100 protein-coding genes, 1 other RNA gene, 2 pseudogenes and 1 riboswitch are annotated in these 114,679 nt (G+C 61.2%); of the genes and pseudogenes, 59 read left to right on the forward strand and 44 right to left on the reverse strand.

Annotated features, from left to right (window positions below):
- Positions 1 to 173 precede the first annotated feature (173 nt).
- From ACOYNB_RS01970 to ACOYNB_RS01980, 3 genes are all read left to right on the forward strand, one after another.
- A complete protein-coding gene (locus tag ACOYNB_RS01970) occupies positions 174 to 1,373 on the forward strand; it encodes a multidrug effflux MFS transporter (protein ID WP_422837449.1) in 1,200 nt (399 codons plus the stop codon).
- A 9-nt stretch (positions 1,374 to 1,382) separates the two neighbouring features.
- Positions 1,383 to 1,709, forward strand: an RNA gene (gene rnpB / locus ACOYNB_RS01975) — RNase P RNA component class A.
- Positions 1,710 to 1,788: 79 nt separating this feature from the next.
- Positions 1,789 to 2,883, forward strand: coding sequence for a carbonic anhydrase (locus tag ACOYNB_RS01980; protein WP_422837450.1), 1,095 nt, complete (start codon positions 1,789 to 1,791; stop codon positions 2,881 to 2,883).
- 18 nt (positions 2,884 to 2,901) lie between these two features.
- On the opposite strand, the gene ruvC is transcribed toward ACOYNB_RS01980, so the two are convergent.
- The 6 genes from ruvC to dusB all read right to left on the reverse strand — a co-directional run bounded on the left by ruvC (position 2,902) and on the right by dusB (position 7,861).
- On the reverse strand, positions 2,902 to 3,456 hold the full coding sequence (ruvC, locus tag ACOYNB_RS01985; protein WP_422837451.1) for a crossover junction endodeoxyribonuclease RuvC: 555 nt from the start codon (positions 3,454 to 3,456) through the stop codon (positions 2,902 to 2,904).
- 28 nt (positions 3,457 to 3,484) lie between these two features.
- Positions 3,485 to 4,354, reverse strand: a complete 870-nt coding sequence (locus tag ACOYNB_RS01990) for an alpha/beta fold hydrolase (protein ID WP_422837452.1) — start codon at positions 4,352 to 4,354, stop codon at positions 3,485 to 3,487.
- Positions 4,351 to 4,800: a MarR family winged helix-turn-helix transcriptional regulator gene (locus ACOYNB_RS01995; RefSeq protein WP_422837453.1), complete on the reverse strand. Its 450-nt coding sequence runs from the start codon at positions 4,798 to 4,800 to the stop codon at positions 4,351 to 4,353. The genes ACOYNB_RS01990 and ACOYNB_RS01995 overlap by 4 nt, the downstream gene beginning before the upstream one ends.
- 115 nt (positions 4,801 to 4,915) lie before the next feature.
- A complete protein-coding gene (gene purH / locus ACOYNB_RS02000) occupies positions 4,916 to 6,505 on the reverse strand; it encodes a bifunctional phosphoribosylaminoimidazolecarboxamide formyltransferase/IMP cyclohydrolase (RefSeq protein ID WP_422837454.1) in 1,590 nt (529 codons plus the stop codon).
- 43 nt (positions 6,506 to 6,548) lie between these two features.
- A complete protein-coding gene (locus ACOYNB_RS02005; RefSeq protein WP_374256714.1) occupies positions 6,549 to 6,785 on the reverse strand; it encodes a Fis family transcriptional regulator in 237 nt (78 codons plus the stop codon).
- Positions 6,786 to 6,790: 5 nt separating this feature from the next.
- Entirely contained in the window at positions 6,791 to 7,861 is a 1,071-nt protein-coding gene (gene dusB, locus ACOYNB_RS02010; RefSeq protein ID WP_422837677.1) for a tRNA dihydrouridine synthase DusB, read from the reverse strand.
- A gap of 342 nt (positions 7,862 to 8,203) precedes the next feature.
- On the opposite strand from dusB, the gene ACOYNB_RS02015 reads away from it, so the two are divergent.
- The 3 genes from ACOYNB_RS02015 to ACOYNB_RS02025 all read left to right on the forward strand — a co-directional run bounded on the left by ACOYNB_RS02015 (position 8,204) and on the right by ACOYNB_RS02025 (position 10,677).
- A complete protein-coding gene (locus ACOYNB_RS02015; RefSeq protein ID WP_422837455.1) occupies positions 8,204 to 9,031 on the forward strand; it encodes an OmpW/AlkL family protein in 828 nt (275 codons plus the stop codon).
- A gap of 129 nt (positions 9,032 to 9,160) precedes the next feature.
- Positions 9,161 to 10,051 (forward strand): OmpW/AlkL family protein, encoded by an 891-nt coding sequence (locus ACOYNB_RS02020; RefSeq protein WP_422837456.1) that lies wholly within the window; start codon positions 9,161 to 9,163, stop codon positions 10,049 to 10,051.
- Between the two features lie 89 nt (positions 10,052 to 10,140).
- The gene (locus ACOYNB_RS02025) at positions 10,141 to 10,677 is read left to right on the forward strand and encodes a YqaA family protein (RefSeq protein WP_422837457.1); all 537 of its coding nucleotides are present in this window, start codon (positions 10,141 to 10,143) and stop codon (positions 10,675 to 10,677) included.
- A gap of 16 nt (positions 10,678 to 10,693) precedes the next feature.
- Here the strand turns inward: ACOYNB_RS02025 and ACOYNB_RS02030 are convergent, their stop codons facing one another.
- Positions 10,694 to 10,987: a copper-binding protein gene (locus tag ACOYNB_RS02030; RefSeq protein ID WP_422837458.1), complete on the reverse strand. Its 294-nt coding sequence runs from the start codon at positions 10,985 to 10,987 to the stop codon at positions 10,694 to 10,696.
- Positions 10,988 to 11,129: 142 nt separating this feature from the next.
- Here ACOYNB_RS02030 and argB point away from each other — a divergent pair, with 142 nt between their 5' ends.
- From argB to ACOYNB_RS02055, 5 genes are read left to right on the forward strand one after another with little or no spacing between them, the layout of a single operon-like run.
- Complete coding sequence (argB, locus tag ACOYNB_RS02035) at positions 11,130 to 12,041, forward strand: acetylglutamate kinase (RefSeq protein WP_422837459.1); 912 nt, start codon at positions 11,130 to 11,132, stop codon at positions 12,039 to 12,041.
- A gap of 2 nt (positions 12,042 to 12,043) precedes the next feature.
- Entirely contained in the window at positions 12,044 to 12,736 is a 693-nt protein-coding gene (locus ACOYNB_RS02040; protein WP_422837460.1) for a pyrimidine 5'-nucleotidase, read from the forward strand.
- Positions 12,737 to 12,796: 60 nt separating this feature from the next.
- Positions 12,797 to 13,417, forward strand: coding sequence for a nucleoid occlusion factor SlmA (gene slmA / locus ACOYNB_RS02045; protein WP_422837461.1), 621 nt, complete (start codon positions 12,797 to 12,799; stop codon positions 13,415 to 13,417).
- 30 nt (positions 13,418 to 13,447) lie between these two features.
- A complete protein-coding gene (locus tag ACOYNB_RS02050; RefSeq protein ID WP_422837462.1) occupies positions 13,448 to 14,359 on the forward strand; it encodes an ATP-binding protein in 912 nt (303 codons plus the stop codon).
- The gene (locus ACOYNB_RS02055) at positions 14,356 to 14,835 is read left to right on the forward strand and encodes an NUDIX domain-containing protein (RefSeq protein ID WP_422837463.1); all 480 of its coding nucleotides are present in this window, start codon (positions 14,356 to 14,358) and stop codon (positions 14,833 to 14,835) included. The genes ACOYNB_RS02050 and ACOYNB_RS02055 overlap by 4 nt, the downstream gene beginning before the upstream one ends.
- A 43-nt stretch (positions 14,836 to 14,878) precedes the next feature.
- Here ACOYNB_RS02055 and ACOYNB_RS02060 read toward each other — a convergent pair whose 3' ends face one another.
- Entirely contained in the window at positions 14,879 to 15,175 is a 297-nt protein-coding gene (locus ACOYNB_RS02060) for an SWIB/MDM2 domain-containing protein (RefSeq protein ID WP_374256701.1), read from the reverse strand.
- Between the two features lie 234 nt (positions 15,176 to 15,409).
- Between ACOYNB_RS02060 and ACOYNB_RS02065 the strand changes: the two genes are divergently transcribed.
- Positions 15,410 to 16,678, forward strand: a complete 1,269-nt coding sequence (locus tag ACOYNB_RS02065) for an NADH:flavin oxidoreductase/NADH oxidase family protein (RefSeq protein WP_422837464.1) — start codon at positions 15,410 to 15,412, stop codon at positions 16,676 to 16,678.
- Here the strand turns inward: ACOYNB_RS02065 and ACOYNB_RS02070 are convergent.
- From ACOYNB_RS02070 to ACOYNB_RS02100, 7 genes are all read right to left on the reverse strand, one after another.
- Entirely contained in the window at positions 16,658 to 17,791 is a 1,134-nt protein-coding gene (locus ACOYNB_RS02070; protein WP_422837465.1) for an alpha-hydroxy acid oxidase, read from the reverse strand. The two genes, ACOYNB_RS02065 and ACOYNB_RS02070, sit on opposite strands and share 21 nt — an antisense overlap.
- 11 nt (positions 17,792 to 17,802) lie before the next feature.
- Positions 17,803 to 18,339: a cytochrome b/b6 domain-containing protein gene (locus tag ACOYNB_RS02075; RefSeq protein ID WP_422837678.1), complete on the reverse strand. Its 537-nt coding sequence runs from the start codon at positions 18,337 to 18,339 to the stop codon at positions 17,803 to 17,805.
- Complete coding sequence (locus ACOYNB_RS02080) at positions 18,339 to 18,623, reverse strand: PepSY domain-containing protein (protein WP_422837466.1); 285 nt, start codon at positions 18,621 to 18,623, stop codon at positions 18,339 to 18,341. Before ACOYNB_RS02080 ends, ACOYNB_RS02075 begins: the two co-directional genes overlap by 1 nt.
- Before the next feature lie 40 nt (positions 18,624 to 18,663).
- Positions 18,664 to 19,347: a Fe2+-dependent dioxygenase gene (locus ACOYNB_RS02085; RefSeq protein ID WP_422837467.1), complete on the reverse strand. Its 684-nt coding sequence runs from the start codon at positions 19,345 to 19,347 to the stop codon at positions 18,664 to 18,666.
- Between the two features lie 67 nt (positions 19,348 to 19,414).
- Positions 19,415 to 21,694, reverse strand: coding sequence for a TonB-dependent receptor (locus ACOYNB_RS02090; protein ID WP_422837468.1), 2,280 nt, complete (start codon positions 21,692 to 21,694; stop codon positions 19,415 to 19,417).
- Between the two features lie 144 nt (positions 21,695 to 21,838).
- Positions 21,839 to 22,810 carry a TerC family protein gene (locus ACOYNB_RS02095; RefSeq protein ID WP_422837469.1) on the reverse strand — a complete coding sequence of 324 codons (972 nt, stop codon included), beginning with the start codon at positions 22,808 to 22,810 and terminating at the stop codon, positions 21,839 to 21,841.
- A gap of 422 nt (positions 22,811 to 23,232) precedes the next feature.
- Entirely contained in the window at positions 23,233 to 24,876 is a 1,644-nt protein-coding gene (locus ACOYNB_RS02100; protein WP_422837470.1) for a M48 family metalloprotease, read from the reverse strand.
- Positions 24,877 to 25,005: 129 nt separating this feature from the next.
- Here ACOYNB_RS02100 and moaC point away from each other — a divergent pair, with 129 nt between their 5' ends.
- A complete protein-coding gene (gene moaC, locus ACOYNB_RS02105; protein ID WP_422837471.1) occupies positions 25,006 to 25,485 on the forward strand; it encodes a cyclic pyranopterin monophosphate synthase MoaC in 480 nt (159 codons plus the stop codon).
- Between the two features lie 31 nt (positions 25,486 to 25,516).
- Here the strand turns inward: moaC and ACOYNB_RS02110 are convergent, their stop codons facing one another.
- Complete coding sequence (locus tag ACOYNB_RS02110) at positions 25,517 to 27,331, reverse strand: Wzy polymerase domain-containing protein (RefSeq protein WP_422837472.1); 1,815 nt, start codon at positions 27,329 to 27,331, stop codon at positions 25,517 to 25,519.
- A gap of 283 nt (positions 27,332 to 27,614) precedes the next feature.
- Here ACOYNB_RS02110 and hpf point away from each other — a divergent pair, with 283 nt between their 5' ends.
- The 3 genes from hpf (at position 27,615) to hprK (ending at position 29,735) form a co-directional block, all read left to right on the forward strand.
- Complete coding sequence (gene hpf, locus ACOYNB_RS02115; protein WP_374256683.1) at positions 27,615 to 27,965, forward strand: ribosome hibernation-promoting factor, HPF/YfiA family; 351 nt, start codon at positions 27,615 to 27,617, stop codon at positions 27,963 to 27,965.
- Between the two features lie 275 nt (positions 27,966 to 28,240).
- Complete coding sequence (locus ACOYNB_RS02120; RefSeq protein WP_422837473.1) at positions 28,241 to 28,711, forward strand: PTS sugar transporter subunit IIA; 471 nt, start codon at positions 28,241 to 28,243, stop codon at positions 28,709 to 28,711.
- Positions 28,712 to 28,766: 55 nt separating this feature from the next.
- Complete coding sequence (gene hprK / locus ACOYNB_RS02125) at positions 28,767 to 29,735, forward strand: HPr(Ser) kinase/phosphatase (RefSeq protein ID WP_374256680.1); 969 nt, start codon at positions 28,767 to 28,769, stop codon at positions 29,733 to 29,735.
- Between the two features lie 14 nt (positions 29,736 to 29,749).
- Here hprK and fur read toward each other — a convergent pair whose 3' ends face one another.
- Positions 29,750 to 30,223 (reverse strand): ferric iron uptake transcriptional regulator, encoded by a 474-nt coding sequence (gene fur / locus ACOYNB_RS02130; RefSeq protein ID WP_422837474.1) that lies wholly within the window; start codon positions 30,221 to 30,223, stop codon positions 29,750 to 29,752.
- A gap of 138 nt (positions 30,224 to 30,361) precedes the next feature.
- On the opposite strand from fur, the gene ACOYNB_RS02135 reads away from it, so the two are divergent.
- The 5 genes from ACOYNB_RS02135 (at position 30,362) to ACOYNB_RS02155 (ending at position 34,546) form a co-directional block, all read left to right on the forward strand.
- Positions 30,362 to 30,904 (forward strand): outer membrane protein assembly factor BamE, encoded by a 543-nt coding sequence (locus ACOYNB_RS02135; protein WP_422837475.1) that lies wholly within the window; start codon positions 30,362 to 30,364, stop codon positions 30,902 to 30,904.
- A 56-nt stretch (positions 30,905 to 30,960) separates the two neighbouring features.
- The gene (gene dapB / locus ACOYNB_RS02140; protein ID WP_422837476.1) at positions 30,961 to 31,782 is read left to right on the forward strand and encodes a 4-hydroxy-tetrahydrodipicolinate reductase; all 822 of its coding nucleotides are present in this window, start codon (positions 30,961 to 30,963) and stop codon (positions 31,780 to 31,782) included.
- A gap of 36 nt (positions 31,783 to 31,818) precedes the next feature.
- A complete protein-coding gene (locus tag ACOYNB_RS02145) occupies positions 31,819 to 32,472 on the forward strand; it encodes a MotA/TolQ/ExbB proton channel family protein (protein ID WP_422837477.1) in 654 nt (217 codons plus the stop codon).
- A gap of 24 nt (positions 32,473 to 32,496) precedes the next feature.
- A complete protein-coding gene (locus tag ACOYNB_RS02150; protein WP_422837478.1) occupies positions 32,497 to 32,940 on the forward strand; it encodes an ExbD/TolR family protein in 444 nt (147 codons plus the stop codon).
- A gap of 109 nt (positions 32,941 to 33,049) precedes the next feature.
- Positions 33,050 to 34,546: an AMP nucleosidase gene (locus ACOYNB_RS02155; protein ID WP_422837479.1), complete on the forward strand. Its 1,497-nt coding sequence runs from the start codon at positions 33,050 to 33,052 to the stop codon at positions 34,544 to 34,546.
- A 116-nt stretch (positions 34,547 to 34,662) separates the two neighbouring features.
- Here ACOYNB_RS02155 and ACOYNB_RS02160 read toward each other — a convergent pair whose 3' ends face one another.
- Positions 34,663 to 34,974 (reverse strand): HigA family addiction module antitoxin, encoded by a 312-nt coding sequence (locus tag ACOYNB_RS02160; protein WP_422837480.1) that lies wholly within the window; start codon positions 34,972 to 34,974, stop codon positions 34,663 to 34,665.
- A gap of 146 nt (positions 34,975 to 35,120) precedes the next feature.
- On the opposite strand from ACOYNB_RS02160, the gene ACOYNB_RS02165 reads away from it, so the two are divergent.
- Positions 35,121 to 35,888 (forward strand): Crp/Fnr family transcriptional regulator, encoded by a 768-nt coding sequence (locus tag ACOYNB_RS02165; RefSeq protein WP_374256669.1) that lies wholly within the window; start codon positions 35,121 to 35,123, stop codon positions 35,886 to 35,888.
- Between the two features lie 10 nt (positions 35,889 to 35,898).
- Here the strand turns inward: ACOYNB_RS02165 and purT are convergent, their stop codons facing one another.
- The 3 genes from purT to ACOYNB_RS02180 are packed head-to-tail and all read right to left on the reverse strand — an operon-like array spanning position 35,899 to position 39,242.
- Positions 35,899 to 37,149 carry a formate-dependent phosphoribosylglycinamide formyltransferase gene (gene purT, locus ACOYNB_RS02170; RefSeq protein WP_422837481.1) on the reverse strand — a complete coding sequence of 417 codons (1,251 nt, stop codon included), beginning with the start codon at positions 37,147 to 37,149 and terminating at the stop codon, positions 35,899 to 35,901.
- 45 nt (positions 37,150 to 37,194) lie between these two features.
- Positions 37,195 to 38,343, reverse strand: coding sequence for a sensor histidine kinase (locus ACOYNB_RS02175; RefSeq protein ID WP_422837482.1), 1,149 nt, complete (start codon positions 38,341 to 38,343; stop codon positions 37,195 to 37,197).
- Complete coding sequence (locus ACOYNB_RS02180; RefSeq protein WP_422837483.1) at positions 38,340 to 39,242, reverse strand: helix-turn-helix domain-containing protein; 903 nt, start codon at positions 39,240 to 39,242, stop codon at positions 38,340 to 38,342. The genes ACOYNB_RS02175 and ACOYNB_RS02180 overlap by 4 nt, the downstream gene beginning before the upstream one ends.
- A gap of 333 nt (positions 39,243 to 39,575) precedes the next feature.
- On the opposite strand from ACOYNB_RS02180, the gene ACOYNB_RS02185 reads away from it, so the two are divergent.
- The gene (locus ACOYNB_RS02185; RefSeq protein WP_422837484.1) at positions 39,576 to 40,388 is read left to right on the forward strand and encodes a 5'-methylthioadenosine/adenosylhomocysteine nucleosidase; all 813 of its coding nucleotides are present in this window, start codon (positions 39,576 to 39,578) and stop codon (positions 40,386 to 40,388) included.
- 53 nt (positions 40,389 to 40,441) lie between these two features.
- Here the strand turns inward: ACOYNB_RS02185 and ssb are convergent, their stop codons facing one another.
- Positions 40,442 to 40,951 (reverse strand): single-stranded DNA-binding protein, encoded by a 510-nt coding sequence (ssb, locus tag ACOYNB_RS02190; RefSeq protein ID WP_422837485.1) that lies wholly within the window; start codon positions 40,949 to 40,951, stop codon positions 40,442 to 40,444.
- Between the two features lie 125 nt (positions 40,952 to 41,076).
- Entirely contained in the window at positions 41,077 to 43,047 is a 1,971-nt protein-coding gene (locus tag ACOYNB_RS02195) for a methyl-accepting chemotaxis protein (protein WP_422837486.1), read from the reverse strand.
- A 224-nt stretch (positions 43,048 to 43,271) separates the two neighbouring features.
- Between ACOYNB_RS02195 and ACOYNB_RS02200 the strand changes: the two genes are divergently transcribed.
- From ACOYNB_RS02200 to ACOYNB_RS02260, 13 genes and pseudogenes are all read left to right on the forward strand, one after another.
- Positions 43,272 to 44,411 (forward strand): methyl-accepting chemotaxis protein, encoded by a 1,140-nt coding sequence (locus ACOYNB_RS02200; RefSeq protein ID WP_422837487.1) that lies wholly within the window; start codon positions 43,272 to 43,274, stop codon positions 44,409 to 44,411.
- Positions 44,412 to 44,423: 12 nt separating this feature from the next.
- On the forward strand, positions 44,424 to 44,789 hold the full coding sequence (locus ACOYNB_RS02205; RefSeq protein WP_374257832.1) for a response regulator: 366 nt from the start codon (positions 44,424 to 44,426) through the stop codon (positions 44,787 to 44,789).
- Between the two features lie 39 nt (positions 44,790 to 44,828).
- A complete protein-coding gene (locus ACOYNB_RS02210; RefSeq protein ID WP_422837488.1) occupies positions 44,829 to 45,119 on the forward strand; it encodes an STAS domain-containing protein in 291 nt (96 codons plus the stop codon).
- Complete coding sequence (locus ACOYNB_RS02215) at positions 45,116 to 47,257, forward strand: chemotaxis protein CheA (RefSeq protein ID WP_422837489.1); 2,142 nt, start codon at positions 45,116 to 45,118, stop codon at positions 47,255 to 47,257. The genes ACOYNB_RS02210 and ACOYNB_RS02215 overlap by 4 nt, the downstream gene beginning before the upstream one ends.
- Positions 47,258 to 47,262: 5 nt before the next feature.
- The gene (locus ACOYNB_RS02220) at positions 47,263 to 49,911 is read left to right on the forward strand and encodes a methyl-accepting chemotaxis protein (RefSeq protein WP_422837490.1); all 2,649 of its coding nucleotides are present in this window, start codon (positions 47,263 to 47,265) and stop codon (positions 49,909 to 49,911) included.
- Positions 49,912 to 50,908: 997 nt separating this feature from the next.
- Positions 50,909 to 51,289: pseudogene (locus ACOYNB_RS02225) on the forward strand (HAMP domain-containing protein); the annotation flags it as partial.
- A 201-nt stretch (positions 51,290 to 51,490) separates the two neighbouring features.
- Positions 51,491 to 52,765 (forward strand): methyl-accepting chemotaxis protein, encoded by a 1,275-nt coding sequence (locus tag ACOYNB_RS02230; RefSeq protein WP_422837679.1) that lies wholly within the window; start codon positions 51,491 to 51,493, stop codon positions 52,763 to 52,765.
- Between the two features lies 1 nt (position 52,766).
- The gene (locus ACOYNB_RS02235; protein ID WP_422837491.1) at positions 52,767 to 53,309 is read left to right on the forward strand and encodes a chemotaxis protein CheW; all 543 of its coding nucleotides are present in this window, start codon (positions 52,767 to 52,769) and stop codon (positions 53,307 to 53,309) included.
- A gap of 31 nt (positions 53,310 to 53,340) precedes the next feature.
- On the forward strand, positions 53,341 to 54,138 hold the full coding sequence (locus tag ACOYNB_RS02240; protein ID WP_422837492.1) for a CheR family methyltransferase: 798 nt from the start codon (positions 53,341 to 53,343) through the stop codon (positions 54,136 to 54,138).
- Entirely contained in the window at positions 54,125 to 54,652 is a 528-nt protein-coding gene (locus ACOYNB_RS02245) for a chemotaxis protein CheD (protein ID WP_374257841.1), read from the forward strand. The genes ACOYNB_RS02240 and ACOYNB_RS02245 overlap by 14 nt, the downstream gene beginning before the upstream one ends.
- Positions 54,653 to 54,657: 5 nt before the next feature.
- A complete protein-coding gene (locus ACOYNB_RS02250; protein ID WP_422837493.1) occupies positions 54,658 to 55,770 on the forward strand; it encodes a protein-glutamate methylesterase/protein-glutamine glutaminase in 1,113 nt (370 codons plus the stop codon).
- A gap of 7 nt (positions 55,771 to 55,777) precedes the next feature.
- A complete protein-coding gene (locus ACOYNB_RS02255) occupies positions 55,778 to 58,153 on the forward strand; it encodes a methyl-accepting chemotaxis protein (protein WP_422837494.1) in 2,376 nt (791 codons plus the stop codon).
- A gap of 72 nt (positions 58,154 to 58,225) precedes the next feature.
- A complete protein-coding gene (locus ACOYNB_RS02260; RefSeq protein WP_422837495.1) occupies positions 58,226 to 58,990 on the forward strand; it encodes a class II glutamine amidotransferase in 765 nt (254 codons plus the stop codon).
- Here the strand turns inward: ACOYNB_RS02260 and ACOYNB_RS02265 are convergent, their stop codons facing one another.
- From ACOYNB_RS02265 to ACOYNB_RS02295, 7 genes are all read right to left on the reverse strand, one after another.
- On the reverse strand, positions 58,991 to 60,169 hold the full coding sequence (locus tag ACOYNB_RS02265) for an isovaleryl-CoA dehydrogenase (protein ID WP_374257847.1): 1,179 nt from the start codon (positions 60,167 to 60,169) through the stop codon (positions 58,991 to 58,993).
- Positions 60,170 to 60,235: 66 nt separating this feature from the next.
- The gene (locus ACOYNB_RS02270) at positions 60,236 to 61,156 is read right to left on the reverse strand and encodes a hydroxymethylglutaryl-CoA lyase (RefSeq protein ID WP_422837496.1); all 921 of its coding nucleotides are present in this window, start codon (positions 61,154 to 61,156) and stop codon (positions 60,236 to 60,238) included.
- A 20-nt stretch (positions 61,157 to 61,176) separates the two neighbouring features.
- The gene (locus tag ACOYNB_RS02275) at positions 61,177 to 63,168 is read right to left on the reverse strand and encodes an acetyl/propionyl/methylcrotonyl-CoA carboxylase subunit alpha (RefSeq protein ID WP_422837497.1); all 1,992 of its coding nucleotides are present in this window, start codon (positions 63,166 to 63,168) and stop codon (positions 61,177 to 61,179) included.
- Positions 63,169 to 63,170: 2 nt separating this feature from the next.
- The gene (locus ACOYNB_RS02280; RefSeq protein WP_422837499.1) at positions 63,171 to 63,956 is read right to left on the reverse strand and encodes an enoyl-CoA hydratase/isomerase family protein; all 786 of its coding nucleotides are present in this window, start codon (positions 63,954 to 63,956) and stop codon (positions 63,171 to 63,173) included.
- Positions 63,957 to 63,977: 21 nt separating this feature from the next.
- A complete protein-coding gene (locus tag ACOYNB_RS02285) occupies positions 63,978 to 65,585 on the reverse strand; it encodes a carboxyl transferase domain-containing protein (RefSeq protein WP_422837500.1) in 1,608 nt (535 codons plus the stop codon).
- Between the two features lie 6 nt (positions 65,586 to 65,591).
- Positions 65,592 to 66,305, reverse strand: coding sequence for a TetR/AcrR family transcriptional regulator (locus ACOYNB_RS02290; protein WP_422837501.1), 714 nt, complete (start codon positions 66,303 to 66,305; stop codon positions 65,592 to 65,594).
- A 125-nt stretch (positions 66,306 to 66,430) separates the two neighbouring features.
- Complete coding sequence (locus ACOYNB_RS02295; RefSeq protein ID WP_422837502.1) at positions 66,431 to 67,219, reverse strand: SDR family NAD(P)-dependent oxidoreductase; 789 nt, start codon at positions 67,217 to 67,219, stop codon at positions 66,431 to 66,433.
- 267 nt (positions 67,220 to 67,486) lie between these two features.
- Between ACOYNB_RS02295 and ACOYNB_RS02300 the strand changes: the two genes are divergently transcribed.
- The 4 genes from ACOYNB_RS02300 to ACOYNB_RS02315 all read left to right on the forward strand — a co-directional run bounded on the left by ACOYNB_RS02300 (position 67,487) and on the right by ACOYNB_RS02315 (position 73,616).
- Entirely contained in the window at positions 67,487 to 69,058 is a 1,572-nt protein-coding gene (locus ACOYNB_RS02300) for a methyl-accepting chemotaxis protein (protein ID WP_422837503.1), read from the forward strand.
- Between the two features lie 35 nt (positions 69,059 to 69,093).
- Positions 69,094 to 71,025 carry a DNA helicase RecQ gene (gene recQ / locus ACOYNB_RS02305; RefSeq protein WP_422837504.1) on the forward strand — a complete coding sequence of 644 codons (1,932 nt, stop codon included), beginning with the start codon at positions 69,094 to 69,096 and terminating at the stop codon, positions 71,023 to 71,025.
- 273 nt (positions 71,026 to 71,298) lie between these two features.
- The gene (locus ACOYNB_RS02310) at positions 71,299 to 72,363 is read left to right on the forward strand and encodes a porin (protein ID WP_422837505.1); all 1,065 of its coding nucleotides are present in this window, start codon (positions 71,299 to 71,301) and stop codon (positions 72,361 to 72,363) included.
- Between the two features lie 167 nt (positions 72,364 to 72,530).
- Positions 72,531 to 73,616: a porin gene (locus ACOYNB_RS02315; RefSeq protein ID WP_422837506.1), complete on the forward strand. Its 1,086-nt coding sequence runs from the start codon at positions 72,531 to 72,533 to the stop codon at positions 73,614 to 73,616.
- Positions 73,617 to 73,710: 94 nt separating this feature from the next.
- On the opposite strand, the gene metW is transcribed toward ACOYNB_RS02315, so the two are convergent.
- Positions 73,711 to 74,295 (reverse strand): methionine biosynthesis protein MetW, encoded by a 585-nt coding sequence (gene metW, locus ACOYNB_RS02320; RefSeq protein ID WP_422837508.1) that lies wholly within the window; start codon positions 74,293 to 74,295, stop codon positions 73,711 to 73,713.
- Between the two features lie 10 nt (positions 74,296 to 74,305).
- Entirely contained in the window at positions 74,306 to 75,469 is a 1,164-nt protein-coding gene (metX, locus tag ACOYNB_RS02325; protein ID WP_422837510.1) for a homoserine O-succinyltransferase MetX, read from the reverse strand.
- 51 nt (positions 75,470 to 75,520) lie between these two features.
- Positions 75,521 to 75,595, reverse strand: a riboswitch (SAM riboswitch).
- 110 nt (positions 75,596 to 75,705) lie between these two features.
- Here metX and ACOYNB_RS02330 point away from each other — a divergent pair.
- A complete protein-coding gene (locus ACOYNB_RS02330; RefSeq protein WP_422837511.1) occupies positions 75,706 to 77,361 on the forward strand; it encodes an FMN-binding glutamate synthase family protein in 1,656 nt (551 codons plus the stop codon).
- On the opposite strand, the gene ACOYNB_RS02335 is transcribed toward ACOYNB_RS02330, so the two are convergent.
- The gene (locus ACOYNB_RS02335) at positions 77,358 to 77,978 is read right to left on the reverse strand and encodes a glutathione S-transferase N-terminal domain-containing protein (RefSeq protein WP_422837512.1); all 621 of its coding nucleotides are present in this window, start codon (positions 77,976 to 77,978) and stop codon (positions 77,358 to 77,360) included. The genes ACOYNB_RS02330 and ACOYNB_RS02335 overlap by 4 nt on opposite strands.
- A gap of 275 nt (positions 77,979 to 78,253) precedes the next feature.
- Here ACOYNB_RS02335 and purB point away from each other — a divergent pair, with 275 nt between their 5' ends.
- The 3 genes from purB to ACOYNB_RS02350 are packed head-to-tail and all read left to right on the forward strand — an operon-like array spanning position 78,254 to position 81,372.
- Complete coding sequence (gene purB, locus ACOYNB_RS02340; RefSeq protein ID WP_422837513.1) at positions 78,254 to 79,627, forward strand: adenylosuccinate lyase; 1,374 nt, start codon at positions 78,254 to 78,256, stop codon at positions 79,625 to 79,627.
- Between the two features lie 15 nt (positions 79,628 to 79,642).
- On the forward strand, positions 79,643 to 80,482 hold the full coding sequence (pyrF, locus tag ACOYNB_RS02345; protein WP_422837514.1) for an orotidine-5'-phosphate decarboxylase: 840 nt from the start codon (positions 79,643 to 79,645) through the stop codon (positions 80,480 to 80,482).
- Positions 80,483 to 80,490: 8 nt separating this feature from the next.
- Positions 80,491 to 81,372 carry a fumarylacetoacetate hydrolase family protein gene (locus ACOYNB_RS02350; protein WP_422837515.1) on the forward strand — a complete coding sequence of 294 codons (882 nt, stop codon included), beginning with the start codon at positions 80,491 to 80,493 and terminating at the stop codon, positions 81,370 to 81,372.
- Between the two features lie 14 nt (positions 81,373 to 81,386).
- Here the strand turns inward: ACOYNB_RS02350 and ACOYNB_RS02355 are convergent, their stop codons facing one another.
- Positions 81,387 to 84,284, reverse strand: coding sequence for a CHASE domain-containing protein (locus ACOYNB_RS02355; protein ID WP_422837516.1), 2,898 nt, complete (start codon positions 84,282 to 84,284; stop codon positions 81,387 to 81,389).
- Between the two features lie 217 nt (positions 84,285 to 84,501).
- Between ACOYNB_RS02355 and uvrA the strand changes: the two genes are divergently transcribed.
- Positions 84,502 to 87,375 (forward strand): excinuclease ABC subunit UvrA, encoded by a 2,874-nt coding sequence (uvrA, locus tag ACOYNB_RS02360; RefSeq protein ID WP_422837517.1) that lies wholly within the window; start codon positions 84,502 to 84,504, stop codon positions 87,373 to 87,375.
- On the opposite strand, the gene ACOYNB_RS02365 is transcribed toward uvrA, so the two are convergent.
- From ACOYNB_RS02365 to ACOYNB_RS02390, 6 genes and pseudogenes are all read right to left on the reverse strand, one after another.
- Entirely contained in the window at positions 87,362 to 88,966 is a 1,605-nt protein-coding gene (locus tag ACOYNB_RS02365; RefSeq protein ID WP_422837518.1) for a DUF1501 domain-containing protein, read from the reverse strand. The genes uvrA and ACOYNB_RS02365 overlap by 14 nt on opposite strands.
- 10 nt (positions 88,967 to 88,976) lie before the next feature.
- On the reverse strand, positions 88,977 to 89,402 hold the full coding sequence (locus ACOYNB_RS02370; protein ID WP_422837519.1) for a hypothetical protein: 426 nt from the start codon (positions 89,400 to 89,402) through the stop codon (positions 88,977 to 88,979).
- A gap of 103 nt (positions 89,403 to 89,505) precedes the next feature.
- A pseudogene (locus tag ACOYNB_RS02375) lies at positions 89,506 to 90,741 on the reverse strand (DUF1800 domain-containing protein); the annotation flags it as partial.
- Between the two features lie 113 nt (positions 90,742 to 90,854).
- A complete protein-coding gene (gene metH / locus ACOYNB_RS02380) occupies positions 90,855 to 93,677 on the reverse strand; it encodes a methionine synthase (protein ID WP_422837520.1) in 2,823 nt (940 codons plus the stop codon).
- A gap of 163 nt (positions 93,678 to 93,840) precedes the next feature.
- Entirely contained in the window at positions 93,841 to 94,077 is a 237-nt protein-coding gene (locus tag ACOYNB_RS02385) for a YdcH family protein (RefSeq protein WP_374259354.1), read from the reverse strand.
- 89 nt (positions 94,078 to 94,166) lie between these two features.
- Complete coding sequence (locus ACOYNB_RS02390) at positions 94,167 to 95,264, reverse strand: patatin-like phospholipase family protein (protein ID WP_422837521.1); 1,098 nt, start codon at positions 95,262 to 95,264, stop codon at positions 94,167 to 94,169.
- Between the two features lie 249 nt (positions 95,265 to 95,513).
- Here ACOYNB_RS02390 and recA point away from each other — a divergent pair, with 249 nt between their 5' ends.
- From recA to gap, 14 genes are all read left to right on the forward strand, one after another.
- On the forward strand, positions 95,514 to 96,578 hold the full coding sequence (gene recA, locus ACOYNB_RS02395) for a recombinase RecA (protein WP_374259352.1): 1,065 nt from the start codon (positions 95,514 to 95,516) through the stop codon (positions 96,576 to 96,578).
- On the forward strand, positions 96,565 to 97,053 hold the full coding sequence (gene recX, locus ACOYNB_RS02400) for a recombination regulator RecX (RefSeq protein ID WP_422837522.1): 489 nt from the start codon (positions 96,565 to 96,567) through the stop codon (positions 97,051 to 97,053). The genes recA and recX overlap by 14 nt, the downstream gene beginning before the upstream one ends.
- A 199-nt stretch (positions 97,054 to 97,252) precedes the next feature.
- A complete protein-coding gene (gene sucC / locus ACOYNB_RS02405) occupies positions 97,253 to 98,413 on the forward strand; it encodes an ADP-forming succinate--CoA ligase subunit beta (protein ID WP_422837523.1) in 1,161 nt (386 codons plus the stop codon).
- Between the two features lie 23 nt (positions 98,414 to 98,436).
- On the forward strand, positions 98,437 to 99,330 hold the full coding sequence (gene sucD, locus ACOYNB_RS02410; protein WP_422837524.1) for a succinate--CoA ligase subunit alpha: 894 nt from the start codon (positions 98,437 to 98,439) through the stop codon (positions 99,328 to 99,330).
- A 108-nt stretch (positions 99,331 to 99,438) separates the two neighbouring features.
- Positions 99,439 to 100,140 carry a TerC family protein gene (locus ACOYNB_RS02415; RefSeq protein ID WP_422837525.1) on the forward strand — a complete coding sequence of 234 codons (702 nt, stop codon included), beginning with the start codon at positions 99,439 to 99,441 and terminating at the stop codon, positions 100,138 to 100,140.
- A 9-nt stretch (positions 100,141 to 100,149) separates the two neighbouring features.
- Entirely contained in the window at positions 100,150 to 101,667 is a 1,518-nt protein-coding gene (locus ACOYNB_RS02420; protein ID WP_422837526.1) for a serine/threonine-protein kinase, read from the forward strand.
- A 67-nt stretch (positions 101,668 to 101,734) separates the two neighbouring features.
- The gene (locus ACOYNB_RS02425) at positions 101,735 to 102,535 is read left to right on the forward strand and encodes a Stp1/IreP family PP2C-type Ser/Thr phosphatase (protein WP_422837527.1); all 801 of its coding nucleotides are present in this window, start codon (positions 101,735 to 101,737) and stop codon (positions 102,533 to 102,535) included.
- A gap of 34 nt (positions 102,536 to 102,569) precedes the next feature.
- Positions 102,570 to 103,304, forward strand: a complete 735-nt coding sequence (locus ACOYNB_RS02430; protein WP_422837528.1) for an FHA domain-containing protein — start codon at positions 102,570 to 102,572, stop codon at positions 103,302 to 103,304.
- 4 nt (positions 103,305 to 103,308) lie between these two features.
- The gene (locus ACOYNB_RS02435) at positions 103,309 to 104,124 is read left to right on the forward strand and encodes an MBL fold metallo-hydrolase (RefSeq protein ID WP_422837529.1); all 816 of its coding nucleotides are present in this window, start codon (positions 103,309 to 103,311) and stop codon (positions 104,122 to 104,124) included.
- A 235-nt stretch (positions 104,125 to 104,359) separates the two neighbouring features.
- A complete protein-coding gene (locus ACOYNB_RS02440) occupies positions 104,360 to 104,884 on the forward strand; it encodes a pilin (RefSeq protein ID WP_422837530.1) in 525 nt (174 codons plus the stop codon).
- Between the two features lie 168 nt (positions 104,885 to 105,052).
- Positions 105,053 to 106,750, forward strand: coding sequence for a phosphoethanolamine transferase (locus ACOYNB_RS02445; protein WP_422837531.1), 1,698 nt, complete (start codon positions 105,053 to 105,055; stop codon positions 106,748 to 106,750).
- 131 nt (positions 106,751 to 106,881) lie between these two features.
- Positions 106,882 to 107,490: a hypothetical protein gene (locus tag ACOYNB_RS02450; RefSeq protein ID WP_422837532.1), complete on the forward strand. Its 609-nt coding sequence runs from the start codon at positions 106,882 to 106,884 to the stop codon at positions 107,488 to 107,490.
- Positions 107,491 to 107,547: 57 nt separating this feature from the next.
- The gene (gene tkt, locus ACOYNB_RS02455) at positions 107,548 to 109,593 is read left to right on the forward strand and encodes a transketolase (RefSeq protein WP_422837533.1); all 2,046 of its coding nucleotides are present in this window, start codon (positions 107,548 to 107,550) and stop codon (positions 109,591 to 109,593) included.
- Between the two features lie 42 nt (positions 109,594 to 109,635).
- Complete coding sequence (gene gap / locus ACOYNB_RS02460) at positions 109,636 to 110,637, forward strand: type I glyceraldehyde-3-phosphate dehydrogenase (RefSeq protein WP_422837534.1); 1,002 nt, start codon at positions 109,636 to 109,638, stop codon at positions 110,635 to 110,637.
- A gap of 46 nt (positions 110,638 to 110,683) precedes the next feature.
- On the opposite strand, the gene ACOYNB_RS02465 is transcribed toward gap, so the two are convergent.
- The 4 genes from ACOYNB_RS02465 to ACOYNB_RS02480 form a co-directional block, all read right to left on the reverse strand.
- On the reverse strand, positions 110,684 to 112,255 hold the full coding sequence (locus ACOYNB_RS02465) for a methyl-accepting chemotaxis protein (protein WP_422837535.1): 1,572 nt from the start codon (positions 112,253 to 112,255) through the stop codon (positions 110,684 to 110,686).
- Between the two features lie 136 nt (positions 112,256 to 112,391).
- Positions 112,392 to 113,180, reverse strand: a complete 789-nt coding sequence (locus ACOYNB_RS02470) for a hypothetical protein (protein ID WP_422837536.1) — start codon at positions 113,178 to 113,180, stop codon at positions 112,392 to 112,394.
- Between the two features lie 38 nt (positions 113,181 to 113,218).
- On the reverse strand, positions 113,219 to 114,112 hold the full coding sequence (locus ACOYNB_RS02475; protein ID WP_422837537.1) for a biotin--[acetyl-CoA-carboxylase] ligase: 894 nt from the start codon (positions 114,110 to 114,112) through the stop codon (positions 113,219 to 113,221).
- Between the two features lie 9 nt (positions 114,113 to 114,121).
- Positions 114,122 to 114,640 carry an SET domain-containing protein gene (locus ACOYNB_RS02480; RefSeq protein WP_422837538.1) on the reverse strand — a complete coding sequence of 173 codons (519 nt, stop codon included), beginning with the start codon at positions 114,638 to 114,640 and terminating at the stop codon, positions 114,122 to 114,124.
- Between the last annotated feature and the right edge of the window lie 39 nt (positions 114,641 to 114,679).

Consider the following 114,679-nt stretch of genomic DNA (forward strand, 5'->3'; position numbering starts at 1 on the left):
CAACAGCGCGGACGATCGGGCCTTGTTGCAACGCTTCCAGTTGTTTGGGCCGCCGGGCATCGTGTTTTTTGATGCGAACGGGCAAGAAGTGGCCGGGACCCGTGTGATTGGGTTCCAGTCGCCAGCGGATTTTCTGGCGAGCCTTCAGCACGCGGGGCATTGACGGAATCAGCATGAATCCTGACGCGCGACACCTTTGGAGGGGGCCGTTATGGGCCTTGTCCATTCTGCTGGCCTGCCTGGGCATGCTGGGGCCATTTGCCATCGATACCTACCTGCCTGCTTTTTCAGGGATTGCCGCAGATTTGCAGGCAACACCCCTGCAAATTCAGCAAACGCTCTCGGCCTACCTGTTTGCCTTTGCGTTCATGAGCCTGTTTCATGGCGCCCTGTCTGACAGCTTGGGGCGGCGACCGGTGGTGCTCACCGGCATTGCGGTGTTCACGCTGGCGTCAGTGGGCTGCGCACTGTCCACTGACATCACGCACCTGATTGCCTTTCGGGCCTTGCAGGGTTTGTCGACGGGCGCAGGCATCGTGGTGTCACGTGCCGTCATCCGAGACCTGTTCCCGCCGGCCGACGCCCAGCGTGTCATGTCCCAGGTGACCCTGTTCTTCGGGGTGGCACCTGCGGTGGCCCCCATCGTCGGTGGCTTTCTGTTTGTGCATGCCGGCTGGCATGCCGTCTTCTGGTTCCTGACCTTGGTGGGTGTGTTGCTGTGGCTGGGCAACTGGTGGCTGCTGCCGGAGTCACTCCACCCCTCGCAGCGGCAGCCGTTTGAGGCGGCCCACCTGCTCAAGGGCTATCTCGAACTGGGGCTGAACCCCAAGTTCCTGTTGCTGGCGCTGGCCAGCGGCATCCCCTTCAACGGCATGTTCCTCTACGTGCTGTCTGCCCCGACCTTTTTGGGAGAGCACCTGGGTTTGGCGCCCACACAGTTCTTCTGGTTCTTTGTGTGCACCATCAGTGGCATCATGGGTGGCGCGTGGCTCAGCGGTCGTCTGGCCGGGCGCATCGCCCCTGCGCGGCAGATCCGGATCGGTTTCGCCATCATGCTGACCATTTCCCTGCTCAACCTCGGGGCCAACGTGGTGTTCAAGGCCGATGTGCGCTGGGCACTGTTTCCTATTGCGCTGTACGCCTTGGGCTGGGCCATGCTCACGCCGGTGGTCACCTTGATGGTGCTGGACCTGTTTCCGGCGCGGCGCGGCATGGCCGCATCCCTGCAGGCCTTCGTGGCCAGTGCCGCCAACGGCATCGTGGCCGGGGTGGTTGCGCCCATGGTCATGCACAACACCGTGACCCTGGCTTTTGCCGCTTTGTTGCTGATGCTGACAGGATTGCTCGCCTGGGGGCTTCAGCTGCGGCGATAATGCGCGGGTGAAGTCAGCCAGACCGCCGCTGGTACAGGTCCCGAAAGGGCGTATTGGAGGAAGGTCCGGACTGCACAGGGCAGCGTAGGAGGTAACACCTCTCCACCGTGAGGTGAGGATCAGAGCAACAGAGACGAGCCGATTCAGTTCGGGTGAAACGGGCAATCTCTACGCGCAGCAACACCAAATAGGCACACGATGACCTGGCCCGGGGAGTGTGCGGGTAGGTGGCATTGAGCCGCTCTGGCGACAGGCGGCCCAGAGGAATGGCGGTCACGGCCCAGCGTCGCGAGACACGGGGCTGCACAGAATCCGGCCTATCGGCTGACTTCACACTTTTGGTTTTCCGCAGGACTGGCGTTCAAGTTCTGCATTGCACTGGCCGAAAACCCGGCGTCCGCTGGAGATTTCGACCATGTTGCGCCCGACTTTGCATCGACTTGCCATTTCTTTGACCCTCTGCCTGAGTGCCGGGTTGCTGCCCGCGGCCTGGGCGGCTGAAGGGCATGGCGGGGATGGCAGTGAGGGACGTGTGTCCATCAAGCCCACACTGCGTACGGAAGCCAAATCCGAGGGCAAGTCTGAGCCACGCGCCGATGCAAAGGCCAACACCAAGTCGGGGGCAGTCGACAAGGGCGATGTGTCCATGACCGATCTGCGGGACATGATCGACCAAAAGATCAACGAAGTCCGTACGCGGCGCGCGACCCCGCCGGTGGTGCAGGTGCGCTCACGTGCCCCGGCCGTGCGCAAGAGGACTGCGGGTGCGCATCCACAGGAAACCATCGTGGCCGACAACCACGGCACCCTGTCCAAGCTGGACCCCATGGGCCACGAAGTGCATTGGGCCTACGGCGGCGCAACGGGGCCTGACAGTTGGGGGCGATTGAAGCCAGAGTTCAGCACGTGCATGTTGGGGCGCCGCCAAAGCCCGATCGACATTCGCGATGGCATTCCGGTCGAGCTGGACCCGATCCAGTTCGACTACCGTCCCACCATTTTCCGGGTGACGGACAACGGGCACACCGTCCAGGTCAACGTGGAGCCGGGCAACAGCATCACGGTGCAGGGACATCGGTACGAACTGGTGCAATTCCACTTCCATCGTCCCAGCGAGGAGCGCATCAACGGTCGCCCCTTTGACATGGTGGCGCATCTGGTTCACAAGGACGCCGATGGCAAGCTGGCCGTCGTGGCCGTGTTGATGGAGCAGGGCAAGGCTCACCCGGTGGTGCAGATGGTCTGGAACAACATCCCGCTTGAGAAGGGCCTGGATCAGCAGGGCATGGCGATGATGGATCTGGCCGGACTCATTCCGGAGCGACGCCAGTACTTCACCTACATGGGCTCCTTGACCACGCCCCCCTGCACAGAAGGCGTGTTGTGGCTGGTGATGAAGCAGCCAGCATCCATGTCGCCGGAGCAAATCTCGGTGTTCAGTCGGCTGTACCCGATGAATGCCCGTCCGGTGCAGCCGGTATCGGGCCGCCTCATCAAAGAAGGCATGTGACCCACACCGGGCCGGGGCTCAGTACACCCGGCCGCCCTTGATCTGCGCGTGTGTGCGCCGGTTCAGGTCGGTGGCACGGGCCATCTGGGCCATGGCATGGCCGGCATGGGCGTGACAGATGGCCAGCCCCAGCGCATCGGCCGCGTCGTTGTGCGGTTCGCGGGGCAACTCGAGCAGGCGCATCACCATGTGCCGAATCTGCGCCTTGGCCGCATGGCCATGTCCCACAACCGCCTTCTTCATCTGCAAGGCCGTGTACTCGGCCACCTTGGGGGACTGTGCGTTGGACAGCAGCCCGGCGATGGCGGCCCCACGTGCCTGCCCCAGCAAAAGGGTGGACTGCGGGTTGACGTTGACGAACACGATTTCGACCGACGCCTCTTGCGGCTCATATCGGGCCACCACTTCGCGCACGCCTTCGTAGATCAGCTTGAGTCGGGTGGGTAAGTCACCCTGTGCGGCTTCCTTGGTCTTGATCGTCCCGCTGGCGACGTAATAAAGCTTCGGGCCTTCGGTGTCGATGATGCCGAAGCCCGTGGTCTGCAAACCGGGGTCAATGCCAAGAATTCTCATGAGGCCCACAGGATAACCGGCCAGAGGCTCACCCTTTGAGAGCTTGTGCAATCAAGGGCCACAGGGCCTGGTGGGTGTTGCGGAACCAGTCGATGTGCCCAATGCTCTTGAGCCCATGTTGGGCAGGTTTGACTCGGATGGCCTGCTTGGGGGCGACCGGGAAGGTGCGCAGCAGGTCAGCGACGGTGGAGGGGGTCGCAATGTCGTCGTCCTCGGCGTGCAGGACCGTGATGGGGGTGCGAACCTGCGCATGGAAGTCGCGATCGGGTTGATGGCGCACCGCATTGGTGGCGTAGCCCCCTGCAGAACACCATTGCCCCCATTGCAGGCCGACGCCAGCGGGCAGGTTTTCGCCCAAGCCGATGGCTGCGGTGGGGGCAAAGCCTTTGAATCGCACCCCGAGCGGGATCACGCCGCGCAAAGCAAAACGCGCTTGCAAACGAAAGGCGGGGCGCATGCCACGTAACCAGCCCGTGGAGGCCGACACCCCCACCAGTCGAGCGATTTTTCGGTGGTTCGGGAGCAGGCCGATCATTTGTCCCCCGGCGCTGTGCCCCAGCAGCAGTGCTTGGGACTGCCCGGTGCGGGCCAGCAACCATTCCAGCGCGGCCACCTGATCCTGTTGCCCCCATTCGGCCAAAGTGGCCTTGCAGTCTTTCAGTCGCCCCTTGAGCGACAGGCCGATGCCGCGGTAGTCGAATACGAATACATCGTGTCCCTGATGTGCGAGCCAGTTCACAAAGCGCAGGTAGTAGTGCTGCTTGACGCCTGTGGCGGGGCACAGCAGCACGGGCAAGCCTTTGGTGGCATCCCCTTGTGCGAGCACGAAATGGCCATGCAAGGTTGTGCCGTCCGCACAAGTGAATGTGACGGATTCAGTGCTGTGGGCGTGACTCATGGCGTGTCTTGGGTGTGAAGGTGTTGAACATGCTGCAGCCAGCGGGCGACGGTTTGGAGTTCATCGTCCGTGAAGCCGTCGGTGAGTTGGCGATTGATGCGTGCCAGAGCGCTTCTCAAGGCTGGAAGCTGCGTGCGTCCTGCATCCAGCAGCCAGACGCGCTGCGTGCGGGCATCCAGCGTGCAAGGTCGTCTGCTGACCCACTGCAACGCTTCCATGCGCTGAATCAATCCGGATACGGCAGATGGGGCGAGATCCAGTGCTTTGGCCAACTCACCCATGGTGACGCCATCGCTTTTGTCGAGGGTGAACAAAACCCCGCTCTGCGCGGGCGAGGCCGCGGGCACGGCGGCTGGGGTGGCCAATTCCTGCTGCGCAGCCATCCACTGCTGCAGGTGGCGCTGCGCGCTGTTGAGCAAGAAGATCAGTCGAGGTCTGGATGACATGGCGACGGCATTATTTATTTCGTTAGCGAAGTATATTTGTTTCGTGTGCGAAGTAAATGGGTCGCTCCAAAAACAAAAGGCCCCGAAGGGCCTTTTGCTGACAGTCGCTACTGGATCAGTGACGGAAGTGACGCGTGCCGGTGAACACCATGGCAATGCCACGCTCGTCGGCGGCGGCGATGACTTCGTCGTCGCGCATCGAACCACCGGGATGGATCACGCAGGTCGCACCTGCGTCGACCACCACGTCCAGACCGTCACGGAACGGGAAGAACGCATCCGACGCCACGGCGGTGCCTTGCAGGGTCAGGCCAGCGTGCTGGGCCTTGATCGAGGCAATGCGAGCGGAGTCCAGGCGGCTCATCTGGCCGGCGCCCACGCCCATGGTCATGCCGTCCTTGCAGAACACGATGGCGTTGCTCTTGACGAAGCGGGCCACGGTCCAGGCGAACAGCATGTCCTTCATCTGTTGCTCGGTAGGTTGCAGCTTGGTCACGACCTTGATGTCGCCCACGATGTCGATGTTGTCCGCCGATTGCAGCAGCATGCCGCCGCCCACGCGCTTGAAGTCCAGGGCGTTGCCCAGTTTGCGGGTGGCGTCGTCCAAAGGCACTTCCAACAGACGCACGTTCTGCTTGGATGCATAAGCGGCGCGAGCAGCGTCGGTGAACTTCGGTGCGATCACCACTTCCACGAACTGCTTGTTGGTGTTGATGGCGTCGATCACGTCCACATCCACCACGCGGTTGAAGGCCATGATGCCGCCAAACGCGCTGGTTGGGTCGGTCTTCAGGGCCTTGGTGTAGGCTTCCAGCGGACCCGCGCCCACGGCCACGCCGCAGGGGTTGGCGTGCTTGATGATCACGCAAGCCGGGGCTTCAAAGGCCTTCACGCATTCCCAGGCTGCATCGGCGTCGGCGATGTTGTTGAAGGACAGCTCCTTGCCTTGAATCTGCGTCCAGTTGGCCAAGGTGGACACCACGGGAGCTGCTTCACGGTAGAAGGCGGCCGACTGGTGCGGGTTCTCGCCGTAACGCATGCCCTGCACCTTGTGCAGTTGCAGGTTGTAGACGGCAGGGTACTCGGCCTTGGCAGGCACAGCTTCGGTGGCCAACTCGGCACCGGCTTCCAGCGAAGTCAGATAGTTGGTGATCATGCCGTCGTAGGCGGCGGTGTGTGCGAACACCTTCTTGGCCAGCATGAACTTGGTCGAACGGGTGATGCCGTCGGCCTTCATTTCCGACAGCACTTGCTCGTAGTCCACGGGGTCGATGATCACGGCCACGTCCTGCCAGTTCTTGGCAGCCGCGCGCAGCATGGTGGGGCCGCCGATGTCGATGTTCTCGATGGCGTTTTCCAGTGTGCAGTCGGCCTTGGCGGTGGCTTGGGCGAAGGGGTAGAGGTTGACCACCAGCATGTCGATGGTGTCAATGCCGTGCTCCTTCAGGGCCGCCATGTGCTCGGGCAGGTCACGGCGAGCCAGGATGCCGCCGTGCACGCGGGGGTGCAGGGTCTTGACGCGGCCGTCCAGCATTTCAGGGAAACCGGTGATTTCCGACACCTCGGTCACGGGCAGGCCCTTTTCGGCCAGCAGCTTGGCGGTGCCGCCGGTGGACAGCAGGCGCACGCCCTGGGCGTTCAGCGCCTGGGCAAATTCAACGATGCCGGTCTTGTCGGACACGGACAGCAAGGCGGTCAGAGCCATGGTTTTTCCTTCAGTTCAAAGATCGTGGAATGTCAAAAACGGGTCACTTGATCAACTTGTGTTCGAGCAGTTTGCGGCGCAGCGTGTTGCGGTTGATGCCCAACCACTCAGCCGCCTTGGACTGGTTGCCGTCCGCGCGCTGCATCACGACTTCCAGCATGGGGCGCTCCACAGCATTGACCACCATGTCGTACACAGCATGCGGCTCGGCGCCACGCAGGTCCTGAAAGTACCCTTCCAGGTTGTCTCGAATGCACTCTTGAATGTTCTTCTTGCTCATACTTCTCAATCCAGCGTGCAGGCTGTCTCCCGGTCACCTGCCGCATCGTTCTCATCATCGACGGACGCCGTGGCCTCTGGAGAGGGCAGGCGGTCGTAGGTCACGCTGAGGTCATCAAAAAAATCTCTCACGGCTTGCACTTGCGAGGTGCAGTCTTCGAGCGCGTTCATGCGCTGGCGAAACGCTTCGCCGCCTGGCAGTCCGCGGACGGCCCACCCGATGTGCTTGCGCGCCGTTCGCACGCCGGCAAATTCGCCGTACAGACCGTAGTGGTCTTCCAGGTGAGCCAACAGCCATTGCTGCACCTGCAAGGTCAACGGCGCAGCACGATGTTGACCGTGCTGCAGGTAGTGGGCAATGTCACCAAAAATCCAGGGACGCCCTTGCGCAGCACGGCCCACCATGATGGCGTCGGCTTGGGTGTACTGCAGCACGTCGCGTGCTTTTTCGGGCGATGCGATGTCGCCATTGGCCACCACCGGAATCCTGACAGCAGCCTTGACGGCAGCGATGGTGTCGTATTCGGCTCGGCCTTTGTAGCCCTGCTCGCGGGTGCGCCCATGTACCGTCAGCATGGCGATGCCTGCTTGCTCTGCTGCGCGGGCAATGCGCTCTGCATTCTTGTGCTGTTGACTCCAGCCGGTCCGCATCTTCAAGGTCACCGGTACGTTGCGGGGCGCACACGCTGCGACCACCGCCTCCACGATTTGCAGGGCCAGCGGTTCGTCTTGCATCAGGGCAGAGCCAGCCCACTTGTTGCACACCTTCTTGGCCGGGCAGCCCATGTTGATGTCGATGATTTGCGCACCGCGGTCAACGTTGTAGGCGGCCGCCTCCGCCATCATGGCCGCATCGGTCCCGGCAATTTGGACAGCAATCGGAGCGGTCTCGCCTTCATGGTTGGCGCGACGGGATGTTTTCAGGCTGTTCCACAGGTCCTTGCGCGAGGTCACCATTTCACTCACGGCATAGCCTGCGCCGAGCTGCTTGCACAACTGTCGAAACGGGCGATCCGTGACCCCGGCCATGGGTGCCACGAACAGTCGGTTCGGCAACACGATGTGGCCGACCGACAGCGGGCTGGCGGGCAGGGTTTCGGAGGGCATGGGTGAACCTTGGTGGGGCCGTTGAAGGCCGGGCAAAGACGCCGCAGCCCCGACCGCTGAAACGATCAGGGCTGCTTAAAAAGGAGGCAGAGTATAGCTGCCCGGCGCTTGGATGACCAGAGCCAAACGGGCCACTTTCTTGACTGAGTGCCCCCGTCGTGACAGAGGTCGCTGACCGGGAATGTTTTGTGTTGACGTAAGCGTAAACTACTGACATTTAACGTAATCAAGTAAATACCATGATCTGGCTATGGCCCGAAAGCCAGTTGGCCGACGGATATCGGTGTTTTTGACTTACGGATGGACATGACCATGAAGATGTCGAACTTCACGCTGGCCGTCGCGGCCACGATGGCGGCGGGGGGCGCGTGCGCGCAGAGTTACACCTTGAAAGTGGGTGGGGCCTACATCGACCCTCGGGCCACGAGCAGTGACCTGTCTGGGCTATTGCCAACGCACAACCCATCTGTGCCCTTGAGTCCTGCGCCCAGTGGCTTGCAGTTGGAGGTGATGCCCAAGGCGGCCCTGGTGTTCAGCATTGCGCGCAGCCTGGACGAGCACTGGGAAGTTGAGTTGTTGCTGGGCATTCCACCCAAGCATGACGTCAAACTGCGCGTCAACAATCCGTCACTGAAGTCCGCAGCAGCGGTGTATGCCACTTATCCCACTTACAACGCTGCGGTGTACGGCAGTGGTGCGGCAGGTTTGCAGGCGTACGCCTCTGCACAGGGGGCGGCTCACATCAATGCCTACGACGGTAAGGTGGTGTCCACGCTGACCCAGTTCGCCCCCACGGCATTTCTGAACTATCGCTTTGGCAGTGCGAAGGCGATCTTTCGCCCCTATTTGGGCGTGGGGGTCAACTACACCAAGGTCAAACCCAATGTGAACGCAACGGGCACCGAGTTTTACAGTGATGGCAAGGTCAAGGCCACCGTGAGCGACTCCTTTGGCTTGGCCTTCCAGATGGGCGCAAGTTATCAGATCACCCCTCAGTGGCTGCTGAATGCTGCTTGGGCGACGGCGGCCGTACGTAACGACATTGTGATTCGCACAGAAGGGACGCCGGGCAGTGAGCAGCGCGGGTTCTACCGGTTTCACCCGTCCATCTTCATGCTGACAGCAGGGTACAAATTCTGAGCAGGTGCGTCAGGGTTGTTGGGGTAAACCCCTAATGTTGAGCAGGCTGTGTTGCATGCGGCTTGCAATCGTTGCACATAGAATGTCAGATTACATCGTGCAACACAGCTTGCTCAGCATTGTCAATATATGAAAACCTCTACCTTGGCTTTTTCGGTCGCCGCAACTCTGATTGCTGGTTCCGCCTGTGCACAGTCTGCTCTGTCGGGCTACACCATCAAGTTGGGCGCTGGTCGCGTTGATCCTCGCGCAACCAGCAGTGACCTCGTGGGCACGCTGCCTGTTCCCTCCGGCGCCGGTCAACTGGTCATCAACTTGCCTGAAGGCAATCGCACCGAAGTTCAGCCGAAGTCCACGCTGATCTTCAGCATTGAGCGTGCGCTCAGCAACAACTGGAGCGTCGAATTGGTCGCGGGCACCCCCCCGACACACGACGTCAAGCTGCTGGTCAGCGACACCGTGAAGGCCGGTGCTGCTGCTGCTGCGCCGATTCAGGCCGCATTTGGCAGCGATGCATTCACCAACCCACTGAAGACCAGTGCCGTTTTGTCGGCTTTGGCTTCTAACCCTGCCATCGGCTCGCTGGCTGCCGCCCAAGTGGCATACGGCAAGATGGCCACAGGTTCCCACGTGAACCTGTACAACAACGTCACGGTTGCTCGCGTCAAGCAAACAGCCCCCACACTGTTCCTGAACTACAAGTTCTTTGAGCAATCTGCTGCACTCCGTCCTTACGTGGGCGTGGGTCTGAACTACACCAAGTTCAAGGTCACTTCGACAGCTGCCGGTAACGAGCTGTACAGCGATGGCAAGGTGCGCATCAGCTCCAGCGACTCGTTCGGTCTGGCTTTCCAAGTTGGGGGCACCTATCAAATCGACAAGAACTGGTCTCTGAACGCTGGCTGGACCACGGCCGCTGTGCGTAACGACGTGGTGATCCGCACCGATCACACCGAAGAGCGTCTGTTCTATCGTTTCCACCCCTCCGTGTTCTCTGCCACGGTCGGCTACAGCTTCTGATTTCCCCGCGAAATTACACGCTGCATGACGTGAAAGGGCTGGTGTCTCACCAGCCCTTTTTCTTTGGGCGATCCGGGCACAATGGCACGATGGAATCCTCCGTGATGGCGGCTTTGACCGCGCTGATGCACTGGCTGGCGCTGCCCGAAGTGGGCTTGAGCGCGGTGTTTTCCGTGGCATTTGTGTCGGCCACGTTGCTGCCCCTGGGCTCCGAGCCTGCGGTGTTTGCCTTGGTCAAAGCCCAGCCAGACTTGTTCTGGCCCGCCGTGCTGGTGGCCACGCTGGGTAACACGCTGGGTGGTGCGGTGACGTGGTGGATGGGCCATGCCGCGCGCCAGGCTGCGGTGCGCCTGCACTGGGCCACGGCAGACGAAGACGCGCCCACGACTGTGCCGCCGCCCAACCTGCCTGCCCAGCATGGCAAGGCGGGGGCGCAGGCGATGGCCTGGTTGCACCGGCATGGCGCACCGGCCTGCCTCTTGTCCTGGGTACCCGTGGTCGGGGATCCGTTGTGTGCAGTCGCAGGCTGGTTGCATTTGCCGTTCTGGCCGTGCGTGGCCTACATGGCTGTGGGCAAATTGGCGCGCTACGTCACCATGACGGCCGCGCTGATCTGGGCTTTCTGACGTCTGCGGCAGAAACTTACTTGCGGACCTCAATGGCCGTGACCGTGAACTGACCGTTCACCTTGTCCGCCTGGAAGGTCACCTTGTCGCCCACCTGCAGGGCTTTCAGCCAAGCCGGATTGCTCACGCGGAACGACATCTGCATCGCCGGGATGTCCAGATTCTTGATTTCACCGTGGCGCAAGGTGATCTTGCCCGCATCCGCGTCGATCTTCTTGACTTCCCCGTCGACGGGTTGGGCCCAGGCTGCCCAGCTCACACCAAGGCCCAACAGCAGGGCGCCCAAGGTGCGGGTCTGAGGGTGCTTCATGGCTCAATCCTTTCAGTCGGTGGGGTACAACGGCCCCAGTATGAACTGAAACGCTCGGGATCCGATCAGGGTTGACGGGGAGTGCCTCTGTGGCTTCTAGAATAGGCGCCTTCACTGACCTTTTCTGTACAGCGCGTCTGCCATGCCCAACTCTGCTCACACCGCCGAATCCGTCGCTCACATTGCTCCGCGCGACAAAGCCGAAATCCTGGCGCAGGCGTTGCCCTACATTCGCAAGTTCCATGGCAAGACCATCGTGATCAAGTACGGCGGCAACGCCATGACCGATCCCGCGCTGCAGGCTGACTTTGCAGAAGACGTGGTCCTGCTCAAGCTGGTGGGCATGAATCCCGTGGTGGTGCACGGCGGCGGCCCGCAGATCGATTCTGCGCTGAACAAGATTGGCAAAAAGGGCCAGTTCATCCAGGGCATGCGCGTGACCGACGAAGAAACCATGGAAGTGGTCGAGTGGGTGCTGGCCGGCGAGGTGCAGCAGGACATCGTGGGTCTGATCAATGCGGCGGGCGGCAAGGCCGTGGGTCTGACCGGCCGTGACGGTGGCCTGATCCGCGCACGCAAGCTCAAGCTGCAGGATCTCAAGGACCCCACGATCGAACACGACGTGGGTCAGGTCGGTGAAATCGAATCGATCGATCCGAGCGTCGTGCGTGCCCTGCAAGACGATCAGTTCATCCCCGTGATCAGCCCGATTGGCTTCGGTTCGAAGAACGAGAGCTACAACATCAATGCCGACCTGGTGGCATCCAAGCTGGCGGAAGTCTTGAAGGCCGAGAAGCTTATGCTGCTGACCAACATCAAGGGCGTGCTGAACAAGGATAGCGAGTTGTTGACAGACCTGACGGCCCGCCAGATCGACGAACTGATTGCCGACGGCACCATCAGCGGCGGCATGATTCCCAAGATCGCCGGCGCCCTGGATGCGGCCAAGAGCGGTGTGAACACGGTGCACATCGTGGACGGCCGCGTGCCGCACGCCATGCTGCTGGAAATCCTCAGCGAGGAAGCCTACGGCACCATGATCCGTTCGCATTGATCTTGGCCCCGATCTGGCTGTTCGACCTCGATAACACGCTGCACGACGCCAGTCGTGCCGTGTTCGGGCGGCTCAATGTCTCGATGACCGATTACATCGAGCAGCATCTGGGGGTGCCGCGCGACGAGGCTGATCGCCTGCGCATGCATTACTGGCGCCGCTATGGCGCCACCCTGCTGGGGTTGGAGCGCCACCATGGCATCCGCGCCGCACACTTTCTGGCGCAGACACATGTGCTGCCCGGGCTGGAAGGTCAACTCCACATGCCCAAGGTGGACCGTGTAGCGCTGGCGCGTTTGCCCGGGCGCAAGTTTCTGTTGACCAATGCCCCGGCCGACTATGCCAAGCGTGTGCTGACTGCGCTGGATCTGGTGTCCTGCTTTGAGGGCGTGATCGCCATCGAGGGCATGCGGGTGTTTGGTGACTTGCGTCCCAAGCCGGATGCCCGGATGCTGCGCGTCGTGTTGGCGCGTCACCGCTTGCCTGCCAGCCGGTGTGTGCTGGTGGAAGACACCGTCGCCAATCTGAAAAGTGCACGGCGCCTGGGGCTGCGAACGGTCTGGATGCAGCACTATCTGCAGGGCAATCCGCATGGGCCCGAAGCCGGGGTGTCGCTGCATGGTCGCCCCCCATGGGTCTGTGCCAGAATCAAAAAACTGCGTGCGCTTCATGCATGGCACGCTGGCAGGGCGTGAAGCCGGGCCGGTCCAACAACAGGGGGCAATGGGGTGCGTGACGACGAGGCTGTAGAGACGATGACGTCATCGAGCGAACCATCCGCTTCCCCTGCGGCGCGCAAACGCCCCAAGCCGGGGGAGCGACGGCTGCAGATCCTGCAAGCACTGGCCACCATGCTGGAGCAACCCGATGCCGATCGCATCACGACCTCGGCTTTGGCGGCGCAACTCCAGGTCAGCGAGGCGGCGTTGTACCGCCATTTCGCCAGCAAGGCCCAGATGTTTGAGGGGCTGATTGCCTTCATCGAAGACAGCCTGTTCACCCTGGGCAACCAGATTCTGGAGCGGGAGCAAGATGCTGCACACCAGATTGCGCGACTGATGACGCTGGTGCTGCAGTTTGCCGAGAAGAACCCCGGAATGAGCCGTGTGCTGGTGGGGGATGCCTTGGCGCTGGAGCATGCGCGACTGTCGGTGCGCATCAGCCAGTGCTGGGATCGGATCGAGTCGCTGCTCAAGCAGGCGTACAAGGGGCTGGCTGATGTCCGCCAGTCCGCCACGCCCACGGTGGACGCCCAGGTGGGAGCATCCTTGGCCGTGAGCGTGCTGCAAGGACGCCTGCACCGGTTTGTGCGCAGCGGCTTCAAGCGCCTGCCGACCGAGCATCTCGATGCGATCCTGATGCAACTGCTGCGTTGAGCACCGGGCCGGCATCGCTACACTGGGCGCATGTCGACGCTTGATCCCCACCTGATTCAACTGGTGCAGAAGGCCGAGTCGCTGGTTTCGCGACTGGACGCGCTGCTGCCGTCTCCCCACCATGTGGTTGCCGCCCCCGACTGGTCGGCGTCTGTGGCCTTTCGCTACCGAAAGCGCGCCTCTGCTGCCTGGGCTTCGGGCTGGCTGGAGCCAGTTCGGCATGTGGCTCATATTGCCTATGAGGACCTGCAAGAGGTCGATACGCAGAAGTCTCGCTTTGCGCGCAACCTGGCCCAATTCGTGGCCGGTAAGACGGCCAACAATGTCTTGTTGTCGGGCGCGCGTGGGACGGGCAAATCGTCACTGGTCAAAGCGGGCTTGCAGGCGCACGCTGCGGCAGGGCTGCGATTGATCGAGGTGGACAAGGCCGACATGATTGACCTGCCTGACCTGATCGAACTGGTCAGCGAGCGGCCCGAGCGCTTCATCATCTTTTGCGACGACCTGAGTTTTGATGAGGGCGAGCCTGGCTACAAGGCCTTGAAGTCCATTCTGGACGGCACCGTGTCTGCCAGTGGTGACAACGTGATGATCATTGCCACGTCCAACCGGCGTCACTTGCTGCCTGAATACCACTCGGACAATAAAACCTACACACACACGGCTGATGGTGAGTTGCACCCGGGCGAGGCGGTGGAAGAAAAGATTTCGCTGTCAGAGCGTTTTGGCTTGTGGATCAGCTTCTATCCTTTCAGTCAGGATGAGTACCTGGCCATCGTGGCTCAATGGTTGAGCCATTTTGGCCTGTCCAGTGAAGCGATTGAGCATGCACGCCCAGAGGCCCTGGTCTGGGCGCTGGAGCGCGGGTCACGTTCGGGTCGTGTGGCGTATCAATTTGCCCGAGACCATGCAGGTCGTCTGGGTTCAGGAGAAGGCGCATGAGCGAGCGCAAGTCGTACCACGTGATGGAGCCCACCGATCGCCCTTTGGTGGAAGTGGCCGTGGGAGTATTGATCGAGCGTGACGCGCAAGGGCAGGAGTCGCGGTTTTTGGTGACGTCACGCCCCGAAGGCAAGGTCTACGCCGGTTATTGGGAGTTTCCGGGGGGCAAGCTGGAGTCCGGTGAAACGGTGGAGCAGGCCTTACGCCGTGAATTGCACGAAGAAATTGGCGTGACCATTGGCGAGGCCTACCCCTGGCAGGTCGAGATCATGGACTACCCCCATGCTCGGGTGCGCCTGCATTTCTGCAAGGTGTATGACTGGGCGGGTGAGTTCGAGATGAAAGAGGGTCAGCACATGGCGTGGCAAACACTGCCTGTGGAGGTGATGCCTGTCTTGCCCGGGACCATCCCAGTGCTTCAGTGGCTGGCGGCCGAGCGTGGACACACGGGGCTGACGCACCACGAGCAGACGTAAAAAAACCCGGCATCGCCGGGTTTTTCTTTGTCTGATGACCAGATCAGCTCAGTTGTTGGCTGATCAGCTTGGTCAGTTCAAACATGGTGACTTGATCCTTGCCGAAGATGGGCTTCAGCTTGGCGTCAGCGTTGATGTTGCGCTTGTTGGCAGCGTCTTGCAGGTTGTGCTGCTTGATGTAGTCCCAAACCTTCTTGGTCACTTCGGTGCGGGGCAGGGCACCGGCACCGATCACAGCGGCCAGAGCGGGGCTAGGGGTCAGGGGCTTCAGGAAAGCCGCATTGGGTGCACGCTTGGCGGGGGCGGCGGTCTTGGCCGGGGCCTTCTTTGCAGTTGCCATGTCAAATCACTCCGTTAGGTGTCAGCTTGGTGTCTCGTATCGTGCTCGGGGGTCTGAGGCAAGTCAGACGGCCCATCTTCGAGCTTATCCAGTGATGGTACTGCTTTTCATGGGCAAAACCAGGCTCCCTCAGGGTTTGCGAGGCGATGTGGCCCATGCACATCAATATTTGATCACTTTGGTGTTCAATTCAGGTCGTGCTCTGTTGATTGATTTGCGTTCGGGAGTGAAAACATGAGTCCTCAAGCCGTGCTGGCGCAGTCCTTTACCTTGCCCAATGGGGCCACGGTGAAAAACCGCTTCTTCAAGTCCGCCATGAGCGAGGCCTTGGCCACCCGTGAGGGCAAGGCCACGCCTGAGCTGGCGACCTTGTATGGCGCCTGGGCCGATGGCGGCGTGGGCTTGTGCGTCACCGGCAACGTGATGATCGACCGTCGGGCCTTGGGTGAGCCGGGCAATGTGGTGATCGAAGACGATCGTGCGTTGCCCGAGTTGCGCGCGTGGGCACAATCGGCGACCCGCAACGGCGCCCATTGCTGGGTCCAGCTGAACCACCCTGGCAAGCAAGCGCCCAAAGGCTTGAACAAAGAGAATGTGGCGCCATCGGCCGTGCCGTTTCGTCAGGAAATGCAGGCCTTCTTCCCCACGCCGCGTGAACTCACAGATGCTGAAGTGCGTGAGCTGGTAGCGCGTTTTGGTCGTGCGGCAGGCATCGTCAAGCAGGCCGGATTCACTGGGGTGCAGATCCATGGCGCGCACGGTTATCTGGTCAGCCAGTTCCTGTCGCCACATCACAACCGCAGAATGGACGAATGGGGTGGCACGCCGGAAAAGCGGCGCCACTTTGTTTTGGCGGTGCTGAAAGCCATGCGCGAGAACGTGGGCCCTGGTTTCCCGATTGGCATCAAGCTCAATTCGGCCGACTTTCAGCGAGGTGGCTTCACCGAAGAGGAGTCGCTGGACACCATCCGAGCCTTGGCAGAGGCCGGCATTGATCTGATCGAGATTTCGGGCGGCACGTACGAGGCGCCGGCCATGACCGGGGTGAAGGCCGAGCAGGCTCCGCTCAAGGACAGCACACGTCAGCGGGAGGCCTATTTCCTGGCCTTTGCCGAGAAGGCCCGGCAAGCCGTGAAGACGCCGCTGGTGGTGACGGGGGGCTTTCGTAGCCTGCAGGGCATGGCTGCCGCGATCGAGTCGGGGGCGGTGGACATGGTGGGCCTGGCGCGTGCGCTGGCGATCGAACCCGATGTGTGCCATCGCTTGTTGGCGGGGCAACAACCGCGGCAGCAGGTGAAGCCGCAGAAGACCGGCATCCCCCTGATCGATCGCATGGGGCTGATGGAGGTGACCTGGTACACCGGGCAACTCAAGCGCATTGGCCGAGGTGAGGCCCCGAAGCCGACAGAGAGTGCCTTGTGGGTCTTCATCAAGACCATGGCCAAGCAGATGGGCCTGGGGCGCAAGCGCAGTCCGAAGCGGCTACGTGCCAATGGCGCCTGATCCATGCTGAATCAGCAAGCCCGGGTGGATGTCGGCCAGTGTTTTGCAGCCAGTGAGCGCCATGGCAATGGCCAGCTCGTCTCGCAGCAAGCGCAGTACATGGGCCACGCCAAGTGCGCCGCTGGTGGCCAGCGCGTACACGTACGGGCGCCCGATCAACACGGCCCGCGCCCCCAAGGCCAAGGCCTTTAGCACATCGGTGCCCCGGCGAATGCCGCCGTCCACGATCAGTTCAAGGTCCTGGCCGACGGCATCGGCGATGCGGGGCAGCGCCCAGGCGGTGCTCACGGCGGTGTCCAGCGTGCGCCCGCCGTGGTTTGACACGATCAGGCCCTGGATGCCGAGTTGCTGTGCCTGGCGTGCATCGTCGGCATGCAAAACGCCTTTGAGCACCATGGGCAACTGCGTGTTGACGCGCAACCAGGCGATGTCGTCCCACGTGGTGGCGTGAGCCATTAAGCCCTCAAACAGTGGATCACCGCCTTGGGTTTGGGACGGGCGTGTGGCCATGCCTTGCAGATTCACCTGCGCCAGTTCTGCCGGGAGATGAAAGTGCGCCCGGCGTTCACGATCTCGGGCGCCGCTGGTGGGCGCATCGACCGTGATCACCAGCGCCTGGTAGCCGGCCGCTTCGGCGCGCCGCACCAGTTCCAGCGTGAACGCACGGTCGTGCTGTACATACAGCTGCATCCATAGGGGGCCGTGGCCGGGTTCATGCAGGAAGGCGTGCCCCACCTCTTCCAGTCGTGTGCTGGCCTGTGTGCTCAGAATCATGCCGGCTTCTTGCGCTGCGGCGGCATAGGCCACGCCGAGTTCCCCATCCGGGTGTGCCAGGCGATGGCTGGCCACAGGCGCCAGCATGATGGGGTGGCTCAATTCTTGACCCAGCAGTGTCGTATGCGTGTGGCCACCATGCAGGGCTCGCAGCACGCGCGGCAACAACTTGATCGACTGCCACGCCTGCTGGTTGGCGGTCAACGTCAGTTCGTCACCCGCTCCGCCACTCAGGTAGGCCCAGACAGCCGGATGCAGGCGTGCCTGGGCGTGGCGCGCATAGTCTGCAAGATTGACTACATCGGTCGGGATTTCGTGGGGGGCAGGCGGTGCGGACATGACGGCAACGTTCAGTGGATGTCCAATTCGGATCGAACGGGTTTACGCCCGGTGATCATGGCCCGAACCAGGGACTCTCGGTGGCGTATGCTGGTGAACACAACGCCGCTGACATGCAGCGTCACCAGGCCCAACAAACCCCAGGCCAGTGAGCGATGCACGATCTCCAGGGGCTCGGATCCCCAATAGCGATCGGTGGTTTGCAGCCACCCCGTGCAGGCGATGCCCGCCACACAAGCGAGCAGAGCGATCACCATCCAGCCACCGAGCGGATTGTGGCCGATGTAGCGCGGTTCGGCATGCCTCAGCACTTGTTGACCGTAGGTGAGCACGGCATGCGGTGCGCGCACGAACGATGTGAATCGGGCATGCCCACGGGCGATCAGTCCCCACACCGTGCGGGTGAGCACGACCGCTGCGGCCACATAGCCGGCCGGTTCGTGCCAGGTGTGCGGCAGGCCGATGTCTTCCATCGACAACCAGGCGACGCACACGGCCGACACCAAGGTCCAGTGTGCCAGCCGAACCAGTGGATCCCAGACGTACATCACTGCTGAACGTCGCCCACGAGTTCAAAGGTCTTGGGATTGAAGTAGGCCTCACGCTTGCGACCCTTCTTGTCAAAGCCGTAGACCTCGTAGCAACCGTTGTCGATCTTGATCTTGCGAACGTCCCAGCCTTCTTCCTTCAGCTTGTCTTCGAGGTCTTCACGCAATTTCCACTCCTTGCTGGGCACGTCGCACTTGAATGCGCCGTGCGCAAAGGCGGTGCTGGCCAGGGTGCTCGATGCCACGAGGGTGACGCTGAACAGGGTGCGGGTCAACAGAGTCATGGTGTTCTGATTTCAAGAGGGGAGGGGGAGAGGGAGAGGGTCAGACTTCAGCCCACATGCGAAGTAGGTTGTGATACGTTCCGGTCAGGCCAATGATGGCATCGTCGTGATCGTGCTGTTCACGCAAACGCATGAGGTTCATGTCCATTTCGTACAGAAGGCGACGTTGCTCGTCGCTGCGGACCATGCTTTCGATCCAGAAGAAGCTGGCTAGACGATGGCCGCGGGTCACAGGCTCCACGCGATGCACGCTGGTGCCAGGGTAGATGACCATGTCACCCGCAGGCAGCTTGACGCCTTTTTTCCCAAAGGTATCTTCGATGACCAGTTCGCCGCCGTCGTACTCATCGGGGTCCGCGAAAAAGAGCGTGGCCGAGACGTCGGTGCGCACGCGTTGGCCCAGATCGTTGTTCACGCGGATGGCATTGTCCACGTGGTTGCCATAGCGAGGGTGATCCACGCCGTAGCGGTTGAACAGCGGGGGCACGATGCGGCGTGGCAGCGCGGCCGAGAAAAACAAGTTGTGCCGGTCCAGCGCAGGCACGATGATTTGACGCAATGCTTTGGCATGCTCGCCTTGTTGGGCCAGTTGCTCGTTGTCTTTGACCAAGGCGGCTTGGCGGCCTGCCGTCACTTGGCCTGGAATCCACGGTGCATCGGCCAGGATGGCGCGACACTGACGCAACTCATCGGCGGTCAGGACATGGGGGATGTGGAGCAGCATGACAAAGCACTTCTGAATGGACGAGCAGGTGGCGTCCCATGGGACACGCCACCTGAAGAATGCGCCGTTAGAACTTGGCGTTGAGGGTCACTTGCACCAGACGGCCTGTGCCCGGCACATAGTGGCCGCGGTAGACCTGATCACCGTACAGCTTGTTGCCGACGTTGGTGATGTTGGCCTTCACCGTGTAGGTCGGGCTGAAAGTGTATTCGCCCATCAGGTCCACGGTGGCATAGCCTGGCGCGTAGTAGAAGCCGTTGGCAGGGTTCGGGATGTCTGCCGGGGCAATCTTGCTGCGGAAGTTCAGGCCCATGCCTGCGCGCAACTTCGGCAGGATGCGGTAGGTGTTCCACACGGTGCCACTGTGACGCGGCGTCAAGCCAGGGCGGTCACCGGCACGGTTGCCGCCGGTCAGGCCGGGCACCGCACGGTCCACACGAGCTTCTGGAATCCAGGTGTACGAGGCGTAGATTTCCCACGCATCCGTGATCTGGCCAGTGACGTCCATGTCGATGCCCGCTGCGTGACGCTTGCCGGACAGCAGCAGTTGTGTGGCCGAGCTGTCCGGATCGGTGTTGCGCTCGTTGTTCTTGGTGGCGCGGAACAGTGCAAAGCGCGTGGTCACGCGACCATCTTCCGAGTCCAGCTTGGCACCCAGTTCGATGTTCTCGCTCGATTCAGGCGGCGTGTTGGAGCTCAGTACGCTGTACGAGTAAGTGTCGCCCGAGGTGTTGAACGAGGTGCCATACGAAGCATGGAACGAGTGCAGCGCATTGGGTTGATACAGCACGCCCACACGCTTGCTCCAGGCGTGGATGTTCTGTTTGTAGTTTGCACTCTGAACACCGGTCGCCAGGTTGTAGGTGGTGTAGTCGCCTTCCATGTAGTCGTAGCGCAAGCCACCCAGCACTTTCCAGTGGTCGGCCACTTGCACCAGGTCTTGCAGGTAGGTGCCGGCGCCCGTCGCGGTGAACTCGTTGTTCAGGCCCAGCACGCGTGAGCTTTCATTGACCCATGCGCCATCGTTCGGGGTGCCTGCGGTGGTGGTGGGCTTGGTGATCGTGATGCCGCCTTGGGCTGCATTCTTCGCGGCATAGACCGAGCGACGTTCTCGGGAGAAATCAATCCCGGCGGCGATGTCGTTCTTGATGCCAAAGAACTTGTGCTTGCCGGTGTAGTCGGTTTGTGCCTGCAGCAGTTCCATGTTCTGGATCTTCAGTTGCGATCCTGGGCGAGTGAAGACCGTGGCGTCGCTGAAATTGTCGAGCGCTGACCCGGAGGTCAAACGGATGGTGCTGGCATGCAAATCGCGCTTGTATTCACCACGACGAACCGCCGTCTTCAACTCCGATCCGCCGCCCAGCTTGACCTGATTGGTGTAGGTCAGCGTGTCGCCTTGACTGGAGTTGTAGTCGCTGCGCATGCCGTAGTAGTTCGCCGGATCCAGACTCGAGATCACAGTCTGCGTGCCCTGTGTGGCCGACGAGGTGGGCTTCATCCAGGGCAGGCCGTAGTTGATGCCATTGTCGTTGTCGATGTGCTGGTAGCTCAGTTGCTGCTCAACAGCCTTGCCGATGCCCCAGCGGTAGGCCAGGGCCAGGCCTTCTTTGTCAATGCTGGAGCCGGCGCCGTTGTTGTCAGCCTTGGTCTTCATGGCATTGATGCGCAGGGCGGCGTCTTCCCCCGTCTGGATGTTGAAGTCACCCGTGGCACGGAGGTAAGCGTGGTTGCCTGCGGTGACGTTGACCTCGTTGGCATTTTGCAGATACGGGGCCTTGGTGACCTGGTTGACGGCGCCGCCTGTGGAGCCACGACCGAACAGCATGGAGGCCGAACCGCGCAGCAGCTCCAGTCGGTCCAGATTGAAGGTGTCGCGGTCGTAGATGGCTGGATCGCGCACGCCGTCCAGGAAGATGTCGCCCGTGGTTTGCAGAGAGAAACCGCGCAGGCGGATGTCTTCTTCGCCACCTTCTGCGGCCTGGAAGCTGATGCCGGACGTGTTGTGCAGCACTTCCTTGACGGTGTCGAGATGGCGGTCGCTGATCAGCTTTTCGGTGACCACGGTCACCGACTGGGGAATGTCGCGCAAAGCCTGTTTGCCCTTGCCGATGGTGGTGGTCACGGCTTGGTAAGTCGATTTGGCCTCGGGCTTGCGGTCGGCTTGAGCCTTGACGGAAATGGTGGGCAGCGTCTGGGCTTCACCATTGCCGGCGTCGGCGGCAGTTTGGGCCAGAACGGCACCGCTCAGCAAGCTCAGGCCCACGCCCGCAGCGAGGGCACCCAGCGGCAAGGGGGTGGAACGGACGGTGTCAGTCGCGGTGCGACCCGGCACGGCAGAAATGGTCATGGGTTCGATCCAGGTAATGTGGTGAATGCGGTTGTTGATGCAAATGATAGCGATTCTCAACAACATTGCCAAGTCACCCTGCCGCCATGAGGCACATCCGCCACGTTGTGGCGGATGTGAAGGGCAGATCAACCCAGGCGCGCTTCAGCGCTCGACCGTCTTGCTGCCCCCAATGGCTGGCGCGGTTTTGACGCTCCATACCATCGTGACGGCCAGGATGCCGATCACCACCCCGAGCGACACCAGGACAGGGATCTTGTAGAGGTCGATCAGCATCATCTTGGCGCCAATGAAGACCAGGATCACCGCAAGTCCATAACTCAGCAGGTGGAATTTCGCGGCCATGGCGGCCAACATGAAGTACATGGCGCGCAAGCCCAGGATGGCAAAAATATTGGACGTCAGCACGATGAAGGGATCGGCGGTGATCGCGTAAATGGCCGGGATCGAGTCCACGGCAAAGATCACGTCGGTGAAGCCCACCAGGGCCACCACCAGCAGCAGGGGTGTGGCGATGCGCACCCCCTTGTGCTGGGTCCAGAAGTGTTCGCCATCAAAGTGAGGGCTCACGGGCATCAGCTTGCGCAGGAGTTTCAGGGCGGGGTTGCTTTCCAGATCGGGTTCCTGATCGGCGGCCCACCACATCTTGATGCCCGTCAGGGCCAGGAAGGCACCGAACACATACAGGATCCAGTGGAACTGGCTGATGAGCCATCCACCCACCAGAATCATCACGGTGCGCAACACGATGGCGCCAATGATGCCGATCATCAGCACGCGCTTCTGGTAGGCCGCAGGCACCGAGAAGTAGGTGAAGATCATCAGGAAGACAAAAATGTTGTCCACCGCCAGTGACTTCTCGATGAGGTAGCCTGTCAGGAATTCCAGCGCTTTGGTCTGCCCGACCTCAGGGCCGTGGGCCTCGGAAAAGCCCCACCACAGCAAGCCGTTGTAGGCCAGACTCAGTGCCACCCAGATGGCAGACCAGCGGATGGCTTCGGGTACGCTGACCTCGTGGGCGCCTTGTTTTTTGAGGACGACGAAGTCCACCACCAAGGCCAGCACCACGAAGACGACGAAGACCAGCCAGAGCCAGGTTGGGGCTTGAGAGAACATGCGATGCTCCTTTCGGCACGGACATGGGCCGCCCACGCTGGGCAGCGCAACATGCTGCGCCGAAAGGTCTTGCAGACAGGCTGGATCGCCTGCCGTGCACCCCGGATGAGCGACGCTGGACGCGCCCCTCAACGTGCTGACGAGGTGTCACCCGAGCTCATGGCACGGTGCTACTCCCCCTTCGGTTCAAAACATCATAGCCAGATCGGCAAAACCTTGCATTGCCGGGTGCCCTGAACCGAAAAGCAATCGCGAAAAAAAACCGCCGAGGGTCTGATCCCTCGGCGGCGAACATCAAGATGGAGCCCCACACCCCATCTACACCATGGCTCTGGTGTCCCCTGTCAGCGCGTTGCGCCGAGCCATGGAAAGCATCATATTGCGAATGATTCTTGTTTGCAAATGTCGAGTTGCCACCAGGGTCATTGCGCAGCCTCGTCGCGCATGTCCTCGCGTTGCTGGCGCTGCCAGGCCTTGAGTCGCGCATCCATCACGCTCAACTCGATCACATCGGTCGCATCGGGCTGTCGGAAGCGACGCACGGCTCCTTGAATGCGGTCAATGGCGCCCGGCAGGTCGCCCAGAGCTGCCACGGCTTCGGCTTCCGCTCGGATGGCCCGGAGGGGTTGATTCAGGTGTTGCCAGAGTTCTGACAAGAGCGCCCATGCACTGGCGTCGCCAGGGTGATCGCTCACGTGGGTCTGAAGACGGTAGGCCGCGTCCTGCCACATGTCGGGTGCGGCATGCTGCGCCAGAGCCACGCGCGCGCGCAGCAGCAAATCCGGTCGAGGAGACAAAGGCTCACTGATGCGAGGGGCTTCAGACAGTTTGGACAGTGTCCTGGCAGCTTCGGTCGCTTGGCCTGCGTCCAGAAGCATGTCGACTTGGCTGTAGGCCACCACACGCTCGACGACCCCTTGTTGTGCTGGCGGAAGCAGTTTGGCGCTGAGGCGTGCTTGATTCAGCGTTTGCTGCGCCCGCACGAGATCACGGGTTCGCTGCTGCGCAACGGCAGCGGTGTACAAGGTACTGACCGCTTGCAGGCTGGATGCATGCTTGGCCGGAACGGCTGTGGCCTGTGTGTGCAGCGCGTCGCTGCGGGTGTCGGTCAAAACCCGTGCACGCGCGGCCATCAAGGCATGCCATGCTGCAAGCGATGAGTCGGATGCTGGCCCATTGCTCAGGGCCTGATGCCAGCCTTGGATGCCCAGGCGTGCCTGGGCCTCGCCGATGCGCTCGGTGGTCAAAGGGTGCGTGCGCAGGTACGGGAAGCTGCCATCGTCGTTCAGGCGAGAGGCTTGTTCCAGGTGGCTGAACATGAGCGCCATGCCGGCAGGCTCAAATCCCGCATCGGACAGCACCCCAAAACCGACGCGGTCGGCCTCGCGCTCCATGTCTCTTGAAAAATTGAGCTGGCCTTGAATGGCCACGGCTTGCCCGCCGTAGATCATGGCTTGTGCCGCAGCCGGGTTGCGGCTGGCGGCCAGGATGCCCAAAACCATCGAAGCCAAGCTCACCCAGGACTGGCGAGCCTGCTGCCCCATCATGCGCGCAATGTGGCGTTGGGTCACGTGCGACAACTCGTGAGCCAGCACCGATGCCAGTTCATCCTGACTGGTGGTCATGGCCAGCAAGCCCAGATGCACACCGATGTAGCCGCCAGGCAAGGCAAAGGCGTTGACGGTCTTGTCGCGCACCAGAAACGGCTCCCAGGCATGGCTGGCATCCAGGTCGGCGCCGATCTCGCCACGCTGTCGGGCCGCCTTGAGCAAGTGCTCCCAGATCTCTTCGACGTAGCTCAGGATCAGCGGATCATCGATCACGTCCGGATCTCGCCGGATGCTGCGCATGATGCGGTCCCCCAGTCGACGCTCGGCCATGGGCGAGAGGTCTTGTCCCACCGAATCTCCCAGCGCGGGCAAGGCGACTGCGTTGGAGGCGCCGGAAGCGCGAGCGTCTTGGGCCTGCGCAGGCACCCCGCAGGCCAGCGGCCAGCACGCGACGGCCAAGGTCAGCGCGAGGGAGCGTGGCACCCGGGCTGGGCGCAGGCGGGGCCAAAAGGCCATGCTTCGAAAGGACGATGCCATGTATGCCATCAGGATGATCAGACTGCGCAGTATGCTGCGAAGCCAGAATGCTCGGATCGCAGTGCTTGCCCCGAGTTCTTGTTTTCGCGTTTCTTTACATCTTCAGCCATGAGCGAACTCACCCATTTTGACCAGCAGGGCCACGCCCACATGGTTGATGTTTCCAGCAAGCAAGCGACTGTGCGTGTGGCGGTGGCGCAGGGGCGCATCGTCATGCAGCCCGCCACATTCGCCTTGGTGAAAGAGGGCAAGGCGGGCAAGGGAGATGTGCTGGGCGTGGCGCGCATTGCGGCCATCCAGGGCGCCAAGCGCACCGCGGATCTGATTCCGCTGTGTCATCCGTTGGCGCTGTCACGCGTGGCCGTCGAGTTCGAGTTGGACGAGCCTGGGTGTGCGGTGGTGTGCCGTGTCACGGTGCAGACCGTGGGGGTGACCGGTGTGGAAATGGAGGCCCTGACGGCCGTGCAGGTCGGGCTGCTGACCATTTACGACATGTGCAAGGCGGCCGACAAGGGCATGGTCATCACCGACGTCGCCCTGCTGGAAAAACAGGGTGGCAAGTCGGGGCACTGGGTGCGCAGTGCCTGAGGGCGGAAGACGGGGCTCGCAGCCCCTTGGCTCACTGGGGCAACAGTTCGCGCCAGGTGTAGGCCTTCTCCGGGGGCGCGCATTGGAAGGGCTGCGCCTCATCCCCGTCTTCTTGGGGGGCTTTGCACTCATCCAGGAAACGGGTGCCCAGCGAGTTCTTGAACTCTTTCATGCGGGCCACCACAAAGCGCGCCTTGTCCACTTCGCCGCTTTCGGCCAATGAGCGTGCATACGCGATCATGAGGCGTACATCCAGCAGGTTGTGCAGCGTGCGTCGGAAATCCTGTGGGGGTTTGGCGGGCTCGTCATCATCACCGATGGTGACGTCAGCGTAGTCCGCTTGATAGCCCCACCACGGCATGCCTTGGCCGAAGGCAATGCGCTTGTCCAGCGCGCCAGCGCCAGGGCGTGGGGCATAGATGTTGGCCGCTGCTTGGTAGTCCGCAGCGCACCAGACGGCGGCGGTGGCCATGATGATGCCGCACGCCAACAGCGGGCTGGGCGAGTTACCTTGCGAGGGGGGGGGCGGTTCGGCCGGGACGCTTGCACCTGCAGCCGCCTGAACCGACAGACCCAACCCCCACGCAAAAGCCGTCGGCAGCAAGAAGTAGCTGTACCAAAGGGGGTACTCCAGCAGGCTGTGCAAGCCGGCCATGGCGACCATCGAGCAGGCCGCGCCAATGGTGGAGCGATGCTCGGACGGTTGGCCTTCGGCATCGTTCTGCAGCAGGCCACGCGCCAGGGCCACAAAGCCCCAGCCACACAGCAAGCACAGCAGCAAGGCCGCAGGCAAGCCCAGTTCGACGGCCCATTGAAGCACCACGTTATGGGTGTGGTCAAAGAAGGCCACCGGGCGTGTCGGGAAGGGGGTCAGGGTCCAGGCAACATTGAATTCGCCGTAGCCGACGCCTGTCCAGGGCTGCTGTCGAATCATGTCTAGCACGTTGGCCCAGATCGCGAAGCGGGACGACGAAATATCGCTGCCGTCATGCAGGCGGGCTTCAGCGGCAAAGGCCACCGACTTGTCTGAGTGGGCCCAGAGCCACATGCCGCCCCAGAACAGGCCATAAATCACCGGGGCACCAATGAGCGTCCAGCGAACGAGGCGTGGCATGCGCTTGTCAAACAGGCCCCACAAGGTCAGGAACACCATGCCGACCATGCCGGTGCGTGACGCAGTCAGCACCACAACGCCAATGAAGGCGGCGATCAAGGCGGCAGACAGCCAGCCGTCCAGCCGCCTGCGAGCCCCCAGCCAGCCCGCACCGCAGGCGGCAAACACCATCATGGTGCTGAAGTGATTGGGCTGCCGCAGGTTGCCGACCGCCCGGCCGACCATGGTGGGCGCGGCCACCAGGATGCCATCGGCCCAGCCAGGGTGAAACACCTGGATCATGGCCAGCACCATGCCAATGGCGCCGGCGGTTGCCAGCGCGCCGAAAAACACCTCGGCCACGGTCTCGGCGTTGGCGTGCTGGCCATGCCGCCAGCCCGCTTCCAGCGCCACGATGCCGGCCAGACTCATGCCGCATCCCATCATGCCCAGTCCGCCGGGCAAATGCCCCATGGTGCTGGACCACGCTGCGGCGGCACCGATGATGCCCAGCGCGGCCTGCAAGGCTCGCAGCGGTCGTGCGGCAGACACCCACCGGGCCGGGTTGGCCAGGCGTGATGCATAAGCAATGAACACCCCCCAGCCCAGCACCGCCAGCGCCTGGTTGTAGAAGGTCACAGACGGTGGGTCATGGGGTGCGATCAGGGAGGGGGCCGTGACCGCCAACAGGGCCATGGCCCACAGTTCGGGAGACGGAATGGCCGCCGGGGCCGCGGGACGCAGGTTACTCATGACCGCTATTGTCATCTGGCTTTGTCGGGAGCCGGCCTGCCTGCCACAGCTTTGGTGGGGTCAGTCTCTGCTGAAAACGTTTGTTTGACCTGACACAACGGTTGAGGCGATGTCGGCGCAACTGGTTTCTAAATCCAGACAAACACCAATGTCACGCCCTTGTCATCCGATGCGGACAGGGGCACACTGAATTCCCCGAGTCGCAAATTTGGGTGCTGTCAAAAAGCAGTTCCAAGTCAGGTTCGGGGTGTTTGCAACGTTTCTGCTCTCGAAAGGAGGCAGTATGAATTTGACGATCAGTGGCCACCATCTCGAAGTTACCCCTGCTCTGCGTGAGTACGTGCTGACGAAGCTCGATCGGGTAACCCGCCATTTCGATCAGGTTGTGGATGTCAACGTCATCCTGTCCGTTGAAAAGCAAAAGGAAAAGGACCGCCGCCAGAAGGCTGAAGTCACTCTGCACGTCAAGGGTAAGGACATCTTTGTCGAGACCTCGCACGAAGACCTTTACGCCGCCATTGATCAACTGATGGACAAGCTGGATCGCCAGGTTGTCAAGCACAAGGATCGCGTTCAGGAGCACCATCACGAATCGCTGAAGCGTCACGACTCAGGTTGGGACGCAGTTCAATAAGCACGCGCTGTTGCTTCAAGCTTCGCTCAGCGTGCTTGGTGAAAGCCTGATTGCGGGACGCCAGCGCAGGTCTACGCCAAGTTAACGGCCCTTCGGGGCCGTTTTTCATGCTTGAATCAGACTGGCTTGCTGCGGTGCAGCAGGCAGTGCAAAATCACCGAAATCAGGTGACAAGACATGTGCCGCATCGACTCAGCTTGTCACTATAATCCGCCCTTCATCCGTCCCGGGAAGCATGGGTCAAGGCTTCCGCCGTCGCCTCTGCTTGTAACAAGATGAATCGACTTTCAGCCATTCTTCCCGCCAGCCAGGTTCTGGTGGATGTGGACGCCACCAGCAAGAAGCGCGTCTTCGAAGCCGCTGGGTTGCTCTTCGAAAATCAACACGCCATCGCGCGCGCCACCGTGACGGACAACCTGTTCGCTCGCGAGCGTCTCGGCTCGACCGGCCTAGGGCATGGTGTGGCCATTCCGCACGGGCGCATCAAGGGTTTGAAAAATCCTTTGGCGGCCGTGATTCGCCTGAGTCAGTCCATCCCGTTTGATGCGCCGGACGATGAGCCTGTCAACTTGCTGATCTTCTTGTTGGTGCCTGAAGCGGCCACCCAGCGTCACTTGGAGATTCTGTCCGAGATCGCCGAACTGCTGTCCGACCGTGAGTTGCGCGAAAAGCTTCGTACAGAAGGTGACGCAGCACACGTTCATGGCTTGATTGAGCGCTGGCAGCCGCTGAAATCGGTGGCCTGATTCCCCGGCGTCCGAGGTTTGCGGCATCATGGTCGTCTGAGTTTTTTGCACCAGCATGCCCAGCCTCAAAGACCTAGCCATCATCAGCGCCGAGGCGCTCTTCGAAGCCAACCGCTCAGCCCTGCGCTGGGAGTGGATCGCCGGTCACGCGCATCCCGAGCGTCGCTTTGACGAAGAGGCGGTGCAGACCGCCCAGTCCGCAGCCGACCTGGTGGGGTATCTCAACTACATCCATCCCTATCGCGTTCAGATCGTGGGGCGGCGTGAGACGGCTTACTTTGCCAACTCGTCGCCTGAAGACCAAGAACGCCGCATTCAGCGCATCGTGACACTGGAGCCTCCGGTGGTCGTGGTGGCCGATGCACAGGCGCCCTCCGACAAGCTGATTGCCATGTGCGGGCGAGCCGGCATCCCCCTGTTCGTGACGCAGGAATCGGCCGGCCACGTGATCGACGTGCTGCGGGGCTACCTGACGCAGCATTTCGCCGAGCGCATGACGCGGCATGGCGTGTTCATGGACATCCTGGGTTTGGGCGTGTTGCTGACCGGTGAGTCGGGCTTGGGCAAGAGCGAACTCGGCCTGGAATTGATTTCACGCGGGCATGGCTTGGTAGCCGACGATGCGGTGGATCTGTATCGGGTGTCTCGCACGGCCATCGAAGGGCGTTGCCCCGAGTTGCTGCGCAACTTGCTGGAAGTGCGCGGCATTGGCCTGTTGGACATCAAGGCCATCTTTGGTGAAACCGCTGTGCGGCGCAAGATGCGCCTCAAGCTGATCGTGCACCTGGTCCGCAAGGAAACCATGGAGCGCGAGTTCGAGCGCCTGCCCTACGAGCCCTTGTACGAAGAAGTGATGGGCGTGCCCATTCGCAAGGCGGTGATCGCCGTGGATGCGGGCCGCAACTTGGCGGTGCTGGTCGAAGCGGCGGTGCGCAACACCGTCTTGCAATTGCGCGGGATCGACACCTATAAAGAGTTCATCGAGCGGCATCAGCGCGCGATGGAGCGGGGCGACCTCGGTTGATCGCCCCGGCGCGATCAGGCGCTGTGCGAGTGGCCGTGACCGTGATGGTGGTGCCCACCCAGGCCGGCCTTGGACTGGCATTCCGGGTTGTTGCAGACCACGTACAGTGACAGGGCGTGGTCCTGCAGGCGGTAGCCGCGCTCTTCAGCGATTTGTTGTTGGCGGCGCTCGATTTCCGGATCGTAGAATTCTTCGACGCGGCCACAACTGACACACACCAGGTGGTCATGGTGCTTGCCTTCATCCAACTCGAACACGGCCTTGCCGGCTTCGAAATGGTTGCGCGACAACAAACCAGCTTGTTCAAACTGCATCAGCACGCGGTAGACCGTCGCCAGGCCAATGTCGGAGCCCTCGTTGAGCAGAACCTTATAGACCTCTTCGGCCGTCATGTGGCGCTGGCTGGCGCGCTGAAAGACTTCCAGGATCTTGATGCGGGGCAGGGTGGCCTTCAGCCCGCTGCTCTTGAGTTCTTCTGCTTGATTCATGGTCTGCTCCGTATGCGGCACAACCTTGATCGGCCCCCGCTAGAATGCCCAATGATATCGATATGCCCGTAACCTGAGAAACTCTCGGGTCATGTCGAGCCTGGTTGCGACGTTTCTCTGACTCAAACGAGCTAATTCATGACGCTGACTTCGATTTGCCGAGCCTTTGCGGTGCTGGTGCCTGCCGTGCTGCTGACAGCCTGTGGCAGTGACTCGGCCTGGCGTAAGCCCGAAACCCTGTTTGGCGCGCTGGAGCCTTATCGCATTGACGTCGTCCAGGGTAACGTGGTGACGCAAGAGGTCATGGCACAGATTCAGCCCGGTCTGGGGCGCATGCAGGTGCGCGAGATCCTGGGGACCCCTCTGCTGATGGATCCCTTTCACGCCGATCGCTGGGACTATGCCTTCACCATTCGTCGTCAAGGCGTGCCGGATCAGAAGCGCCGCGTCACCATCTTCTTCAAAAATGATGTGGTGGATCGCTTCGACACCGAGCCACTTCCCTCCGAGCGCGAGTTTGTGGCGTCGATCGACAAGCCTGTAGAAGGCAAAGAGGCGCCCAAGGACATGACGCCTGAGCAGATTGCGGCCTTGCCACGCCCACCGAAGGTGGATGTGGTGCGCAAAGCGCCTCAAGGTGCCGTGCGCAACTACCCACCGCTGGACAGCGGTTCGCGCTGAAGTTTGACTGGCGCAGTGTCCAGCCCCCTAATTCCTGATTCCTACCGAGTTTCCTCATGAGTTCTTCTGCCAGCACTTCGCACGCCATTGCCATCGTGGGCTCTTCCGGTCGGATGGGCCGCATGCTGATTGAGGCGGTTCAGAATGCCCCAGATGCTCATCTGGCAGGTGCCTTGGACTTGGCAGCCAGTCCAGCTTTGGGCATGGATGCGTCGGCTTTCCTGGGTGTCAACAGTGGTGTGAGCATCACGTCGGATCTGCGCACCGGTTTCAAGGATGCGCAGTACATGATTGACTTCACGCGTCCCGAAGGCACGATGGAACACCTGCGCGTGTGCCGTGAGCTGGGCGTGAAGATGGTGATCGGCACCACCGGTTTCACCGACGAGCAAAAGGCCGAGATCGAAGACGCTGCGCGTGACATCGCCATCGTCATGGCACCCAACATGGCAGTGGGCGTGAATGTGGTCTTCAAGCTGCTGGCGCAGGCCGCCAAGGCTCTGAAGGAAGGCTACGACATCGAGATCATCGAAGCGCACCACCGTCACAAGGTGGATGCCCCCAGCGGCACCGCGCTCAAGATGGGCGAAGTGGTGGCCGAGGCCGTGGGACGCGATCTCAAGGAATGTGCTGTGTATGGCCGCGAAGGCGTAACCGGAGAGCGTGATCCGTCCACCATCGGCTTTGCCACCATCCGTGGCGGCGACGTGGTGGGGGACCACACCGTCCTGTTTGCGGGCATTGGTGAGCGCATCGAGATCACGCACAAATCATCCAGCCGCGCCACCTATGCACAGGGCAGCCTGCGTGCGGTGCGTTTCCTGGCCAACCAGCCGCACGGTCTGTTCGGCATGGACGACGTGCTGGGCCTGAAGTAATCCGATCAAGGCTGAGACACAAGGGAGCACAACACCATGGGTGGTCTGGCGCAGTACTGGGAGCAAGGTGATGCCATTGGGCGCGCGGTGGCAATTTTGCTGCTGCTGATGTCCATCGGGGCGTGGGTGGTGATCTTGTGGAAGGGCTGGATGCTGACACGCGCACGGCGCGATCTGACGCGTGGCGCACAAGCTTTCTGGCGAGCCAATTCCATGGACGCTGCGCAGCAGGCACTGGCTCAGCAAGATCGTGAAGCCGTGCTCCTGCCTTTGGTTGAAGCCGTGACCACGCCGGCCGAGGTCGGTACGCTGGAGGCCGAGGCACAACTGGAGGCGCAACTGACGCGTCGCCTGCGGGACAGCCTGCATGACGTGCTGGCTCGACTGCAGGCGGGGCAGGTGTTGTTGGCGTCTGTGGGCGCTGTGTCTCCTTTCGTGGGGCTGTTTGGCACCGTCTGGGGCATCTATCACGCGATGATGGGCATCAGCACCGAGGCCTCTGTGAGCCTGGACAAGGTGGCCGGCCCGGTGGGTGAGGCCCTGATCATGACGGCGGCGGGTTTGGCGGTCGCCATTCCGGCCGTGCTGGCGTACAACATCTTTGGCAAGATCGTGTCGTCCTGCGAGGCTGACCTGGAAGGCTTTGCGCACGACCTGCGTGAAACCTTGCTGGCGCGTCAGGCGCGCTGACCTTCCTTCAACGGACACAGCATCATGGCATTTGGCCGGCTTGAGCGACCCCAGGGCAGTCAGCCCATGAGCGACATCAACATGACGCCGTTGATCGACGTCATGCTGGTGCTGTTGATCATTTTCATGATCACGGCACCGATGATGACGTCCAAGCTGAAGCTGGATTTGCCCAATGCCGAAACGCCGCCTCCGAGTCAGCCGGTGCCTGTGGTGATGAATGTGGGCTTGAATGCCGACGGCAAACTGTATCTGGACGATGTGATCATCACACAAGAGGCACTGGCCAAGCGCGCGACCGAGCAGGCGCGTGTCAAGCCGGACACCGAGGTGCAACTGCGCGCCGATCAGGCCGTTTCATACGGCCGTGTGGCCGAGTTGATCGGGATTTTGCAAACCGCCGGACTCAACCGGGTGGCGTTCGTGACCGAAGGTGCTGCGGGCGTCAGCGCCGCATCATCTCGCTAACCTGTCGGCTGATTGCGACAGCGCGGGCGCGCATCTGCCGCTCGCGCCGGGATGTCATGCAGTCGCGCGCACAATGGTTCTCATCTTGACTCGTGTTCAGGAGGGAATCATGGCAGTGCCCAAGTTCAGCACTCAGAGGTTTGACAAGGCCGATCAGGCATTGGCTTACGTCATCGAGGTGTATGAAGCCCAGGTGAATTACCTGCGTGATTGCCTCAAGCGATTTGTCGCGGGAGAGAGTTTCCGGCACCCGGTGCGTGGCAAGTACCCCTTCGTTCGCATTCACACCGACACTGTAGCCCGCGCTGATTCCAGGCTGTCGTACGGCTTTGTGGCAGGTCCCGGGACCTATGAGACCACGCTGACGCGCCCAGACCTGTATGCCGACTACTACCGAGAGCAGTTCGAGTTGCTGCTCGAAAACCACGGCGTGTCTCTGGAGGTGGGCTTGGGCACAGCGCCCATCCCCATTCATTTCGCATTGAGCGAGCATCAGCATCTGGAAGGCAGCCTGCCACCCGAGCGCCGCGTGTTGCTGAGTGACTTGTTCGACCTGCCTGACCTGGGGGCCATGGACGATGGCATTGCCAACGGTACCTACGAGAGCCGAGGTGGGGCGCGACCATTGGCCTTGTTCACAGCGCCGCGCGTGGACTACTCCTTGCACCGGCTGAAGCACTACACCGGGACCTCTCCTGCACATTTCCAGAACTTCGTTCTGTTCACGAACTATCAGTTTTACATCGACGAGTTTGTGCGCATGGGGCATGAGTTGATGCGGCGCGCGCCGGATCCTGCACACCCGCGCGATGACGATGATTGCATCGCTTTTGTCGAACCGGGCAATGTTGTCACCCGGCGTGTCGGGCAGTCGGTTGAAGCCGAGGATGCCTTGGGTGCGGTGCCGCCGCGTCTGCCTCAAATGCCGGCTTATCACCTGATTCGCAGGGACCGCAGCGGCATCACCATGGTCAACATCGGGGTGGGGCCGGCCAATGCCAAGACCATCACCGACCACATTGCCGTGCTGCGGCCGCATGCGTGGATCATGTTGGGCCACTGTGCAGGGCTGCGCAACTCACAGCAACTGGGTGACTACGTGCTGGCGCATGGCTATGTGCGTGAGGACCATGTGCTGGACGAGGATCTGCCGCTGTGGGTGCCGATTCCGGCCTTGGCCGAAATTCAGCTGGCGCTGGAGGGGGCTGTGGCCGACGTGACCCAACTGCACGGCTACGAGCTCAAGCGCATCATGCGCACGGGGACGGTGGCCTCGACCGACAACCGCAACTGGGAGTTGTTGCCGCAGCGCGAGCCCGAGCGGCGCTTCAGTCAGAGCCGAGCCGTGGCGCTGGACATGGAAAGCGCGACCATCGCAGCCAATGGCTTCCGCTTTCGCGTGCCCTATGGCACCTTGCTGTGTGTGAGCGACAAGCCGCTGCATGGTGAGTTGAAGCTGCCCGGCATGGCCAACCAGTTTTACCGAGAGCGGGTGGACCAGCATCTGCGCATTGGGCTGCGGGCCATTGAGCGCTTGCGCGCCGACATGTCGGGGCAGTTGCACAGCCGCAAGTTGCGTAGCTTTGCGGAAGTCGCGTTCCAGTAGCAGCGAGAGGGCCGCCCCGAGCAGGCAAAAAAAACCCGATGCAGGGCATCGGGTTAATCCTTCGTTGCCAGCAAGTTGATCAGGCTTGCCAAGCGGTGGGCTCTGAGGCCCGAAAATCAGGCCGCAGCGCGGTTGTCGCTGAAGGTCTGAATGGGGTTCACTTCGCGGCAGATCTGCTCGCCAGCCAGGTCTTCTGCGACACGCAGGTCGTAGGCGGTTTGCAGGTCCATCCAGTATTGAGGGGTGGTGCCAAAGAAACGGGCCAAGCGCAGAGCCGAGTCAGGGCTGATGCCACGACGCTCACGCACGATGTCGTTCACGCGAGGCGCGGGGACATGCAGGCGAATGGCCAAGCCGCTGGCCGACAGGCCATTGGGTTCCATGAACTTGGCGCGCAGAATGGATCCAGGGTGTACTGCTTGGGTCATGTTTTCTAAGGGTTTTTCCAGATATGGTCTCGATCCTATGGGAAGAATCCCTAATAGATTGTCAAATGTTAGACAATCTCACGCGGCCCGTTCAACCTTTTTGCCCAGATGTGAACAAATCCCCATCTGTTTGCCGTTAATCGACAATGATCAAGAGATCCGAGCCCACACCGAGCAGTTTGCTGCCCGCGCTCAAAACCCATTTGTGGTTTGGCAGTTGCCCCGAGCCCTTGCAGCAGGCCTTGCTGGCGCGTTCTCGTTTGGTCCATTTGCGCGCTGGTGAAAGCTTGTTTGCGCGTGGGGATAAATCGGCTGCCTTGTGTTGTGTGGTGGCTGGTGCTTTGCAGTTGGGCTCCAGCCATCCGTTCGATGGCAGCCACCGCTTGACGCTCTACGTCGAGCCCTATCACTGGTTTGGTGAAATTTCGCTGCTGGATCAGTTGCCAAGAAGCCAGGATGCGGTGGCCGACATCGACTCCACAGTGCTGGTGGTGGCCCAAACTCATATTGAAGACTGGCTGGCGCAACACCCGCAGTATTGGCGCGATGTGGCTCGCCTGGCTTGCAGCAAGTTGCGCTTGATGCTCACGGCCATGGAAGATCAGGCCACCTTGACGATGGAGCAGCAACTGGCTCGGCGCCTGCTGTTTTCGGCGTTGAACTTCGGGCAATTGCAGCCCGAATCCGCGCGGCGACATGTGCGCTTGCCTCAGGCCTATCTGGCGCGCATGCTGGGAGTGTCCCGTCAGACTGTCAACAAGGCGCTGAGAGCGCTGGAGCGGGAGCGCGTGGTCATCTTGCGGTATGCCGAAATCGAGATCATCGACCTGCCCGGACTGCTGTCGCGAACCGGTGGCATCGATGCCGGATTGTTGTCATCCGGAGGATGGATGCCACCTTTGCACGGTCGTTGAGTGCGGTGGGTCAGCGCGTGACGGCGCGTGGTTTGACCTTGGCTGCCGCACGTCGGGCCTTGTCGCGCGCGGTGTCAATGGACTCGCCTGTGGCGAGCGCCACGCCCATGCGGCGTTTGACGAAGCTTTCGGGTTTGCCGAACAGGCGCAGGTCTGTCCCCGGTTCAGCCAAGGCGTCGGCCACGCCCTCAAACACCACATCCTGGGTGTCCACGCCCCCATAAATCACCGCCGAAGCGCCGGGGCTGCGCAAGCTGGTGTCCACGGGCAGACCCAGGATGGCGCGGGCGTGCAGTTCAAATTCGCTTTGCGTTTGGGTGCTCAGGGTCACCAGTCCAGTGTCGTGAGGGCGGGGACTGACCTCACTGAACCAGACCATGTCCCCCTTGACGAACAACTCGACGCCAAAAAGGCCTTGCCCGCCGAGGTTGTCGGTGATGGTCTTGGCGATGTCGCGGGCGCGCTGCAATGCCAGTGGGCTCATGGGATGAGGCTGCCAGCTTTCCACGTAATCGCCGCTGACCTGAAGGTGACCGATGGGTTCGCAGAAATGGGTGCACACCGTTTGGGCGGCGTCGCCACGGCCGGCTGCGCGCACAGTGAGTTGCGTGATTTCGTAGTCGAAGTCGATGAAGCCCTCGACGATGATGCGACCGTGGCTCACGCGGCCACCGGCCATGGCGTAGTCCCATGCTGCGGCCACGTCGGCGGGACCGTCAATCTTGCTTTGACCTTTGCCTGACGAGCTCATCACGGGCTTGACGATGCAGGGGTAGCCAATGCCGGGCTGTCCATCCGTGCCATCGATGGCGGCTTGCAGCTCGGCCAGGGAGTCACAGAAGCGATAGGGGCTGGTGGGCAGGTCCAGGGTTTCGGCGGCCAGTCGGCGAATGCCTTCGCGGTCCATCGTGAGGCGTGCCGCGCGTGCTGTGGGGATGACGCGCACCACGCCTGCAGCTTCGAGTCGCTCTAGCTCCGGGGTGGCGATCGCCTCGATTTCCGGGACGACCAAATGAGGGCGCTCGGCTTCGATCAGTGCGCGCAACTGCTCGGCATCACTCATGGTGATGGTGCGTGCGTGATGGGCCACTTGTTGACCGGGCGCGTGTTCGTAACGGTCAACCGCGATGGTTTCGACGCCGAGGCGTTGCAGCGCAATGAGCACCTCTTTGCCCAGTTCACCAGAACCCAGCAGCATGACGCGTGCTGCAGAGGGAGACAGAGGGGTGCCGAGAGGCAAGGTTTGCAATGGCGTGCGCATGACAATGGCCCCGGACGGGCGGTGTTCGAACGTTGAAACGAACGATTATTGCCTCTTCTGCAGGCCCGGGTTGCAGGGGAACGTGACGCGGAAGCAGCTGCCCAGATCCTGAATGCTGTCCACCGACAGGCGCCCCCCCAAGCGTTCGACCAAGGTGCGCACGATGGACAGGCCCAGACCGGTACCTTCAATCCTGGGGTCGATGGACTCTTCCAGGCGGACATAGGGTTCGAGGATGCTGTCTTGTGCCGCGGCCGGGATGCCCATGCCGGTGTCTTGCACCTCAATGGTGATCTCGTCCAGCGCCACGCCCGCCAGCGCGGCACGAACCTGAACGGTGCCGTGCTCGGAGTATTTCAGTGCGTTGCTGACGAGGTTGTCCAAAATTTGGCGAAGGCGCTGCGGGTCGGTCTGAATGGGCCAGTCAGCCGGCAGTTCGCACACGTCCAGGCTGAGGCTCAGTCCCTTGTCTTGCGCTTTGTGCTGATGGTGGTCGCAGACATCCTTGAGCAAAGGCACCAGCACCACGGGGCCGACGTTCAGCTTCCAGGTCGGGTTCTCCAGGCGAGCAAATGCCGTGACGTCTCGCAGGTAGGTGTCCAGTTGTGTGGCAGCCACCCGCATGCGGTTGACGGCGCGTTGCTCGGCGGTGCCTTCTTTGACTTTGAGGGCCAGTAGATCAATGGAGCCCAGCATGGCCTGCAAGGGCGAGCGGATCTCGTGCGACAGCATGGCCAGGAAGCGCTCTTTGTCTTGCCCTGCCGCTTGTTCGGCTGCGCGGATGCGGCCGCGCAGAGCCGAGATGTAATGCAGCGCCAGGATGTAGCAAGGGTGGCTCAGCAGCATGGTGAACCAAAAGCCATCCGCCAGGCCCGACATCGATGACGGGGGAACGTGCCCGCCCACCGCGAAGAGCCATGCGTACAGCACGCACAGCGCCGCATAGTGTGCCCAGCACAACCAGGCGCCGCGCTGAGGCAGCGCAATGTAGGCGCCGACGTACAGCAGTGGCATGAACTGCGCATAGGCGGCCAGAGCGTGCCAGCCCAAGGCATCCGTCGGACTGGCCAGCGCGGTGATGCGAACAAGGAACCAGATGCTGACGAGGATCAGCGGCAACGCGAGCAGGCGCCTGCCTTGGGCGCGCATGCGTGTGAAGGCTTCCGTCAAGCGTTGACGCACCAGCGACATCATGGCAGCTGGCTCAACCGGTCAAGGGTGCTTTGAATGGCAGCGGTCAACATGGCTGGTCGAACGGGCTTTTCAAAAAAGGTCAGATCCTGGGTGCGCAGCAGCGTGGCCAGCGTCGCCTCGGAGGCATTGCCTTCGCGCAACTGCCCTGTCAGCAACACGATGGGCGCGCGCGGTTGCCGCAGTCGGATGTGTTCCACAACGTGTTGGGAGGTTTGCCCGTGGCCTAGCAACAAGTCCAGCACGTAGGCGTCGAACGGGTTGGCGGACGCCATCAGCAGTTGATCGGCGTGCGTGAAAGCGTGGGCGTCATAGCCCACTTCATTGAACCAGTCGGTCAGGGCCTCGGCGGCGCCTTGGTCGTCGTCCAGCACCGCAATGCGCGCCTTGGCATCCGGTTCCGGGGTGACCAGTTGCAGATGCTTGACCAAGTAACACGGCCCCAATGGACCCATGCGGCTCAGGCCGGTGCGGGTGCCGGCAAACCAGCCCTCGCTGTCGCGCTTGGCGAAGAGTTGGGTGGGCGATTGTTCGGCGCTGCTGCAAAGTGGGCCCAGTTCGACTTCGCAAGGAAGGCGTTGACCATCCATCAGCAGCGTGGCCTGGCAGACCGCCACCTTGGTGGTGGTGGCGAGACCTCCGTGCGCCTGGCTGAAGACGGCATCCATGGACTCCCCAAAGTGCGAGCACAGCAGGAGGACCTCGTCAAACAGCCAGGCTGCGCCCCGCAGCTTGCGGCGAGCCTGGCTGACGGAAATCGCGCAAATGTGCGCGATTTCCGTGGCCTGTCTGCGCGCCGTGATGCCGTGTCGTGCCAGCATGTTGCTCAGGCAAACCGACACCCAACTGGTGGCGGTATCTGCTGAGAATTCGGCGCTTTCTGGTGCTTCTGTGGGTTCCATGGTGGGTTTGACGCTCAATGGGCGGCATTATGCTCGCGTGCCCCTGTTTCGGGGGCGCCCGATGCGAAATGGTAACAAACGATCATTTTTGCGCGAAATTTATTTGGATGCATCCTAGAATGTTCTGGTGCGCTGGTTACAAAACATCTCGAAAAGGCGCCGCTCAGGGAATTTTCTATATCTCAACCCTTTTTGGGGTTGGGCAATGCGCCGGGGCACTTGTGCCACAGTCGTGTTGATGCCGTCCGGCTTTCTACAAACCACCCTCTGGGTGGTTTTTTTCTGCCCGCTCGATTGGTGTGATGATGTGCGCTTTGTTTCGCGTCGCACATCATGTCGTTTGTTGCAGATCGTATTGGCATCATGGCCGCCATGCCGGAAGAACTCCAGGCCCTGATTGACAGCATGCCGGATGCCGATGTCGTGCGCCGAGCGGGCCGTGATTTCTGGATCGGGCACTTACAGGGGCGTGCGGTGGTGGCGGTGTTGTCTCGCATCGGGAAAGTGGCTGCGGCCTTGACCACCACGCTGTTGGTGGCGGAGTTTGACGTGTGTGCCGTCATCTTCACCGGGGTGGCGGGTGGCCTAGGGGCTGCGGTGCGGGTCGGCGATGTGGTGGTGGCGGATGCCTTGATGCAGCATGACATGGATGCCTCCCCCTTGTTCCCGAAGTACGAGTTGCCAGGCCAGGGCATCACGCGACTGCACCCTGAGCGGTCGTTGACCCGACGAGTGCGTGATCGCGTGGCCGAGGTGTTGGACGTGTCATCGCTGGCCGCCGGTGGGGCGTTGTCTCAGGTGCATCTGGATGCTTTGGGCTTGCATGCACCGCGTGTGCACATGGGTCTCGTCATCAGTGGAGATCAGTTTGTGAGTTCTGCGGTGGACTGCGACACCTTGCGACATCACCTGCCAGACGTGTTGGCGGTGGAGATGGAAGGGGCTGCGGTGGCGCAGGTCTGCCATGACTTTGAGGTGCCTTATGTGATCATTCGTACGATTTCGGATCGTGCCGATGACGCTGCGCACGTGGACTTTCCTCGTTTCATCAGCACCGTGGCCAGTCGCTATTCCCAGGCAATGGTCTTGGGTTTGCTGGATCGCCATGCCGGCCAGCATGGCGGGGATGTGTTTGGCTCAGAATGAAAAAAGCCCGCAGTGCACTGCGGGCTCCTGTCTGAGCGTGACGCGGTGAGAGGTTAGAACGGGATGTCGTCATCCATGTCGTCGAAGCCCGTCGACGATTTGGGGGCCGGCGCAGGAGCGGGACGAGGGGCTGGCGCAGGGCGTGCGGCAGGACGGCTCGGTGCAGCCGGCGCTTCCTGGCTGAAGTCATCACCACCGCCTTGGCCGCCGTAGCCTGAGCTGCCGCCATCGCGGCCACCCAGCAATTGCATTTGTTCTGCCACGATTTCCGTGGTGTAGTTGTCGCGACCGTCCTTGTCCTGCCACTTGCGGGTTTTCAGGCGGCCTTCCACGTAAACGGGGCGACCCTTCTTCAGGTATTCGCCGGCGATTTCGGCCAAGCGGTCATAAAAAACCACACGGTGCCATTCAGTTTCCTCAACGCGGTCGCCACTGTTCTTGTCCTTCCAGTTGCGGGTGGTGGCGACAGAGACGTTGCACACCGCAGCACCGTTGGGGGTGTAGCGCACTTCGGGGTCGCGCCCCAGGTTGCCGATGAGGATGACTTTGTTGATGGAGGCCATGGCCGATTCCTGAAAACGTAGGTTGGTTAAATGAGGGTGCCGTTAGTTAGCCGAGGCATTATCACCTCCAATGGGCACACTCTTTCCTCCCCAAAGCTGGGGCGCTCCTTTGGGGCCCCTGCCGGCTACCCCAGCTTGAAGCGCGAGGCTTGTTCCGCCAATTTCAGACTTTGGTGGCGCAACTCTCGGGCAGCATGCGCCACCTGAACGACCAAGGCGCTGGTTTGCTCGCTGTTGCTGTCGACCTCTCCCATGGTGCGGCCCATCAGCTCTGTGTTTTGGCGCCCGTCTCGGGTGATCTGAGCCAAACGGTGAAGGATGAGGCCCATGTCATCGACATTGGCTTCGGTGGCGCGCACGGCCTCGACCGTGGTGCGTGCAATCTCCTGCCCTTGCGCGGTTTCGTGCGTGGAGGCATTCACCACCTCGCCGATTTGTTGTGCGGCTTCGCCCACGCGCAAGGCCAGCGCGCGCACTTCTGAGGCCACGACGGCAAAGCCCTTGCCTGCCGGGCCTGCTTTGGCAGCTTCGACGGATGCGTTCAAGGCCAGCAGGTTGGTCTGGAAGGCGATGCCATCGATCAAGGTCACGATCTTGCTGATTTCGCGACTGCGTGTCTGCAGGCTTTCAATTACATCGGCCAGTTTGGTCATGGCCCGGCGGCTGCGGCGAGCATCGGCGGTCACATGGTGTGCTCGCTCCACAGCCTGGGCCACGCACTGCTGGTTGGATTCAAGGTAGTCCAGGGTGGTGACCACCCCTTGCTGCAAGCCTGCAATGGCATCCGTGGCGGTCTGAATGCGCTCGGCCAGGGACTCGCTGGCCGATGAAATGTCTCCTGAGGCATGCGAGACCGATGCGACGCCGCGTCGGACAACGGTAAACAGGTCTGAGAGGCGGGCCAGTGACTCGCGCAAGCTGAGCAGGGTGTGGGCCACCTCATCATCTCCGCGAGGCAGCTTGCGCCCGCTGAGGTCGCCACGTGCCATGCGTTCGACCTCATGCTGAATGAGGTGCATGCCCCCGCGCATCACCCGAGAGAAGGCGGCCATCATGTAGGCCGAAGCCAGTGTGCCGACGATGACGATGGTGAGCAATTTGAGCAGTTGGTGCCACATGGCTTGCTCTTGCTGAGCCAGGGCGAGGCCCAGTTCGTCCATCAGACGCTGCTCGTGCTGACGCAATGCCTGCAGGATGGGCGGGATGGTGTTGAGAACGCTGGCCTGTTTTTCGGGGGCCACGGTGGCCACCAGAGAGACGCTCGCGCTCAGTTGCTTGATCTGCGCGATCAATGCGTCCGGCAGGGATGGGGTGACGGTCTGGTCTTCGCCCTGCAGGCGCCGTGTGTCGTGGATGAGGGCATTGAGCGTCACCTTCAGGATGGTTGACTCTGCCAGCAGCGAAGGGGCCACGGTGGAGCGTGGGGTCGATGCTTGTTGCTGCAGGGACAGCAGCGCTTCCAGCTGCGTGCTGACGGCTGCGATCCCATGTACCAGGATGTGTGCGCGCATTTGGATGGCCGGGGATGAGTTGAGCGTCAGCCGCGCCTGGTCGGCGGCCACATCGCTGAGCGCATCGGTGGCTTGGGCGAGTTGCTTGAGCGGCTGACTGGCATCCCAGTCCTGCTTGTTGGGCGCGTTGAGCTTGAGGTAGGCGGCTTGAAGCGTGGACCACGCCTCCTTGCTGCCGAGCGTACTGACCAATTCGTCTTGTGTGGCGGCCAGTGCCAGGTAGGTTTGCTCAATTTTCTGTCGTGCGGCAGGGGTGTCATGGCCCGGCACGAAGTCGATGGCATGGCGTAGCGCTTGGGCCTTGACCAGAAAGTGCCAGCCATCGTATTGAATTTTGGCGCGCTGCCATTGCGACCACTGGGCCTGCAATTGCATCACGGCGATGAAGCTGGTGGGGGCGGCAAAAGCGGCGGCCACCAACAAAGCCTTGTGCGTGAACCCAATTTGCCGCATTAAACGGACCATGGGTGCCAGAATGCCGTGGTACCGGAAAAACTCTCGCATGGCGTCTAGCCATTCGGGGCTGGGGCGCCAGTTGGGCAGATGAAAGTTCAGTCGTTCCGGTAGGCGGAATGGCTGTTGCATGACGGACGCCCCTTCTCGTGGGTAAGGCTCTATCTCAGGCTTATCGGTCGAAGTTGCGGTTTCCTAAATGCAGATGTTTGTCACGATGTGGAAAGAATGGCGTGGCTTTGCGGCCTTTTCTGCGGCTCTGGGGCGCTTTTCACGATTCAAGATTTCCGTGAAATGGCCGATTAGCCGATGTGTTTCCTTTTTACTGTCGGTTGGTCAACCCTTCAGGACACAAGATGCCTCTCTCCACCTACGAAGATCAGTCCTCGGACTCCGGCGGCCCTGCTGGGCGCTGGGCGCCGGCGCTCGTCGCGACGGTCGGTGTGGTGATGGCTTGTTTTGCCGGGGAGTGGCTGGGGCTTTCGTCCGGCTTGGCAGCCATTTTGTTGGGTGGCATGACTTTGTTCGGTGTTCGCCTGATGACGCGGGACAAGGACAGCGGTTTGACGAACACGCGGGGCGAACAGGCGCCCTTGGTGGCCGAGGTGTTGCCCGTCTGGAGCCGTCAGATCGACAGTGCCAAGCAGCACTCTGAAGAGGCGACCAGCAGCATCTTGTCGTCTTTTGGTTCCATTTCGGAGCGTCTGGACCAGGCGGTTCAGGTCACGCAGGGGCATGCTGCAGGCTTGACCGATGCGGGCGTGGATGAGGTGCTGGCGCACAGCCAGGATGCCGTCAACGCCTTGATGGAGCCGTTGCAGCAGTCGATGGAGGCGCGGCGCGAGGCGTACCGCAGGCTGGACGAGTTGAATGTGGAGGTCGCCGGCTTGCGTCAGACCGCCACGCAGATCCGTCAGTTGGCGCGGCGTACCAATATGGTGGCGCTCAATGCGTCGGTTGAGGCCACGCGAGCAGGCGTGCAAGGCAGCGGTTTTGCGGTGGTGGCGCAAGAGGTGCGTCAGCTGTCGAACCAGTCGGGCTCGGCGGCCAATCAGATGATGTCGCGCGTGACCGCCTTGGATGAAACCTTGCAGTCGTTGCGGATCAAGACCGCAGGCTTTGATGACAGCGATGAATCGCTGCGTTTGTTGGTGGATCAGCGGGCTCGGGCGGTGATTTCGACTTTGTTGAGCAGCCTGAATGATTTGAACCGTTCATCCCGCGATCTGCAGGAGACCGGTGTGTTGGTGCGCGACGAAGTGGAGCGCGTGCTGATGAATTTCCAAATGCAGGATCGACTCAGTCAAATCCTGACGTGTGTCACGGAAGACATGGCACGCATGGGTGAGCATCTCCAGCAGGGTGGTGATCTCAGTATGACCAAGGCCGGTGAATGGCTGGCCCAACTGGATGCGAGCTACACCATGGAAGAGCAGCGCTCGCAGCATCACGGCAATACAACGATTCAACGGGAAACCGGAATCGAGTTTTTTTGAGGACGTCCCATCATGAGTAAAACCATCCTGATTGTTGATGACTCTGGCAGCTTTCGCCAGGTCGTGAAGATGGCCCTGCAGAAGGCCGCCTATCAGGTCATCGAGGCTGTTGACGGCATGGACGCTTGCGCCAAGCTGGACGGTCGCAAGATCAACCTGATCGTGTGCGACGTGAACATGCCCCGCATGGACGGCCTGACATTTGTCAAACATTTGAAAACCACGAACTACAAGTTCACGCCGGTGATCATGTTGACCACCGAGTCGCAAGAGGCCAAGAAGGCTGAGGGCCGGGCGGCAGGCGTGCGGGCTTGGGTGACCAAGCCTTTCCAGCCCTCGCAGTTGGTGGATGCCGTTGCGAAGTTGTGCGCGGCGTGATCGCCGGATGGATCTGACTCAGCCCGGAGGGATGCGCCCGTGAGCGACCACAGTTCTGCACTGTCTGGAGAATGGACGATCCATTCCATTGCGCAGCATCGTGAATCGGTGCTGCCGCTGCTTGATATGGGAACAACGGAGGTGGATGTCAGTGGCATCACCGAGTTGGACAGTGCTGGCTTGCAGTTGTTGTTGGCGCTGCAGCGTGGCCTGGCTCGTCGTGGGCTGGAGTTGCGCTTGCATCCCTTGTCATCGTCTGTGAGGGACGTTCTGAATCTGTATGGATTGGATGCCACGTTGCACCCAGGCGCGCATGAGGAGCAGCGATGAGCGTGCATGACATGAGCGACGATGACATCCTCGCGGCAGCACGTGCAGGCTTTCTGGAGGAAGCGCGCGAAATGCTGCAGCAGTTCGAGTCGGCGTTGCTGGCGCTGGATGAGACCCCTGACGATGCTGAAACGCTGAACTCGGCCTTTCGGGCTGCGCACACGATCAAGGGGACGGCAGGGCTGTTTGGCTGCGACCGGGTAGTGAGCTTCACACACAGTGTGGAGACGCTGCTGGAGGAAGTGCGGTCCGGGCAGTATCAACTGAACGATGAGGCCATGGCCTTGTTGCTGGCCAGCCGCGATCAGATGGAGATGCTGTTGGGTGACGTCGAGTCCCCCGATGGTGATCCGGAGATCAGCGCCAGAAGTGCGGAATTGTCGGGACAGTTGATGGCCTTGCTTGGCGGTGGGGCAGATGTTCCTGCGTCGTCCCCGACCGCTGAATTGGCTGCGCTTCAGGCCGATGAACTGGAGGGCTTGTGGCGTGTGTGGGTGCAGTTTGGCAAAGATGCGTTGCGCAATGGGCTCGATCCCTTGTCGTTCTTGCGTTACATGGGTACGCAGGGGACCTTGCGCAGTGTGCGACTGCTGGATGATGGCGTCCCTGATATCGAGGCATTGGATGCCGAAGACTGTCACCTGGGGTTTGAAGCGGTTTACGAAACCACGGGAGACCGTGCATCCATTGTCAGTGTGTTCGAGTTCGCGGTCGATGACTGTGAGCTGGTGATCGAGCCGCTGGGGGGCGAAGCAGCGCTGATGGCTTCAGCGGCCGAGGTGCTGCCTGTGGTTGACATGTTGCCCGTTGTCGTCGAGGTGACGGCAGCGGCTGACGCAACAGGTGAGCCAGAGGTGACGCCCCTGTTGGATGCCCAGCCCAGCGACCGTCGAACCGGCCAAGGGGATCGTCGAAAAGGGTCAAGAGACCGCCGTGCGTCAGACGACCCGCGGTTTGTGCGCGTGCAGGCCGACAAGCTGGACAAGTTGATCGACCTGGTGGGCGAGCTGGTGATTGCCAGCTCGGGCGCCCAGTTGGTGGCACAGCAGGAGGGGTCCGCGACGTTTGCTGAGGCCGCGTTGCGCATTCGCACCCTGGTGGAGTCTGCGCGGGATGGTGCGCTGGCTTTGCGCATGGTGCCGATTGGTGAGACGTTTGCCCGCTTTCACCGTGTGGTGCGGGACGTTAGCAAGAACTTGGGCAAGCAGGTGGACCTGATCATCACCGGCGCGGAAACCGAGTTGGACAAGTCCATGGTCGAGGTCATTGCCGACCCGCTGATGCACCTGGTTCGCAACAGTCTGGATCATGGCCTTGAGACCCCCGAGGAGCGGCTGGCTGCCGGGAAGCCGGAGCGCGGCACCCTGGCCCTGCATGCGTACCACGAAGGTGGTCAAGTGATGATCGAGGTCAGCGACGACGGCCGCGGGCTCAACCGCGAACGCATTTTGCGCAAGGCGATGGAGCGCGGGTTGGTCTCTGCCGAACAGTCCTTGAGCGAGCACGAGATCGATCAGCTGATTTGCGCCCCGGGGTTTTCCACAGCAGATCAGGTGACCGACATTTCGGGGCGTGGTGTGGGCATGGATGTGGTCAAGCGCAGCATCGAAGGCTTGCGCGGCCAAATGCAGCTCGCCAGTGAGTGGGGGCGTGGTACGACGACCCAAATTCGCTTGCCCTTGACGCTGGCCATCATTGATGGCTTTTTGACCTGTGTGGGGGACACCTACTACGTGCTGCCGATGGAGGTGGTGTCGGAGTGCATTGATGTGCCGCCCGAATGTGCACAGTCGCCCCAGCCGGGCGTGGGTTACTTCAACCTGCGCGGCGAGGTCTTGCCCTTCTTTGACTTGGCACGTTTGCATGGGGTGCAGCCGCCTCCCGCGGCGCGGCGCAGCCTGGTGGTCGCGCGGGATGGTCAGACCCGCATCGGCCTGATCGTCGACAAGCTGCATGGCGAGTATCAAACCGTCATCAAACCATTGAGCAGTCTGTTCCGGCACTTGCGCGCCATTGCGGGCTCCACCATCCTGGGATCTGGTGAAGTCGCCCTGGTGGTGGATGTGCCGGCGCTTGTCCATTACGCCATTGAGTCAACACGTCCTGCAGGACATGTTCGTGTTCAACCCGAGATCTGAACATCATGCGCACCAATCTACCCGTTACCCAAAAAGAGTTCCTGTTGCGTGATGGCTTGACCATTGTGTCGAAGACCGATCTCAAAGGACGCATCACGTACATCAATGAGGACTTCATCGAGGCCAGTGGCTTTCAGTCCTCCGAGTTGATTGGCCAACCGCACAATTTGGTTCGTCACCCGGACATGCCTGCTGAAGCGTTTGCCGACTTGTGGCGAACCTTGCAGGCCGGACGTCCGTGGACAGGGCTGGTCAAGAACCGCCGCAAGGATGGTGACCATTACTGGGTGGTGGCCAATGCCACGCCCATTCGCGAAGGCTCGGAAGTCGTGGGCTACATGTCGGTGCGCACGCGTCCGACGCGCGAGCAAGTTGAGATGGCTGAGGACTTGTATGCCCGCATTCGCGAGGGCCGCGCTCCCGGTGTTTCCGTGATTGAAGGCAAGCCTGTGAAGACGGGCGGGCTGGCGCGCATCAATGTGCTGTCCAAGGTGTGGACGCATGCCTCGGTGGGCGGGAAGTTCTCGATGCTCGGTGCCTTGGCTGCACTGACCGTGGCGGGCAGCGTGGTGGCATCGGTCAAGCCGGACCCGCTGCTCATCAGCTGGCCGGTGGTGACGGGTGCGTTGATGCTGTGGGGCGGCGTGCGCCTGGCACAGCGCATCACCAAGCTGATGCGCTCGGCCGAAGGTCACATGGAACGGTATGGCCAGGGGAATTTCGACGGTGTGGTCGATGCCTCGGGACATGACGAAATCGCCGACATGATGCTGTCGCTCAAGCGCGTGCAAACGCGATTGGGTTTCGAGTTTGCGGACACGCGCAAGCGGGCAGATGAAGCCACGCGCATCCAGCAGGCGCTGAATGTGGCCGCCACCAACATGATGGTGACCGATGCCGAGTACAACGTCGTGTACGCCAACGACTCACTGAAAGAGATGTTCCGTGAGGCTGAGGCCGACTTCCGCAAGGATCTGCCTCGCTTTGACGCGTCGCGTGTGATGGGCGCCAACATGGATGAGTTCCACAAAGAGCCTGCCGTCATGCGTGGCATGTTGGAGCAGTTGCGCACGGTGCACCGCTCGCGTCTGGATCTGGGCGGGCGCCGTGTGGACCTGATCCTCAACCCCGTGATGGGGCAGGATGGCAAGCGCCTGGGCGTGGTTGCCGAGTGGCGTGATGTGACGCAGGAGCTGGCCACGCTGGAGCGTGAACGCCAACTGGCGGCTGACAATGCACGCGTCAAGCAGGCGCTCGACAGTTGCTCGACCAACGTCATGATTGCGGATGCAAATGGCCTGATCGTTTATGCCAACGACTCGGTGTTGAGCATGATGCGTCGCAATGAGATGGCATTGCGTCGTGTCTTACCCAGCTTTGATGCCAGCCGCATTGTGGGGAGCAACTTTGACAGCTTCCATCGCAACCCATCGCATCAGCGCAATCTGTTGTCGGGCTTGAAGGGCGAGCACAAGACCGAGATCCAACTCAGTGGCCTGACATTCTCGTTGGCGGCCAACCCCATTCATGACGCGCAAGGCCAGCGCTTGGGCACGGTGGTGGAGTGGAAGGACCGGACGGCGGAGGTGGCGGCAGAGCGCGAGATCACGTCATTGGTGGATGGCGCCAATCAGGGTGATTTCTCGCACCGCATGGATCTGGAAGGCAAGGAACCCTTCTTCCGCATGATGGGCGAGAAGTTCAATGATCTGATCGATACGGTCAGCAAGACGATTGTCGAGGTACGTGTTGCGGCCGAGCAGCTGACGTCGGCGGCCGCTCAGGTGTCGGACACCTCGATGTCGCTGTCACAATCGGCCGCGTCGCAAGCGGCCAGTGTGGAGCAGACCAGTGCCTCGTTGCAGGAAATGGCTGCGTCAGTCAGCCAGAACGCTGACAACGCGCATGTGACCGACGGCATGGCGACCAAGGCCGCGCAAGAGGCCGTCGAAGGTGGTCAGGCCGTGGATCGCACGGTGGAGGCGATGCAGGAAATCGCCAAGAAGATTTCCATCATCGATGACATCGCCTATCAAACCAACCTGTTGGCGCTGAATGCCGCCATCGAGGCCGCCCGGGCGGGTGAGCACGGACGCGGTTTTGCTGTGGTGGCGGCCGAGGTGCGCAAGCTGGCCGAGCGCAGTCAGGTGGCAGCGCACGAGATCGGTCAGTTGGCTGGCTCCAGCGTGGCGCTGGCAGAGCGTGCAGGGCAGTTGCTCTCGCAGATCGTGCCGTCCATCCACAAGACGAGTGAGTTGGTGCAAGAGATTGCGGCCGCGTCAGGTGAGCAGTCCGAGGGTGTTTCGCAAATCAACAGTGCGATGGATCACCTCAATGGCGCAACTCAGCAAAACGCCTCGGCGGCCGAGCAGTTGTCGGCGACCTCTGAAGAGCTGTCTGCACAAGCAACCCAGTTGCAAGAGTTGATGGCGTACTTCAGGTTGCGTCAGTCGGGTGGCATGTCCAACGCGCCCACGCCTCGTTCGAGCCATGTCCCTGCGCCCGCTGTTGCAAAGGTGATGGAGCGACCCGTTGCGCGAGCACCGCAGGCGACGTCGTCGTCCTCCAATCAGCCGCATCGACAAACCACGGTGATGGCGCGTCCCATGAATCCCTCGCATGACATTGATGAGAGCCACTTCTCGTCCTTCTGATCTCTTCTGCTGAAACTGGTTTGCCATCGGAGCGCCTTGTATGAAACATGTTTTGTCCCGACTGATGCTTTGGCAGAAGTTCGCCGTCATCGGCATTTTGTCGATGGTGATGTGTGTGGTGCCTTTGATGCTGTACTTGCAAGAGGCGGCCAAGCAGATTGAGGCGACCGACCTGGAGCGACAAGGCCTGCCTGCCGTGCAAGGGATGACGGAATTGCTGCATGGCTTGCAACAGCATCGTGGCTTGTCCACCCTGGTGTTGTTGGGCAATCAGCAGATGGCAGTGCAACGCGCAGACGTTCAAAAGCAGATCACGGACCGCATTGATGGGGTGACGCAGGCCATTGCCAATGCACCCAACAAATCGCTGCAAAGCCGATGGGTGTCCATCAAGTCTCGGTGGGGCTTGCTGGCCAAACAGGTGGAAACCGGTGCGCTGGACTCGCCGGCTTCGCTCAAGGCGCACACCGCGCTGATTGCTGAGAGCGCGGATTTGCTGGAGTTGCTGGCCGATGGCTATGGTTTGACATTGGACCCGGAAGCATCGGGGTACTTCTTGCAGTCGGCCTTGGTGATCGATGGCGTGCGTGTCACCGAGAGCCTTGCGCAACTGCGCGGTCGTGGGACAGGTTTGCTGATGCGCAAGTCGCTCACCGATCTGGAGCGCAGTGACCTGATCGCGATGGGCTTCAGTCTGCAAGAAAGTCGCCGCCACATGAGCAAACAACTCGGCGCTGCCAGAGAAGCCGACGAGAACCTTGCCAAGGCCATGGACGGTGTCATCAAGGATGCGCTGGGGCAGATCGATGCGGCATTGGTCATGGTGAACAGCCGGATTCTGGATGCTTCGGAGCTCAACAGTGACCCGCTGGCGTACTTCGGCGACATGACGAAGGTCGTCGACAAGCAGTTCGACATGCTCCGGTCTGGTTATGCCGCGTTGGACAAGGTATTGCAGGCCCGCGCGACCGCTGCGCAGACTGCTCGACTCAAGCTGATGTCAGCGATTCTGGTTCTGCTGGCCGTGGCCACCGCGATTGGTTTTGCCGTGGTGCGATCGGTGACGCAGCCCATTCGTCGTGCTGTGACGGCAGCTGATGCCATCAAGGCGGGTGACCTGACTCAGCGTCTGGACACCGACGGTCAGAATGAAACCGCCCAGTTGATGCAAGCGCTGCAGGCGATGCAGACGGGGTTGCGCGAGCGCAATGAGCGGGATGCGGCCGTCTTGGCAGAGAACACGCGCATCAAGCAGGCGCTGGATGTGGCGGCGACCAATGTCATGGTGGCCGATGCGAGCTACAACATCGTGTATGCCAACAAGGCGCTGCAAGCCATGATGCGTGCGGCGGAGGCCGATCTGCGGACGGCCTTGCCGAAGTTCGACGCCACACGGATTGTGGGCAGCAACATGGACGACTTCCACAAGTCTCCAGGGCACCAGCGCGCAGTGCTGGATCGACTGACCAGCACTTACCAGACGCGCTTGAGCGTGGGTGGTCGCCGCTTTGATTTGGCCGCAACGCCTGTGATGGACGCACACGGCGTTCGCCTGGGCACTGTCGTCGAGTGGAAAGACATGACCGACGAGTTGGCCGCGCGTGAGCGTGAGGCGCAACTGGCATCCGAAAACGCACGCGTGCGTCAGGCCCTCGACAGTTGCTCAACCAACCTGATGATTGCCGATGCCGATGGGCAGATCGTGTACGCCAACGACGCGGTGCTCGCCATGCTGCGCGGCAACGAAATGGCCCTGCGTCAGTCCCTGCCGCATTTCGATGCCAGTCGGATCGTGGGCAGCAGCTTTGACAGCTTCCATCGCAACCCGGCGCACCAGCGCAACATTCTGGGTAGCCTGAAGAGCGAACACAAGACACAGATTTCCTTGAGTGGCTTGACCTTCTCTCTGGCTGCCAGTCCAATCGTGGATCCGCAAGGGCTGCGATTGGGGACGGTGGTCGAATGGAAGGACCGTACTGCTGAAGTGCTGGCGGAAAAGGAAATTTCTGACTTGGTCGATGGGGCCAACAAGGGCGACTTCTCTCAGCGCATGAACCTGGAAGGCAAGGAGCCCTTCTTCCGGATGATGGGTGAGAAGTTCAATGGCCTCATTGACACCATCAGTGAGACCATTGTGGAAGTGCGCCAGTCGGCCAATCAGCTCACTGCGGCCGCGGCCCAAGTGTCGGACACCTCGCAATCTTTGTCTCAGTCGGCAGCATCGCAGGCGGCGAGCGTGGAGCAAACCAGTGCATCGCTGCAAGAGATGGCGGCCTCCGTCAGTCAGAACGCGGACAACGCCAATGTGACAGACGGCATGGCCTCCAAGGCCGTGCAGGAAGCGGTCGAAGGTGGCCAGGCCGTGACCCACACGGTCGATGCAATGAAGGACATTGCCAAGAAGATTTCCATCATTGACGACATCGCGTACCAGACCAACCTGCTGGCACTGAACGCAGCCATTGAGGCCGCGCGTGCGGGCGAGCATGGCCGTGGTTTTGCGGTGGTGGCCGCCGAGGTACGGAAGCTGGCGGAACGCAGCCAGGTCGCAGCGCAGGAAATTGGCCAACTGGCCGGTTCCAGCGTGGTGCTGGCCGAGCGCGCAGGTGGCCTCTTGCAGCAAATCGTGCCGTCGATCAACAAGACGAGCGAGCTGGTCCAGGAAATTGCCGCAGCATGCGGTGAACAGTCCGACGGTGTCGCGCAGATCAACAGCGCCATGGATCACCTCAATGGCGCCACGCAGCAGAACGCGTCGGCCGCTGAGCAATTGTCGGCCACGTCTGAAGAGTTGGCGGCACAGGCCACCAGCCTGCAGCAGCTGATGTCTTACTTCCAGTTGCGCGAGGTGTGAGATGAGTCATGCACCCCTGCCTGCTGTGCTGGATCAACATGGCCATCCCGTGCCGTCGGATGGCGTGCTGACGCGGCAGTACCTCTGCCTGTTGGTCGGACAGGATACGCATGTGGTGAGCATCGAGCAGGTTCGCGAGATCTTGGAAGTGGGACGGATCACGCCCCTGCCCTTGACCCCTCCGTTTGTGCGGGGGGTCATGAACCTGCGAGGCGCGGTGGTCCCCGTGATCGACCTGAAGGCGCGAATTGGACAAGCGCCTGCGCAGATCGGTCGGCGCAGCAGCGTGGTGATCGTGACGGTGGGCCACGGTGATTCCGATGGCCCCTTGGTGGTCGGGCTGCTGGTCGATGGGGTCTCGGAAGTGTTGGAAGTGACCGAGGACGACATCGAACCCGTTCCCCCGCTGGGGACGCCCATGCCCAGAGAGTTCTTGTTGGGCATGGCCAAGGCCAAGGGCACGATTTTGTCGGTGCTGGATTTGGAGCGGGTGCTGGCGCGTGAAACGCTGACCACCCTGATCGCGGAATACGCACACCACTGATGGCCGCCGAGTCGGCACAAGGGATTGAGGGATGAAACTGTCGCAGCAATCGTTTGACGCCGTCGCGGCAGCTTTCCATCAGATCTCCGGGATCAAGCTGGTGCCGGCCAAGCGTCAACTGGTGATCGGTCGCTTGCAGAAGCTCGCAGGTGAACGGGGCCTGAGTGATCTGGACGCCTATGTGGACCTGGTCATCAAAGGCAAAGACCAGGCTGAACTGGTCAAGGTGGTCGATCGTCTGACCACCAATGAAACCTATTTCTTCCGCGAGCCACAGCACTTCGAGTTTCTGGCAGATCTCTTGCGTCAGCGGCGCCCGGGGGGCAGCGACTTCCGGGTCTGGAGCGCGGCCAGCTCATCCGGCGAAGAGGCCTACAGCATTGCCATGCTGCTGGCAGACAAGATCGGCGCACGGGGATGGCAGATCGTCGGAACGGACTTGTCGACCGCCATGGTGGAGGCCGCACGGCGCGCGCTCTACCCGATGGAGCGGGCACGCAATACCAGTCCCGCCTACTTGAAGCGCTTTTGTCTGAAAGGCAACGGTCCTTACGACGGGCAGTTGTTGGTCAAAAAGGAGCTGCGTGCTAATGTGCAATTCATGCAGGCCAACCTGATGCAGCCGCTTCCTGACATCGGCATGTTCGATGTGGTGTTCTTGCGCAATGTGCTCATTTATTTCGAGAACGATGCCAAGGCGGAGATCGTTCGCCGTGTCATGCCCTTGATCAAGCCGGGTGGCTACCTGTTCACGGGGCATTCCGAGTCCCTCAGCAATCTCAACACGGGGCTGGTAGCGGTCAAGCCGGCGATCTATGCTCGAGTTTGACAGCCAGAAGCCCGCGCGGTTCAAGCCATCCAGCGGCGAGAAAGTGTTCTTGCTGCCAGGGCAGTGGTACTTCGGGACGACGGGCGCCACCGTCAAGACTTTGCTGGGGTCATGCGTGGCCATCACGCTGTGGCACCCACGGCGCCAGATCGGGGGCATGTGCCACTTTCTGTTGCCGTCTCGCCAGCGCCCCCCTCAGGCCGTGCTCGATGGTCGATTTGGCGATGAGGCGCTGGAGTTGCTGGTGCGTGAAATTGCCAAGACCGGTACAAAAACACAAGACTACGAAGTGCACCTGTACGGCGGTGCCGACACCATGCCCAATGAGGTCAAAGTCAAGTTCAACATTGGTGAACGAAATGTGGAGCAGGCATGGTCGCTGATTGACCGTTACGGGTTCCAGCTTCAGTGCGTGGACGTTGGTGGCAATGAGCCGCGCAATGTCGCGATCGAGTTGGCCCAGGGGCAGGTGACGATGACACGAGGGCGTGCGCGCGTGCCCACCAAAGGCTGAGAGTGATGAGTGAGATCAAAGTCATGATCGTGGACGATTCGGCGGTGGTGCGCAAGCACCTCGGCGATTTGCTCACGGGGGCCGGGTTGATGGTGCTGGGGGCGGCATCGGATCCCATTTTTGCCATGCAGCGCATGAAGCAGAATTGGCCCGACGTCATCGTGCTGGATGTAGAGATGCCCCGGATGGATGGCATCAGCTTCCTCAAGCAGATCATGGCGGAGCGTCCGACGCCGGTGGTGATGTGCTCGACCCTGACCGAAAAAGGTGGGCAGACCACCATGCAGGCTTTGGCTGCCGGGGCCGTGGGGTTTGTGACCAAGCCCAAACTGGGGCTGAAGGCCTTTCTGGAAGACGACGGCAATGGCATTGTGTCGGCCGTCAAAGCGGCGGCCAAGGCCAATTTGTCGGCATTGCGCCGAACGATTGCCGGGGCACCGATGAAGCCTGGCGCGCCTCGGCCAGTCCCGCAACCTTTGCCGCCTGTGGTGCATGCCGGTGCAGAGGCCATGGTCGAGACGACCGATCGGGTCATTGCGATCGGCATTTCCACGGGCGGCGTGCAATCCATCGAAGCCGTGCTGACGCGTTTGCCGCGCACCGTGCCCGGCATGGTCATCGTGCAGCACATGCCCCCCAATTTCACGGCCAGTCTGGCCGCGCGTCTGAACGCCTTGTGCGCCCTCGAGGTGATGGAAGCCAAGGACGGTGACCGTGTCATCAACGGCCGTGTGTTGTTTGCACCGGGTGGCAAGCACATGCGCCTCAAACGCAGCGGCGCCCAGTATGTCGCCGAGGTGTTTGACGGCCCGGTCGTGAATCACCACCGGCCCTGTGTCGATGTGTTGTTCAAGTCCGTTGCGCAATGTGCCGGTGCCAACGCCATCGGCTTGGTCATGACGGGCATGGGGGATGACGGCGCCCGGGGACTCAAGGACATGCGCGCAGCCGGTGCGTTGACGGCCGCGCAAGACGAAGCGTCGAGCGTGGTGTACGGCATGCCCAAGGAAGCTTTGCGACAAGGCGGGGCTCAGGATGTCGTGTCATTGGACGATATACCGGGGTGGCTGCTGCGCGCTGCTCAACGGCGCGTCGGGCTGTCGTCGGCCAACTCCTGATACTGCGATGAACAAAGCACTGCTCAAGCGCCTGCTGGCCCCCGGCATGAACCTCATGCGGAGCCGGAATCTGTCGGTCAAGATCGCCACACTCAGCATCCTGGCCTTCATCATTGTGCTGGGCTTGAGCTTCTATGGCATCTGGAGTGAGGTCCAGACCATGCGTGTGGCGCGGCACGAGATTCAGGGCGTGCACTGGCTGCCCAAGATCACGGAAGTCGTCCATTACACCCAGCGGCACCGCAGTTTGTCGAACATGGAGGCTGCGGGTGTGTCTTTGCCAGCTGGCGAGCCGGCACAAACCGTCGATCAACTGAAGGCGGCCATCCGTGAACTGGATGCGGCCATGAAACAGGCGGGCTCGCCGCTCATGACGGATAAATGGCAAGGCATCCAGCAGAACCTGATGGCCTTGATGGACGCACGCAGCAAGCCTTTGGATGCACTCGGCAAGAAGCAGCAGGCCGCGCGCGTGTTCGCAGCACATACGCAGCAGGTGCAGTCCTTGCGTCATCTGCTGTTGATCGCGGGGGAAGAGTCATATCTGCTGATGGACCCGCAGCCCGCCAGTTACTTCCTCATCATGTCCCTGGTGGACCGCTACATCCCGCTGCTGGAAACCGTGTCGCAAATGCGTGGCGAGGCTGCGGCCATCGCGGGCAATGGCGTGGTGTCTGCTGCCGACGAGCGCGCGTTGCTGGGGTTGTCCAAACAGGTGGTGGATCAAGTCGTGGACATGCAATACATGTTCGATGCGGCGCAACGGGCTGGCCAGATGCCCTCGGCCGGCTGGGCAACCACACAGCAGCTCATTCACCAGTACGCCGCCGAAACCGTGAAGATCCTGCGCGTGGATCAGCCCAATGTCTCGGCGCAGGACGTCATGGCCCGTGGCAGCCAGGTTCTGCAAGGTCTGATGACCTTGAACCAGACCTTGCTGCAGCGCCTGACCGAGCGGCTGGAGTCGCGTTTGCATCATCAGTATCGGGTGATCGCGGGTTACATCCTGGTGGTCTTGCTGGACTTTCTGGTGCTGGGCTACGCCGTGCTGGCCATGCATTCGGCATTGTTGGGTTCCTTGAAGAAGCTGACCTACAACATTGACGAAATGGGACAGGGGCGCCTGACCCCACCCCGGCGTGTGGATGGGGCCGATGAACTGGCGCACGTGGGCGCCGTGATGGAGGACATGGCCAGCAAGCTGTCCAGACTGGTGTCGGGAATTCGCAGCCATGCGGTGCTGGTGGCCATGGCCGGCAAGGAGTTGAGTGAAGACACCGTGCAGTTGGCGCAGCGCACCGAGCAGCAATCGCAATCGCTGAAGGAGGTGACCAGTCGCATCCGCAGGATTCATGGGGTCGTGGACGCTGGTGCGGACGCCGCCGAGCACCTTGCGTTGTCCGTCAAGCAAGTCAACGAAACCATTGAAGCGGGCGCTGCATCGATGCCGGAAGCTGTCGACACCATGCGTGCCATCGAAGAGGGTGCCGGGCGCATGGGGGAGGTCGTCAACATGATTGAAGAGATCGCGTTGCAGACCAACATGTTGGCCTTGAATGCTGCGGTGGAAGCCGCCCGAGCCGGAGAGGCTGGCACCGGCTTTGCGGTCGTGGCCGGTGAGGTTCGCCAACTGGCCAAGCGCTGTGCACAGGCCGTGGCCGAGATCAGTGACTTGATCGAAGCGTCGACCCGGCACGTCGGCGATGGGACGCGTCACATTCAGGAGTTGTCGGCCACGCTGGGGGAGGTCGTCAAGGGGGTGCACGGCATTGCCAGTCGGGTGACGGTGTTGTCGAACACCACGTCGCAGCAGCGCGAAACTCTGGAAGAAATCAGCCACTCGCTCGACAACCTGGACAACCTGACGCGCGAAAACACCGAAGTCATCGACCAGGCCTACAAGGCCACCGAGACCTTGATGAAGCGCGCCGATGGCCTCACGGATTCGGTCAAGGGTGTTCACTTGGCTCACGGGGGCGCCGACGAGGCCAAAGATCTGGTGATCAACGCCAATCTGTTGATCATGGAGCGCGGTCTGGATGGCGCTCTGGAGCAGTTGCATCAACCCGATGGCCCCTTCCGGGATCGGGACTTGTTTGTGTTCGGGATTGACCGTGAAGGGGTCTATCTCTTCAAGAGTGATGAGCCTGAGATGGTTGGGCAGCATCTGCCGATGCTCGCGTCGACCGATGGCTTCCTCTTGCAGGAAGCATTGTGGCGTGCCGCCGAGATGTCGCACGACTGGGTGGAGTACCAGTCCTGCGACCCGGAAACGCTGGAAATGATGGGCATGATCGCGTTTGTGCAGCAGCACGACGACAACATGCTGATTTGCAGCGCACTGCCGAAAGATCCGCCTCGAGACGGTCGTCCGCGCGGCTAAGGCGACATGGCCGCCCAGCAGGACGCCGTATCATCGCGGCATCCTCGCATTGCATTCCATAGGACACGTCCCATGTGCCAGCTCTTGGGCATGAACGGCAACACGCCCACCGACATCGTTTTCAGCTTTTCAGGCTTCGCCCAGCGTTCGCGTGAGCATGCAGATGGGTTTGGCATCGCCTTCTTCGAGGGGCGTGGCGTGCGTCTGTTTGTTGACCATCTGGCGGCCGCAGATTCCCCGGTGGCCGAGCTGATCAAGCGCTACCCCATCCAGAGCCGCAACACCATTGCCCACATTCGCAAAGCCACGCAGGGGCGTGTGGTGCTAGAAAACTGCCACCCTTTTGTGCGTGAACTGTGGGGCCGCTACTGGGTGTTCGCACACAACGGCAATCTGGTGGATTTTGCGCCCAAGCTGCATGCGGCGTTTCGTCCGGTGGGTGACACCGACAGCGAGCGTGCCTTTTGCTGGCTGATGCAGGAGCTGGCCAAGAGTCATGCCAGCATGCCCTCGGTGGCCGAGTTGACGCATACCTTGGGCGAGCTGGTGCCCCAAGTGGCCACCCACGGGACCTTCAACTTCATGCTCAGTCAGGGCGATGCCTTGTGGGCCCATTGCACGACCAAGCTGCAGTACCTGATCCGGCAGCACCCCTTTGGGCGTGCGCGCCTGCAAGATGAAGACATCGAGGTGGACTTTGCCGACCTCACGCAAGCCGGTGACCGCGTGGTGGTGGTCGCCACCGAACCCCTGACCACCGATGAGCCCTGGGTGCCCATGCACAAAGGCCAGTTGCTGGCCTTTGTGGACGGTTCGGTGGCCTGTCAGGCGGGCTGATCAGGCCGTTTCGGCAAACAGTTCGCGGCCGATCAGCATGCGGCGGATTTCGCTGGTGCCGGCGCCAATTTCGTACAGCTTGGCGTCACGCCACAAGCGCCCCAGTGGGTAGTCGTTGATGTAGCCGTTGCCGCCAAAGATCTGGATGCCTTCGCCGGCCATCCAAGTGGCTTTTTCTGCGGTCCACAAAATGAGCGCGGCGCAGTCCTTGCGCACGTGGCGGGCATGTGCGCTGCCCAGCGCATCGAGGTTTTTGGCGACGGTGTAGCCAAACGCGCGGGCGGCTTGTTGCACCGTGTACATGTCGGCCAGCTTGCCTTGCAGCAGCTGGAACTCGCCAATCGCCTGACCAAACTGCTTGCGTTCGTGCACATAGGGCACGACGCTGTCCATCACGGCTTGCATGATGCCCAGTGGGCCGCCCGACAGCACCGCGCGCTCGTAGTCCAGGCCGCTCATCAGCACCTTGACGCCATTGCCTTCGCCACCCAGCACGTTCTCAACCGGGACTTCGCAATCTTCGAAGAACAGGGGGTAGGTGTTGGAGCCTCGCATGCCCAGCTTGTCGAGGTGCGGGCCTTTGCTGAAACCCTTCATGCCCTTTTCGATCAGGAAGGCCGTCATGCCCTTGGCGCCGGCCTCGGGGTTGGTTTTGGCATAGACCACCAGCACGTCGGCGTCGCCACCATTGGTGATCCACATCTTGCTGCCATTGAGCACGTAGTGGTCGCCCTTTTTGTCGGCGCGCAGCTTCATGCTGACCACGTCCGAGCCCGCATTGGGCTCGCTCATGGCGAGGGCGCCCACAAAGTCGCCACTGACCAGCTTGGGCAGGTACTTCTGCTTTTGGGCCTCCGTGCCGTTGCGGTGAATCTGGTTCACACACAGGTTGGAGTGCGCGCCGTAGCTCAGCCCCACCGAGGCGCTGCCCCGGCTGACTTCCTCCATGGCCACCATGTGGGCCAGGTAGCCCATGTTGGTGCCACCGTAGGCCTCGGACACGGTCAGGCCATGCAGCCCCAGGTCCCCCAACTTCTTCCACATGTCCATGGGAAAGAAGTTGTCGCGGTCAATGTCGGCCGCACGCGGGGCCAGTTCCTTGTCCACAAAGGTCCGCACGCTGTCGCGCAAGGCATCAATGTCTTCGCCCAGGTGATGATTCAGTCCCGGCAGGCTCATGTTTGTCTCCTCGGTAAGCAGTCTCGTTAGCGAAAGCGATGGGAAAAGGAACGGGTCAGGCCCTCGTCAGGACGTTTGCCGCTTGGCCAGCAAGGCATTGCTGACGCGTGAAACCGGTTTGCGGCCCAACACGCCCGAGATGTAGGCGCCCGCATCAACCAATGCGTCCAGGTCAATGCCGGTCTGGATGCCCTGGCCGTGCAGCAGGTACACCACGTCTTCGGTGGCGACGTTGCCGGTGGCCCCCTTGGCGTAGGGGCAGCCACCCAAGCCGCCTACGCTGGCGTCAAAGGTGTGGATGCCCATCTCAAGGCAGGCATAGATGTTGGTCAGCGCCTGACCATAGGTGTCGTGGAAGTGACCACTCAACTCGGCCAATGGCACGTGCTTGAGGGCGCGCGCCATCACGGCCTTGACGCGGCCTGCTGTGCCCACGCCAATCGTGTCGGCCACGCCCACGTGCTGGGTGCCGATGTCGAGCAGGCGTTGCACCACCTCTTCGACGGTGTCCAGCGACACCTCGCCTTGATAGGGGCAACCCAGCGCGCACGACACGGCTGCGCGCACTTTCATGCCGTGCGCACGGGCCGCTTCGGCCACCGGGCGAAAGCGTTCGATGGACTCGGCAATGGAGCAATTGATGTTGCGCTGACTAAAGGCTTCGCTGGCCGCAGCAAAGATCACCACCTCATCGGCCTGGGCGGCCAGCGCACCCTCAAAGCCCTTCATATTGGGCGTCAGCACGCTGTAGCGCACGCCGGCCTGGCGCTGGATGCCGGCCATCACCTCGGCGTTGTCGGCCATCTGGGGCACCCACTTGGGGCTGACGTAGCTGGTGACTTCGATCTGGCGCAGGCCGGCGGCCTGCAGGCGGTGGACCAGTTCGATCTTGGCCGCAGCCGGAACAGGCTGCGATTCGTTTTGCAAGCCGTCTCGTGGGCCGACATCGACCAGGGTAACGTGAGTGGGGAAAGCAGTCAGGCTCATGGTGTGATCTCGTGAGGGTGTCAGGCGGCCACATCCAGGCGCAGCAACTCCACGCCTTCGGCCACCTGATCGCCAACCCCGCACAGCACGGCCGATACCGTGCCATCGTGTGGGGCGGTCAGGGTGTGCTCCATTTTCATGGCTTCGGTCACGGCGAGCGCATCCCCCTGTTTCACGGACTGGCCGGCCTGCACCAGAATCGCCACCACCTTGCCGGGCATCAGCGCGGTCAGACGGCCCGATCCGGCGCCGCTGGTATCCCCTTGATGCAAGGGGTCCACCCGTTGAACCCGGGCATGCCCGGCCGGGGTGAACACATCCAGATCCTGACCATGTCGGTACACACTCAGGCGCAGCCGTTGACCGTGCACGTCGGCGTCCAGCACCGGCCCGTCAGATAGGCTGAAGGGGCGCACAGACACCTTGACCGCATCCCAGCTCAGTTGCCAGGTGCCGTCGGCCTGCACGGTCTGAATCACTCGCAGGGACTGTCCGTCGACATGCAGGCGAATCTCCCGGCGGGCCTGGCCGTGCAGTCGCCAGTGATCCGGGTGCGACCAGGGGTCGGCACCGGCTTGATGGGTCTCGTCGCTGTGCAGGCGCAAGATGGCGCCCGCGACCGTGTGTTCGATGGGCAAGGGCGGGCCCTCAAACAAGGCCGCATGTTCACGCTCGATCAGGGCGGTGTCCAGCTGGGCTTGCGAGAACGAGCGGGTGGCCGCCACGCGTCTCAGGAAGCTCACGTTGTGGCTCAGACCGGTGATGTGCAGGTCGGCCAGCGCGGCGTCCAGCCGTGCCAGCGCGGCGCTGCGGTCTTCGCCCCACACGATGAGCTTGGCAATCATCGAATCGTAGTGCGGGGTGATGGCATCACCTTCACGCACGCCGCTGTCCATGCGTACCGGGGCCACCGCAAAGCTTTGGTGTGCAGGGGCGCGCAGGACTTGCAAGGTGCCTGTGGCCGGCAAGAACTGTTGCGCCGGGTTTTCGGCGCAGATGCGGGCTTCGATGGCATGGCCCGAAAAACGGATGTCGGCTTGTGTCAGCGGCAGGGGCTCACCGGCCGCGACCCGCAGTTGCCACTCGACCAGGTCCAGGCCCGTGATGGCCTCGGTGACCGGGTGCTCGACCTGCAGGCGGGTGTTCATCTCCATGAAGTAGAACCGGCCATCTTGCTCGCAAATGAACTCGACGGTTCCTGCTCCCACATAGCCCACGCTGCGCGCGGCGGCCACCGCGGCTTCGCCCATTTGTGCGCGGCGCTCGGCGGTCATGCCAGGAGCAGGGGCTTCTTCCAGCACCTTCTGGTGGCGGCGCTGGACCGAGCAGTCGCGCTCACCCACATGCACGTAGTGCCCGTAGGTGTCGCCAAACACCTGGATTTCAATGTGGCGGGGCTGGGTGACATAGCGTTCGACCAGCACATGCGCACTGCCAAAGCTGGCCTGCGCCTCGCGCTGACACGAGGCCAGGGCCGCCGCAAAGTCCGAGGGCTGATGAACGGCGCGCATGCCCTTGCCGCCACCTCCTGCACTGGCTTTGATCAGCACGGGGTACCCCATGCGGTCAGCTTGCGCTTGCAAGAAGGCAGGGTCCTGGTTGTCTCCGTGGTAGCCGGGCACCAGGGGAACACCCGCCCGCTCCATCAGTGCCTTGGCGGCCGACTTGCTGCCCATGGCTGCGATGGCCGATGGCGGTGGGCCGATGAACACCACACCGGCGTCGTGGCAGGCTTGTGCAAAGGCATTGTTCTCGCTGAGGAAGCCATAGCCGGGGTGGATGGCTTGGGCGCCGGTGGCCACAGCGGCAGCCAGGATGCGATCGGCGCGCAGGTAGCTGTCTTGCGGGCGGTTGCCGCCAATGTGCACGGCTTCATCGCACATCGCTACATGGCGCGCAGACGCATCCGCATCCGAGTAGACCGCCACGGTCCGGATGCCCAGGCGTCGGGCGGTGGCCGCGACACGGCAGGCGATTTCACCGCGGTTGGCAATCAGGATCTTCTGAAACATGGTCACTCACCTTGCTGCCATGGCGGCACGGATTTGTTCAGGAAAGCGTGCAAGCCCGCGCGCCCTTCTTCGCTGGCACGGAGATCGGCAATGTGCCGGGCGGTCTGGTCACGCAAGGCAGGGGTGATGGCCTGGCCCGCAATGTCGCCAATCAGTTGCTTGCCCGCCCGCACGGCCTGTGGGCCATTGCTCACAATCGTTTGCACCAGCGTGTGCACCCGCTCGTCCAGGGCATCCGCGTCCACCACCTCGTGCAGCAGGCCCAGCGCATGGGCCTGGGTGGCGTCAAAGCGCTCGGCGGTCAGGAAGTAACGCCGTGCGGCACGCTCACCGATCGCCCGCAACACATATGGGCTGATCGTGGACGGGGCCAATCCCAGTCGTGCTTCCGACAAGGCAAAGCCCGCCGCATAGGTGCCGATGGCGATGTCGCAAGCGGACACCAGTCCCACCCCGCCGCCATAGCAATCTCCCTGTACGCGGGCAATCACCGGCACCGGGCAGCTGGCAATGGCCCACAGCATGTCGGCCAGGCGGGTGGCGTCGGCGTGGTTCTCGTCCCACGTGTAGCCCGCCATGTCATGCATCCAGTTCAAATCGGCGCCTGCGCAAAACGCCTTGCCATGCGCGCCCAGCACCACCACACGCAGCCCCGGTGTTTGCGCCAGTTGGCGGAAGCACTGGGTGAGGTCGGCAATGGTGCCGGCGTCAAAGGCGTTGCGCTGGTCGGGGCGGTTGAGCCACACGTGCGCCACGGTGCCTTCATGGCGGAAATCGAGGGTCGACATGCTGAGGTCCTCTGGATGGGCTTACATGCGGAACACGCCAAAACGCGTGTCGGGGATGGGGGCGTTGAGCGCAGCGCTCAGGGCCAGACTCAGCACGCGGCGGGTGTCGGTGGGGCGGATCACGCCGTCATCCCACAGTCGGGCCGAGGCGTAGTACGGGTGCCCCTGCGCCTCGTATTGCGCGCGGATGGGGGCTTTGAAGGCCTCCTCGTCATCGGCCGACCAGGTGCAGCCTTTGGCTTCGATGCCATCGCGCTTGACGGTGGCCAGCACGCTGGCAGCCTGTTCTCCGCCCATCACGCTGATGCGGGCATTCGGCCACATCCAGATGAAGCGAGGATTGAAGGCGCGGCCGCACATGCCGTAGTTGCCGGCGCCAAACGAGCCGCCGATGATCACCGTGAACTTGGGCACCTGCGCACACGACACGGCGGTCACCATCTTGGCGCCTGCGCGGGCAATGCCTTCGTTTTCGTACTTGCGGCCGACCATGAAGCCTGTGATGTTCTGAAGGAACACCAGCGGGATCTTGCGCTGGCAGCACAGCTCGATGAAGTGCGCACCCTTGTTGGCGCTTTCAGAGAACAGGATGCCGTTGTTGGCAATGATGCCCACGGGCATGCCTTCGATGTGCGCGAAGCCGCAGACCAGGGTGTTGCCATAGCGGGCCTTGAACTCGTCGAACTCCGAGCCATCGACCAGGCGGGCAATCACTTCGCGCACATCAAACGGTTTGCGGGTGTCGGTGGGGATGATGCCATTGAGCTCTTGTTCGTCGTACGCCGGTGCGCGCGCAGGCAGCAGTGCCAACTCGGGCTGTTTGCGCCAGTTCAGCCGGGCCACGGCCTGCCGCGCCAGGGCCAGGGCGTGGGCATCGTCGCGAGCCAGGTGGTCGGCCACGCCCGACAGGCGCGTGTGCACGTCGCCGCCGCCCAGGTCTTCGGCCGTCACCACTTCACCGGTGGCGGCCTTCACCAAGGGCGGCCCACCCAGAAAGATGGTGCCCTGATCGGCCACGATGATGGTCTCGTCACTCATGGCCGGCACGTAAGCACCGCCTGCTGTGCACGACCCCATCACCACCGCGATTTGCGGGATGCCGGCCGCACTCATGTTGGCCTGGTTGTAGAAGATGCGCCCGAAGTGGTCCCGGTCGGGAAACACCTCGTCCTGATTGGGCAGGTTGGCGCCACCCGAGTCCACCAGATAAATGCAGGGCAGGCGGTTCTGCTGCGCAATTTCCTGGGCGCGCAGATGCTTCTTGACGGTCAGCGGGTAATACGTACCGCCTTTGACCGTGGCGTCGTTGCAGACGATCATGCACTCGACGCCTGACACGCGCCCGATGCCCGCGATCACGCCTGCGCAAGGCGAGGCGTTGTCGTACACATTCAAGGCCGCCAGCGGAGCGACTTCCAGAAAGGGCGAGCCGGCATCCAGCAGTTGCTCGACCCGATCACGGGGCAGCAGCTTGCCGCGTGACAGGTGCTTGGCGCGCGGGCCTTCACCCCCGCCTTGGGTAATCTGCGCCCATTGCGCTTCCAGGTCTGCCACCAGGGCGTGCATGGCGCTTGCGCTGTCCTTGAAGGCTTCGCTGCGCGGATTGAGTTGGCTCTCGATGACGGGCATGGCAAATCAGGCCTGCGAGGGCAGGTCGGCAGAAGAAGATGGGACGCGGGCCAGGGCCGCACTGACCTCGTCGCGCAGACGGGTCAGGGCGGACATGGTGGCGTCGCGTGGTTGCAGGGCGCTCCACAGCAGCTCGGTCAACTGATCGGCGGTGGCGTTGATGTCGGGGCGTTTGGCGGATGCGATGGCGTCCCAGAGCACATGCTCCATCGAGCCGTACACCAGCGCTCTCAACAGGCGCAACGGCATGTCGGCACGCACCAGCCCCTGTGTCTGGCCCGCTGCCAGTGCATCCATCAAGGGGGCGGTGTAACGGCGCTTGCAGGCGGCAATGGCTTCAGACAGTTCAGGCTCTGCCGCCCGACCTTCGCCAAGCACCAAGGCGCACATGCCGGACCCATCGGCCAGCAGGGTCACCAAGTGGGCTCGCACGACATGGTGCAGCTTGGCATGGACACTGGGCAAGGGCGGGACGTCCCGCTCGAGCTCACTGCTGAGCTCGTCATACCAATGCGTGATGACCTGAATGCACAACTCACGCTTGCCTGCGAAGTAGGTGAACACCGTGGCTTCGGAGACCCCGGCGGCTTCCGCAATTTGCGCCATCGTGGCGCGCTGGTACCCGCATTCGGAAAACACGCGTCGGGCCGCACTCAACAATTCGTGGAGACGGGACTGCGAGCGGGCGCTGCGGGAGGGAAGTCGCTGGACGGTGGGCACAATGAATTTGAGTCTGACTCAGTTTGTTTTCATCATGCCGCGCCCTATCCGTCTTGAAGAGCAGGGCTAACCCTCAAATTCACTTAGCCACTCAATGGCGTTGAATTTTGAGTTTGACTCAGCTTTCAGCGTGGCGCCATGCGCAACGAGGCATCCAGTCGAATCACCTCGCCATTGAGGTAATCGTTTTCAACGATGTGGCGGACCAAGGCAGCGAACTCCTCCGGCTGCCCCAATCGGGAGGGGTGCGGTACCGTGGCGGCCAGCGAGGCCTGCGCGGCTTCGGGTAGGCTGGCCATCATGGGGGTCATGAACACGCCTGGCGCAATGGTCATGACCCGGATGCGATCCCGCGCCAACTCGCGCGCCGCAGGCAAGGTCATCGCCACCACGCCACCTTTGGAGGCTGCGTAAGCCACTTGACCAATCTGGCCGTCGAAGGCGGCCACTGACGCAGTGTTGATGATCACCCCGCGCGAAGCCAGCGCGTCGCGCCCCTCAGGCTCAGGTGATTGCAGCATGGCGGGCACGGCCAGTCTCATCATGTTGAAGCTGCCCATCAGGTTGACGGTCAGAGCGCGCTGAAACGAGCTCAGTCGGTGCGGGCCTTCTCTCCCTTGCAGCTTCTCCACCACCGCCACACCCGCAGCATTGACCAAGGCGTCCAGTCGGCCAAAGCGTGACATCGCGGCCGCGACCGCTTGTTCGGCCTGGGTCTCGTCGCTGACGTCGGTTTCTTGCCAGTGCCAGCGCAGCCCCTCGGGGTCTGCTTGACGCAGTTGGCTCTCAGGGCGTGGTGCGACACGGTCGGCGACGATCACGCGCGCCCCCTGTTGATGCGCCATGTTGGCGACCGCCTCGCCCAGACCCGAACTTCCCCCAGTCACCAGGACCACGCATTCAGCCAGCTTCACGACACGACTCCTTCTCACATGTGTTGGGCGGCAGTGTGAGCCCATGAAGCGGGGTACGGCAGCCGTTCAAACCCCAAGCTGTGCCACTGAATGAATGGAAATTCAGTCAATTCGCGTCATTTATGCGTCAATCTACTGGGTGTGTTCAAGTTTGTTTAACAGAAGCCGATAGGCCTTCATGGATACCGGAGGCGCTGGTCTGGGGAGGCTGGCGCATGTGTCGTTCCGGTGCGTTGCCCCTGCAGTACAAAAACACAAGGAGCATCCATGCGACTGGATCAATTCAAAATCGGCGTGCGCGTGGCCGCACTGGCCATCAGCTTGCTGCTGGGCATGGTGCTCATGGGGGGATTGGCGTGGCAGGTGCACCGCGCGGATGTGACGCAATTCGAGTCATGTGGCCAACATGCCGCCGACTTTGAGAAGGCCGTCAACCTGGCGCGCGAGGTCCAGGTGACCTTCAAAATTCAAATTCAAGAGTGGAAAAACTTGCTGCTTCGGGGGGGAGACCAAGCCGCCTTCGACAAGTACAAAGGCGCCTTCATCAAAGAAGGTGACAAAGCGCAGAATCAGCTCAAGGAACTTTCTGCGCTGTATGCGCAGTTGGCACTCGATCCCGCACCGTTGACTCAGGCGCAGGCCGCCTTGTCGACGCTGAGCCAGCAATACATGGAGGCGCTGAAACATTACGCCGTCGCCGATGCGGATCAGAGCGCGCATGTGGTCGACAAGCTCGTCAAAGGCAAGGACCGCCCGCCCACCGAGCAACTGGACAAGCTGGTCGTGACTGTCATGGCGGCCGCCCAGCAAAGCCGTGAGACCGGTGTCGATGAAATGCACGCTCGCGGTCAGTCGGCGGCTGTGAAGTTGCTGGTCATCTTGGCGGCGTTTGTGGGGTTGGGTGTGGCGCTGAGCGTGATCATCATGCGCAGCATCACGCAGCCTTTGCAGGCCGCCGTGGCGGTGGCGCAGGACGTGGCCGACGGTCGGCTGGGACGGCGCCTGGATCAAAGCGGCTCCGATGAGGTGAGTTTGCTGAACGGAGCCTTGAGTCGCATGAACGACAGCTTGCTTGGGGTGGTGTCTCAGGTGCGTGAGGCGTCTCAAATGGTGGCGCATGCAGCCAAGGAGATCGCATCGGGCAACATGGATCTGTCGTCCCGCACCGAAACACAGGCGTCCAACCTGCAGCAAACCACAGCGACGATTGAGCAGTTGTCGACGGCGGTTCGCCTGAGTGCAGAACACGCCGAGCAGGCGCAAACATTGGCTGCCCGTGCTAGCGAAGTGGCCGAACGAGGTGGCTCCGCCGTGAATGACGTCGTCCAGACCATGCAGGACATTCAGGCCAGCTCACGCAAGATGGCAGAAATCATTGGCGTCATTGATGGCATTGCATTCCAGACCAACATCCTGGCCTTGAACGCCGCCGTCGAGGCTGCACGCGCTGGCGAGCAGGGGCGGGGCTTTGCCGTCGTCGCCGCTGAAGTGCGGTCGTTGGCGCAGCGCAGCGCCACGGCCGCCCGCGAAATCAAGACCCTGATTGACGACAGCGTGGCGCGTGTCGAGCGTGGCTCGGGCTTGGTTGACGGTGCCGGGCAGACCATCGCCGATGCCGTCAATGCCGTGCGGCATGTGCGTGACGTGGTCTCAGAGATCACGGCCACCACACGCCAGCAGGCGATGGACATCGATCAGGTCAGCCAGTCTGTCGGGTCGATTGACACCGTCATGCAGCAAAACGCAGCATTGGTCGAACAAGCTGCCGCCGCGGCAGCGTCGCTGGAGCAGCAAGCTCAGGCGCTTCAAAATTCCGTCGCCTTCTTTAGAGAAGCCTGAGTTGGGCGCCCATCGCCCTCACGAGCGATGGGGGGATGATCTCGGGCAGACGAGCGCACAATGGCGGACTTCGTCCTTGCCTTTGCGCGTTTCGTCGCGTCCTTGCCTCCATCGTGTCTGTCGTTTCGTCTCAGCCTCAGGCCATCCTTCAGGAAGTCTTCGGCTACACCGCATTTAGAGGGCAGCAACAGGCCATCGTTGACCATGTGGTGGCTGGTCACGACGCACTGGTCCTGATGCCCACCGGCGGCGGGAAATCCTTGTGCTACCAGGTGCCCGCGATCGCGCGTCACCGTGCCGGCTTGGGGGTGACCTTGGTTGTGTCTCCCCTCATTGCCTTGATGCACGACCAGGTCGGGGCCTTGGAAGAGGTGGGGGTGCATGCAGCATTTCTAAATAGCACCCTCACGCTGGATGACACGCAGCGCATCGAGCGAGAACTGATGTCAGGGCGACTGGTCTTGCTCTATGCCGCTCCTGAGCGTGTGACGAATCTGCGCTTTCAGGCGCAATTGGCCAGCCTGTATGAGCGCGGCTTGTTGAGTCTGTTTGCCATTGACGAAGCGCATTGCGTCAGCCAGTGGGGACACGATTTCCGGGAGGACTACCTCCAACTCAGCGTCCTGCATGAGCGCTTTCCGGATGTCCCGCGCCTGGCCTTGACCGCCACCGCCGACGATCAAACCCGTGCCGACATGATCGAGCGCCTGGATCTGCAGTCGGCCAGGGTCTTCATCAGCAGTTTTGATCGTCCCAATATCCGCTACACCTTGGTGGAGAAAGACAACCCGCGTCAGCAACTCCTGCGCTTCATCCGCGACGAACACGACGGTGATGCGGGCATCGTGTACTGCCAGAGTCGCCGAAAGGTGGAGGAAACGGCGGAATGGTTGTCGCAGCAGGGGATCTCGGCCTTGCCTTATCACGCAGGGTTGGATGCCGCAGTTCGGCAGCGCAATCAAAACCGCTTCCTCAGAGAGGATGGTTTGGTCATGGTGGCCACCGTGGCCTTTGGCATGGGCATCGACAAGCCCGACGTGCGGTTTGTTGCGCACCTTGACCTGCCCAAAAACATCGAAGGCTATTACCAGGAGACAGGTCGGGCTGGGCGGGATGGTCTGCCGGCCGATGCCTGGTTGACCTATGGCTTGGCCGACGTGGTGAACCAGCGCCGGATGATCGACGAGAGCCCTGCGTCAGACGAGTTCAAGCGCATTCAGCGCGGCAAGCTCGACGCCTTGCTGGCCCTTGCTGAGGCGCATGACTGCCGCCGGGTGCGGTTACTGGACTACTTTGGTGAGGCCAGTCAGCCTTGCGGCAACTGCGACAACTGCCTGCACCCGCCCGCCACGTGGGATGGCACGGAGGCTGCCCGCAAATTGCTGAGTTGCATCTACCGGTTTTGGCAGCACGGGCAGCAACGATTTGGCGCTGGGCACCTGATTGACGTCTTGCGCGGCAAGCACACCGACAAGGTGGCGCAGTACGGGCACCAGACCTTGAGCACGTTTGGCATCGGCGCAGACTTGTCCGACAACCATTGGCGAGCGGTTTTGAGGCAATTGGTCGCTCTTGGGTATGTCGTTGCCGAGGGTGAGTTCAATACTTTGGCGCTCACAGATGGCGCGCGAGCGGTCTTGAAGGGGGCGGTGCAGCTGACCCTGCGAGAGCCGACCGAGGCACCCAAGCGGACTCGCGGCCGGACTCCCCAATCTGGTGCAAAGGCAGCCATGCTGGCCGATCTGACTGGCGACGCATTGGTCAGATTTGGTGAGCTCAAAGCGTGGCGTGCGGAAGTGGCACGCGAACACAATTTGCCTGCCTATCTGGTGTTTAACGATGCGACGCTGGCCGACATGGCTCGAACGGTTCCGCAGACGCTGGGCGAGTTGGCGCAGATCAGTGGGGTTGGTGCCAAAAAGTTGCAGGCCTACGGGGAAGCCATTCTGCAGGTGATGGGGCGGTGACCCGCTGACTGCCGACGCCTGGAGACATCGAGCCACGGCAATGTGTCGGCGTGATGACGTTGGGCTGCGTTGAGGTCTTGTGTCGGCACTTCAACATGAGTTTTGTTGTGTGGCGACTACAAAAAAGGCGGGAAAACCCACCTGCAGGTGTGCACGCATCTTGCTTCTAGTGCACTTGTTGGAATTTCCGTCCCACAATGATCTCAACGATTCACGAGCCCCACCTTTGGTTGTGAATCGGTTCAGATTCGTTCATCTCAACAGGAGAACTTGATGATTGCTAAGAAATCCCTGGTGGCCGTGGCCGCTCTGCTGGCTGCTGCTGGCGCTGCTCAAGCTCAATCCAGCGTCAAGCTGTATGGTCTGGTCGACATGGGCGTTGCTTCGCTGGAAGGCGCACACGACAAGGGTGATTCCGGTCGTACGACCCAAGTGACCAGCGGTGCCATGACCACCAGCTTCATCGGCTTTGCCGGTGTGGAAGATCTGGGTGGCGGTCTGAAGGCCGAGTTCACTCTGGAATCGTTCTTGGCAGGTGACACCGGTGTTGCCGCTGGCTACATGGCCAACAAGGCTGGTGGTTTCTGGAGCCGTGCTTCGAGCGTTGCTCTGAGCGGTGGTTTCGGTCGTGTGGCTCTGGGTCAGTACGACAACCCCCTGTTCACCGCTGGTTACACCTACAACCCCTTCGGTAGCTCGATGGTCGTGTCGCCCACCATGCGTCACCTGAACTACGTCGGTCAACGTGGCGACGGTAAGTTCGGCGTTGGTTTCGACACCGGCTGGGTGAACTCGGTGACCTATGAGTCCCCCAACCTGCAAGGTTTCAACGTGGTGGCTCAGGCTGCTCTGAAGGAAGCCGCTGGTTCCTCCACCAAGAACAGCTACACCTTGGCTGGTTCGTACAACGCTGGCCCTCTGAGCGCCATGCTGACCTACGTGAAGGCAGGCTACACCAGCGCCAACACCGCTTACCCATCTGACCAAAAGGTTTGGAACCTGGGCGCCAGCTACGACTTGGGCGTTGCCAAGACTTTCCTGCAGTACACCGACGTGAAGACGACTCGCGTTGCAACGGCTGATGCTGACAACAAGGACAAGATCTGGCAACTGGGCGTGTCCGTTCCTCTGAACGACAAGGCTGCCGTGCTGGCTTCGTTCGGTCAGAGCAAGTTCAAGACTGCAGGCTCTGACTCCATCAAGAACGAAGTGTTCTCGGTGGGTTATGACTACGCTCTGTCGAAGCGCACTGACGTGTACGGCGCATTCATGAATGAGCGTCAAACCGACCTGGAATCCGGTCAATCCGTGGCCATCGGTATCCGCCACAACTTCTGATCATCACCTGATCTGATTTGTGCATAAAAGGCGCCCTTCGGGGCGCCTTTTTCGCTTTCTGGTGCATAACTTCTCTCAAATCACTGAATCTGGCTGGCATGAAAACTGCGTAACTGTATACAGTTCACCATCTTGGCGAGTGAACAGTTTCCTCATTAGGAGTTCGCATGTCTTTCAAGAAATCACTGATCCCCGCTGTTGTTGCTTTGGGTTTTGCCGCGACAGCATCTGCGCAAAGCACTGTGCAGGTTTATGGTGTGGTTGATCTGACCTTGGGTTCGTATCAGTACAGCGGCACCAAAGGGAGCGCTGACAATTCGCGCATGACCAAGGTCGATGGCAACCAGATGGTCACGAGCTATCTGGGCCTCAAGGGGGTGGAAGATCTGGGCGATGGTCTGAAGGCCGGCTTTGTTCTGGAGTCCTTCCTGCGTCCGGACACTGGTGCCTCGGGCCGCAACGATGCCTCCGTAGGCAAGACGCAAGCAGATACGTTCTGGAGTCGTGCGGCCAACTTGTACCTCCAGGGCGGCTTTGGTAAGGTCACGCTGGGTCGTCAGATCGCGTTGCCCTATCTGCAAACTGTGCAGTTCAACCCCTTTGGCGGCTCGTTTGGCCTCGCGCCCGCTGTGCGTCTGACCTATGGCAAGTGGGGCAATGACAAGGCGGACTCGGGCTGGAGCAATGCGATCAGCTACACCACGCCCAATCTGTCGGGTTTCACTGCCACGGTGCTGGCTGAAACAGGCGAGCAGGCCGACAAGAGCGAGCGCCCCAGCTACGCGTTGGCGGCCAACTACACCTCAGGTCCTCTGGCATTGGCGGCTTCGTGGCAAACCGTGGGCTCTGCCGAGGCGCCGAAGCTGGACTTGACCAAGGGTCAGCGCCAAACCTTCGGTTTGATCAACGCTTCGTACGACGCTGGCGTTGCCAAGTTCTTTGGTGAATATGGCCAGATCGAAAACCATGGCTACACCGGCACGAATGGCATGCACACGTCGCTGTATCAAGTCGGTGCGTCGATCCCTGTGACCGCCACGGGCAAGGTGCTGGCCTCATATGGTGCAAGCAAGGAAAAAGCTGCGCACGGTGGTACCGCCAAGAGTGTGATGCATTCCATCTTCACTGTGGCCTACGACTACAACCTGTCCAAGCGCACGGATGTCTATGCCGCCATCATGCTGGACGATGAAAAGCAGTCCGGCTACAAGAATGGTGAATCCTATGTCCTGGGTCTGCGCCACGCGTTCTGACCCGCACATCATCTGACCATCTTCGTGTGGTCAGATGTCCTCGCTCTTTGGTTGATTCAGATGTTTGCGGCGTCCTGTGTGGACGCCGCTTTTTTCAAGCGCGGTCGAACTTGAAGACCGCGGTGCTGGCCATCAGATTTGGCCATTGGTCGACCCGACGCCCTTCGTGCCACCCAAATGATTCCAGGATGTGCAGGCCGTTCTTGCGTGCCAGCACTTCAAAGTCCGCAAAGGTCGACACACGGATGTTGGGTGTGTCGTACCACTGATAGGGTAGGGTCTTGGTGACGGGCATGCGGCCCCGCAGCACGCTGAACCGATGCGGCCAGTGCGCAAAATTGGGGAAGCTGACGATGCCCTGCCGACCCACCCGTGCGGTCTCGCGCAGCATGGCTTCGGTATTGCGCAAATGCTGCAGGGTGTTGAGTTGCAGCACCACGTCGAAGCTGTTGTCTTCGAAGATGCTCAGGCCTTCTTCCAGATTGCGCTGGATGACGTTGACGCCGCGCTGCACGCAGGCCAGCACCTTGTTGTCGTCCAACTCCACACCGTAACCTGTGCATTGACGGGTGTCTCGCAGCAACGCCAACAGGGCGCCATCGCCACAGCCCAGGTCCAGTACGCGCGAGCCCGGGGGGATGAGCTGCGCAATCACATGATGCAGATGGGTTTCACTCATGTCGCGCTCCTCAGTCGGCCGTCAGTTCAGAGTGGATGCGCTCAAAGTAGGCGCGCACCACGTTGTGGTACCGAGGGTCATCGAGCAGGAAGGCATCGTGGCCATGGGGGGCATCAATCTCGGCGTAGCTGACGTCGTGGCGGTTGTCGACCAGGGCTTTGACGATCTCGCGTGAGCGGGCTGGCGAGAAGCGCCAATCGGTCGTGAAGCTGACGACGAGGAACTTGGCCAGGGCCTGTGCCATGGCCGCAGACAGGTTGCCGCCATGTGTGCGGGCGGGATCGAAGTAGTCGAGCGCGCGGGTGATCAGCAAGTAGGTGTTGGCATCGAAGTAGTCGCTGAACTTGTCGCCCTGGTAGCGCAAGTAGCTTTCGACCTGGAACTCGATGTCCTGGGTGCTGTAGTGGGGGGCGCCTCCCAACTCACGTCCGACCATTTCGCGGCCGAACTTCTCTTCCATCACATCGTCCGACAAGTAGGTGATGTGCCCGATCATGCGGGCCACACGCAGGCCGCGGCGGGGGACCACGCCGTGCTCGTAGAAGTGACCGTGATGAAAGTCCGGGTCGGTGATGATGGCGCGGCGGGCCACCTCGTTGAAGGCAATGTTCTGGGCCGACAGGTTGGGTGCCGTGGCCACGGCCACGCAGTGCTTGACGCGCTCAGGGTGTTGCAGCGTCCAACTCAGGGCTTGCATGCCACCCAGACTGCCACCCAGTACGGCTGCCAGTTGTTCGATGCCCAGGCGATCCAGCAGGCGGGCTTGGGCATTGACCCAGTCTTCTACGGTTACGACCGGGAAGTCGGCGCCATACAGTTTGCCCGTGTCGGGGTTGGTGTGCATCGGGCCGGTCGAGCCAAAGCAGGAGCCGGGGTTGTTGATGCCGATGACGAAGAACTTGTCGGTGTCCAGCGGCTTGCCGGGGCCGATCATGTTGTCCCACCAGCCCTGGCTTTTCGGGATGGGCTGACCTTGCTCGTCTGCATGCAGGCCTGCGACATGGTGCGAGGCATTGAGCGCGTGGCAGACCAGCACCGCGTTGCTGCGGTCGGCGTTGAGTCGCCCGTAGGTCTCGTAGACCAGGGTGTAGTCCTTGAGCACCGAACCGCTCTGCAGCGGCAGCGGGGTGCCAAAGTGCATGGAGGCAGGGGTCACAACCCCGAGAGAAGACATGACGCTACGACGTTCAAAACAATAAAAAAACCGGCCTCGCATCAAAGCAGGGGCCGGTCAGCAGCGCCCTCTTTAGCGGAATTTCTTGAGCGCCCGCAATCCGGACAAATCGGCGCTATGTGTGGAAGTGTAGCGCCAAACCGCCACGATGAGGGGAAACATGCTGATGTCATGGGTTTGCCTGGCGCATGATGGGGCTCATCCAGAACGGATGGAAACCGCCTTCGGAGGATGCGATGCCCAAGTGGTTGACGCGGTTGAATGAACACGTGCCGATTCGCTATGCACCCTTGGTGATGTGTGCATTGCTCTGTGTGTTGGGCGCAGCGGCGTTTGTGTGGCGAGGGCAACTGTGGGGCTTGTGGTTGGCGCTGCTGGGGTTGGCGTTGGTTGCATTGGGCATTCGTGACATGCGTCAGTCTGCTCGTGCGGTCTTGCGCAACTACCCGGTCATCGGGCATCTGCGATACATGCTCGAATTCATCCGGCCCGAGATCCGGCAGTATTTCATCGAGAGTGACAGCGAGGCGGCGCCGTTTTCGCGGCAGCAGCGCTCCTTGGTCTATCAGCGCGCCAAGGGTGAGCCGGACAAGCGCCCGTTCGGGACGCAAAAAGACGTGGGTGCCACGGGCTATGAGTGGATCACGCATTCGGTGCAGCCGTCCCACATCGAGTCTGAAGACTTTCGCATTCGGATTGGTGGCATGGGCACATCTTGTTCCCAGCCGTATGACGCCAGTGTGTTCAACATCTCGGCCATGAGTTTTGGTGCCTTGAGCGGGCCGGCGGTGCTGGCGCTGAACACCGGCGCCAAGCGAGGCGGCTTTGCCCATGACACAGGCGAAGGCTCGATCAGCCGGTATCACCGTGAGCCTGGCGGGGACCTGATCTGGGAAATCGGCTCAGGCTACTTCGGGTGTCGCACCCCCGATGGGCAATTTGATCCCGACAAGTTTGCGCAGGCCGCCAGCAGTCCGCAGGTCAAGCTGATCGAACTCAAGCTGAGTCAGGGGGCCAAGCCTGGCCATGGGGGGGTCTTGCCGGGCCCCAAGGTGACGCCGGAAATTGCCGAGGCGCGGGGCGTGCCCATGGGGCAGGATTGCGTGTCGCCCGCGGCCCACCGGGCATTTTCAACGCCCATTGAGATGATGCAATTCATTGAGCAATTGCGGCAGCTATCGGGTGGCAAGCCGGTGGGATTCAAGCTCTGCATTGGCCATCCGTGGGAGTGGTTCGCCATGGTCAAGGCCATGCAGGTCACGGGTCTGTGGCCGGACTTCATCGTGGTCGATGGGGCCGAGGGCGGCACCGGGGCGGCGCCGCTGGAGTTTGCCGACCATGTGGGGGCGCCATTGCAGGAAGGTTTGCTGTTGGTGCACAACACCTTGGTCGGGATCGGTCAGCGTGATCGCATCAAGCTGGGCTGTGCTGGCAAGGTGATCAGCGCGTTTGACATCGCGCGGGCCATGGCGCTGGGGGCCGATTGGTGCAATGCCGCGCGTGGGTACATGTTTGCGCTGGGGTGCATTCAGGCACAAACCTGCCACACAGGCCATTGCCCGACGGGCGTGACCTCACAAGACCCGCTGCGGCAGCGCGCGCTGGTGGTGCCCGACAAGGCCGAGCGCGTGTACCGCTTTCATCGCAATACCTTGTTGGCGCTGAAGGAGTTGATGCAGGCGGCTGGCTTGCGTCATCCGTCGGAGATCACGGCTGATCACATCGTGCGGCGTGTATCGGGCACCGAGGTTCGAAGGTTGTCGAATTTGTTGCCGTTTGCCGCAGAGGGCGCCTTGCTGGCCGCCGAGCGGGGCGAAGGTGTGTGGCCCCAGGCTGTGTTTGAACAGTTCTGGGGGCGTGTCAGTGCCGACTCGTTTACCTTGAAGCCTTAGGCCGTGGGCGGCGCAGTGTCGGCGAAACTGGGGCGTTGCGCCAACTTCTCGGCCAGTTTTGACAGGTTGGGGTGACGCTCCCGCCAGTCGATCTGCGGAAAGCGGAAATCGAGGTAGCCCAGTGCCGAGCCGACGGCAATGTCGGCCAAGCTGTAGTGGGTGCCCGTGCACCAAGGGCGCTCGCCCAAGCCCTTGCTCATGGCCTGCAAGCTGGCGTCGATCTTGGCGGTTTGGCGGTCGATCCAGGCCTGGCTTCGCTGGGCCTCGGTTCGTCCATTCCAGGTGGCTTCCATGCGGGCCAGCACGGCAGCGTCCAGCAAACCGTCCGCCAGTGCTTCCCAAGTGCGCACTTCCACACGCTCGCGGCCGGTCAGCGGGATGAGCTTGCCAACGGGCGACAGGGTGTCGACGTATTCAACGATCACCCGTGAGTCAAAAATGGCCTCGCCCCCTTCCATGACCAGGCACGGTACCTTGCCCAGCGGGTTGGCTTCGGCGATCCGGGTGTCGGGCGCCCACACGTCTTCCACAATGAACTTGTAGTCCAGTTTCTTTTCAGCCAGCACGATGCGGACCTTGCGGACGAACGGGCTGGTGAGGGATCCAATCAGTTTCATGCTGTGTCGCAGTGTGAGAGTCCTGACAATTTTATGAGTCTGTGGCCGATTTGCGTTTCTTTACGCCGGAATCTGGGGTCATTCCCTCGAAGGGGGTGGATGCCAAGGTGTGGTGCGATCGATACTGTTCTGTTTTTGAGTGCGAAATGAGGTTCGCGAACTCCTTGCTGGGGCTTGATCTTCTAATGGGTCTGCGGCGGTAAAATGACAGATTGGCTTGCGCCTGCATGGGCGCGAGCACGCACGTCTCACCGTTTCACGATTCGGACAACGCCATGAACCTGTCTGCTCTCTCCGCTCTGTCGCCGCTGGACGGCCGTTATGCCTCCAAGGTGTCCGCCCTGCGCCCGCTGTTGTCCGAATTCGGTCTGATGCACCGCCGCGTGCAAGTCGAAATCGAGTGGTTCATTGCCCTGTCGGACGCGGGTCTGCCCGAGTTTGCGCCGCTGTCGGACGCCGCCCGCTCGTACCTGCGTGGCCTGGTGTCCCGCTTCTCGGAAGCCGATGCCCAGGCGATCAAGGACATCGAAAAGACCACCAACCACGACGTCAAGGCCGTGGAATACTGGATCAAGCAGCGCTTTGCCACGCACCCCGAGCTGGAAAAAGCGGGTGAGTTCGTGCACTTTGCCTGTACCTCGGAAGACATCAACAACACCAGCCACGGCCTGATGCTGAAGGCGGCTCGCGAGCAGGTGGTGCTGCCGACCATCGACGGCCTGATCGGCACGCTCAGCGGCCTGGCCCACTCGCTGGCCGAGATCCCCATGCTGAGCCGCACCCACGGCCAGACCGCTTCGCCCACCACTGTGGGCAAGGAAGTGGCCAACGTGGTGGCCCGTCTGGCCAATGCCCGTGAGCGCATTGCCGACGTCAAGCTGCTGGCCAAGATGAACGGTGCCGTGGGCAACTACAACGCCCACCTGTCGGCCTACCCGGACAAGGACTGGGAAGCGTTCAGCCAGAGCGTGATCGAGAAGCAGTTGGGGCTGACCTTCAACCCCTACACCATCCAGATCGAGCCCCATGACTACATGGCCGAACTGTTTGATGCCGTCACCCGCACCAACACCATCCTGATCGACTGGTCGCGCGATGTGTGGGGCTACATCAGCCTGGGTTACTTCAAGCAAAAGACCAAGGCGGGTGAAATCGGTTCGTCGACCATGCCGCACAAGGTCAACCCGATCGACTTCGAAAACGCCGAAGGCAACCTGGGCCTGGCCAACGCTGTGCTGACCCACCTGAGCCAGAAGCTGCCGATCAGCCGCTGGCAGCGTGACCTGACCGACTCCACCGTGCTGCGTAACATGGGCGTGGCCCTCGGCTACACCCTGCTGGCCTACGACAGCCTGGCACGTGGTCTGGGCAAGCTGGAAGTCAACCCGCAAGCCTTGGCCGATGACCTGGACAACGCCTGGGAAGTTCTGGCCGAGCCCATCCAGACCGTGATGCGCCGCTATGCGCTGCCCAACCCCTATGAGCGTCTGAAGGAGTTGACCCGTGGCAAGGCCATCACGAAGGAGTCCATCCAGGCCTTCATCGAGACCTTGGAACTGCCGGAAGACGAGAAGACCCGTCTGATGGGCATGACCCCCGGCAACTACATCGGCAAGGCCGTTGAGCTGGCTCAGCGCATCGGCAAGTAAGGCAAAGGCGCAGCGATGATCTTCACCGAGCAACTGCGCCACGCACAACAGCAAAACAACTCGCTGCTGTGCGTGGGCCTGGACCCTGAGCCGGCCAAATTCCCGGGTGCATGGAAGGGGCAGCCTGATCGCATCTACGACTTCTGTGCGGCCATTGTGGACGCGACGAAGGACCTGGTCTGTGCGTTCAAGCCCCAGATCGCGTACTTTGCGGCCCACCGTGCAGAAGACCAGCTGGAGCGACTGATGGCGCACATGCGCCGGGTGGCCCCGCAGGTGCCGGTGATCCTGGATGCCAAGCGCGGCGACATTGGTTCGACCGCCGACCAGTACGCCCGCGAAGCCTTTGTGCGCTATCAGGCTGATGCGGTGACGTTGTCGCCCTTCATGGGCTTCGACACGATGGAGCCCTTCCTGAAGTACCCGGGCAAGGGCGTCATCCTGCTGTGCCGCACCTCCAATCCCGGTGGCTCGGATCTGCAGAACCTGCGTCTGGCCGATGTGGAAGGCCAGCCACGCGTGTACGAACACATCGCCAAGCAGGCGCAATGCACCTGGAACACCAATGGCCAGATGGGTCTGGTGGTGGGCGCGACCTTCCCCGAAGAAATCGCCCGCGTGCGTGAACTGGCGCCGACTCTGCCTCTGCTGATCCCTGGTGTGGGCGCGCAAGGTGGCGATGCCGTGGCCACGGTCAAGGCTGGTATGGCCACCGATGCCAGCGGGGCCATCACTGGCACCATCGTGGTCAACAGTTCGCGTGCGGTGCTGTACGCCAGCAGCGGCGACGACTTTGCCAGCGCGGCGCGGCGCGTGGCGCAAGAAACCCGCGACGCGCTGAACGCCGCACGCTGAGGTCGGCCATGCATCTGTGCACCTACGAACACCAGGGGCAGACGGATGTGGGGCTGGTGCGCGGCTCCGAAATCATTTCTCTGGGGCGCGCGTTGGGCGGCGTCTTATCGCCGCACCAGCCCATGATCGACTTGATCTCGCGCTGGGCGGAGTTCAAGGATGCGGTGGCTGCCTTGCGTGAACACGCTGCCGCCGACGCTACGCTGGACGACGTGCATGTGCTGGCTCCGGTGCCGCGTCCGGGCAAAACCCTGGCCATCGGGTTGAACTATCTGGAACACGTCAACGAGCACATCGTGGGCGAATCCCGGACGGTGCCTGAGCACCAGATCTGGTTTCCCAAGCTGGCCAACGCCATTCACGCGCCCTTCGATGACATCGTGCTGCCGCGCATCTCGCAGATGACGGACTACGAAGGCGAGATGGTGGCCATCATTGGCCAGCGTTGCCGCCATGTGCCCGCTGATCGGGCTCACGAAGTGGTGTTTGGCTACGCCGTGGGCAATGACGTGTCGGTCCGGGACATCCAGAAACGCACCTCGCAATGGACCTTGGGCAAGTCGTTTGACACCCATGCGCCGTTTGGCCCGTGGATCACCACGGCCGACGAAGTAGAAGACCCGCACGCGCTGGAACTGCGTTGTTGGGTCAATGGCGAATTGCGCCAGCACAGCAACACTCGCCTGATGATGCACAACGTGTGGGCGCAGATTGCGCAACTCACGCAAGTGATGACGTTGGAGCCGGGTGACTTGATCTTTACCGGTACCTGTGCCGGCGTGGGGGCGGCTTTCAACCCGCCCAAGTTCCTGCGGGCCGGCGACACGGTCAAGGTCGAAATCGGGAGTCTGGGCTCCATCGTGGCGCACTGCGTCGACGAAACCGATTAAGGCGGGGTTCGCGCTTACGGCGTTTGAGCGGGCATGGCCGGCAACCACAGGGTCACCTGCGTGCCGGCGCCGGATGCGCTTTGTATGTCGAGCTGACCGTCCATCAACTCCATGATTTGTTTGACGATGCTGACGCCCAGTCCGGTGCCCGGGATGTTGCCGGATTTGTCTGCGCGATAGAAACGTTCACCCACGTGCGCCAATTGCTCGGGTGTCAACCCAATCCCATGGTCACTGATGCGGATGCCGACCCACGGTTGCGTTTCATTCTTGCAGGGGAAGTCGATCTCGACGGCACCGCCTTGCGGAGAGTACTTGTAGGCGTTCGACAAGATGTTGACGATGGCTTGGCGTAGTTTGTCCGGGTCGGCCAATACCATTTGCATGGTCGTTGACGCACCCATCACGGGCGCATCACGCCCCTCGGGCGGTTTGAAGTCACGTACCACCGCGTCCATCGCCTGAGTGAGGTCGACCGGAACCCGCTGGAAGTCGCTGCCGCGGCGTGCTTCGATGCGCGCCAGATCCAGCAGTTCGTTGATGATCTTGATCATCGCCTGGCTTTGCCGGTAGATGCTCTCGAGCATGTCCTGGCGCATGGTGTCCGACATCTTGCGCTTGAGGATCAATTCGGTGAAGCCATAGATGCTGGCCATGGGAGTGCGGAGCTCATGAGCGGCCATGGACATGAATTCGCTCTTCATGGCGTCGACCTCGGTCTCATGGGTGACATCGCGCAGGTGCAAGACCTTGTTGACGCCTTCCCCATGGCCTTCGTGCAACTGGCATTCCAGCATGCGCGCCAGGGGTGGCTTCATTTCGATCACCATGCGTTCGTGCGCGTGCTCTTTGCTCAGTCGCGTCAGTGTGGGCAATCGCTGCGGGTCTTTGCTCAGCGCCATCAGGCGCGTGAGGAAGGCGGATTCGTTCAGGCCTGTCACGTCATCCGCAGACAGATGCGTCAGCCTGCAGAACGCGGGGCTGACATAGCCGACCGTGCCGTCTTTTCTGAACGCGACGAAGCCATCAGGGCTCAGAGAGAAGATGGCGTGGAGTGCGTCGCCGTGTTCCTGGATTTTGACCAGCGCCATGCGGTGATCATGCACGTCACGGATGATGCCCGCCATTCGGACTGGGGTACCTGCCTCGTCACGGAAGACTTTGGCGCGTGATCTGAACCACCGATATCCTTCGTTGCGAGTCTGCAGTCGGAAGTCAATGTCGAAGCCCGGCTTGTCGGCTGCTTGCTGCAGTTCGTCGTAAATTCGAGTCTGGTCATCGGGGTGCAGTCGCTCAATGAAACCATGCACGCTGGGCGTGAAGTCGCCAGGCTCATAGCCGATGAGACGGTAGTGTTGGGGCGACCACCACAACTCGCCCTTGTGCAGGTCCTTGCATTCCCACAACCCGGTGTCTCCGCCGTCTGTTGCCAAGGCATAGCGCTCGGTCATCTTGGCCAATTCTTGCTGGACACGTTTGTTCTGGGTGATGTCGGCCCGAATGGAGATGTAGCGTTCGATGTCACCCTGCGCATTGAACATGGGGGCAATGATGCTCTGCAGCCAGAACTCTTGTCCGTCTTTGGTGAGGTTGCAAATATCGCCTCGCCAAGGTTGTCCGCTGGTGATCGTCTCCCACATGGCTCGCCACGACTCGGACGATTGCACGCCGCTCTTGAGCATGCTGTGCGACTGGCCAATCAACTCTTCTCGGGTGTAGCCGCTGACCTCACAAAACGCATCATTGACTTCCGTGATGCGGCCTTGCGGGTCGGACATGGTGATGAGCATGTAGCGGCTCAACGTGTCCAGGAGGACGCGCGTGTCGCGCAGGGCGACCTCCGCTTGAGTGCGGGCCTTCTGAATGTCTGCTGTCATGCTTTGCGCCAGCGATTCCGCGCGTGCACGTCCCATCCCGAGCAGCCAGACGATCATCGCCATCATGCCGCTCAGCACAACCCCGAAGAGGCCGATGCCGATGGGGGTGAATCGGTCGACTTCGGCCTCAAAAGCTGCGGTGGTTCGCATGCGCAGCGTCAGGCTCCTGCCGCCAACATGCAAGGTTCGCTCTGCGTAGAGTTGCGTCGGGCCTTGCTGTGCTGCAGGGGGCGGGTTGACGATGAACTGTGTCGACAGGGGGGTGATGGCGTCGTACAACTGAAACGCCAACTGTTGGTCGGTTGCTTTGACGACATCTGCCAGAAATTCGTCCACCACGATGGGTGCATAGAGCAGTCCGACCAGTTGCTGGCGCCTGAGTTCGACCGTGGCGGGGACCTGTGCGCTTTTGAAAACCGGTACGACATACAGGAAGCCTTGCCGTTTGGCCGCGTCTTGCAGAAGGGTGATGTGCCCGGTCAGCGCAGGTGTGCCGGTGTCGATGGCCCGCTCGGCGGCTTCACGCCGAATGGCCTCAGAGCCCACGTCGTAGCCCCAGGCCGCATGGTTGGGCGCCAGTGGCTCGATGAGTTTGATGACGAACAGATTGGGGGCCTGCCCAGTGGTCCGGACCGCGAAGTCCGGCGCGCCATCTGCTCGCTCGCGAGCCATGAATGCATCCAGATCGACGCGTTCGATGCGTTCGATGAAGCCGAGGCCCCGGATGCCCGGGAACTCATCCGGGATGTTGCGCGCCATCATCCAGGTGCGGAACTGTGCGCGATCCAACGGACGACCACCATTCGCCAGAAAGGTACTTCGCAGGCCACTCAGCCCGTAAGTGGCTTTCACGAAGCGCCCTCGGATGTTGTCTTCGAGTCGCTGAACATGTCGCTCGAAACGCATTTGCGCGTTGTCGCGCATGTTTTGCTGCAGCCAGCCAGATACCAGCGCAGTCAACGACAAGCTTCCCACCAGCACCAGAATAGCCAGTGCGGAGACAGAGCGGAGACGGATGGCGCTGGGCCCAGACATGGTTGTGACAACTTGTTACTTGATTGGTGATCGTATGCCATTGGTCGTGTATCGGGTGTGTGGTGCTGACCTTGGTGTGCATTTTTTGCACTTTTGGCCGAACTCTTGCTTGGTGCCTGGGGTTGCAGTGAATGCGTGACAGGCGTCACCGCTGCGATTTATGATGCTCGGTTGCCCTGTCGTACTGGTGATTCCAATGGCTCGCTCTCGTTCGCCCATGCCTGCTGAGGCTCCTCACATCCACATTCGCGGCGCCCGTACGCACAATCTGAAAAACATCGATGTGGATCTGCCGCGCAATGAGTTGGTGGTCATCACCGGCTTGTCGGGGTCGGGCAAGTCGTCCCTTGCGTTTGACACGCTGTACGCGGAAGGGCAGCGACGCTATGTCGAAAGCCTGAGCGCGTACGCACGTCAGTTCCTGCAACTGATGGACAAGCCCGATGTGGACGTGATTGAGGGGCTGTCGCCCGCGATTTCGATCGAACAAAAGGCCACCAGCCACAACCCCCGCTCGACCGTGGGCACGGTCACCGAGATCCACGACTACCTGCGTCTGCTGTACGCCCGTGCCGGGACGCCGTTTTGCCCCGAGCATGGCCAGCCCTTGCAGGCGCAGAGCGTGAGTCAGATGGTGGATGCCGTGCTGGCGCTACCCGAAGAAACCAAGCTGATGATCCTGGCGCCCGTGGTGCGTGACCGCAAGGGCGAACACGCCGAGTTGTTCGCCGACATGCAGGCGCAGGGCTACATCCGCTTTCGCATCAACGGTCAGATCGTGGAGGCCAGTGCGCTGCAGCCTCTGGCCAAGAACGAGAAGCATGACGTGGACGTGGTGGTGGACCGCCTGAAGGTGCGTCCTGACATGGCGCAGCGTCTGGCGGAAAGCTTTGAGGCCGCTTTGCGGCTGGCGGATGGTCGTGCGCTGGCCCTGGAAATGGATGCGGGGCAGGAGCACCTGTTTTCGGCCAAGTTCGCTTGTCCGGTGTGCAGCTACTCGCTTGCCGAGCTCGAGCCCCGTTTGTTCTCGTTCAATGCGCCCGCCGGAGCGTGCCCGACCTGCGATGGTTTGGGGCATGTGATCGCCTTTGATCCGCAACGGGTGGTGGCCTTCCCCTCGCTCAGCCTGGGCAGCGGGGCCGTCAAGGGCTGGGACCGCCGCAACACCTACACCTACAGCCTGATCGAGAGCCTGGGCAAACACTACGACGTGGACATGGAGCAGCCCTTCGAGGAGCTGCCCGCGCACATCCAGCAGGTCGTGTTGTATGGCTCGGGCCTGGAAGAGATCGAGTTCAGCTACGAAGCCGATGGTCCGGGGGGCAAGAAGCGCAAGGTCAAACGCTCGCATCCCTTCGAAGGCATCATTCCCAACTTTGAGCGCCGGTTCAAGGAAACCGATTCCGCCACCGTGCGAGAAGAACTGGCGCGTTATCAGCAGCCCAAAGCCTGCCCGGACTGCCACGGTACCCGCCTGCGCACCGAGGCCCGCCACGTCAAATTGCTGGATGCCGTCACAGGTGACACCAAGGCCATTTACGAAATCGCGCACGCGACGCTGGCTGAAGCTCACCGTTACTTCAGCGACTTGCAGTTGCAAGGCGCCAAGGCCGAGATCGCGGCCAAGGTGGTCAACGAGATCCGCTCGCGTCTGCGCTTCCTCAATGATGTCGGGCTCAACTACCTGAGTCTGGACCGTAGCGCCGACACGTTGTCGGGGGGCGAAGCGCAACGCATTCGCCTGGCTTCGCAAATCGGGTCGGGGTTGACGGGCGTGATGTATGTGCTCGATGAACCTAGCATCGGCCTGCACCAGCGTGACAACGATCGGCTGATCGGCACCTTGCAGCATCTGCGCGATCTGGGCAACAGCGTGATCGTGGTCGAGCACGACGAAGACATGATTCGCGCCGCCGACCACGTCATCGACATGGGCCCAGGCGCCGGGGTGCATGGCGGCCGTGTGCTGGCCCAAGGCACGCCGGACGAGGTAACCGCCAACCCCGACAGCCTGACGGGGCAGTATCTGGCGCGCGCCTTGCGCATCGAAGTGCCGACCCGCCGACACACCTTCACTGACGAGACGCCGCGTTTGCGCGTGGTCAACGCACGAGGTCACAACCTCAAGGGGGTTACGGCCGAGTTCCCGGTGGGCTTGCTGACCTGCGTGACCGGCGTGTCCGGTTCCGGCAAATCCACCCTGGTCAACGACACCTTGTATGCCGCTGTGGCCCGCAAGCTGTACCAGAGCCACATGGAGCCTGAGCCCCATGACGAGATCGACGGGCTGGAGTTGTTTGACAAGGTCATCAACGTGGACCAGTCACCAATTGGCCGCACCCCGCGCTCCAACCCCGCCACCTACACCGGCTTGTTCACCCCCATTCGGGAGTTGATGGCCGATGTGCCCGCTGCCCGCGAGCGGGGCTACAACGCGGGGCGCTTCTCTTTCAACGTGGCGGGTGGCCGGTGCGAAGCCTGTCAGGGCGATGGAGTGCTCAAGGTCGAAATGCACTTCCTGCCCGACGTGTACGTGCCGTGCGATGTCTGTCATGGCAAGCGCTACAACCGCGAAACCCTGGAGATTCAGTACAAGGGCAAGAACATCCATGAGATCCTGGATCTCACGGTGGAGCAGGCACTGGAGTTTTTCAGCGCGGTACCCAGCATCGCACGCAAGTTGCAGACACTGATGGATGTGGGGCTGGGTTACATCCGCCTGGGGCAATCTGCCACGACCCTGTCAGGCGGGGAAGCGCAGCGTGTGAAGCTGGCGCTGGAGTTGTCGAAACGGGATACGGGGCGCACGCTCTACATCCTTGACGAGCCCACCACAGGCTTGCACTTCCATGACATCGCCTTGCTGCTGAAAGTGCTGCATCAGTTGCGTGATGCGGGCAACACCATCGTCATCATCGAACACAACCTCGACGTGATCAAAACAGCAGACTGGTTGATCGACATGGGGCCAGAGGGGGGCTCGGGTGGTGGGCAGATGCTGGTGGCGGGCACACCGGAAGATGTGGCGGTTTTCGAAGCCAGTCACACCGGTCGGTATCTCAAATCGCTGCTGGATATCAGCTCTTCATGAATCCCAGGTCGGTCGTGCTGAACGCGCCAATGTGGGGGAGCATGGTGCTCAGATCGCTGTGACTGACGCCCATCCATTTCCCCAGCGTGTAAGCATATTGGTCGACCGATGTCGAGGGAATCAGCGAACCATTCTCGATCTGATCGGGACTGCTGAAGACCCCTTTGCTGTCTGCCGTGCTGTATTGCGGGAATGTGCCGTAAACATCGGTGCCGTTGACGGCGCCGCCCACGATGAACTGGTGTGCACCCCACCCATGGTCGGTGCCATCACCATTGCTCGTGAAGGTGCGGCCAAACTCCGATGCGGTAAAGGTGGTGACTTGGCTGCGCATGTCGCCGGCAGGCATGCCGCTCAGCACCAGATTGAAATACGTCAATGCGTGGTCGAGTTGCAGCATGCGTTCCGCGTGATCGCGAATCTGGTTGTCGTGGGTGTCAAAGCCGCCCAGGCTGACCATGAAGAACTGCCGCGACAGCCCCAGGTTGGCCACGGTGTTGGTGGCGATGATGCGGGCCACCATTTGCAACTGCAAGGCCAGACTGTTGAGCTTCTGCGTGCCATCCACCACACTGGTGTACTTCAACATTGGATCTGTAGAAGGGCTGTAAGTGCCAGAGCTCGGCGTAGTCCCCCAAGGCGACACGCCTTGCCCGACCAAGCCCGAGCCCAACAGATCAGCTGCCTGCAGGGCTCGTTGCACCACCTGCTGGTGGTCGGCATGCAGCAGGTTGCGGGCGGGGACGGCATAGCTTCCGTCTGAACTGGCCTTGCCAAGCACCGCAGCCATGGCGTTAAACACAGCGGCTTGACCGTAGACCTTGCCCCCGTTTCCTAAACTCATCACGCTGGACGAGCCACTTTGGTAAGGCAAGACGGATTTGCCGGCCAGCCACACCGAAGTCCCTGAGGGCGACATGCAGGTGAATGAGCGCCGGATGATGGCTGCATCGACCTCATTGCGGCTTGTGCCATTGGCTGCCATGAGGCAGTCCCCCATCAGCCCCCCCCAGCCCTCGCTGGCACCTTCAGGCTGGAAAGATTGCCAGGTGGATTGCTGATCGTTGTGTGAAAAAAGTTTGGCCGGCTTGGCCACGGTTGGGTTGGTGTAGTTGGCCTTGGTTGTGGGGCTCAGCAGTGGCCCCACGTTGGCCAGGACCGCAGCCTGACCGGATTGGTACAGCCCACGAAGGCCGGTCAGCGCGGGATGCAGCGCAAATGTCCGCCCACTGTGGACAGCGCGGTTCGCATGATCGATGGACAGGATGCCGCCCAGGCGTGCCGGGTCGCCGTTGCCTGCTGCCGAATTTGCCGCCGTGCCGGCGACAGGCAGTGCGATGCCCGCGCTGCTGTCGGCGGGCGTGCGATGCGCAGCGTAGTGAGTCCACGATGTGCTGTCCGTCGCCAGAACCGTATTGAACGCATCGTTGCCACCATTGAGAAAAATGCAAACCAATGCCTTGTAGCCGCTGCCGGCACTTTGAGCGGCGGCGTCAGTGAGTGCACCAAAGTTGATGGCCAGTGGTGCGGCAGCACCCATGCCAGACAAGGCTGCCATTTGCTGGAGAAAGGCGCGACGACGATGGTTCATCGTGATCTCCTCATTGCTGCACGATGAATTCAGGCGTGACACAAATCACCGCGATGGCAGCTTGAATCCGTTGCCTGCGTTGTTTGGCCAGCGTGGTCGTGTTGCTCGAGTTGATGGGGAGCGCGGACACGGCAGCGATGGCCTGGGCGCGTTCATCATCCGACAAGGTGTGTCCGAGCAGTCTTTTGGACAGCGTGTCCACCAAGGTCTCCGGGGTGGTCACCAAGCTGTCCCAGCTGCTGAGGTCAAAGCGGAGGTCCCAGTTGGTGGTGTTGCTGTTCCATTGTCCAAACCCCTGGTCCAGTGCCCGCAGGATGAAGTTGGCATAGCCCAACACGGAGGTCTCTGTGGTGATCTGCATTTCCGGGGCGACCAATCCTTGCAGGGCCATGGCGCTCTGAGGCGCGACATAACCGGGTCGGAAGAAATTGAACACCGAAGGCGCCCGAAGCGGGGCCTGCCCCAGTTGGTTGCCCGGATCGCTCGTGTCGTCGCTTTGATAGAACGGCAAGGTGGCCGTGGCGGCTGGTATGGGGAATCGCGCGCATCAAGCTGGTGAGGCGCAACACCGGCTCTTTCAGCTTGCCGTAGGTTTGCAGCGCCGAGGTGGCGGGATGTCGCGCTTCGTCGTGGAGCAAGATGGCCTTGACCACCTTGCGAAGGTTGCCATTGCTGTTGCGGAAGGCTCGTGCAATGTCGGCGACATAGGCGTCGCTGGGGTTGCTGGTGACCAGCCGCTGGATCAGCTGTTTGCTGATGAACGGTGCGGTGTTGGGGTGGCTTGCCAACCGATCCAGCGCGGCCTTCAAACTGGCTTGAGGGTCAGTCGTGTCTTGTGCGGGGATGGTGACACTCAGGAACTGTTTCTCCGACGTCGAGTGTGCCTGGGGGTAGGCGCTCATGGACGTGACATCCTGGCTGGCATCCTTGCATTCCGAGGTGCGCCAGAAGCATTTCCACCAGACCAATGCAGACTTGGTGGAGGGCCAGTACCAACTGAAGCCCGTGAAGACCTTTGCCAAACCTTTGATGTCTGTTGCCGTGTAAGTTTCAATGGCCCGCCCGTCTTGCAACTTTGGGCGACCGTTGTCCCCCAACTCGTACAAACCAATCGAGAACAGCTGCATGACCTCCCGGGCGAAGTTTTCATCAGGGACTCGGCCCGTACCATCTTCCTTGCGATTGGCCAGATGCGACAGATACTGCCCCATGGCTGGGTGCATGGCGACCGACTCCAGCAGATCGCGGTAATTGGCATCCGCTTTCGCGGTCAGCATGTCAAGGTAGCTCGCAACACGGCGGCCATCATCAATCGACAGCGTCGAAATCACAAAAATCTCGGAGAGTGCGAAGGCCACGCGCTGTCGCAACTGAGCTGGGTCTCTGACCGCATGCGTCCACCAGCTGTAGCCCACATCACCGGCCGTAGCTTGTGCTCGCCCCACGGTTGCTGCGGCCGATTCGGCCATGGCAAGGTGTGAACTCTGTAGCGCGGTGTTGAACTGTTCGTCGATCCAGTTGTCGTAGCCTATGCGCTTGACCCGAGCTACATCGGCGTCGGTCGGGCCAAAGGTGGCTTGGCTCAGAAAGCGATACGCTTCGGCATCAGATCCAGGCACCATGGCAGCCGACATCGTCAGCTTGCTGTCAGGATCGGAGGAAGCGTTGCTTGCGCCCCCGCCACAGGCTGAAAGGACCAGGCTGGCGCACACCCCTGCCAGCCAAGGCCAAAGGCGTATCCGGGAGGGGTGAAGATGGCTGGGTGTGCGAGACATGGCGGGAGGGTGCCATGTTCATGCCAGAAAGGCTGCTTACAAGGCGTGTGCCTTGTAAGCGCCGGCAACAGGAGGGGTGATGATCCGACGCCTGTGCGACTTATTTCACTGCTTTACAGCTGGGGGGCCAGCGCCCGCTCGGCATCGGTCACGGTCATGCCCGTGCGCGTGGCCCAGTCCGCCACTTGATCGTGCCCGATCTTGCCGACATTGAAGTACGCCGCATCCGGGTGCGCCATGTAGAAACCGCTCACACTGGCGGCCGGGGTCATGGCCATGCTCTCGGTGAGGTGCATGTGGATCTCGGCCGCGTCCAGCACCTTGAACATGTCGCGCTTGACCGTGTGGTCCGGGCAGGCAGGGTAGCCCGGGGCAGGGCGAATGCCTCGGTAGGCTTCCTTGATCAACGCGTCGTTGCTCAACTGTTCGGCGGCGGCGTAGCCCCAGAAGTCTGTGCGGACACGCTGATGCATGCGCTCGGCAAAGGCCTCGGCCAGGCGGTCGGCCAGGGCTTTGAGCATGATGGCCGAGTAGTCGTCCTGGGCAGCCAGGAACTCGGCTTCCTTCTTCTCGATGTTCAGGCCGGCAGTCACGGCGAACAGGCCGATGTAGTCCGGCTTGGCTTCACGCGGCGCGACGAAGTCGGCCAGCGAGCGGTTGGGGCGCTTCACGCCGTCCACCACCGGGCGCTCGGTCTGCATGCGCAGGGGGTTCCAGCGCATCAGTACCTCGGTGCGCGACTCGTCGGCATACACCTCGATGGTGTCGTCCTGCACGGTTTGCGCGGGGTACAGCCCGATCACGCCATTGGCGGTCAGCCAGCGGCCTTCCACAATCTTCTTGAGCATGGCCTGCGCATCGGCGTAGACCTTCTTGGCTTCGGCACCCACCACCGCATCGTCCAGGATGGCGGGGAAGGGGCCGGCCAGATCCCATGTCTGGAAGAAGGGGCTCCAGTCAATGTACTGGGCCAATTCGCCCAGGTCGTAGTTCTTGAACACGCGACGACCAATGAACTTGGGCACCTCGGGGGTGTAGGTCGCGAAGTCCACCTCGGCCTTGTTGGCACGGGCCTCGGCCAGCGTCACCAGCGGGGTGGCCTTCTTGTTGGCATGCAGTTGGCGAACGTGCTCGTAATCGGCGTTCAGTTCGGCAATGTAGGTCGCCTGGCGCTCGGGGCTCAGCAACTCCGAGCACACACCCACGGCACGCGAGGCGTCCGGCACATAGACCACGGGGCCGCTGTAGTGGGGGGCGATCTTCACGGCCGTGTGCACGCGCGAGCAGGTCGCCCCGCCAATCAGCAGCGGGATCTTGCGCGAGCGGAAGTACTCGTCGCGCTCCATCTCGGCCGCCACATACTGCATTTCTTCCAGCGAGGGCGTGATCAGGCCGGACAGGCCGATGATGTCCGCCCCCACTTCCTTGGCCTTGTCGAGGATGTCCTTGCACGGGACCATCACGCCCATGTTGACCACCTCGAAGTTGTTGCACTGCAAGACCACGGTCACGATGTTCTTGCCAATGTCGTGCACGTCGCCCTTCACCGTGGCGATCACGATCTTGCCCTTGGCCTTCACATCGCCACCGGCCGCTTCCAGTTGGCGTTTTTCTTCTTCGATGTAAGGCACCAGGTGGGCCACGGCCTGCTTCATCACCCGGGCCGACTTCACCACCTGCGGCAGGAACATCTTGCCCGCACCGAAAAGGTCACCCACCGTGTTCATGCCGGCCATCAACGGGCCTTCGATCACATGCAGGGGGCGGCCGCCGCCAGCCTTGATCTTCTGATAGCACTCTTCGGTGTCGGTGGTGATGAACTCGGTGATGCCGTGCACCAGTGCGTGGCTCAGGCGATCTTCCACGCTGACGGGGTGCTCGGCCGTGCCACGCCAGGCCAGCTTGGCCGAGTCGTCCTTGGCTGCACCCTTGACTTGCTCGGCAATGCCCAGCAGACGTTCTGTCGGCGTCAGCGACGTGTCGTCTCCGTCCTTGTAGACGGGCTGACGGTTCAGGACCACGTCCTCGACCAGTTCGCGCAAGTGCGCATCCAGATCGTCGTACACGCCGACCATGCCGGCATTGACGATGCCCATGTCCATGCCCGCCTGAATGGCGTGGTAAAGGAACACGGTGTGGATGGCTTCGCGCACGGGTTCGTTGCCGCGGAAGCTGAACGATACGTTCGAGACGCCGCCCGATACTTTGGCACCCGGCAGGTTCTGTTTGATCCAGCGCGTGGCCTCGATGAAGTCCACGGCGTAGTTGTCGTGCTCTTCAATGCCCGTGGCGATGGCGAAGATGTTGGGGTCGAAGATGATGTCTTCGGGCGCGAAGCCCACCTCGTCCACCAGGATGCGGTAGGCGCGTTCGCAGATGTCGATCTTGCGCTGATAGGTATCGGCCTGACCAGCTTCGTCAAACGCCATCACCACGGCGGCTGCACCATAGCGCTTGATCAGCTTGGCTTGATGGACAAAGTTGTCCACGCCTTCTTTCAGCGAGATCGAGTTGACGATGCCCTTGCCCTGAATGCACTTCAAACCGGCTTCGATCACGTCCCATTTGGACGAGTCGATCATGATGGGCACGCGGGCGATCTCGGGCTCGCCCGCGATCAGGTTCAGGAAGCGCACCATGGCGGCCTTGCTGTCGAGCATGGCCTCGTCCATGTTGATGTCGATGACCTGAGCGCCGTTTTCCACTTGCTGGCGCGCCACTGACAGAGCGTCTTCAAAACGCCCTTCCAGAATCATGCGCGCAAAGGCTTTCGAGCCCGTGACGTTGGTGCGCTCACCGACGTTGACGAACAGCGTGCCATCGCCAATGCTCACCGGCTCCAGGCCGGACAGGCGCATGGGCGGGACAGCAGCGGTGGGTGCAGTGGCGGATGCGCCGGACGCAGCGGCGGCAGAGGGGCGGGCAGACTCGGTCATAACCCACCATTTTAAGAGGGTACGTCGCTGATGTGCGACCAATATGATCCAAGCCAAAAACAAGAAAGGGCGCGACGCTTGTGGCGTCGTGCCCCGAGGCGCTGTCAGACCCGCCCGGTCAGGCGGCTACAGCGAGTGCCTTAACTTGTCCTGTCGGCCGAAATCAGGCCTTCAGCATGCCGTACAGCTCATCCTTGAGCACCACGCGCAGCTTTTTCTTCTGTTCCAGTTCGGCGTCAGAGCCGTGTTCCACCCCGGTTTCCAGGCGCACAACGGCTTTGTCCACTTCTTCGTATTCGCGATGCAGGCGAGCGAAATGGGTGTTGCCGGTCTTCAGTTCATGGATCTTGTCCTTGAACTCAGGAAAGTCACGTGCCAGAGGGTGGTTGTCCAAATCCATAGGGTCTCCTGTTGAATGAAGGTGGCGAACCAATCAATTTCGCCATGTCTCTATCTTGCGCCAGCGCGCGAGGCAGGTCTTGCCGCAGATCAAGGCTTGCGGGGAAGGTGTTGGCCCCCGTGGTGCAGAAATACCGAATTGATGTCAAAGGAGCTGGTGACACCAATCTTGTCACGATGTGCTGTTAACCAGGTGTCTGCGGCCGTTCTGCCCAGTGCATGAAGTTGCTGCAGCAAAGACCAATCCGTGTTGAATTTGCTGGACGCGTTGAAGGGGGTCAGCCCCTCGTCGTCCGCCACCATGTGCATGTGCAGGCGCTTGTACTTGCCCAGGTCCAGGCGCTGCTCCTGATAGAACTGGTTGACCGAAGCGATGGCGCGCAACTCGCCCACCAGGCTGGCGTTGAATGCAATTTCACTGAGCCGGTCGATGATGTCAATGGTGTGGGTGGGGGTGTCCACCTTGTGCAGAGGGGTCAGGCGCACCAGCAGGATGTCTGACAGCTCGGTTTGATAAATCAGTGGATGCAGAGAGGGGTTGCCGGTGTAGCCGCCGTCCCAGTAGGGCTCGCCATCAATCTCGATGGCCTGGAACAGAAACGGGAGGCAGGCGGATGCCATGAGGGCATCCAGCGACAGCTCCTGCGCCGTGAAAACGCGGGGCTGACCGGAATGCACGGCTGTGGCGGTGACAAACAACGGAATCCCGCTGCGGGCGCAGCCCTCATGCAGTGCCTCCGTGTCCACGTGGCGCTTGAGCACACCCTGCAGAGGATTGAGGTTCAGGGGGTTGAATTCATACGGGCTGAATGCGCGCATGAAAACATTCATCCATTGATAGGCGGGCAATTGATCAAAATTGAACGCCGTGCTCAAGGTGCCGTTGGCCTGCAGGCTCAGCGGCGAAAACAGTGGGCCATGCTGGCTGACGTCCCGCCAGAAATCGTGCAACGCCGTGCGGGCCTGAGCGCGTGCAGCTTGGGGGGAGCCCTGCTTCAAGCCCTGGATGTAGCCGGTGAGCATGACCGCACCGTTGAGCGCGCCAGAACTGGTGCCCGAAATGCCGGCCAGATCCACCCCATCGTCTTCCAGCAGTCGGTCGAGCACGCCCCAAGTGAAGGCGCCGTGTGAGCCGCCGCCTTGCAAGGCCAGATTCACGCGAGGGCGCGTGCCAGCTGCATCGCTCATCCGTCGCCGTCGGGCGGGGCGTTGAGTGTGACGCATATCGGGGGCGACGGGCTTGCGCTGCCGGCTACGAGGCCGGTCGTCTGACGAAGGTGGGGCCATGTGCACAGTCTAATGAGTTTTGTTGCGATGCAGCAGCGCGTCATGAATCCCTCGTCAGAGGGGCAAATAATTTCAGAAAAGCACTGTACAAACATCCAGCTTTTGCCATAATGGCGACCAACAACACACGTTAGCCAACGGAGAATTTGAATGGACGCTGCTGCCAAATCCGCCCTCAGTGCAGAAAAAGCCAAAGCCTTGCAGGCCGCTCTGGCCCAGATCGAGAAGCAGTTCGGCAAGGGCTCCATCATGCGTTTGGGTGAGGGGGAAGTGGTCGAAGACATTCAGGTGGTGTCGACCGGCTCTCTGGGTCTGGACATCGCGCTGGGCGTAGGTGGTCTGCCGCGTGGTCGTGTGGTCGAAATTTACGGCCCTGAGTCGTCCGGTAAAACCACGCTGACCCTGCAAGTCATCGCCGAAATGCAGAAGCAAGCCGGTGTGTGCGCCTTCATTGATGCCGAGCACGCGCTGGATGTTCAGTACGCGCAGAAACTCGGCGTGAATCTGCAGGACCTGTTGATCTCGCAGCCTGACACGGGCGAACAAGCCCTGGAAATCGTGGATGCGCTGGTGCGCTCCGGTTCGGTGGATCTGATCGTGGTGGACTCGGTGGCCGCCTTGACCCCCAAGGCCGAACTCGAAGGCGAAATGGGCGACGCCCTGCCTGGCCTGCAAGCCCGTCTGATGAGTCAGGCGCTGCGCAAGCTGACGGCCACCATCAAGAAGACCAACTGCATGGTCATCTTCATCAACCAGATCCGCATGAAGATCGGTGTGATGTTCGGCAGTCCCGAAACCACTACCGGCGGAAATGCGTTGAAGTTCTACTCGTCCGTGCGCCTGGACATCCGTCGCATCGGCTCGATCAAAAAGGGCGACGACATCATCGGCAGCGAAACCAAGGTCAAGGTTGTCAAGAACAAGGTGTCGCCCCCCTTCAAGACGGCCGAGTTCGACATCCTCTACGGTGAAGGCATCAGCCGCGAAGGCGAAATCATCGACTTGGGTGTGACCGCCAAGATCGTGGACAAGGCGGGGGCCTGGTACGCCTACGGCGGCGAGAAAATCGGGCAAGGCAAGGACAATGCCCGAGAATTCCTGCGCGAGAACCCCGACTTGGCACGTGAGATCGAAAACAAGATCCGCGACTCGCTGGGCATCGCACTGTTGCCGCCCGTCGCGGCCGTGGACACCGTCGAAGATGACGAAGTCTGACGCTTCGGCGTCCAAGCGCCCGGCCTTGTCACTCAAGGGGCGGGCGCTTAAATATCTTGCAGCGCGGGAGCATTCCCGGCTCGAGTTGACCCGCAAGCTGGCGCCTCATGCCGAGTCGCCGGAGCAGGTCGATCAGGTGCTCAACGAACTGGAAAGCAAGGGCTGGCTCTCAGCGCAGCGTTTTGCCGAATCCTTGCTGCACCGCAAGTCCGCACGGTACGGGGCCGCCCGCATTCAGTCCGAGTTGGCGCAGCACCAGTTGCCGGCTGATGTCGCCCGCGAAGCAGTGCAAGCCCTGCGTGACACAGAATTTGATCGGGCCCACGCGCTGTGGCTGCGTCGCTATGGTGAGCCCCCCACATCCCAAGAAGACCGTGCACGGCAGATGCGCTTTCTGGCGTCCCGCGGCTTTTCCGGTGAGGTGGTTCGACGGGTGGTCCGCGGCGATGGCCTGACGTTGTCAGAAGACGACTGACAGCGATTGCTGTCTTAATCCACGGCAAACGCGGTTTACCCTCAGGAAACTACCCCTCTATCCTGGGGGGCTGCGATGCTATGCTGATTGCTGCACTGCATCCAACATCATGGATGTCATGCCCCCGCTCGGGTCTGATCGGCCTTGGCGGGTTTGTCATCTTCGACATAGAACGCAACACCTGACTGCGAGATCCCAGATGAAGATTCATGAATACCAAGGCAAAGAGATCCTGAGCCGATTTGGCGTGCCGGTCCCAAGAGGTATCCCGGCCTTCTCCGTTGACGAAGCTGTGGCTGCCGCCGAAAAACTCGGTGGTCCAGTCTGGGTCGTCAAAGCACAGATCCACGCAGGTGGCCGCGGCAAGGGCGGTGGCGTGAAAGTGGCCAAGTCCCTGGAGGACGTGAAGGCCCGCGCCAGCGACATCCTGGGCATGCAACTGATCACGCACCAGACTGGCCCAGAAGGTCAGAAAGTGCGTCGCCTCTATATTGAAGAAGGCGCTGACATCCAGAAGGAATACTACCTGTCTGTCGTGACCGACCGTGGCACACAGAAGGTGGCGTTCATCGCCTCCAGCGAAGGCGGCATGGACATCGAAGAAGTCGCTCACAGCACGCCAGAGAAGATCGTCAAAATCTTCGTCGATCCGCTGGTTGGTCTGACTCAGGCTCAGGGCGAAGAACTGGCCAAGGGTGTGGCCATGCCTGCTGACTCGGTCGCGCAATTCATCGACGTCTGCCAAAAGCTCTACCAGTGCTACATGGAGACCGATGCCTCGTTGGTCGAAATCAACCCCCTGAATCGCGACGGCAAGGGCAACATCATCGCCCTGGACGCCAAGTTCAACTTCGATGCCAACGCGTTGTTCCGCCATCCCGAAATCGTGGCCCTGCGCGATCTGGATGAAGAAGATCCTGCTGAAATCGAAGCCTCCAAGTTCGACCTGGCCTACATCCAACTCGATGGCAACATCGGTTGCCTGGTGAATGGCGCCGGTCTGGCCATGTCGACCATGGACACCATCAAGCTGTTCGGTGGCGAGCCGGCCAACTTCCTGGACGTGGGCGGTGGCGCCACGGCCGAGAAGGTCACCGAAGCGTTCAAGATCATGCTGAAGAACCCTGATGTCAAGGGCATCCTGGTGAACATCTTCGGCGGCATCATGAAGTGCGACACCATCGCTGATGGCGTCATCACCGCCTGCAAGGCAGTGAACCTGAGTGTGCCGCTGGTGGTCCGTATGAAGGGCACCAACGAAGACCTGGGCAAGAAGATGCTGGCCGACTCCGGCCTGCCCATCATCTCCGCCGACACCATGGCCGAAGCCGCGACCAAGATCGTCGCCGCCGTTGCCTGAGCCCCGAACACAAGGACTTCGTCATGAGCATTTTCATCAATAAAGACACCAAGGTCATCACCCAGGGCATCACGGGCAAGACCGGTCAGTTCCACACTCTCGGCTGTCAGGCTTATGCCAACGGCAAGAACGCTTTCGTGGCGGGCGTGAACCCCAAGAAAGCCGGCGAGAAGTTCTCCGACATTCCCATCTACGCTTCGGTCAAGGAAGCAGCGCAGGACACCGGTGCCAGCGTGTCGGTGATCTATGTGCCGCCCGCCGGCGCAGCGGATGCCATTTGGGAAGCCGTCGAGGCAGACCTGGATCTGGTCATCGCCATCACCGAAGGCATCCCTGTGCGTGACATGCTGATGGTGCGCAACAAGATGAGGGCCAAGGAAGCCGCTGGTGGCAAGAAGACCTTGCTGCTGGGCCCCAACTGCCCCGGTCTGATCACGCCTGAAGAGATCAAGATTGGCATCATGCCGGGTCACATCCACCGCAAGGGCCGCATCGGTGTGGTGTCCCGCTCGGGCACACTGACCTACGAAGCGGTCGCGCAGTTGACTGAACTGGGTCTGGGGCAGTCCAGTGCGGTGGGCATTGGTGGTGACCCCATCAACGGTCTGAAGCACATCGACGTGATGAAGGCCTTCAACGACGATCCCGATACCGACGCCGTCATCATGATTGGTGAAATTGGTGGTCCGGACGAGGCCGAAGCCGCGCAATGGTGCAAAGCCAACATGAAGAAGCCGATCGTTGGCTTCATCGCTGGCGTGACGGCGCCCCCCGGCAAGCGCATGGGCCACGCCGGTGCCCTGATTTCCGGTGGTGCCGATACGGCCGATGCCAAGTTGGCCATCATGGAAGAGTGCGGCTTCAAGGTGACTCGCAATCCTTCTGAAATGGGCAAGCTGCTCAAGAGCCTGATCTAAGAGCACCTTTTCACAAATCGTGACAGATGCCCGCTAAATGCGGGCATCTGCTTGATTTGTTGTCACTTTTCAGCCCCTACACTCAGGGGCTGATTTATTTTGCGCAACATGGAAGCTTTATTGACCCCCGAGTTCTGGCTGGCTGTCGGCCAGATTGTGATGATTGACATCCTCTTGGGTGGGGATAACGCCGTGGTGATCGCCTTGGCTTGCCGCAATCTGTCGCCAGAATTGCGTCGCAAAGGCATTGTGTGGGGGACGTTGGGCGCCATTTTGTTGCGCGTGGTCCTGATCTTCTTTGCCATGTCCTTGCTGGCACTGCCCTATCTGAAGCTGGTGGGCGCGGCGTTGTTGCTTTGGATCGGTGTCAAGCTCTTGGCGCCTGACGAGGATGAGCACGGCAACCTCCAAGCCAGCGACAAATTGCTGGGCGCCATCAAGACCATCATCGTGGCCGATTTCATCATGAGCGTGGACAACGTCATTGGCATTGCCGGCGCTGCTCAAAGCTCCGGGCAACAAGGCCATCAGATGCCCCTCGTGATTTTGGGCTTGCTGGTCAGCATCCCCATCATCGTTTGGGGTAGCAGTGTGGTCCTGAAGTTGATGGATCGGTTTCCGCTCATCATCACAGCTGGCGGCATGTTGCTCGGGTGGATTGCCGGCACATTGGCGGTGTCAGACCCTGCTTTGGCGCACTACCTGCCCGAAACAGCGGTGATTCGTTACAGCGCGGGCGCACTGGGTGCCATGTTGGTGTGGGCAGTGGGTACGGCGCTGTCGCGCTCGGCACCGGTGCAAGAGGCCTGAGGCGATCGCATGAGCTTCTTGACGTTTCTGATCATCATGTTTGTCCTGCTGCTGGTGTTGAGCGGCATGGCCTGGTGGTTGCTGCGTCATGAGAAGCCCCGGGTAGTCCGGCCAACCGCTCGCAAAAATACATTGGTGAGTGCGGTGCAGGATTTTGTGGATACGGCACCTGCAGAGGTGCGGCCCAAGCGGACCGATACGGACTATGGCCCGGAGACGGTGTTGTCCTACATGGATGCACAGGAGTACACCCAGCCCCCATCTGAATTGCCGTCCGAGTTGTCTTCTTTCTTTCCTGAGGACGATGAGCCGTCTCGCCCTGCGGAATCGGTCCCTCCAGCGCATGATGCGGCAACCGATGCAGACCACGCGCGCATCAGGATGGCCTTGCAAGCGTTGACTTCCGGGCAGGTGGAGAAGGCGTGGGATTTGCTGAAGGGCTTCGTGCCGGGTGCGGCCAACAGAGAGGTGGTGCTGGAAGTCATGGACCGCTTGGGCGTGGCCTTCGAAAAAGTCTCTCGGTATGACGCTGCGCGGGATGTGTATGAGCACATGGCGGACATTGATGCGCAGTGGAATCAGGTCAAGCTCCGGTTGCTGCGGGCGCGTAACCTGGCGCAATCGGCCGCGGTGAACACGTGGGGAACCTTGCCTCCCAGACCCATGCCCGAGGTGCGACAGCGCCAGTTAGGAAAGTACATCATTGAGGGGCAGATCGGCAAAGGGGCGATGGGGGCCGTCTACCTTGGGTATGACCCGACGACGGATCGCAAAGTGGCGCTCAAGACGATGGCGCTGACGCAAGAGTTCACAGGGCCGGACTTGGCTGATGCCCGTGCCAGATTTCTGCGGGAAGCAGAAATGTCCGGACGTTTGCAGCACCCAGATATCGTCAGCATCATCGATGCTGGCGAGAGCGATGGGTTGGCGTACATCGCCATGGAGTTGGTCGAGGGCACGGACATGACCCAGTTCACCTTGCCTGACCGACTGTTGCCGCTCCCCACGCTGCTGTCCATCATGGCGCGTGTGGCGGAAGCGTTGGCTTATGCGCATGCCCGCGGCGTCACCCATCGTGACATCAAGCCCGCCAACATCATGGTGGATCTGAAGCGTGACTGCGTCAAAGTGATGGACTTCGGTGTGGCGCGTGTCGCCGACGCGACCCGAACGCGAACCGGAGTGGTACTTGGCACGCCAACCTTCATGTCGCCCGAGCAGTTGTCTGGCCAGAACATCGATGGGCGAAGTGATCTCTATTCGCTCGGGGTCACGATGTTTCAGTTGCTGACGGGGCAGTTGCCCTATCGCAACGATTCGATGGCCATTTTGATGCGCGCCATTGCGCGGGACCCCGTTCCGAACGTGTGCGATTTGCGGCCGGATTTGCCGGCGGCTTTGGGTGATATCGTGGCACTGGCGCTGGAGAAACATCCCAATATTCGCTACGGCAGCGGCCTGCAGATGGCAGAAGACTTGCGAGCGGTTGCGGCAGGGCTTCAGGGCATCGACATCCAATTGGGGTGATCTTTCCCCCTCACTTCGGGCGACTACCCTGATCCCCAAGACCTCAAATCCCGGCGACAATAAATAAATGGACTTCGAGTTCTATAGTCAAACCGATACAGGGCGGATACGGACCAATAACGAGGACTCCGTTGCCCTGGATGAGCGCTGTGCTGTCGCTGTGTTAGCCGACGGCATGGGTGGCTATGCGGCCGGTGAAGTGGCCAGCGGCATGGCGTGCGATTTCATCAAGTCCGAATTGGGGCGTTGGTTGATGGAGGCTGGCACCTCTGCCAGCGATGGCGATGTGCGGCGTGCCATGGACATTTGCGTCGATAACGCCAACGCGGCCATTTTCGGCGCAGCCAATTCAAATCCAACTTATGCGGGCATGGGGACCACATTGGTTCTGGCCGTGTTTCGCCCTGGCCGATTGATCATGGGTCACATTGGTGATTCACGCGGCTATCGCTGGCGTGGCGGCCTGTTGCAGCAAATCACAAAAGACCATTCGTTACTGCAAGAACAAATTGATGCTGGCATCCTGACACCAGAGCAGGCGCAATTCGCTGCAAACAAGAATCTGGTGACAAGGGCATTGGGTGTGGAAGACACCGTCCTGCTGGAAACGCACCAGCACGATGTCCAGTCCGGGGATGTTTATCTGATGTGTTCGGACGGTTTGTCGGACATGTTGACAGATCCGCAAATTGCCCACGTGCTGAGTCAGCACACTGACTTGGCGGCCATGGGGGCAGCGTTGGTGGCTGCTGCAAATGAGTCCGGGGGCAGGGATAACATTGCTGTGGTGCTGGCCCGCGCTCAGGGCGCGAGCGAGTCGGTTTCAAAGTCCTGGTGGCCGTTCAAGCGACTGGGCGGCATGAACTGAGCGTCATTGAAGATCAATACCCGAGAGGTTTCGCATGGGAAAACTGGTTGTTTCGCTCGACGGCGTCGTCATCAAGGAGGTCCAGATCACCAAGGACAAGACCTCGCTGGGACGTCGTCCTTACAACGACATCGTGATCGACAACCTCGCGGTCAGTGGTGAGCATGCCGTTATGCAAATGGTGGGCAGTGACGTCTTCATTGAGGACCTCAACAGCACCAATGGCACATACATCAACGGCAAGGCCGTCAAAAAGCAGCTTCTTCAGCACAACGATACGGTTGAGATTGGCAAGTACAAGATCAAGTACATGGTTGAAGAGGGGACGGACTACGAAAAGACCATGATCATGCGGCCGGGTATGCCCATGCCCGGTGCGTCACCGATGTCCTCTGGTGTCGCAGGCGCTGTAGCCTCGCCACTGAGCGCGTCGACGCACGCCGGTTTTGGGAACACCCAGACGGGTGGCTTGGGGGCCAGCAGTGGCTTCGGCGGTTTGGCCAGTCAACCCCCGGCCTCCATCAAGGTGCTCAACGGTGCGGCTGCCGGACGTGAGGTTGCACTGACCAAGGTGGTGACCACGGTCGGCAAGCCCGGCGTGCAGGTTGCGTCGATCACCAAGCGTCCAGGCGGCTATGTCTTTGCGCATGTGGAAGGTGGAGCCCGTCCCACGGTGAACAGTGCGCCTGTTGGCAATGATCCTGTGCATCTGCGCAACGGCGACGTGATCGAGTTGGCGGGGACGCAGATGCAATTCATGCAAGGTTGATTGCATGATTCGCGTGCTGGGCTGCTCCGGCTCGATTGCCGCTCGCTGCCACACCACGGCGTTCCTTCTGGATGATGACATCCTGATCGATGCGGGGAGTGGTGCGGGGGAGTTGCGGCTGGATGAGTTGGCACGCATTGACCACATTCTGCTCAGTCACAGTCACTTGGATCATGTGCTGAGCATTCCGCTTCTGGCCGACACGGTCATGAAGCTGCGCATGGGCGTCGCGGGGCCAAGCTCTTTGCGCCCCATCCATGTCCATGCCCTGCCCGAAACCTTGGACGCGCTGCGAAAGCATGTGTTCAATGGTGTCATCTGGCCTGATTTCACACGCTTGCCGACCGCAGACCATCCCATTCTGGTTTTTCATGAGTTTGCGGTTGGGGATGTGTTGACGTTCCCGGCCCGGGGCGGCTTGCCTGCTCGGCGCGTCAGTGTCTTGCCGGCAGCGCATACGGTTCCTGCTGTGGGGTTTGGTGTGGATACGCCGCAAGGATTGTGGGTGTTCACGGGGGACACCGGCCCCAATCCGGCCTTGTGGCAGGCCTTGCACGGGCAGCAGATTGCTCAGTTGGTGATCGAGACAGCGTTTGGCAATGACGAGGCTTGGCTGGCTGACATCAGTGGGCATCTTGCGCCTCAGTCCCTGGCTCGAGAGTTGGCGCAACTGGATGGGGAAGTGTGCGTGTACATCACCCACCCCAAACCCGGCGAAGTGCCGGCGGTGCTGTCTCAAATCCGAGCGCTGGACAGTCAGCACATGATTGAGCCGCTGCGAGAAGGGCAGCGGTTTCATGCGCCGGCCAAAGAAGATTGAGTGACATGAAGTGTCATCCACCCTCCGGGGTGACAAATTTTGTCGTTACATGCTTAACAAGGTTGACGGAAATTGTGTCACACGCCTCTCGGATGCGTGGAAAGGTGTGCAACTCGTCACATACTTCCACGGTCATCAAGCTGGCACGGCACCTGCCTTATAAGAATCATGATCCGCTAAGGTAGTGGGTTGTCAACAAGCTAATTTGTTCGGGCGTAGCCCTAAGGAGTTGACCATGCAAGTGATGAAGCAAGTGCAAAAGGGTTTCACCCTGATCGAACTGATGATCGTGGTGGCCATCATCGGTATTCTGGCTGCCGTGGCGCTGCCCGCTTATCAGGACTACACCGTTCGCGCTCAGGTGTCTGAGTCGCTGAATCTGGCCAGCGGCCTGAAGACTGCTGTCAGCGAATATTTCTCGCAAACTGGCGCGTTCCCCAAGGACAACGTGCAAGCGATTTGCGGTTCGGCTTCGACTTGTACCGGTTCTGCTGCGACCGACAACAAGGGTAACTATGTGACCCAAATCGCCGTGACCACTGGTGGCGGTCTGGACGTGACTTTCGGCAACAAGGCCAACAAGGACATCTCCGGGAAGATTCTGAGCCTGCGTCCTGGCATCGACACCGCCAAGAACATCACTTGGATTTGCGGTAAGGCTGCTACCCCCTCTGGCGTGACCGTCGGTGATGGTACCAATGTTGCAACGGACGGCACAAACGTTGAGCTGAAGTATCTGCCTACTTCTTGCAAGATCTAATTCAATTCTCTGAATTGATGAAGGGGCACCTCCGGGTGCCCTTTTTAATTTTTGTCGTTGAATTTGAGTGAGGTCGCTTTGAATCACAGGCAAATAGGATGGGCGTGGGCGAGTGTCGCGCTGTTTGCTTTCGTGCTATGTGCCCCTAATCTTGTTGACGTCTTTCCGATGACGCCCACAGGGCGCGTCGACCGCATCGAAACCATGGTCTTGGGGGCGGTGTTTTGGCTGTTGTGGTTCGCGATCTGGCCCAAACTTTGGCATGCGCTGTTGGGGGCTTCGGTCCTGTTTTTGCCCTGGTGGCCCATAGATCTCTACCTTCGGACACAGGTTGGTACACCATTTGGCCGGATGTTTGCGGGCATCGTCATGGAGACGCACGAGGCCGAATTGATGGATTTCCTCAGCAGCTATGCGCATTTGGTTGTTGCGGCTGTGCTGTTTTGCTCTCTGTTGGCTGGCTTGTGTGTGCCAGTCGTTCGGCGGGCAGGGATTGCCTGGCGGCATCGGTCACGCTGGTGGCTTCTGATGTTGCTGCCGGCGTGTTTGTTGCTGCTTCAGTTTTCGTTTGCCAGGCAGGAGGCGGGCTTTGATATCAAACCTCCCCCTGACGTTTTCCGCGTGGAGCCGCTGGACTACATGGGTTCCAAGTTGTCGGTGGTTTATCCGCTCGATATGCCTTTTGCGATGTACCGTTACTGGCAAGATCGACGCAAGGTGGCTGAATTGCGTGAGCAGATGCGCAACTTCGCATTTGGGGCGGTGAAAGATCCTGTGGTCGGTGCGCAGGTCTTGGTGTTTGTGATTGGCGAGTCGTCACGAACGGATCGTTGGCAACTGGGAGGCTACGCAAGGGCGACAAATCCCTTGCTCTCTGTGGAGCCCAATCTGTTCTTCTTCACCGATGTCGTGACGCGCAGCATTGCGACGCGTACGGCAGTGCCGGGCATGGTGTCACGCGAGCCGATCATTGGGGCCGATGGGGTCACCAATCCAAAAGTCGAACCTGGTTTTCTGCGGGCTTTGCAGGAGGCGGGATATGACACCTATTGGCTGTCCAATCAGGGCAGCAGTGGTTACTTCGAGACGTCAACGGTGTTTTATGCGCGAGACGCACAGCATGTTCAGTTCTTCAACCCAGGCGACTATCAGGTCGAGGGGCGCCATGATGAGGCGATGTTGCAACCGCTGCGGACCATCGTCAGGGATGGCCTGAAGGGCGCATCGGCACGTATTGCCATCGTCTTGCACACGATGGGGAGCCATTTCAATTATGCGCACCGATATCCTGATCGCTTTGATCTCTACCAGCCCTCATTGAGAACGCCAGGGCATGGCTTCGAGTTAGGCGTTGTCAAGAAAGCCGAAACCAATAACGCCTACGACAACTCCGTGCTCTATACAGACTTCGTTTTGTCACAGGTGATTGGCATTTTGAAAGATTCCAAGGTGCCTGCAGCGATGGCTTACATGTCGGATCATGGTGAAGACCTCTATGAGCCGGGGTGCTTGTCACCGGGCTTGATTCGCTTAGGCGAAACCTCCTATCGTGTGCCAACTTTGGTGTGGCTGAGTGATCAGTTGTTGGCTCAGCAGCCTGACTGGCGTCAGCAGATGCATGCCAACAAAGCGGTGCCTATGGTGGCAGATGTGATGTTCGGTACGGTGTTGGATTTGGCGGGAGTCAGGGTCCATGAGAACGGGCATATCCAGCGTAGCCTGATGCGCCCGGTCGAGCCTTATCCCGAGGGGCGCAGGGTGGTGGCACCAGATAATTCATGGACGGACTTTGACAAAGCGGCTGCCAGAAGTCGGTGCCAAATCACCGCGCCAGATGGCCACGTGCAGGCACGAGGTGTTCAGTGAAGACGAGATTGAAGTTGGCGGCGCTTTACGGTGCGGTGTCTGGCTGTTTGTTGATTGGATTGATGCAGTGGGCGCTTGCGCACAGGGCGTCAGCGAGTTGGCAGGGGCTGCAGATGGGTGAGGCGCCAGCGATGTTGGCGGTTGCAGTGGCCGCTGTATTGGGGACGGGCATTGCGCTCTGGCTGTTCAACTCGGGCAAGTCGCTTGCCGAACGAGTGGCGGATGTGGCGCTGATCATTCTTGCTCAAGTGATTGTCTTGTTGGCTGGGGTAGTGGTGGCGTTGCAATCGTCACCAACGGTCCTGGTTTGGATGGCCGATCACTTTGAAGTGGTTTCGCCCATGGAGATTCGTCGAGATGGCCTCGCACTGGCGGTATCTGAGCAAGTTCAGATGGCTTGGCGAGGCGTCCGGTTGCAAAGCTTGGTCCTACCTTCGGACGCCCAAGCCCGCCAGTCCTTGCTCATGGCCGAGTTGGGCGGGCAAAGCTTGGCGGTGCGCCAGGAGTTGTGGCGCGACCATCAAGCCGGTGACACCGTTGCCAGCATTCGTGCTTTGCCAACAAGCGGGGGCAGCCAAGGCATGGCCGGGCGTGATGCCCTCTTGGCTACGTCAGTCTGTGCTGCTATGGATGTAGGCTGGCTGCCGCTCAAGTCTCCACATGGCTTTCATACGGCGTTGGTCAGCCGAAAAGATGGGCGTATCTGTGACGTCCTTGACCTCGATCTTTGGGATAAGTAGCCGCTGGGGTTGGCTCGCAGGTAAAATCCGCGTTTTCCTGTAGCCATGCTTCCCACCATGCCCAACTCCACCAAGAACATCACCGCCATGGCCAACGCCATCCGTGCGCTGGCCATGGATGCCGTCCAGCAAGCCAATTCCGGTCACCCCGGCGCCCCGATGGGCATGGCCGACATGGCGGTCGCTCTGTGGGGACGTCACCTGCGCCATCATCCCGCGCAACCGCAATGGGCGGACCGTGACCGCTTCGTGCTGTCCAACGGTCACGCCTCGATGCTGATCTACGCGCTGTTGCACCTGTCTGGCTACGATCTGTCCATCGACGATCTGAAGGCCTTCCGTCAGATGCACAGCAAGACGCCAGGTCACCCCGAAGTGGGCATCACCCCCGGCGTTGAGACCACCACCGGCCCCCTGGGTCAAGGCATCACCAATGCCGTGGGCATGGCCTTGGCCGAGAAGATGATGGCCGCGGAGTTCAACCGCGAAGGCCACAGCATCGTCAACCACCACACCTACGCCTTCCTGGGCGATGGTTGCCTGATGGAAGGCATCAGCCACGAAGCGTGCGCCCTGGCTGGCGCCTGGAAGCTCAACAAGCTGATCGCGCTGTACGACGACAACGGCATCTCGATTGACGGTCAGGTTGCCCCCTGGTTTGTCGATGACACGCCCAAGCGTTTTGAGGCCTACGGCTGGAACGTCATCGGCCCTGTCGATGGGCATGACGTGGACGCGGTCGATGGCGCCATCGAAAAGGCCAAGCTGAGCGCTGACAAGCCCACACTGATCGTTTGCAAGACGGCCATTGGTCATGGCTCGCCCAACCGCGCCAACACGGCCAAGGCTCACGGTGAACCGCTGGGTGGCGACGAGATCAAGCTGACCCGCGAAAACCTGGGCTGGGCCCACGAACCTTTCGTGATCCCTGCCGAAGTCTACGAAGACTGGAATGCCAAGGCCGATGGCGAGATGCTGGTCAATGACTGGAACCAGCGCTTTGCTGCCTACGAAAAGGCCTTCCCCGAGCTGGCGTCCGAGTTCACGCGCCGCATGGCTGGCGAACTGCCCGCCAACTTCGCCGAAATCGCCGTGCAGGCTGTGGCCGCTGCCCACGACAAGGCGGAAACCGTGGCCTCCCGCAAGGCCAGCCAGCTCGCACTGGAATTCTTCACCGCTGGCGTGCCCGAGATGCTGGGCGGCTCCGCTGACCTGACCGGCTCCAACCTGACCAACACCAAGAGCACGCCGGCTTTCCGCGTGGATGGTGAAGGCAAGGTCGTGACCACCGATGGCAAGCCTGGCCGCCACATCAACTACGGTGTGCGCGAGTTCGGTATGGCCGCCATCATGAACGGCGTCGCCCTGCACGGCGGCTACATTCCTTACGCAGGCACCTTCCTGACCTTCTCGGACTACAGCCGCAACGCCATCCGCATGGCTGCGCTGATGAAGACCCGCGTGGTGCACGTGTTCACCCACGACTCCATCGGTCTGGGCGAAGACGGCCCAACCCACCAGTCCATCGAGCACGCCGCCAGCCTGCGTCTGATCCCTGGTTTGGATGTCTGGCGTCCTGCTGACACCACCGAAACCGCTGTGGCCTGGTCCATGGCGCTGGCCAACAAGCATCGCCCCAGCGCGCTGCTGTTGTCGCGTCAGAACCTGCCTTACGCTCCCAAGGCCGATGCCGATGTGATCACCCAAGGCGCTTACGTGCTGGCCGAGCCTTCGGAAGTGGGTCTGAAGAAGAAGCCCGTGGCCGTCATCATCGCCACCGGTTCGGAAGTCCAACTGGCGCTGCACGCCCAGCAACAACTGGCCGAGTTGAAGATCCCTGTGCGCGTGGTGTCGATGCCTTCGACCACCGTGTTCGACCGCCAGTCCGTTGAGTACAAGAAGTCCGTGCTGCCGGCCAAGCTGCCGCGCATCGCTGTGGAAGCCGGTGTCACCGACTTCTGGTGGAAGTATGGCGTGGATGCCGTCGTGGGCATCGATTCCTACGGTGAATCGGCACCTGCTGGCGTGCTGTTCAAGCACTTCGGCTTCACCACGGACAACGTGGTGGCCACGGTCCGCAAGGTCCTGTCCAAGAAGAAGTAAGCAAGCGGTTTTCTAGATTTCATTTCGCAAGGTAAGCAAATCATGACCATCAAGATTGGTATCAACGGTTTCGGTCGTATCGGCCGCATGGTGTTCCGCGCTGCTGTGCAGAACTTCGCCAACGACATCGAAGTTGTGGGCATCAACGACCTGCTGGAACCCGACTACCTGGCCTACATGCTGAAGTACGACAGCGTGCACGGCCGCTTCAAGGGTGAAGTCTCTGTGGACGGCAACACCCTGGTTGTCAACGGCAAGAAGATCCGTCTGACCGCTGTCAAGAACCCCGCTGAACTGAAGTGGGACGAAGTCGGCGCCGACGTCGTGATCGAATCGACCGGCCTGTTCCTGACCAAGGAAACCGCTGAAGCCCACATCAAGGCTGGCGCCAAGAAGGTCATCATGTCGGCACCCTCCAAGGACGACACCCCGATGTTCGTGTACGGCGTGAACCACGGCACCTACGCCGGTCAAGCCATCATCTCGAACGCTTCGTGCACCACCAACTGTCTGGCCCCTGTGGCCAAGGTGCTGAACGACACCTTCGGCATCAAGCGCGGCCTGATGACCACCGTCCACGCTGCCACCGCTACGCAGAAGACCGTTGACGGTCCTTCGAACAAAGACTGGCGCGGCGGCCGCGGCATTCTGGAAAACATCATTCCTTCCAGCACTGGCGCTGCCAAGGCCGTGGGCGTGGTGATTCCCGAGCTGAACAAGAAGCTGACCGGCATGTCCTTCCGCGTGCCTACCTCTGACGTGTCGGTGGTGGACCTGACCGTTGAGCTGAACAAGGATGCTTCGTACGAAGACATCTGCGATGCCATGAAGGCCGCCTCTGAAGGCGCCATGAAGGGCGTGCTGGGCTACACCGAAGACAAGGTGGTGGCCACGGACTTCCGTGGCGAAAGCTGCACCTCGGTGTTCGATGCCGAAGCCGGTATCGCCCTGGACAAGACCTTCGTGAAGGTGGTGGCCTGGTACGACAACGAGTGGGGCTACTCGAACAAGTGCCTGGAAATGGCGCGCGTCATCGCCAAGTAATCAGCGCTTGCGTTGATCAGCAAAGGGGCCCTGCGGGGCCCCTTTGTCATTCCTCGTGGTGCGCACCCAATTGGAAGGTGGACACCACCTCAACCAAGCCTTCGGCCTGACCGCGCAAGCTGGCCGCCGCCGCCGCCATTTCTTCCACCATGGCGGCGTTCTGTTGGGTGTTGTGGTCCATCTGGGTCACGGCTTCACCAACCTGTGTGACGCCCCGGCTTTGTTCGCCGCTGGCCGTGCTGATTTCACCAATGACCTGTGTGACGCGGTGAATGGCGTCGACCACTTCGCTCATGGTGTGACCGGCTTGGTCCACCAATGTGGAGCCTTGCTCCACGCGATCAACGCTGGTGCCAATCAGACGCTTGATCTCTTTGGCGGCCTCGGCACTGCGGCTGGCCAGCAGTCTGACTTCGCCTGCCACCACGGCAAAGCCACGCCCTTGCTCACCGGCTCTTGCCGCTTCGACCGCGGCGTTCAGTGCCAGGATATTGGTCTGGAACGCAATGCCGTCAATGGTGCCGATGATGTCTGCGATCTTGCGGCTGGCATCCGTGATGCTGTGCATGGTGTTGACCACCTGCATCATGACGTCGCCACCTTTGCTGGCCACTTGCGTGGCGTCCTGAGCCAGATCGTTCGCCAGTCGGGCGTTATCGGCGTTCAGGCGTACCGTGGACCCCAGCTCTTCCATGGATGCTGCGGTTTGTTCCAGTGCGCTGGCTTGCGACTCGGTCCGGGCGGACAGGTCCTGATTGCCTTGTGCGATTTCCGCGCTGGCGGTGGCAACTCCTTCTGCGCGTCCCCTGACTTCCCGAACGATGAGTGACATGCTGTCTCGCATGGCCTTGATCCCGTGCAACACGCTGTCGTCGTCACCGGGCTTGAGCTCAATCGGGACAGAGAGATCGCCTTGTGCCAGTCTGTGCGTGATGGCATTGGCTTTGGCAGGCTCGCATCCGAGTCTGCGTATGATGCTGCGGACGACCCCTGCACCCAATGCAGAAAGCGTCAGCACGAGCAGCAGGCCAATGCCCCCGATCCACTTGGCCACACGCCAAACTTCGGTCATGACTGTGTCGACGTAGACGCCCGAGCCAATGACCCATCCCCAAGGAGCGAAGCCTTTGACGAATGAGATTTTGTCGACGGGTGCATCGCTGCCTGGCTTGGGCCATTGGTAGGGCACAAAGCCTTGCCCATTGGCCTCCACGACCTGAATCATGGCCACAAACAATTGCTTGCCGTTGGGGTCCTTGATCTGGCTGATGTCACGCCCGTTCAGTTCTGGCTTGATGGGGTGCATGAGCATGTGCAACTTCATGTCATTGACCCAAAAGTATTCGTTGCCGCTGTAGCGCAGAGTCTGGAGCGCCGCCAGGGCATCAGCTTGAGCCTGCTCAGTCGAAACCAGGCCTTTTTGAGCCCGCGCATGGTGATGGCTGACCAGCGCGTGCGCCACCTCTACCGTCTGCCGGACGGACAGGCTACGTTCGTCCATCAATGTCTTCTTTTCAGCAACCAGTATCCAGACAGCAAAGGCGCTGATGCCCAAAACGGCCGCGGCAATGAGCAAGGTCAATTGCCGAGCGACGGACTGCGTGATCCACTTTTTCATGCTCGCCTCCAGTTGAGTGAGCGCATCAGTGCGCAGGCTCAATGGTGAATTCGGCGAATTGTCTGAAAAACTTGATGCCGCAGGGTGTGATGTGCGTCACCCTAACCGGTATTTGTGAGCAATTGTTTCAGTTTCTTTAGCGCTGAACGCACTTCCCGAACGACTTCTTGTCTGGGAGCTTGGCCTTTTCCAGGCGCTCCTTCAAGTCGCTGGTGGCTTCAGAGACGCGCACGAAATTCATTTCACCGCCTTGCCGGACGGTGATGAGGCGTGCTGATCGCATGCCCCGTTCCTTCAGGTTGTCGAGTGCTGCCTCTGCATCGGACTGTCGCGTGTAGCGGCCCAGTGAAAAACCAGGATTGAGGTTGGATGGGGTGCGAACCTCTTCAAAGCTGACCCCTTTGAATTTGCGGATCTCGGCCTTTTTGCGGTCATAGGTGTCTGAGTCAGTGAAGGGGCCCATGTAGACCATCCACAGCCCCTTGATGTCGACCGTGTGGGTCCGCCACTTGTAGCGCGGCAGGATGCCACTCAGTGCGGTGTTCACTGCGGTCATGCCCGCATCGTCAAATGGACCCGCCTCCAGGCAAATCGTGGGTTGTGTTGGTGCGGAAGCCGCAGCAGTCGCAGCGGTGGCACTGTTGACGCCAGCACTGCTGGACGGTGCTGCCGCCTCCACCCCGCTGGCGGATGACGCACTGTCTTCTGCAGCCGATGCGGCTGAGCTGGGTTCTGATGCTGCCACGGCGCGTGTCTTGCCAGGGGGCAGGATCAGCAACTGTTCAGGGTGCAATTGCTGATTGAGTCGCTGGGGCTCGTGCTGACGGTCGGGACGAACGCCTGCCACGGTGTTGAGCCAGCCGCGGCTCCATCCGAAGAACAGGGCGTTGACGATCAGCAGAATCAGCACCAGGGAGCGCAGCATGGCAGCGTGAAGAGGGCAGTAAGGGGATGGGGTGGGGGTCAGTTGGTGCGGGGGCGAACGCTGACGTCACCACTGCTCCAAGTCTGTTGGCCCTGGTCAGTATGCACGACCAGCGCACCAAATGCGTCCACACCTTGTGCGAGGCCAGTCTGGTTGGGTGGATCGCCGTCTCCGGGAGACTGGCCTGGTGTGCTCCATAGCCCAATCTGTTGCCCCAAGAGAACATCCCTGCGGGCATAGGCTTCTTGCAGGGGGGCAAACCCGTGTCGTTCAAATGCCTGCACGCGGCGAATCAGTGTGGGCGCCACCCATTGCCACACTAGCCCAATCGTCAGCGCGGCTTGGTCATGGTGGATCAGGCTGGTGGCGTCGGGGGTTGCCGGGGTGCCTTGTACATTCAGCCCGATGCCAATGACGACCCATCGTTGCGAGGAGGGCAGGCCTGGGGCCGGGCAGGCTTCAATCAGGATGCCGCCCAGCTTGCGGCCACCCAGCCACAGGTCGTTGGGCCACTTGAGGCCAATGGGCCTGTGCGGCGGCAGCCCGCTGGCGCTGGCGAAGGGGGCCATGCCTGCATCCAGCGCATCGGCCACGGCCAGCCCCACGGCGAGCGATAAGGCACTGCCGCCGCCGGGCACCTGATCCAGATTCAGGGGCATGCCCAGCGAAAAGGTCAGGGTCTGACCCGGACGCGCCAGCCACTGACGGCCCCGCCGACCGCGCCCGGCGGTTTGCTCGGCAGCCACCACCAAGGTGGTCTGGGTGTCACCTTGACGGCCACGATCCATCAGCACCGTGTTGGTGGAAAGACATTGCGGCAGGACCTCCAGGCTCAGTGCCGGGTAGAAGGGTTGCGTGGCCAGCCAGATCGCCTCAGCGGCACCGTTCAAATCGGCGACCACCGTCGCCAAGGTCTGATCCGAGTCCTGCATGACCTTGTGTCACCGACGGCGCTTGAGGGCCAGCATGGTGCCCCGGCAGCTGGCGGCACCGCACCAGCACGCGTATTCCTTCTTCAGCTTGGGGGTCAGCCGGGCGTCGATGACCAGCCCATAGTCGAAGAAGAGTTCTTCGCCGGGTTCAATGTCCCGCAGGGCATTCAGAAAGACCCGGTTGCCGACCTGCTCGGCTTCCAGATTGGGCTCGCACGAGTGGTTGATCCACTTGGCCGAGTTGCCCTGGTACTTGCCGTCGATGACATGGCCATCGTCGAGGTGGAAGTAAAACGTGTGATTGGGCTGGCTGGGATCGTGAGGGTGACGGTCCAAGGCCTCTTCCCAGGTGATGATCTCGCCCTTGTATTCGAGGACGCGCTCACCCGCCTTCAGGGGGCGCACGGCGTAGACGCCTTTGCCGTGCACGCCGGAATCTCGGACCTGGGTGCGGCGGCCGCTGTCGGGGCTGGCCGCGGCAGAAGCAGAACGGGCGGCAGGCTTGGGTTTGTTCGCGGCTTGCTTCATCGGCCAGATTGGTTACATTGAAATTGTGGGCGCGCGCGT

The organism is Aquabacterium sp. (genome assembly GCF_049317225.1).
Lineage (GTDB): Bacteria > Pseudomonadota > Gammaproteobacteria > Burkholderiales > Burkholderiaceae_C > Aquabacterium.

Coding starts and splice junctions, on each gene's coding strand:
- ACOYNB_RS01970 (WP_422837449.1), top strand. CDS start 174: ATGAATCCTGACGCGCGACACCTTTGGAGGGGGCCGTTATGGGCCTTG.
- ACOYNB_RS01980 (WP_422837450.1), top strand. CDS start 1,789: ATGTTGCGCCCGACTTTGCATCGACTTGCCATTTCTTTGACCCTCTGC.
- ruvC (WP_422837451.1), bottom strand. CDS start 3,456: ATGAGAATTCTTGGCATTGACCCCGGTTTGCAGACCACGGGCTTCGGC.
- ACOYNB_RS01990 (WP_422837452.1), bottom strand. CDS start 4,354: ATGAGTCACGCCCACAGCACTGAATCCGTCACATTCACTTGTGCGGAC.
- ACOYNB_RS01995 (WP_422837453.1), bottom strand. CDS start 4,800: ATGTCATCCAGACCTCGACTGATCTTCTTGCTCAACAGCGCGCAGCGC.
- purH (WP_422837454.1), bottom strand. CDS start 6,505: ATGGCTCTGACCGCCTTGCTGTCCGTGTCCGACAAGACCGGCATCGTT.
- ACOYNB_RS02005 (WP_374256714.1), bottom strand. CDS start 6,785: ATGAGCAAGAAGAACATTCAAGAGTGCATTCGAGACAACCTGGAAGGG.
- ACOYNB_RS02015 (WP_422837455.1), top strand. CDS start 8,204: ATGAAGATGTCGAACTTCACGCTGGCCGTCGCGGCCACGATGGCGGCG.
- ACOYNB_RS02020 (WP_422837456.1), top strand. CDS start 9,161: ATGAAAACCTCTACCTTGGCTTTTTCGGTCGCCGCAACTCTGATTGCT.
- ACOYNB_RS02025 (WP_422837457.1), top strand. CDS start 10,141: ATGGAATCCTCCGTGATGGCGGCTTTGACCGCGCTGATGCACTGGCTG.
- ACOYNB_RS02030 (WP_422837458.1), bottom strand. CDS start 10,987: ATGAAGCACCCTCAGACCCGCACCTTGGGCGCCCTGCTGTTGGGCCTT.
- argB (WP_422837459.1), top strand. CDS start 11,130: ATGCCCAACTCTGCTCACACCGCCGAATCCGTCGCTCACATTGCTCCG.
- slmA (WP_422837461.1), top strand. CDS start 12,797: ATGACGTCATCGAGCGAACCATCCGCTTCCCCTGCGGCGCGCAAACGC.
- ACOYNB_RS02050 (WP_422837462.1), top strand. CDS start 13,448: ATGTCGACGCTTGATCCCCACCTGATTCAACTGGTGCAGAAGGCCGAG.
- ACOYNB_RS02055 (WP_422837463.1), top strand. CDS start 14,356: ATGAGCGAGCGCAAGTCGTACCACGTGATGGAGCCCACCGATCGCCCT.
- ACOYNB_RS02060 (WP_374256701.1), bottom strand. CDS start 15,175: ATGGCAACTGCAAAGAAGGCCCCGGCCAAGACCGCCGCCCCCGCCAAG.
- ACOYNB_RS02065 (WP_422837464.1), top strand. CDS start 15,410: ATGAGTCCTCAAGCCGTGCTGGCGCAGTCCTTTACCTTGCCCAATGGG.
- ACOYNB_RS02070 (WP_422837465.1), bottom strand. CDS start 17,791: ATGTCCGCACCGCCTGCCCCCCACGAAATCCCGACCGATGTAGTCAAT.
- ACOYNB_RS02075 (WP_422837678.1), bottom strand. CDS start 18,339: ATGTACGTCTGGGATCCACTGGTTCGGCTGGCACACTGGACCTTGGTG.
- ACOYNB_RS02080 (WP_422837466.1), bottom strand. CDS start 18,623: ATGACTCTGTTGACCCGCACCCTGTTCAGCGTCACCCTCGTGGCATCG.
- ACOYNB_RS02085 (WP_422837467.1), bottom strand. CDS start 19,347: ATGCTGCTCCACATCCCCCATGTCCTGACCGCCGATGAGTTGCGTCAG.
- ACOYNB_RS02090 (WP_422837468.1), bottom strand. CDS start 21,694: ATGACCATTTCTGCCGTGCCGGGTCGCACCGCGACTGACACCGTCCGT.
- ACOYNB_RS02095 (WP_422837469.1), bottom strand. CDS start 22,810: ATGTTCTCTCAAGCCCCAACCTGGCTCTGGCTGGTCTTCGTCGTCTTC.
- ACOYNB_RS02100 (WP_422837470.1), bottom strand. CDS start 24,876: ATGGCCTTTTGGCCCCGCCTGCGCCCAGCCCGGGTGCCACGCTCCCTC.
- moaC (WP_422837471.1), top strand. CDS start 25,006: ATGAGCGAACTCACCCATTTTGACCAGCAGGGCCACGCCCACATGGTT.
- ACOYNB_RS02110 (WP_422837472.1), bottom strand. CDS start 27,331: ATGAGTAACCTGCGTCCCGCGGCCCCGGCGGCCATTCCGTCTCCCGAA.
- hpf (WP_374256683.1), top strand. CDS start 27,615: ATGAATTTGACGATCAGTGGCCACCATCTCGAAGTTACCCCTGCTCTG.
- ACOYNB_RS02120 (WP_422837473.1), top strand. CDS start 28,241: ATGAATCGACTTTCAGCCATTCTTCCCGCCAGCCAGGTTCTGGTGGAT.
- hprK (WP_374256680.1), top strand. CDS start 28,767: ATGCCCAGCCTCAAAGACCTAGCCATCATCAGCGCCGAGGCGCTCTTC.
- fur (WP_422837474.1), bottom strand. CDS start 30,223: ATGAATCAAGCAGAAGAACTCAAGAGCAGCGGGCTGAAGGCCACCCTG.
- ACOYNB_RS02135 (WP_422837475.1), top strand. CDS start 30,362: ATGACGCTGACTTCGATTTGCCGAGCCTTTGCGGTGCTGGTGCCTGCC.
- dapB (WP_422837476.1), top strand. CDS start 30,961: ATGAGTTCTTCTGCCAGCACTTCGCACGCCATTGCCATCGTGGGCTCT.
- ACOYNB_RS02145 (WP_422837477.1), top strand. CDS start 31,819: ATGGGTGGTCTGGCGCAGTACTGGGAGCAAGGTGATGCCATTGGGCGC.
- ACOYNB_RS02150 (WP_422837478.1), top strand. CDS start 32,497: ATGGCATTTGGCCGGCTTGAGCGACCCCAGGGCAGTCAGCCCATGAGC.
- ACOYNB_RS02155 (WP_422837479.1), top strand. CDS start 33,050: ATGGCAGTGCCCAAGTTCAGCACTCAGAGGTTTGACAAGGCCGATCAG.
- ACOYNB_RS02160 (WP_422837480.1), bottom strand. CDS start 34,974: ATGACCCAAGCAGTACACCCTGGATCCATTCTGCGCGCCAAGTTCATG.
- ACOYNB_RS02165 (WP_374256669.1), top strand. CDS start 35,121: ATGATCAAGAGATCCGAGCCCACACCGAGCAGTTTGCTGCCCGCGCTC.
- purT (WP_422837481.1), bottom strand. CDS start 37,149: ATGCGCACGCCATTGCAAACCTTGCCTCTCGGCACCCCTCTGTCTCCC.
- ACOYNB_RS02175 (WP_422837482.1), bottom strand. CDS start 38,343: ATGATGTCGCTGGTGCGTCAACGCTTGACGGAAGCCTTCACACGCATG.
- ACOYNB_RS02180 (WP_422837483.1), bottom strand. CDS start 39,242: ATGGAACCCACAGAAGCACCAGAAAGCGCCGAATTCTCAGCAGATACC.
- ACOYNB_RS02185 (WP_422837484.1), top strand. CDS start 39,576: ATGTCGTTTGTTGCAGATCGTATTGGCATCATGGCCGCCATGCCGGAA.
- ssb (WP_422837485.1), bottom strand. CDS start 40,951: ATGGCCTCCATCAACAAAGTCATCCTCATCGGCAACCTGGGGCGCGAC.
- ACOYNB_RS02195 (WP_422837486.1), bottom strand. CDS start 43,047: ATGCAACAGCCATTCCGCCTACCGGAACGACTGAACTTTCATCTGCCC.
- ACOYNB_RS02200 (WP_422837487.1), top strand. CDS start 43,272: ATGCCTCTCTCCACCTACGAAGATCAGTCCTCGGACTCCGGCGGCCCT.
- ACOYNB_RS02205 (WP_374257832.1), top strand. CDS start 44,424: ATGAGTAAAACCATCCTGATTGTTGATGACTCTGGCAGCTTTCGCCAG.
- ACOYNB_RS02215 (WP_422837489.1), top strand. CDS start 45,116: ATGAGCGTGCATGACATGAGCGACGATGACATCCTCGCGGCAGCACGT.
- ACOYNB_RS02220 (WP_422837490.1), top strand. CDS start 47,263: ATGCGCACCAATCTACCCGTTACCCAAAAAGAGTTCCTGTTGCGTGAT.
- ACOYNB_RS02230 (WP_422837679.1), top strand. CDS start 51,491: ATGACCGACGAGTTGGCCGCGCGTGAGCGTGAGGCGCAACTGGCATCC.
- ACOYNB_RS02235 (WP_422837491.1), top strand. CDS start 52,767: ATGAGTCATGCACCCCTGCCTGCTGTGCTGGATCAACATGGCCATCCC.
- ACOYNB_RS02240 (WP_422837492.1), top strand. CDS start 53,341: ATGAAACTGTCGCAGCAATCGTTTGACGCCGTCGCGGCAGCTTTCCAT.
- ACOYNB_RS02245 (WP_374257841.1), top strand. CDS start 54,125: ATGCTCGAGTTTGACAGCCAGAAGCCCGCGCGGTTCAAGCCATCCAGC.
- ACOYNB_RS02250 (WP_422837493.1), top strand. CDS start 54,658: ATGAGTGAGATCAAAGTCATGATCGTGGACGATTCGGCGGTGGTGCGC.
- ACOYNB_RS02255 (WP_422837494.1), top strand. CDS start 55,778: ATGAACAAAGCACTGCTCAAGCGCCTGCTGGCCCCCGGCATGAACCTC.
- ACOYNB_RS02260 (WP_422837495.1), top strand. CDS start 58,226: ATGTGCCAGCTCTTGGGCATGAACGGCAACACGCCCACCGACATCGTT.
- ACOYNB_RS02265 (WP_374257847.1), bottom strand. CDS start 60,169: ATGAGCCTGCCGGGACTGAATCATCACCTGGGCGAAGACATTGATGCC.
- ACOYNB_RS02270 (WP_422837496.1), bottom strand. CDS start 61,156: ATGAGCCTGACTGCTTTCCCCACTCACGTTACCCTGGTCGATGTCGGC.
- ACOYNB_RS02275 (WP_422837497.1), bottom strand. CDS start 63,168: ATGTTTCAGAAGATCCTGATTGCCAACCGCGGTGAAATCGCCTGCCGT.
- ACOYNB_RS02280 (WP_422837499.1), bottom strand. CDS start 63,956: ATGTCGACCCTCGATTTCCGCCATGAAGGCACCGTGGCGCACGTGTGG.
- ACOYNB_RS02285 (WP_422837500.1), bottom strand. CDS start 65,585: ATGCCCGTCATCGAGAGCCAACTCAATCCGCGCAGCGAAGCCTTCAAG.
- ACOYNB_RS02300 (WP_422837503.1), top strand. CDS start 67,487: ATGCGACTGGATCAATTCAAAATCGGCGTGCGCGTGGCCGCACTGGCC.
- recQ (WP_422837504.1), top strand. CDS start 69,094: ATGATCTCGGGCAGACGAGCGCACAATGGCGGACTTCGTCCTTGCCTT.
- ACOYNB_RS02310 (WP_422837505.1), top strand. CDS start 71,299: ATGATTGCTAAGAAATCCCTGGTGGCCGTGGCCGCTCTGCTGGCTGCT.
- ACOYNB_RS02315 (WP_422837506.1), top strand. CDS start 72,531: ATGTCTTTCAAGAAATCACTGATCCCCGCTGTTGTTGCTTTGGGTTTT.
- metW (WP_422837508.1), bottom strand. CDS start 74,295: ATGAGTGAAACCCATCTGCATCATGTGATTGCGCAGCTCATCCCCCCG.
- metX (WP_422837510.1), bottom strand. CDS start 75,469: ATGTCTTCTCTCGGGGTTGTGACCCCTGCCTCCATGCACTTTGGCACC.
- ACOYNB_RS02330 (WP_422837511.1), top strand. CDS start 75,706: ATGCCCAAGTGGTTGACGCGGTTGAATGAACACGTGCCGATTCGCTAT.
- ACOYNB_RS02335 (WP_422837512.1), bottom strand. CDS start 77,978: ATGAAACTGATTGGATCCCTCACCAGCCCGTTCGTCCGCAAGGTCCGC.
- purB (WP_422837513.1), top strand. CDS start 78,254: ATGAACCTGTCTGCTCTCTCCGCTCTGTCGCCGCTGGACGGCCGTTAT.
- pyrF (WP_422837514.1), top strand. CDS start 79,643: ATGATCTTCACCGAGCAACTGCGCCACGCACAACAGCAAAACAACTCG.
- ACOYNB_RS02350 (WP_422837515.1), top strand. CDS start 80,491: ATGCATCTGTGCACCTACGAACACCAGGGGCAGACGGATGTGGGGCTG.
- ACOYNB_RS02355 (WP_422837516.1), bottom strand. CDS start 84,284: ATGTCTGGGCCCAGCGCCATCCGTCTCCGCTCTGTCTCCGCACTGGCT.
- uvrA (WP_422837517.1), top strand. CDS start 84,502: ATGCCTGCTGAGGCTCCTCACATCCACATTCGCGGCGCCCGTACGCAC.
- ACOYNB_RS02365 (WP_422837518.1), bottom strand. CDS start 88,966: ATGAACCATCGTCGTCGCGCCTTTCTCCAGCAAATGGCAGCCTTGTCT.
- metH (WP_422837520.1), bottom strand. CDS start 93,677: ATGACCGAGTCTGCCCGCCCCTCTGCCGCCGCTGCGTCCGGCGCATCC.
- ACOYNB_RS02385 (WP_374259354.1), bottom strand. CDS start 94,077: ATGGATTTGGACAACCACCCTCTGGCACGTGACTTTCCTGAGTTCAAG.
- ACOYNB_RS02390 (WP_422837521.1), bottom strand. CDS start 95,264: ATGAGCGATGCAGCTGGCACGCGCCCTCGCGTGAATCTGGCCTTGCAA.
- recA (WP_374259352.1), top strand. CDS start 95,514: ATGGACGCTGCTGCCAAATCCGCCCTCAGTGCAGAAAAAGCCAAAGCC.
- recX (WP_422837522.1), top strand. CDS start 96,565: ATGACGAAGTCTGACGCTTCGGCGTCCAAGCGCCCGGCCTTGTCACTC.
- sucC (WP_422837523.1), top strand. CDS start 97,253: ATGAAGATTCATGAATACCAAGGCAAAGAGATCCTGAGCCGATTTGGC.
- sucD (WP_422837524.1), top strand. CDS start 98,437: ATGAGCATTTTCATCAATAAAGACACCAAGGTCATCACCCAGGGCATC.
- ACOYNB_RS02415 (WP_422837525.1), top strand. CDS start 99,439: ATGGAAGCTTTATTGACCCCCGAGTTCTGGCTGGCTGTCGGCCAGATT.
- ACOYNB_RS02420 (WP_422837526.1), top strand. CDS start 100,150: ATGAGCTTCTTGACGTTTCTGATCATCATGTTTGTCCTGCTGCTGGTG.
- ACOYNB_RS02425 (WP_422837527.1), top strand. CDS start 101,735: ATGGACTTCGAGTTCTATAGTCAAACCGATACAGGGCGGATACGGACC.
- ACOYNB_RS02430 (WP_422837528.1), top strand. CDS start 102,570: ATGGGAAAACTGGTTGTTTCGCTCGACGGCGTCGTCATCAAGGAGGTC.
- ACOYNB_RS02435 (WP_422837529.1), top strand. CDS start 103,309: ATGATTCGCGTGCTGGGCTGCTCCGGCTCGATTGCCGCTCGCTGCCAC.
- ACOYNB_RS02440 (WP_422837530.1), top strand. CDS start 104,360: ATGCAAGTGATGAAGCAAGTGCAAAAGGGTTTCACCCTGATCGAACTG.
- ACOYNB_RS02445 (WP_422837531.1), top strand. CDS start 105,053: ATGACGCCCACAGGGCGCGTCGACCGCATCGAAACCATGGTCTTGGGG.
- ACOYNB_RS02450 (WP_422837532.1), top strand. CDS start 106,882: ATGTTGGCGGTTGCAGTGGCCGCTGTATTGGGGACGGGCATTGCGCTC.
- tkt (WP_422837533.1), top strand. CDS start 107,548: ATGCCCAACTCCACCAAGAACATCACCGCCATGGCCAACGCCATCCGT.
- gap (WP_422837534.1), top strand. CDS start 109,636: ATGACCATCAAGATTGGTATCAACGGTTTCGGTCGTATCGGCCGCATG.
- ACOYNB_RS02465 (WP_422837535.1), bottom strand. CDS start 112,255: ATGAAAAAGTGGATCACGCAGTCCGTCGCTCGGCAATTGACCTTGCTC.
- ACOYNB_RS02470 (WP_422837536.1), bottom strand. CDS start 113,180: ATGCTGCGCTCCCTGGTGCTGATTCTGCTGATCGTCAACGCCCTGTTC.
- ACOYNB_RS02475 (WP_422837537.1), bottom strand. CDS start 114,112: ATGCAGGACTCGGATCAGACCTTGGCGACGGTGGTCGCCGATTTGAAC.
- ACOYNB_RS02480 (WP_422837538.1), bottom strand. CDS start 114,640: ATGAAGCAAGCCGCGAACAAACCCAAGCCTGCCGCCCGTTCTGCTTCT.